The organism is Saccharopolyspora sp. NPDC002376 (assembly GCF_053593195.1).
The window spans coordinates 56,913-172,255 of record NZ_JBSFBZ010000007.1 but is presented as its reverse complement, the minus strand read 5'-3'; the positions used below and the strand labels follow the sequence as shown (position 1 = coordinate 172,255).

Annotated in this window: 94 protein-coding genes and 5 pseudogenes (2 of these 99 cut by a window edge); 59 read left to right on the top strand and 40 right to left on the bottom strand. The window is 68.6% G+C overall.

Annotated elements, in window-relative coordinates; all coding sequences use genetic code 11:
- The 13 genes from ACWCO2_RS08195 to ACWCO2_RS08135 all read left to right on the top strand — a co-directional run.
- Positions 1-449, top strand: the 3' portion of a protein-coding gene (locus tag ACWCO2_RS08195) for a diiron oxygenase (protein ID WP_450127005.1). Its footprint begins 433 nt before the window's first position; 449 of the gene's 882 nt are visible here — the last part of the coding sequence; the start codon falls outside the window, past its left edge; its stop codon occupies positions 447-449.
- A complete protein-coding gene (locus ACWCO2_RS08190) occupies positions 446-691 on the top strand; it encodes an acyl carrier protein (protein WP_450127004.1) in 246 nt (81 codons plus the stop codon). Before ACWCO2_RS08195 ends, ACWCO2_RS08190 begins: the two co-directional genes overlap by 4 nt.
- Positions 688-1,515 carry a hypothetical protein gene (locus tag ACWCO2_RS08185; protein ID WP_450127003.1) on the top strand — a complete coding sequence of 276 codons (828 nt, stop codon included), beginning with the start codon at positions 688-690 and terminating at the stop codon, positions 1,513-1,515. Before ACWCO2_RS08190 ends, ACWCO2_RS08185 begins: the two co-directional genes overlap by 4 nt.
- Entirely contained in the window at positions 1,515-2,516 is a 1,002-nt protein-coding gene (locus tag ACWCO2_RS08180) for an NAD(P)H-dependent flavin oxidoreductase (protein WP_450127002.1), read from the top strand. The genes ACWCO2_RS08185 and ACWCO2_RS08180 overlap by 1 nt, the downstream gene beginning before the upstream one ends.
- Positions 2,503-3,369, top strand: a complete 867-nt coding sequence (locus tag ACWCO2_RS08175; RefSeq protein WP_450127001.1) for an alpha/beta fold hydrolase — start codon at positions 2,503-2,505, stop codon at positions 3,367-3,369. Before ACWCO2_RS08180 ends, ACWCO2_RS08175 begins: the two co-directional genes overlap by 14 nt.
- Positions 3,362-3,616 (top strand): hypothetical protein, encoded by a 255-nt coding sequence (locus ACWCO2_RS08170; protein WP_450127000.1) that lies wholly within the window; start codon positions 3,362-3,364, stop codon positions 3,614-3,616. The genes ACWCO2_RS08175 and ACWCO2_RS08170 overlap by 8 nt, the downstream gene beginning before the upstream one ends.
- A gap of 11 nt (positions 3,617-3,627) precedes the next feature.
- Positions 3,628-4,188: a 4'-phosphopantetheinyl transferase superfamily protein gene (locus ACWCO2_RS08165; protein ID WP_450126999.1), complete on the top strand. Its 561-nt coding sequence runs from the start codon at positions 3,628-3,630 to the stop codon at positions 4,186-4,188.
- Between the two features lie 59 nt (positions 4,189-4,247).
- The gene (locus ACWCO2_RS08160; protein WP_450126998.1) at positions 4,248-4,508 is read left to right on the top strand and encodes an acyl carrier protein; all 261 of its coding nucleotides are present in this window, start codon (positions 4,248-4,250) and stop codon (positions 4,506-4,508) included.
- Positions 4,505-7,228, top strand: a complete 2,724-nt coding sequence (locus ACWCO2_RS08155) for an aminotransferase class III-fold pyridoxal phosphate-dependent enzyme (protein WP_450126997.1) — start codon at positions 4,505-4,507, stop codon at positions 7,226-7,228. Before ACWCO2_RS08160 ends, ACWCO2_RS08155 begins: the two co-directional genes overlap by 4 nt.
- Positions 7,225-8,943, top strand: coding sequence for a fatty acyl-AMP ligase (locus ACWCO2_RS08150; protein WP_450126996.1), 1,719 nt, complete (start codon positions 7,225-7,227; stop codon positions 8,941-8,943). The genes ACWCO2_RS08155 and ACWCO2_RS08150 overlap by 4 nt, the downstream gene beginning before the upstream one ends.
- Before the next feature lie 50 nt (positions 8,944-8,993).
- Positions 8,994-9,221: an MbtH family protein gene (locus ACWCO2_RS08145; protein WP_450126995.1), complete on the top strand. Its 228-nt coding sequence runs from the start codon at positions 8,994-8,996 to the stop codon at positions 9,219-9,221.
- Positions 9,218-10,612, top strand: coding sequence for a cation:proton antiporter (locus ACWCO2_RS08140; RefSeq protein WP_450126994.1), 1,395 nt, complete (start codon positions 9,218-9,220; stop codon positions 10,610-10,612). Before ACWCO2_RS08145 ends, ACWCO2_RS08140 begins: the two co-directional genes overlap by 4 nt.
- A gap of 123 nt (positions 10,613-10,735) precedes the next feature.
- On the top strand, positions 10,736-11,236 hold the full coding sequence (locus tag ACWCO2_RS08135) for a winged helix-turn-helix domain-containing protein (RefSeq protein WP_450126993.1): 501 nt from the start codon (positions 10,736-10,738) through the stop codon (positions 11,234-11,236).
- 13 nt (positions 11,237-11,249) lie between these two features.
- Here ACWCO2_RS08135 and ACWCO2_RS08130 read toward each other — a convergent pair whose 3' ends face one another.
- Entirely contained in the window at positions 11,250-11,987 is a 738-nt protein-coding gene (locus ACWCO2_RS08130) for a tryptophan 2,3-dioxygenase family protein (protein ID WP_450126992.1), read from the bottom strand.
- Between the two features lie 258 nt (positions 11,988-12,245).
- Between ACWCO2_RS08130 and ACWCO2_RS08125 the strand changes: the two genes are divergently transcribed.
- On the top strand, positions 12,246-14,003 hold the full coding sequence (locus ACWCO2_RS08125; protein ID WP_450126991.1) for a non-ribosomal peptide synthetase: 1,758 nt from the start codon (positions 12,246-12,248) through the stop codon (positions 14,001-14,003).
- Between the two features lie 73 nt (positions 14,004-14,076).
- On the opposite strand, the pseudogene ACWCO2_RS08120 reads toward ACWCO2_RS08125, so the two are convergent.
- From ACWCO2_RS08120 to ACWCO2_RS08070, 11 genes and pseudogenes are all read right to left on the bottom strand, one after another.
- Positions 14,077-14,295: pseudogene (locus ACWCO2_RS08120) on the bottom strand (IS110 family transposase); the annotation flags it as partial.
- A 63-nt stretch (positions 14,296-14,358) separates the two neighbouring features.
- Positions 14,359-16,791, bottom strand: coding sequence for a tyrosine-type recombinase/integrase (locus ACWCO2_RS08115; RefSeq protein ID WP_450126990.1), 2,433 nt, complete (start codon positions 16,789-16,791; stop codon positions 14,359-14,361).
- Positions 16,788-18,035 carry a tyrosine-type recombinase/integrase gene (locus tag ACWCO2_RS08110; RefSeq protein ID WP_450126989.1) on the bottom strand — a complete coding sequence of 416 codons (1,248 nt, stop codon included), beginning with the start codon at positions 18,033-18,035 and terminating at the stop codon, positions 16,788-16,790. Before ACWCO2_RS08110 ends, ACWCO2_RS08115 begins: the two co-directional genes overlap by 4 nt.
- A gap of 98 nt (positions 18,036-18,133) precedes the next feature.
- A pseudogene (locus ACWCO2_RS08105) lies at positions 18,134-18,316 on the bottom strand (IS110 family transposase); the annotation flags it as partial.
- 18 nt (positions 18,317-18,334) lie between these two features.
- Positions 18,335-19,579 (bottom strand): annotated as a pseudogene (locus ACWCO2_RS08100) (IS110 family transposase).
- Between the two features lie 522 nt (positions 19,580-20,101).
- Positions 20,102-20,923, bottom strand: a pseudogene (locus ACWCO2_RS08095) (IS110 family transposase); the annotation flags it as partial.
- A 237-nt stretch (positions 20,924-21,160) separates the two neighbouring features.
- Positions 21,161-22,408 (bottom strand): IS110 family transposase, encoded by a 1,248-nt coding sequence (locus ACWCO2_RS08090; RefSeq protein WP_450126988.1) that lies wholly within the window; start codon positions 22,406-22,408, stop codon positions 21,161-21,163.
- Positions 22,409-22,970: 562 nt separating this feature from the next.
- Positions 22,971-24,539, bottom strand: coding sequence for a flavin-containing monooxygenase (locus ACWCO2_RS08085; protein ID WP_450126987.1), 1,569 nt, complete (start codon positions 24,537-24,539; stop codon positions 22,971-22,973).
- 96 nt (positions 24,540-24,635) lie between these two features.
- Positions 24,636-25,847: a cytochrome P450 gene (locus ACWCO2_RS08080; protein WP_450126986.1), complete on the bottom strand. Its 1,212-nt coding sequence runs from the start codon at positions 25,845-25,847 to the stop codon at positions 24,636-24,638.
- 67 nt (positions 25,848-25,914) lie between these two features.
- Positions 25,915-26,592 (bottom strand): response regulator transcription factor, encoded by a 678-nt coding sequence (locus tag ACWCO2_RS08075; RefSeq protein ID WP_450126985.1) that lies wholly within the window; start codon positions 26,590-26,592, stop codon positions 25,915-25,917.
- A complete protein-coding gene (locus tag ACWCO2_RS08070; protein WP_450126984.1) occupies positions 26,589-27,809 on the bottom strand; it encodes a sensor histidine kinase in 1,221 nt (406 codons plus the stop codon). Before ACWCO2_RS08070 ends, ACWCO2_RS08075 begins: the two co-directional genes overlap by 4 nt.
- A gap of 164 nt (positions 27,810-27,973) precedes the next feature.
- Here ACWCO2_RS08070 and ACWCO2_RS08065 point away from each other — a divergent pair, with 164 nt between their 5' ends.
- Both ACWCO2_RS08065 and ACWCO2_RS08060 read left to right on the top strand, forming a co-directional pair.
- Complete coding sequence (locus ACWCO2_RS08065; RefSeq protein ID WP_450126983.1) at positions 27,974-28,390, top strand: DUF6220 domain-containing protein; 417 nt, start codon at positions 27,974-27,976, stop codon at positions 28,388-28,390.
- Positions 28,387-30,324: a multicopper oxidase family protein gene (locus tag ACWCO2_RS08060; RefSeq protein WP_450126982.1), complete on the top strand. Its 1,938-nt coding sequence runs from the start codon at positions 28,387-28,389 to the stop codon at positions 30,322-30,324. The genes ACWCO2_RS08065 and ACWCO2_RS08060 overlap by 4 nt, the downstream gene beginning before the upstream one ends.
- A gap of 16 nt (positions 30,325-30,340) precedes the next feature.
- On the opposite strand, the gene ACWCO2_RS08055 is transcribed toward ACWCO2_RS08060, so the two are convergent.
- From ACWCO2_RS08055 to ACWCO2_RS08030, 6 genes are all read right to left on the bottom strand, one after another.
- Complete coding sequence (locus ACWCO2_RS08055; RefSeq protein ID WP_450126981.1) at positions 30,341-30,868, bottom strand: winged helix-turn-helix transcriptional regulator; 528 nt, start codon at positions 30,866-30,868, stop codon at positions 30,341-30,343.
- Positions 30,869-30,870: 2 nt separating this feature from the next.
- Entirely contained in the window at positions 30,871-31,440 is a 570-nt protein-coding gene (locus ACWCO2_RS08050; protein WP_450126980.1) for a flavin reductase family protein, read from the bottom strand.
- 34 nt (positions 31,441-31,474) lie between these two features.
- Entirely contained in the window at positions 31,475-33,034 is a 1,560-nt protein-coding gene (locus ACWCO2_RS08045; protein ID WP_450126979.1) for a tryptophan halogenase family protein, read from the bottom strand.
- 87 nt (positions 33,035-33,121) lie between these two features.
- The gene (locus ACWCO2_RS08040; RefSeq protein ID WP_450126978.1) at positions 33,122-34,354 is read right to left on the bottom strand and encodes a pyridoxal phosphate-dependent aminotransferase; all 1,233 of its coding nucleotides are present in this window, start codon (positions 34,352-34,354) and stop codon (positions 33,122-33,124) included.
- Positions 34,355-34,405: 51 nt separating this feature from the next.
- Positions 34,406-35,152 (bottom strand): SDR family NAD(P)-dependent oxidoreductase, encoded by a 747-nt coding sequence (locus ACWCO2_RS08035; protein ID WP_450126977.1) that lies wholly within the window; start codon positions 35,150-35,152, stop codon positions 34,406-34,408.
- Positions 35,149-35,883 (bottom strand): thioesterase II family protein, encoded by a 735-nt coding sequence (locus ACWCO2_RS08030; protein ID WP_450126976.1) that lies wholly within the window; start codon positions 35,881-35,883, stop codon positions 35,149-35,151. Before ACWCO2_RS08030 ends, ACWCO2_RS08035 begins: the two co-directional genes overlap by 4 nt.
- A 156-nt stretch (positions 35,884-36,039) precedes the next feature.
- Here ACWCO2_RS08030 and ACWCO2_RS08025 point away from each other — a divergent pair, with 156 nt between their 5' ends.
- The 11 genes from ACWCO2_RS08025 (at position 36,040) to asnB (ending at position 56,885) form a co-directional block, all read left to right on the top strand.
- Positions 36,040-37,656, top strand: coding sequence for a (2,3-dihydroxybenzoyl)adenylate synthase (locus tag ACWCO2_RS08025; RefSeq protein WP_450126975.1), 1,617 nt, complete (start codon positions 36,040-36,042; stop codon positions 37,654-37,656).
- Between the two features lie 165 nt (positions 37,657-37,821).
- Positions 37,822-42,354 carry an amino acid adenylation domain-containing protein gene (locus ACWCO2_RS08020; protein ID WP_450126974.1) on the top strand — a complete coding sequence of 1,511 codons (4,533 nt, stop codon included), beginning with the start codon at positions 37,822-37,824 and terminating at the stop codon, positions 42,352-42,354.
- Positions 42,351-46,379, top strand: a complete 4,029-nt coding sequence (locus tag ACWCO2_RS08015) for an amino acid adenylation domain-containing protein (RefSeq protein WP_450126973.1) — start codon at positions 42,351-42,353, stop codon at positions 46,377-46,379. Before ACWCO2_RS08020 ends, ACWCO2_RS08015 begins: the two co-directional genes overlap by 4 nt.
- On the top strand, positions 46,376-47,446 hold the full coding sequence (locus ACWCO2_RS08010; RefSeq protein ID WP_450126972.1) for a Gfo/Idh/MocA family oxidoreductase: 1,071 nt from the start codon (positions 46,376-46,378) through the stop codon (positions 47,444-47,446). The genes ACWCO2_RS08015 and ACWCO2_RS08010 overlap by 4 nt, the downstream gene beginning before the upstream one ends.
- Before the next feature lie 113 nt (positions 47,447-47,559).
- On the top strand, positions 47,560-49,398 hold the full coding sequence (locus tag ACWCO2_RS08005; protein WP_450126971.1) for an ABC transporter ATP-binding protein: 1,839 nt from the start codon (positions 47,560-47,562) through the stop codon (positions 49,396-49,398).
- Positions 49,395-51,110: an ABC transporter ATP-binding protein gene (locus tag ACWCO2_RS08000; protein WP_450126970.1), complete on the top strand. Its 1,716-nt coding sequence runs from the start codon at positions 49,395-49,397 to the stop codon at positions 51,108-51,110. The genes ACWCO2_RS08005 and ACWCO2_RS08000 overlap by 4 nt, the downstream gene beginning before the upstream one ends.
- A 13-nt stretch (positions 51,111-51,123) precedes the next feature.
- Complete coding sequence (locus ACWCO2_RS07995; protein WP_450126969.1) at positions 51,124-51,906, top strand: thioesterase II family protein; 783 nt, start codon at positions 51,124-51,126, stop codon at positions 51,904-51,906.
- A 51-nt stretch (positions 51,907-51,957) separates the two neighbouring features.
- Entirely contained in the window at positions 51,958-52,572 is a 615-nt protein-coding gene (locus ACWCO2_RS07990; protein ID WP_450126968.1) for an MptD family putative ECF transporter S component, read from the top strand.
- Positions 52,569-53,339, top strand: a complete 771-nt coding sequence (locus ACWCO2_RS07985) for an energy-coupling factor transporter transmembrane component T (protein WP_450126967.1) — start codon at positions 52,569-52,571, stop codon at positions 53,337-53,339. The genes ACWCO2_RS07990 and ACWCO2_RS07985 overlap by 4 nt, the downstream gene beginning before the upstream one ends.
- Positions 53,336-54,790 carry an ABC transporter ATP-binding protein gene (locus ACWCO2_RS07980; protein ID WP_450126966.1) on the top strand — a complete coding sequence of 485 codons (1,455 nt, stop codon included), beginning with the start codon at positions 53,336-53,338 and terminating at the stop codon, positions 54,788-54,790. The genes ACWCO2_RS07985 and ACWCO2_RS07980 overlap by 4 nt, the downstream gene beginning before the upstream one ends.
- 250 nt (positions 54,791-55,040) lie before the next feature.
- A complete protein-coding gene (gene asnB / locus ACWCO2_RS07975; RefSeq protein ID WP_450126965.1) occupies positions 55,041-56,885 on the top strand; it encodes an asparagine synthase (glutamine-hydrolyzing) in 1,845 nt (614 codons plus the stop codon).
- A 113-nt stretch (positions 56,886-56,998) separates the two neighbouring features.
- Here asnB and ACWCO2_RS07970 read toward each other — a convergent pair whose 3' ends face one another.
- Both ACWCO2_RS07970 and ACWCO2_RS07965 read right to left on the bottom strand, forming a co-directional pair.
- Complete coding sequence (locus ACWCO2_RS07970) at positions 56,999-57,676, bottom strand: TetR/AcrR family transcriptional regulator (RefSeq protein WP_450126964.1); 678 nt, start codon at positions 57,674-57,676, stop codon at positions 56,999-57,001.
- 451 nt (positions 57,677-58,127) lie between these two features.
- A complete protein-coding gene (locus tag ACWCO2_RS07965; protein ID WP_450126963.1) occupies positions 58,128-59,525 on the bottom strand; it encodes an MFS transporter in 1,398 nt (465 codons plus the stop codon).
- A gap of 256 nt (positions 59,526-59,781) precedes the next feature.
- On the opposite strand from ACWCO2_RS07965, the gene ACWCO2_RS07960 reads away from it, so the two are divergent.
- From ACWCO2_RS07960 to ACWCO2_RS07940, 5 genes are all read left to right on the top strand, one after another.
- Complete coding sequence (locus ACWCO2_RS07960; RefSeq protein ID WP_450126962.1) at positions 59,782-60,429, top strand: TetR/AcrR family transcriptional regulator; 648 nt, start codon at positions 59,782-59,784, stop codon at positions 60,427-60,429.
- Positions 60,329-60,880 (top strand): ABC transporter substrate-binding protein, encoded by a 552-nt coding sequence (locus tag ACWCO2_RS07955; RefSeq protein ID WP_450127009.1) that lies wholly within the window; start codon positions 60,329-60,331, stop codon positions 60,878-60,880. Before ACWCO2_RS07960 ends, ACWCO2_RS07955 begins: the two co-directional genes overlap by 101 nt.
- A 580-nt stretch (positions 60,881-61,460) precedes the next feature.
- Positions 61,461-63,038: an N-acyl-D-amino-acid deacylase family protein gene (locus tag ACWCO2_RS07950; RefSeq protein WP_450126961.1), complete on the top strand. Its 1,578-nt coding sequence runs from the start codon at positions 61,461-61,463 to the stop codon at positions 63,036-63,038.
- A gap of 1 nt (position 63,039) precedes the next feature.
- The gene (locus tag ACWCO2_RS07945; protein ID WP_450126960.1) at positions 63,040-64,191 is read left to right on the top strand and encodes a YgeY family selenium metabolism-linked hydrolase; all 1,152 of its coding nucleotides are present in this window, start codon (positions 63,040-63,042) and stop codon (positions 64,189-64,191) included.
- Positions 64,192-64,216: 25 nt separating this feature from the next.
- Complete coding sequence (locus tag ACWCO2_RS07940) at positions 64,217-65,647, top strand: sodium:solute symporter family protein (protein ID WP_450126959.1); 1,431 nt, start codon at positions 64,217-64,219, stop codon at positions 65,645-65,647.
- A gap of 4 nt (positions 65,648-65,651) precedes the next feature.
- Here ACWCO2_RS07940 and ACWCO2_RS07935 read toward each other — a convergent pair whose 3' ends face one another.
- A complete protein-coding gene (locus ACWCO2_RS07935; RefSeq protein ID WP_450126958.1) occupies positions 65,652-66,416 on the bottom strand; it encodes a GntR family transcriptional regulator in 765 nt (254 codons plus the stop codon).
- A gap of 139 nt (positions 66,417-66,555) precedes the next feature.
- Here ACWCO2_RS07935 and ACWCO2_RS07930 point away from each other — a divergent pair, with 139 nt between their 5' ends.
- Entirely contained in the window at positions 66,556-67,689 is a 1,134-nt protein-coding gene (locus tag ACWCO2_RS07930; RefSeq protein WP_450126957.1) for a diaminopropionate ammonia-lyase, read from the top strand.
- Positions 67,686-68,957 carry a Zn-dependent hydrolase gene (locus ACWCO2_RS07925; RefSeq protein ID WP_450126956.1) on the top strand — a complete coding sequence of 424 codons (1,272 nt, stop codon included), beginning with the start codon at positions 67,686-67,688 and terminating at the stop codon, positions 68,955-68,957. The genes ACWCO2_RS07930 and ACWCO2_RS07925 overlap by 4 nt, the downstream gene beginning before the upstream one ends.
- A gap of 102 nt (positions 68,958-69,059) precedes the next feature.
- On the opposite strand, the gene ACWCO2_RS07920 is transcribed toward ACWCO2_RS07925, so the two are convergent.
- Positions 69,060-71,558, bottom strand: coding sequence for a penicillin acylase family protein (locus ACWCO2_RS07920; RefSeq protein ID WP_450126955.1), 2,499 nt, complete (start codon positions 71,556-71,558; stop codon positions 69,060-69,062).
- A gap of 330 nt (positions 71,559-71,888) precedes the next feature.
- Positions 71,889-73,136 carry an MFS transporter gene (locus tag ACWCO2_RS07915; protein ID WP_450126954.1) on the bottom strand — a complete coding sequence of 416 codons (1,248 nt, stop codon included), beginning with the start codon at positions 73,134-73,136 and terminating at the stop codon, positions 71,889-71,891.
- Positions 73,137-73,298: 162 nt separating this feature from the next.
- Here ACWCO2_RS07915 and amiA point away from each other — a divergent pair, with 162 nt between their 5' ends.
- The 10 genes from amiA to ACWCO2_RS07865 all read left to right on the top strand — a co-directional run bounded on the left by amiA (position 73,299) and on the right by ACWCO2_RS07865 (position 82,927).
- Complete coding sequence (gene amiA / locus ACWCO2_RS07910; protein ID WP_450126953.1) at positions 73,299-73,400, top strand: streptamidine family RiPP; 102 nt, start codon at positions 73,299-73,301, stop codon at positions 73,398-73,400.
- Between the two features lie 101 nt (positions 73,401-73,501).
- Entirely contained in the window at positions 73,502-74,272 is a 771-nt protein-coding gene (locus ACWCO2_RS07905) for a hypothetical protein (RefSeq protein WP_450126952.1), read from the top strand.
- Positions 74,269-75,678 (top strand): CocE/NonD family hydrolase, encoded by a 1,410-nt coding sequence (locus tag ACWCO2_RS07900; RefSeq protein ID WP_450126951.1) that lies wholly within the window; start codon positions 74,269-74,271, stop codon positions 75,676-75,678. The genes ACWCO2_RS07905 and ACWCO2_RS07900 overlap by 4 nt, the downstream gene beginning before the upstream one ends.
- Positions 75,679-77,040: a YcaO-like family protein gene (locus ACWCO2_RS07895; RefSeq protein WP_450126950.1), complete on the top strand. Its 1,362-nt coding sequence runs from the start codon at positions 75,679-75,681 to the stop codon at positions 77,038-77,040.
- The gene (locus ACWCO2_RS07890) at positions 77,037-78,209 is read left to right on the top strand and encodes a hypothetical protein (protein WP_450126949.1); all 1,173 of its coding nucleotides are present in this window, start codon (positions 77,037-77,039) and stop codon (positions 78,207-78,209) included. Before ACWCO2_RS07895 ends, ACWCO2_RS07890 begins: the two co-directional genes overlap by 4 nt.
- Positions 78,210-78,267: 58 nt before the next feature.
- The gene (locus tag ACWCO2_RS07885; RefSeq protein WP_450126948.1) at positions 78,268-79,041 is read left to right on the top strand and encodes a sugar phosphate isomerase/epimerase family protein; all 774 of its coding nucleotides are present in this window, start codon (positions 78,268-78,270) and stop codon (positions 79,039-79,041) included.
- A 103-nt stretch (positions 79,042-79,144) separates the two neighbouring features.
- Positions 79,145-80,128: an ABC transporter substrate-binding protein gene (locus ACWCO2_RS07880; protein WP_450126947.1), complete on the top strand. Its 984-nt coding sequence runs from the start codon at positions 79,145-79,147 to the stop codon at positions 80,126-80,128.
- Positions 80,125-81,120 carry a FecCD family ABC transporter permease gene (locus ACWCO2_RS07875; protein ID WP_450126946.1) on the top strand — a complete coding sequence of 332 codons (996 nt, stop codon included), beginning with the start codon at positions 80,125-80,127 and terminating at the stop codon, positions 81,118-81,120. Before ACWCO2_RS07880 ends, ACWCO2_RS07875 begins: the two co-directional genes overlap by 4 nt.
- Positions 81,117-82,136, top strand: a complete 1,020-nt coding sequence (locus tag ACWCO2_RS07870) for a FecCD family ABC transporter permease (RefSeq protein ID WP_450126945.1) — start codon at positions 81,117-81,119, stop codon at positions 82,134-82,136. The genes ACWCO2_RS07875 and ACWCO2_RS07870 overlap by 4 nt, the downstream gene beginning before the upstream one ends.
- Positions 82,133-82,927 (top strand): ABC transporter ATP-binding protein, encoded by a 795-nt coding sequence (locus ACWCO2_RS07865; RefSeq protein WP_450126944.1) that lies wholly within the window; start codon positions 82,133-82,135, stop codon positions 82,925-82,927. Before ACWCO2_RS07870 ends, ACWCO2_RS07865 begins: the two co-directional genes overlap by 4 nt.
- A gap of 310 nt (positions 82,928-83,237) precedes the next feature.
- On the opposite strand, the gene ACWCO2_RS07860 is transcribed toward ACWCO2_RS07865, so the two are convergent.
- Entirely contained in the window at positions 83,238-84,755 is a 1,518-nt protein-coding gene (locus tag ACWCO2_RS07860; RefSeq protein ID WP_450126943.1) for an acetyl-CoA hydrolase/transferase family protein, read from the bottom strand.
- A 698-nt stretch (positions 84,756-85,453) separates the two neighbouring features.
- Between ACWCO2_RS07860 and ACWCO2_RS07855 the strand changes: the two genes are divergently transcribed.
- On the top strand, positions 85,454-86,047 hold the full coding sequence (locus ACWCO2_RS07855) for a hypothetical protein (protein ID WP_450126942.1): 594 nt from the start codon (positions 85,454-85,456) through the stop codon (positions 86,045-86,047).
- A 129-nt stretch (positions 86,048-86,176) separates the two neighbouring features.
- On the opposite strand, the gene ACWCO2_RS07850 is transcribed toward ACWCO2_RS07855, so the two are convergent.
- Positions 86,177-86,965: an IclR family transcriptional regulator domain-containing protein gene (locus ACWCO2_RS07850; protein ID WP_450126941.1), complete on the bottom strand. Its 789-nt coding sequence runs from the start codon at positions 86,963-86,965 to the stop codon at positions 86,177-86,179.
- A 119-nt stretch (positions 86,966-87,084) separates the two neighbouring features.
- Here ACWCO2_RS07850 and ACWCO2_RS07845 point away from each other — a divergent pair, with 119 nt between their 5' ends.
- From ACWCO2_RS07845 to ACWCO2_RS07830, 4 genes are all read left to right on the top strand, one after another.
- On the top strand, positions 87,085-88,014 hold the full coding sequence (locus tag ACWCO2_RS07845; RefSeq protein ID WP_450126940.1) for a LysR family transcriptional regulator: 930 nt from the start codon (positions 87,085-87,087) through the stop codon (positions 88,012-88,014).
- A gap of 120 nt (positions 88,015-88,134) precedes the next feature.
- Complete coding sequence (locus ACWCO2_RS07840; protein WP_450126939.1) at positions 88,135-89,466, top strand: MFS transporter; 1,332 nt, start codon at positions 88,135-88,137, stop codon at positions 89,464-89,466.
- Entirely contained in the window at positions 89,463-90,713 is a 1,251-nt protein-coding gene (locus tag ACWCO2_RS07835) for a M20 family metallo-hydrolase (RefSeq protein WP_450126938.1), read from the top strand. Before ACWCO2_RS07840 ends, ACWCO2_RS07835 begins: the two co-directional genes overlap by 4 nt.
- Positions 90,710-92,155, top strand: a complete 1,446-nt coding sequence (locus ACWCO2_RS07830; protein WP_450126937.1) for an amidase — start codon at positions 90,710-90,712, stop codon at positions 92,153-92,155. The genes ACWCO2_RS07835 and ACWCO2_RS07830 overlap by 4 nt, the downstream gene beginning before the upstream one ends.
- A gap of 57 nt (positions 92,156-92,212) precedes the next feature.
- Here ACWCO2_RS07830 and ACWCO2_RS07825 read toward each other — a convergent pair.
- Positions 92,213-92,500: pseudogene (locus ACWCO2_RS07825) on the bottom strand (SAM-dependent methyltransferase); the annotation flags it as partial.
- Between the two features lie 160 nt (positions 92,501-92,660).
- Here ACWCO2_RS07825 and ACWCO2_RS07820 point away from each other — a divergent pair.
- A complete protein-coding gene (locus ACWCO2_RS07820; RefSeq protein WP_450126936.1) occupies positions 92,661-93,179 on the top strand; it encodes a 2'-5' RNA ligase family protein in 519 nt (172 codons plus the stop codon).
- On the opposite strand, the gene ACWCO2_RS07815 is transcribed toward ACWCO2_RS07820, so the two are convergent.
- The 3 genes from ACWCO2_RS07815 to ACWCO2_RS07805 form a co-directional block, all read right to left on the bottom strand.
- The gene (locus ACWCO2_RS07815) at positions 93,169-93,318 is read right to left on the bottom strand and encodes a hypothetical protein (protein ID WP_450126935.1); all 150 of its coding nucleotides are present in this window, start codon (positions 93,316-93,318) and stop codon (positions 93,169-93,171) included. The genes ACWCO2_RS07820 and ACWCO2_RS07815 overlap by 11 nt on opposite strands.
- Positions 93,319-93,405: 87 nt before the next feature.
- Positions 93,406-94,668 (bottom strand): M20 family metallo-hydrolase, encoded by a 1,263-nt coding sequence (locus tag ACWCO2_RS07810; protein ID WP_450126934.1) that lies wholly within the window; start codon positions 94,666-94,668, stop codon positions 93,406-93,408.
- 192 nt (positions 94,669-94,860) lie between these two features.
- Positions 94,861-96,015, bottom strand: coding sequence for a PucR family transcriptional regulator (locus ACWCO2_RS07805; RefSeq protein ID WP_450126933.1), 1,155 nt, complete (start codon positions 96,013-96,015; stop codon positions 94,861-94,863).
- Positions 96,016-96,296: 281 nt separating this feature from the next.
- Between ACWCO2_RS07805 and ACWCO2_RS07800 the strand changes: the two genes are divergently transcribed.
- Together ACWCO2_RS07800 and ACWCO2_RS07795 are read left to right on the top strand one after the other, a co-directional pair.
- Complete coding sequence (locus ACWCO2_RS07800; RefSeq protein WP_450126932.1) at positions 96,297-97,574, top strand: MFS transporter; 1,278 nt, start codon at positions 96,297-96,299, stop codon at positions 97,572-97,574.
- 172 nt (positions 97,575-97,746) lie between these two features.
- Positions 97,747-98,370 (top strand): LysE family translocator, encoded by a 624-nt coding sequence (locus ACWCO2_RS07795; RefSeq protein ID WP_450126931.1) that lies wholly within the window; start codon positions 97,747-97,749, stop codon positions 98,368-98,370.
- Between the two features lie 136 nt (positions 98,371-98,506).
- Here ACWCO2_RS07795 and ACWCO2_RS07790 read toward each other — a convergent pair whose 3' ends face one another.
- The 5 genes from ACWCO2_RS07790 to ACWCO2_RS07770 all read right to left on the bottom strand — a co-directional run bounded on the left by ACWCO2_RS07790 (position 98,507) and on the right by ACWCO2_RS07770 (position 104,060).
- Entirely contained in the window at positions 98,507-99,313 is an 807-nt protein-coding gene (locus tag ACWCO2_RS07790; protein ID WP_450126930.1) for an ABC transporter permease, read from the bottom strand.
- 11 nt (positions 99,314-99,324) lie between these two features.
- Positions 99,325-100,215: an ABC transporter permease gene (locus ACWCO2_RS07785; protein WP_450126929.1), complete on the bottom strand. Its 891-nt coding sequence runs from the start codon at positions 100,213-100,215 to the stop codon at positions 99,325-99,327.
- 73 nt (positions 100,216-100,288) lie between these two features.
- A complete protein-coding gene (locus tag ACWCO2_RS07780; protein WP_450126928.1) occupies positions 100,289-101,494 on the bottom strand; it encodes an ABC transporter substrate-binding protein in 1,206 nt (401 codons plus the stop codon).
- A 26-nt stretch (positions 101,495-101,520) separates the two neighbouring features.
- Positions 101,521-102,612, bottom strand: coding sequence for an ABC transporter ATP-binding protein (locus ACWCO2_RS07775; protein WP_450126927.1), 1,092 nt, complete (start codon positions 102,610-102,612; stop codon positions 101,521-101,523).
- 29 nt (positions 102,613-102,641) lie between these two features.
- Positions 102,642-104,060: a gamma-aminobutyraldehyde dehydrogenase gene (locus tag ACWCO2_RS07770; RefSeq protein WP_450126926.1), complete on the bottom strand. Its 1,419-nt coding sequence runs from the start codon at positions 104,058-104,060 to the stop codon at positions 102,642-102,644.
- Between the two features lie 126 nt (positions 104,061-104,186).
- Between ACWCO2_RS07770 and ACWCO2_RS07765 the strand changes: the two genes are divergently transcribed.
- Positions 104,187-104,930: a FadR/GntR family transcriptional regulator gene (locus ACWCO2_RS07765; protein WP_450126925.1), complete on the top strand. Its 744-nt coding sequence runs from the start codon at positions 104,187-104,189 to the stop codon at positions 104,928-104,930.
- A gap of 134 nt (positions 104,931-105,064) precedes the next feature.
- On the top strand, positions 105,065-105,796 hold the full coding sequence (locus tag ACWCO2_RS07760) for a cache domain-containing protein (RefSeq protein ID WP_450126924.1): 732 nt from the start codon (positions 105,065-105,067) through the stop codon (positions 105,794-105,796).
- 61 nt (positions 105,797-105,857) lie between these two features.
- Here the strand turns inward: ACWCO2_RS07760 and ACWCO2_RS07755 are convergent, their stop codons facing one another.
- The 3 genes from ACWCO2_RS07755 to ACWCO2_RS07745 are packed head-to-tail and all read right to left on the bottom strand — an operon-like array spanning position 105,858 to position 108,477.
- On the bottom strand, positions 105,858-107,069 hold the full coding sequence (locus ACWCO2_RS07755; protein WP_450126923.1) for an MFS transporter: 1,212 nt from the start codon (positions 107,067-107,069) through the stop codon (positions 105,858-105,860).
- A 53-nt stretch (positions 107,070-107,122) separates the two neighbouring features.
- Positions 107,123-107,785 (bottom strand): class I SAM-dependent methyltransferase, encoded by a 663-nt coding sequence (locus tag ACWCO2_RS07750; RefSeq protein WP_450126922.1) that lies wholly within the window; start codon positions 107,783-107,785, stop codon positions 107,123-107,125.
- Positions 107,786-107,817: 32 nt separating this feature from the next.
- Positions 107,818-108,477, bottom strand: a complete 660-nt coding sequence (locus tag ACWCO2_RS07745; protein ID WP_450126921.1) for an ArsR/SmtB family transcription factor — start codon at positions 108,475-108,477, stop codon at positions 107,818-107,820.
- Between the two features lie 275 nt (positions 108,478-108,752).
- Here ACWCO2_RS07745 and ACWCO2_RS07740 point away from each other — a divergent pair, with 275 nt between their 5' ends.
- Together ACWCO2_RS07740 and ACWCO2_RS07735 are read left to right on the top strand one after the other, a co-directional pair.
- On the top strand, positions 108,753-108,950 hold the full coding sequence (locus ACWCO2_RS07740; protein WP_450126920.1) for a hypothetical protein: 198 nt from the start codon (positions 108,753-108,755) through the stop codon (positions 108,948-108,950).
- A gap of 390 nt (positions 108,951-109,340) precedes the next feature.
- Positions 109,341-110,300, top strand: a complete 960-nt coding sequence (locus ACWCO2_RS07735) for a hypothetical protein (protein WP_450126919.1) — start codon at positions 109,341-109,343, stop codon at positions 110,298-110,300.
- A gap of 49 nt (positions 110,301-110,349) precedes the next feature.
- Here ACWCO2_RS07735 and ACWCO2_RS07730 read toward each other — a convergent pair whose 3' ends face one another.
- Entirely contained in the window at positions 110,350-110,817 is a 468-nt protein-coding gene (locus ACWCO2_RS07730) for a MarR family winged helix-turn-helix transcriptional regulator (RefSeq protein WP_450126918.1), read from the bottom strand.
- A 148-nt stretch (positions 110,818-110,965) separates the two neighbouring features.
- On the opposite strand from ACWCO2_RS07730, the gene wrbA reads away from it, so the two are divergent.
- The 3 genes from wrbA (at position 110,966) to ACWCO2_RS07715 (ending at position 113,264) form a co-directional block, all read left to right on the top strand.
- Positions 110,966-111,580, top strand: a complete 615-nt coding sequence (wrbA, locus tag ACWCO2_RS07725) for an NAD(P)H:quinone oxidoreductase (RefSeq protein ID WP_450126917.1) — start codon at positions 110,966-110,968, stop codon at positions 111,578-111,580.
- Positions 111,581-111,669: 89 nt separating this feature from the next.
- Positions 111,670-112,656, top strand: a complete 987-nt coding sequence (locus ACWCO2_RS07720) for a ring-cleaving dioxygenase (protein WP_450126916.1) — start codon at positions 111,670-111,672, stop codon at positions 112,654-112,656.
- On the top strand, positions 112,653-113,264 hold the full coding sequence (locus ACWCO2_RS07715; protein WP_450126915.1) for an alpha/beta hydrolase: 612 nt from the start codon (positions 112,653-112,655) through the stop codon (positions 113,262-113,264). The genes ACWCO2_RS07720 and ACWCO2_RS07715 overlap by 4 nt, the downstream gene beginning before the upstream one ends.
- A 52-nt stretch (positions 113,265-113,316) precedes the next feature.
- On the opposite strand, the gene ACWCO2_RS07710 is transcribed toward ACWCO2_RS07715, so the two are convergent.
- Both ACWCO2_RS07710 and ACWCO2_RS07705 read right to left on the bottom strand, forming a co-directional pair.
- Positions 113,317-113,793 carry a (2Fe-2S)-binding protein gene (locus ACWCO2_RS07710; protein ID WP_450126914.1) on the bottom strand — a complete coding sequence of 159 codons (477 nt, stop codon included), beginning with the start codon at positions 113,791-113,793 and terminating at the stop codon, positions 113,317-113,319.
- 54 nt (positions 113,794-113,847) lie between these two features.
- Positions 113,848-115,343 carry the 3' portion of a molybdopterin cofactor-binding domain-containing protein gene (locus ACWCO2_RS07705; RefSeq protein WP_450126913.1) on the bottom strand. 787 nt of this gene lie beyond the right edge of the window, so only the last 1,496 of its 2,283 coding nucleotides appear in the window; the start codon falls outside the window, past its right edge; it ends in the stop codon at positions 113,848-113,850.

Genomic DNA, 115,343 nt, shown 5'->3' with positions numbered 1-115,343 from the left:
ACCACCTCTCGCCGCTGGCCCGCGAGATGATCGTGTTCGCGCGCATCCTGATCTTCGAGGAGATCGTTGACCACTACAACGCGCACATGGCCACCGACCAGGCGCTCCCGCACATCGCCCGCGAGGTCAACCGGGTGCACCACCAGGACGAGAGCCGGCACATCGCGTTCGGCCGGATGATCTTCGCGAACCTGCTCGGTCAGCTGACCAAACGCGACCCAGCCGAGGTGCCGGTGGTCGCCGAGTACCTCGAGAGCTACCTGCAGTACAGCATCGGCACCCTCTACAACCCCGCCGCCTACCGCGACGCGGGCATTCCGGACGCTCTGGCGCTGCGGAGGCGCGCGCTGGAGCACCCCGCCCGGATCGAGGTGCACGACCGGGTGCTGAAGCGGACGCGGAAGTTCCTGACCAAGGTGGGTGTCGGCCGGGAAACGATCAAATCATGAGCGATCCGATGGACGCGGTCCGCGGGTTCATCCGGGACCGCAACCCCACCCTCGGTCAGCTGTCCGACGACATGGACCTGATCGACAGCCGGGCCATCAACTCGCTGGCCTTCGTCGAGTTCATCTTCCTGCTGGAGGAGCTGACCGGCGCACCGATCGATCCGGAGGACCTGGACTTGGACGACTTCCGCACCCTCACCGCGATCGAAGCACGATTCTTCGAGCAGGAAGCCACCCGATGACCACGACGACCGACAACGGCTTGAGCGTTCTCGACGGCGGCCAGCTCCGCCTGCTGCGGGCGATCGATGCGGTGTTCCTGCGCCTGGCCGACGGCTGGGACGTGCCGGAATTCCGCTACCCGCACCTGATCCGCTGCCAGGACCTCGACGTCTTCGACTACTACGACAACTTCCCGCACCTGGGCCTGGCCGCCACCCGGCTCGAACCGGAGCGCGTCGGTTCCCTGCTGGCCGGGGCGACCCGCCCGGTCGACCGTATACCGGCTGACGTGCTGGAGCCGAGCGCATTCGCGCTGCCGTCGGCGGCGTGCTACGCGGTCTACGTGGACCTGGCCGGTTCGGAGCTGCCCGCGGACGGGACCATGCGCACCACCGTGGCCACCTGCTTCCGCAACGAGGACCACTACGCGGGTTTGCAGCGGCTGCTCGGCTTCTCGATGCGGGAGATCGTCTTCGTCGGACCGGAGGACGGGGCCAAGCAGCACCTGCTGCGCGCCAAGGACGCCGTGACGGCCCTGTGCGCCGAACTCGGGTTGGAGGTCGGCCTCGAGGTCGCCACCGACCCGTTCTTCGACAAGAACGGCGGCAAGGCGAAGATGCAGCGGCTGTTCCCGGTGAAGGAGGAGTTCGTCGTCAACGGCTTGGCAATCGGCTCGGTCAACTACCACCGGAACTTCTTCGGCGAGCGGTGCTCCATCCGGGCCGGCGACGACACCGCGCACACCAGCTGCCTCGCCTTCGGCTTGGAGCGGTGGGTGCACACCCTGACCGAGCGGTTCGGCAGCGCCGCCGCGGCGCTGTCCGCAGTAGAGAGCTTGCGCTGATGCGGTCCCCGGTGGCGGCGGTGCTGGGTGTCGACGTGGGGCTGTTGCAGTCAGGCATGGGCGGTGTCGCGGGGCCGGAGTTGGCGTGCGCGGTGTCCAACGCCGGTGCCGCGGGCTGCGTGGGTGGCTACAAGCTGGTCGGCGCCCCGCTGTCGGCCGTGCTCGCTCGGCTGGCGGTGGGCACCGATCGGCCAGTCGGGGTGAACTTGATCCCGGAGGTGGTCGGGCCGGACGAGCTCGACCACCAGGTGGCGCAGGTGCTCGATGAGACACCACCGCACGTGTACCTGTCGCTGTTCGGCATGCCCGGTGATGCTGTGTTCGACCGCATCGCCGCGGCTGGTCGGCGCCTCGTGGTCCAGGTCGGCACCGTGTTCGACGGCGTGAACGCGGCCGAGCGGGGCGCTGTGGTGGTGGCCCAGGGCATCGAGGCGGGCGGCCACCTCCTCGGCGAGTCGAACCGGGACGAGCTGGTCGCCGCGCTGCGTGAACGTCTGCCCGCTGCCTGCCTCGTCGCCGCGGGCGGGATCGGCTCGCCGGCCGAGGCCGCTCGGGCGCTCGCTGCCGGTGCCGACGGCGTGCTGCTCGGCACCGCGTTCGTCGTCGCGCACGAGTCGCGCGCTCACCCCTACTTCAAGGCGGCGGTGAGCTCGGCTGCCGAGACCGACACCGTGATCAGCGACGTCTACGAGATCGGATGGCCGGGGCGGCGGCACCGCGTGCTGGCGACGGCCGCGACGAACGCCCCCGGGCAGGCGAAGACGTTCATCGGCAAGACGGTGGTCGAGGGCAAGCCGTACCTGGTGCCGCGGTTCAGCGCGGCGGTGCCCACCGAGGCAACCAGCGGCCGGATCGAGGAAATGGCGATGTACTGCGGCCTGTCGTGCAGCGCGGTGTCCCGCGAACTCGCGGCGGCCGACGTCGTCGCCGAATTCGCCCGTGTCCTGCCGGGTGCTGGAGGCGAGAACGAGACGAGGAGGCAAACTCATGTCAGTCGGTGAAGAGCAGGAACACCACGACCTGTCCTACCGCGAGGACGCGCCGCGGATCCACACTCGGGAAGGCGTCGAGCTCTACTGCGAGTCCAGCGGCGAGGGCACCGCCGTGGTGTGCCTCAACAACTTCTTCATCAACAGCCCGTTCTGGCGGGAGTACACAGAGGAGCTCAGCCAGAACTTCCGCGTCGTGACCTATGACATGTGCAACCACGGTGCGTCCTCGCGCGTCGCGCAGGAGCCGACGTGGGACGAGCACGCGGCGGACGTGGTCGGACTGCTCGATGCGCTGGAGATCGAGTCGGCGTACCTGATCGGCACGTCGGCCTCCACCCAGCTCGCCAGGGACGTGGCCCTGCAATACCCGGACCGCGTCCGGGGCCTGGTTCTGGCCGGTCCGGTCCTCGGCTTGCGGGGCATGCGGCGCCACCGGCAGCTCAACCGGTCATGGCTGCTGACGCTGAAGAACCACGGCATGGCCACGCTGTACGGCCAGATCTACCCCGAGGTGATCAGCGGGGAGATGAACGAGGAGTCCGGCACGCCCGGTTTCCTGGGGCTGCGGGAGGCCTTCCTGGCGATGTCCACGCCAGAGGAGCTCAGCAACGGCCTGAACCTAGTCCAGGAGGGGGAAACTAACCCCGAGCTGCTGTCCCGCATCGAGGCGCCGACGCTGATCGTCCTCGGCGACGACGACATCCTGCTGAGCCCGACGCGCGGGCACGAGCTGGCCGCACTGTTCCCGAACGGTCGCTGCGAGATGATGCCGAACGCCGGCCACGTCCCCTTCCTCGACGACGGCGAGGGTTTCCAAGCGATCGTCCGCAAGTTCGTCGACGAAGTGGAAACGCATGCCTGACACGGCAACCGAAGCCCGGCAGCGCATCCGCGGGCTGCTGGTCGACCTGTTCGGCGGGGACCGCTTCGTCCGTGGCGTGCCAGACACCGCGTCGCTGCGCGAGGCGGGGGTGCCCTCCACCGCGCTGGTCAGCTTGCTTGTGGCGATGGAGGACGAGTTCGGGTTCGAGTGGGACGACGACGTGGAGCCGGAGGTGCTGCGCTCGATCGATTCGCTGGCGGGGCACGTCGTGGCGCTGCGTGGGTGAAGGACGTCGCGGTGGCCGTCGAGCTGGAGGTCCCCGGCGCAGCGGGGGCCGCGGTCGAATGGCACCCGGTGCGACCGCCGCACGGACCGCCCGAGCAGTTCGCGGCCGGGCGGCGGGCGGCCTCGGCAGCGCTGGCTGCGGCCGGGTCGGCCGATCGGACCGTGCCGCGCGCGCCTGGCGGTCGACCGCGCTTTCCGCCCGGATTCCCGGGTTCGATCTCACACACCGATCAGGTGGCGGTCGCGGTGGTTGTCCCCGGTGCCGCGGCGGTCGGCGTCGACGTGGAGAGCGCGGACATCGGTCCTCGCGTGACCGCGTTCGTGCTTCGTGCGCGGGAGCGGCGAACGTTGCTCTCGCCGGTGGGGGAATACACCCCGCGTGAGCTGTTCGCCGCTAAGGAAGCAGCTTTCAAGGCCATCAGCGGCACCGGCGCCGTGGGCGAATTCCTGTTCTGGCAGGTCGAACTCAGTCCCGCCGGTGGCGCGCTGGCCGCGTCCTACCGCGGCGCGCAGGTGCCGGTGCGGATTCGCTCGGCGGCGGACCTCTCGTTCGCCCTGGCGATCCGGCGGTGACGCGTCCGGTTCGCCGCGGCCCACCAACCCCGCACCGAACCAGGGGAGAAGGAAGAACAATGGATCGCGATGTTCTCGAGGTCGTCGACGAACTGTTCCGTCGCCGCCTGCAGATGACCAAACTCGACCCGGACGCCCCGCTCGTGGACTATGGGCTCGACTCCGTCCGCTCCATCGACCTGGTCGTCGAGATGGAGTCCCTGTTCGACGTGGAAATCTCCGACGAGCAGGCTGCGCTGATGCGGACGCTGCGCGACGTCGCGGACCAGGTCACCGCGTCGCGGACGGTGCGCGTCGGGCGAGGAGACGGTGCCGCATGAACACCGACGCCGATTTCGCGCGGTACGCCCGGCCGGAGTTCGCCCGGCTCTTCCGCGCGCTCAACCTGGACGTGACCTACCGGGCAGGTCAGGGAGACCATCTCACCGCGGAATCGCCGGGTGACCCCGGAACCGGGACCGAGGTGCTGGACCTGGTCGGTGGTGCGGGTTCGTCGCTGTTCGGGCACAACCACCCGGCGCTGCTCGAGGTTGCGCGGCGGTGCTTCGACGAGCAACTTCCCTTCAACGCGCAGGCCAGCGTGCGCCCCGGGGCGGCCGAGCTGGCGGAGCGGTTGTCGGCGGTCGTCGGGGCCACGACCGGTTCGAGCTACGTGGTCACCCTCGGCAGCACCGGCGCGGATGCGGTGGAAGGCGCGGTGAAGCACGCGACGGTCGAGCGCAGGCGGCGACTCGGCGCCCTGCAGGAGGAATTCGAGCAGTCGCTGCGGCGGGTACGGCGGGACGGCATCGCCGATGCTCCGTGCGCCAGCGGGCCCGCAGCCGGGCGGCCTTGTGCGGAGGTGCTGGGCGACGTTCTCGACCGGATCGCGCAAATGCGGTGGGCGGACCCGATGTTCCTCTCGTTGCGGAACGCCTTCCACGGCAAGACGACCGGCGCCGGCACGTTGACGCACGGCGCCAACGTGCCGGCCGATCTGCACGTGCCGGGACCGCGGCACCGGCGCCTGGACGACTGGACGCCTCGTGCAGTTGTGACCGCGCTCGACGCCGAGCTCGTCGAGATCTGCTCGATCAGCGTCGACACCGCAGGGGTGCCGCACTCCGCTGCTCGCTGGCTGTCCCCGCTCGCCGCCTGCTTCGTCGAACCCGTTCAGGGCGAGTCCGGGGTGCACGAGGTCCCGGCCGAGACGCTCGCCGCCCTGCGCGAGCTGGCCGACCGGCACGAAGCGGCGCTGGTGTTCGACGAGATCCAGTGCGGCATGGGACGCACCGGCACGTTCCTGGCGTCCGAGGGCTCCGGAGTGGTCGCCGACTACTACCTCTTCTCGAAGTCCCTCGGGGGCGGGCTGGCCAAGATCTCAGCGTTGCTGGTCGACGAGGACCGGTACGTGCCGGAGTTCGGCCGCCACCACACGTCCACGTTCGCCGATGACGACTTCTCGTCGCAGATCGCGACGGCTGCGGTGGACCTCGCCGCCACCTACCGCGAGCGGATCGTCGAGCTGGGCAAGCTGCTGCGGGATCGGTTGTCAGAGGTGGCGCAGCGGTGGCCGGACGCCATCGTCGAGGTGCGCGGCCGAGGACTGCTCATCGGCGTCGAATTCGTTCTGCCGCAACCGGATTCGGGACTGATGCGGGAGGTTTTCGACTCCGAATCGCTCGGCTACCTGATCGCGGGCAGGTTGTTGCACTCGCACCAGATCAGGGTCATCCCCACCCTGTCCGCTCCCACGACCGTGCGCATCCAGCCGTCGGCGTTGCTCGAGCCCGCGGACGTGGACCGGATCGCCACCGCCTTCGAGGACGTCGCCGGGCTGCTGGCCAAGGGCGACTACGCGACGCTGCTGGAACACCTGGCCACACCTGCGGCTACCGACTGGCAGCCGAAGCAGCACGTGCCGCTGCCGCGCCGCGATCGACCGGCGCAGGACGGCGGGCGCCGGGACGGCGTGCCGCGCGTCGCGTTCCTGGCCAACATGGACGTCCCGGCCAAGGTGTGGTCCCTGGCGCCGGAATTGGCCGCCTGGTCGGAAGAGCAGTGCGCGGCGGCGCTGGACCGGATGTGGGGTGAGCTGGACCCGTACGAGGTCGCGAGGCACCGCATCAGGTCCGGATCCCGGGGCGAGGTCGAGGTCATCATGGTGGCGGCGCCGTTCACCGCCGCCCAAGCCGTTGCCGCGCTGCAGGCAGGGCATGGGGCCTGGCTGCGCCGGACCGTGCTCGATGCGGTGGACTTGGGTGTCTCGCTCGGTGCCGGGGTCATCGGCCTCGGCGGGCACACCTCGATCGTCACCAACGCCGCGCGGGACGTGGTCGAGGACGACGTCAGGGTGACCTCGGGGAATTCGATGACCGCCGCCTGCGCCCACGATCTGCTCCAGCTGCAGCTGGCCGAAACCGGTGCCAGTGAGCGCCGGGTCGGGCTCGTCGGCGGTATCGGCAACATCGGTGCCGTGATGGCCGAACTCGTCGCCCCGTACTGCGAATCGCTGGTGCTGGTCGGCCGGCCCGGTTCGGCACGGCGGCTCGCACGGGTCGCCGACCGGCTCGGCCACCTGACGGATGTGTCGATCGCCGAGGACCTGGGCGCGCTGCGGGACTGCCCGATCGTGGTCACCGCCACCAACTCGGCCGACCCGGTGATCCTGCCGGACCACCTCGCCGGCGATCGCGAGGTCCTGGTCTGCGATCTCGCGGTGCCCGGCGACGTGCACCCGGCGGTGATGGGCCTGCCGAACGTCACCCTGGTGTCCGGGGGGCGCATCGGGTTCCCGCGCGAACAGGCGCCCCACTTCCCGGGAATCACGCTGCCGCCCGGAATCGCCTACTCCTGCATGGCCGAAACGATCATGCTCGGCTTCGACCCAGCCACGCCGAGCCCGTCCTACGGCGGCCTCTCCGTCGCGGGCGTGCTGGCCGCTCGCGAGCTGGCCGTTCGGCACGGGTTCCACCCCGCCCGCATCGTCGCCGATGACGTCTCGGTGCGGCCGTGGGTGGTCGATCGAGCGAGTGACACTATCCAGGAGCACATCGGATGACCGCGATACTCCCGCGTTTCCCGAGCATTCTGCACGCCTTGCTGGCGCACGCCGAACGTGGTGCCGACGGCTCCGGGGTGACGCTGATCCCGGAGCCGGGCAAGGCAGAAACGCTGCGCTACGACGCCCTCGTCGAAACCGCCGCGCGCGGTGCGGCAGCCCTCGCCGAGCACGGGGTCGGCCACGGCGACCGGGTCGTGCTCTGCCTGCCCACGGGCCCGGAGTTCATCACCGCCTTCTTCGGCACCCAGCTGCTCGGAGCGATGCCGACGGCGATCGCCGTGCCGACGCGCTTCGGCGGCGCCGCGGGGTTCGAAGGGCAGCTGCAGGATCTCACGGACTACCTGCGGCCCGCCGCGATCATCAGCACGGCAGCGGTGCTCGATGCGCTGCCGGAGATTGCCGGACCCAGCCTGATCGACGGTGCCGCGCTGTACGCGCGCGCCACCGCCAGCGATGCGCCGATGCATCCCGTTCGCCCGCCGAACGTCGACAACTTGGCGGTGATCCAGTGCACCTCGGGTTCGACGGGCAAGCCTAAGGGCGTCATGATCTCGCACGCCAACCTGGCGGCCAACTGCGAGCAGTTCCTCAGCGGTCTCGGTTGGACGGACGCGGACGCGTCGGTCGGCTGGGCGCCGCTTTACCACGACATGGGCCTGATCCTGGGACTGCTGTGCCCCATCTACAGTGGAGGGCACGCCGTGCTGATGCCCGCCACCCGGTTCCTCCGCGCGCCCGCCGAGTGGCTGCACCACATCAACGACTACCGCGGCGCGTTCTCGGCCGCGCCGAACTTCGCCTTCGGCTACGCCGCCGCCCGGGTGCGCGACGAGGACCTCGAGGGCGTGGACCTGTCGTCCTGGCGTGCGGCGCTCTGCGGGGCGGAACCGATCCAACCGGCCACCGTGCAGCGTTTCCTCGACCGCTTCGGTCGGTGGAGGCTGTCCTCCACTGCGCTGGTGCCCGGCTACGGCATGGCCGAAGCGTCGCTGGTCATCACCTCCACCCGGCCGGGCGCGCCGCTGCGGTACGACTCCATCGACCGGCAGGCCGCCGTCGCCGACGCACGCGCGGTCGACGTCGATCCGCACAGCGCAGATGCGTTGCAGATCGTCGACTGCGGTGAGCCGATGACCGGCACGCAGGTCCGTGTCGTCGACGGTGACGGGGCTGTACTCGGGGACGACGAGATCGGGCACGTCCAGTTCCGGGGGCCCTCGCGCACGGTCGGGTACTTCGACCTGCCGGCGGAGACCGCTGCGTCGATCGACCCGCCGGACTGGTGGAAGACCGGTGACATCGGCTACCTGCGCAACGGTGGTCTGCGGATCACCGGCCGGGCGAAGGACCTGATCATCATCCGCGGTGCCAACTACTTCCCGTCCGACTTCGAGCAGGCCGCGGAGACCGTGCCCGGGGTTCGCCTCGGCGCCGTGGTCGCGGTCGGGTACCGGCCCGACGGCGGCGACTCCGAGGAGCTTCACCTGATCGTCGAGACGGAGCTCGGGGACGAGGAGCACGAGTCGCTGCGGCGGGCCGTCTGGAGCGCGATCAGCTCCCGGACCGGTGTCCCCGCGGCCGCGATCCACCTGGTTCCGAAGCGGAGCATCCCCAAGACGACCAGCGGCAAGCTGCAGCGGTCGAAGGCGCGGGAGCTGTTCGTCGACGGGTGGTCGCAGCCCGAACCGGAACCGCAGTCGAACCTGTCCTGATTCCCGCCACCGTGGGGGAACCTGTTTCCGCTCGCCGAGGGGATGTGCGCATGTCCGACCAGTTCGAGGACGACAGCCGGGACTACCTGGCGCTGTGCAACGACGAGGAGCAGTACTCGCTCTGGCCGCAGGGCGTCGAGGTGCCCGCTGGCTGGCGGGTCGTGCACGGCCCGGCGCCGCGGGCCGACATCATCGCCCACATCGACCGGACCTGGACCGACATGCGGCCGAAGAGCCTGCGCGACGCGATGGCCGCGCACGAGGGCGGGGCGGCGTGACCGGCAGACCCGGCCGGGTGCGGACCGCGCTCGGGGTGGCCGGGGGGCTCGCGGCGCTCGGGGGCATGGTGCCCCTGTGGGCCGCGACCGAATCGCGCGCCGTGGACTCCGTCACCCACTTCCTCATCGCGGTCGCGGTGATCCTGGTGACCTGCCAGGCGCTCGCCGCGCTGGCCCGCCGGTTCCACCAGCCGTCGGTGCTCGGCGAGATGGTCGGCGGTTTGTTGCTGGGGCCGTCCCTGCTCGGAGCGCTGTGGCCGGAGGGGGGCGCGCTGCTGTTCCCGCCGTCGATGATCGAAGCGCTCGACAAGATCGCGCAGCTCGGCCTCGTCATCTTCGTGTTCCTGCTGGGCTGCGAGCTGCGCACCGACCGGATCGAGCGCAAGGGCGTGGTGGCCGCGGCGGTGGTCGGTGGCATGGCGCTCCCGTGCGCGGCGGGCATGTGGATCGTGTTCGCCACCGGAGGTCTGTTCGCCGGCACCAGCACGACACCGGTGGAGACAATGCTGTTCGTCGGGCTGGCCATGGCGGTGACGGCGCTGCCCGTCCTGGCGCGGATCCTCGCCGATCTGAAGTTGGAGAGGACGAGCGTCGGCGCGCTGTCGCTGTCCGCCGCGGCGATCGGTGACGGTCTGCTCTGGTTGACGCTGGCGTTCCTGCTGGCCAGGCAGGGCGCGAGCGGTCACGGTGTGCGGATCGTGCTGCTGGCGACCGCGCTGGTGCTCGTCACGGCGCTGTGCGTGCGCCCGCTGCTGGCGATGCTGGTGCGCAAGCTCGGATCGAACCAGTCGTTGGCGGTGGTGCTCGTCTCGGGGGCGATCGGCTACTCCGCGCTGACCCAGGCCATCGAGCTGCACCCGGTCGTCGGGGCCTTCCTGTTCGGTGTCGCCTTACCGCGCGATTCGCCGGCCGTGGAACGGATCAGCCAGCAGCTGGAGGGCTTCACACTGATCATCCTGCTGCCCGTGTTCTTCGCCGGTGTCGGCTTGAAGACCTCGGTGGGATTGCTGGGCGCGGAGCCGCTCGCCTGGTTGGTGCTCGTCGTGGTCCTGGTGACGGCCGTGGTGACCAAGCTGGTCGGCGCGGGTGGCGCTGTCCGGCTGGCTGGAATGCCGTCGGCGGAGGCGTTGCGCTTCGGGGTGCTGATGAACTGCCGCGGCGTGACCGAGCTGGTGGTGCTGACCATCGGTTACGAGGCCGGTCTGATCAACCAGCTGGCCTACACCATCCTCGTCCTGGTCGCGATGATCACGACCGCGGCCACCGGGCCGCTGGTGCGCTGGTCGCTGGGCCGCAGACCGGACGGCGACACCGTGCTCCCGCCGCGGACACCGGCTCCGGCCGGCGCTGGAATCCGCGCGGCGGACGAGGACGGCAGGGCAGCGCGATGATCGTCCGGAACCCAAATGCCACCGGCTGCCAGCAGGTGCTTGCGACGGCTCGGTGACGTGCGCCGATGCGGTTCGGGACCACTGCTCTCGATTTCAACGGAACGAGATTGCTAGGGGGAACCTGTGGCGGTCGATGCGAAGAATCGGGTCAAATTTGTCCGCTGGCCCGCGGAGAGCGATCTGCGCGAGCAGTGCAAGGACCGGCAGCATCTCTGCCTGCTGATCGTCGAGCACGGCGCCCCGCCGCCGGATCACCTGGGGCTCTACGAGGACTGGGTGCGCCCGCCGATCGTTCCGGAGGACCTCCAGGCCCGGGTCCGGCAGTTGGCAGCGCGGGCGGTGCTCAACGAGAAGCCGGTGCTGGACTCGGCCGGAATCCTCTATTTCAAGGAGTCCTCGGTCACGCTTTCCCTGACCCAGTGCGAGATGTTGGCGCCGTTGGTGTCCCGCTACGGCCAGCTGGTCTACCGGGCGGAATTGCGGGAGATCCTGCGGAGTTCCGGCGCCAGCTCGTCCAGCAACGCGCTGGACCTGCACGTGATGCGGTTGCGGCGGCGACTGCAACTCGTCGGGCTGGCGGTGCGCAACGTCTGGGGACGCGGATTCGTCGTCGAGCCCGTCTAGCGGCCGGCCGGGGTCACGACGCCGAGGCGGGCACCGGCTCCGCCGCGCTGCGACCGGTATGCGCCTGGCCGCGCAGCTGTCGGAGCTCGGCGAAGGGGAGTGTGCAGCGCTCGGCCAGGTAGTCGGCTCCCGCCGTACCGCCGGTTCCGGCGTGGCTGCCCAGCACCTTCGAGACCAGGCAGAGGTGGCTCGTCTGCCAGCGCCAACAGCCGTTGCCGAGGTCGAGCAGCGCGTCGATGATCCGGTAGTGGATGCCCGCGTCGACACCGCGGCGGGCGAGGTCGGAGACCGCGTGGCCCGATCTGACCACCCACGCGGTGAACGATTCGTACAGCGCACCGCTGTGCTCGGTGTTGCCGACCAGATGCGCCAACCGGTGGAACTGCTCCGACTGTGCGCCGCTCGCCGTGCCGAGCAATGCCCGGAAACCGGCGAAGTCGCGCAGCGGCAACCGGTCGAGCGCGGCCACCTGCCCGTGCAGCACGCGGATGATCTCCGTGGCCCGGTGCAGGAGGTCGACGACCCATTCCGCTTCCGAGGTGTCGTCGGTCGTGGTGAACGCGTCGATGACGGCCTCCAGATCGGCGATCATCTGCTGGAGCCACAGTTCGCTCGCCTGGTGGGCGATGATGAAGAATTGCTCGGACAACACGGTGGACTTGGTGGCCGCGGTCCCGGCGGTGCGGGGTTTCTGGAGGGACAGCAGGGTGTCCAGTTCGAGGTAGTTCTGGTACGTCAGTTCATCGTCCACTGTGCTTACCTCTCGTCCGCGACGAACCCCAGCGCTCCTCATTGTGTGCGCGCACCGGGCCGGCGAGCTTTCGGCGAAAGAGTTCTTTCGCCGATTGTCGTTGCACAGAAAGGGTTTTCGCCGTCGAACTCGTTCAGCCGCGCGAGTCCGTTCGCTCGCGCGCCAAAAGATTTGGGAAAGGATGCGGTGGTTCCTCGAGTTTGAGAACTACGTTTCGGCTCAGCCATGCTGGATCCTTGCGTCGGAGGCGAGGCGGAGTTGAACACTGTTCCGGACTTCTTCGAATCCAGGGTTGCCAGGTCGGGCGATGCTCCCTCGGTCGTCTTCGGCGAGACCGTCGTCGACTACTCGGAGTTGAACGCGCGCGCGAACCGGCTCGCCAGGCGGCTGATCGCCTTCGGCGTCGGGCCGGACTCGCTGGTCGCAGTCGCGGTACCGCGGTCGACGCAGCTGGTGGTCGTGGTGCTCGCCGTGCTCAAGGCGGGCGGCGCTTACCTCCCGCTGGACCCGACCTATCCGGCCGAGCGGCTGGCGCACATGGTCGTGGACGCGCAACCGGTCCTGCTGCTGCGGACGGAGAGCGTCGACTCGCTGCACCTGGGTGTGCCCGAGGTGATGCTCGACGATCCGGCCTTCGAGGCCGAGTGCGCGCAGGAGCGCAGCGATGACGTCGCCACGGCCGAGCGGCTGGCGCCGCTGGATCCCGCCCACCTGATGTACGTCATCCACACCTCCGGGTCGACCGGTGTCCCCAAGGGCGTCGCGGTCAGCCATACCGGTGTGGCCGACCTGATCGCCACGCAGGCGAAGCTGTACGGGGTCGGTCCCGGCGACCGCGTGCTGCAGTGGGCGTCGTTCAGCTTCGACGCCTGGTTCTGGGACTTCACGCTTGCGCTGATGCACGGCGCGACCCTGGTGATGGCCGAGCAGCACGAGCTGATGCCGGGGGAGTCGCTGCGCGAGACCTTGCTGAAGTACGAGGTCGACCACGCAGTTCTGCCGCCGGTGGCGCTGAGCATCACCGACAGCGAGGGGCTGCTGGCTGGCGGCACGATCACCTCCACCGGAGATGTCTGCACCAGGTCCTTGACCGAGGAGTGGTCCCAGGGGCGACGCCTCTACAACGCCTACGGCCCGACCGAGGTGACCGTGGGTGCCTCGATCGGCGGACCGATCGAGGACGTCCAGGAGGGGGTGACCATCGGGACGCCCTGGGACGGCGGCGCGGTGTACGTGCTCGACGAGAACCTGCAGGACCTCCGCGATGGCCGGGAGGGCGAGCTGTTCTTGGCCGGGAGCGGAGTGGCCCGCGGCTACCTCAACCGCCCCGGTTTGACGGCGGCCCGGTTCGTCGCCGATCCCTACGGCCCGCCCGGCAGCAGGATGTACCGGTCGGGGGACCGGGGCAGGCGCGAGGTCGGCGGCGCGCTCTACTTCACCGGCCGGGGCGACAACCAGGTGAAGGTCCGCGGTTTCCGCATCGAACTCGGTGAGGTCGAAGCGCGGTTGGAAAGCCACCCGGCGGTGGAGATCGCCGTCGCGGTCGTCGGCGGTGGTGATGTCGCCACCGAGCACATCGTTGCCTACATCAAGCCTTCCGCGCGGCACACCGTCACCGAGGCGCAGTTGCGCGAGCACGCGCGCAGCGCGCTGCCGCAGCACATGGTCCCGTCGACGATCGTCGTGCTGGAGCAGCTCCCGACACTGCTGAACGGCAAGATTGACCGCAAGGCGCTCGCAGCGCGCACCACGGCCGACACGGGCAGCGCATCGACGCCCGCCCGCTCTGGCGCGGATTCCTTCGAGCAGATCCTGTGCGGCATGGTCATGGAGACGCTGAACATCAGCGAAGCGACTCCGCAGGACAACTTCTTCGACCTGGGCGGGCATTCGGTGTTCGCCGCGAAGCTGGCCAGCCGGGTGCGCAAGGAACTCGGGGTAGCCGTGCCGATGCGCTCGATGTTCGAGGCCGAGAACCTGGCCGAATTGGCGCAGATCGTGGAGAAAGCCCGGTAGCTCCCAGCTGCCGAACCCCGTCTCTCCAGGGGAGCGGCGGGGTTCGGCGCTGCGGGGGGGTTTCTATGGTTTGTCAAGCGGCGGCTGGGGGTGCCGTGTGTTGGGTTGTGGGTCGGGCTGGTTGGTAGGGGGTCTTGTTGCGGAGCATGGCGAACAGGACATCGCAGCGTCGTCGGGCCAGGCAGATCAGGGCGGCGTTGTGTTTCTTGCCCTCGGCCCGTTTCCGGTCGTAGTAAGCGCGGCTGACCGGGTCGGACAAGGATGCGAAGGCGGCGAGGAAGAATGCGCGTTTTTTCCGGACTAAAAGAGGCGGTTGAGGAATGCCAGGCCCGCGTCAGCGGGCCTGGCATTCGGGTCAGTTCGAGGACGTGCCGATAGTGGAAATCCCGAGCAGGGTAGGACCGTTGCCGCCGTTGGCTTGGGCGCGTTGTGTGCTGCGGTCGAGGCTGACGAGCTTCTTCTTCGCGGCTTCCAGGCTGGTGTTGAGTCCTTGGACTTCGCCGAGCCAGCCGTTGAGCTTGGCTTCCTGGATGCGTTCGCTGAGGTTGTGGATGATCTCGACCAGCCGGCCTCGCTGCTTGGGGTCCATCCTCAGCATGGGACAGCGAACGCAGGCATGTTCGTGCTGGCAGGGGCTTCCGTAGGGACGTCCGCAGGTGCCGAGTTCAAGTTTGCGCTGGTGGAAGTGCTGGTGGAATTCCTGCCACTCGGCGTCGGTGGGTTCGCGGTATTCCTCGACTGGCCAGGTGGCGCGGCGTTTGTCGAGGAAGGCTCGATAGGTGCGGATCAGCTCGTTCTGGAACACCGCCAGGTAGGACTCGGTGGTGCTGATGTGGTGGTGGCCGAGCAGCTTGGCTGCGATGTGCACTGGAAGCCCACCGGTCACGGCCTCGGTGGTGAAGAGCCTCCGAAAGTCATGGGGAAGGTAGTTCAGCGGTTGGCCGGTGTTGTCGGTGATCCCCGCGTGGTCGACCACCTGCTGTAGCAGTCGATAGACACCGTTTTGGCTGATCGGGGTGCTGCGCCCGCTACTTCGCTGCGTCCTGCGTTGAAACAGGTGTGGGAGCGGGGGCCCGTGGATCTTCTCGGTGGGGTCGTAGCGGCTGACGGTAGGGATGTTGCCGCCGTTCTGAGCGCGCAGGCGAGTGATGATCGTTGCTAGGACGCTGGCCAGCTCCGGGCTGATCAGCAGGAGTCGTTCCTCGTTCGACTTCGACGGCACGATCTGCAACAAGGGGACGACTTCGCCGGTGTCTGGCAGCCGATACTGCACCAACGCCAGGTGAGTGAGCTCCAGCAGCTCCTCAATGCGAATCCCTGTGTGCCGCAACGTTTCCACCATCGCCCAGGCCCAGAACGCCTCGTCTTCAGCATGGGTGAGATTCACCAGGGTGCCGGTGTCGAGCTCTTCAGCGAGCACCACCGACACCCCCTCCATCCGGGAGGAGCGCTTGATGATCGGGTTGTACTGGGATCGTCGCCGGAAGCGGACTCCTTCGTGCTCGAACTCTGTCCCGATTGGGGCCTCGCTGGCCTTTTTCAGGAGCACGGCCATGCTTTCGCGGTGGTGTTCAGCAGCGTCGATCAGTCGGGGCAGATGAGGTAGCCGGTCCCGGATCCTCTGATGCATCACCGCTTGAGTGGCCTTCTTCTGTTTGATCATCCCGTCGGTTTCACCACGAGCGATCGGAGATGGCGACGCGAACGGAGCCCAGGAGGCGTCTTCCAACGCCCATGCCTGGACGTCGCTGTAGAACGCCTGCACCGAGATCAAGATGCTGTGGTACTCCTTGCGAGGCGTGGTGCTGCCATCTGGCCTGGTCACGACCCGCAGTCGTTCTTTCCAGGCTGTGGCGACCTCTGCAGGGAGGTGCAGCGAGTCGATCCCAGGGTGGTGTCGTTCGATGTCACCCCAGAAGGTCTTGGCGAGTTTCCTGACGAGCTGCCGGAACGAGCCGTAGTCGAGACCAGGACGGCGCTCGTTGAGGTAGCGAACGAGTAGGTCCCGGATCGGCGTGCAGCGCAGGCCGTAGGAATCGACCAGCTCTGCGGTCGGTCGCTGCCCACGTCGCAGCACCTCCCGCAACGAACCGGTCACTGACAACACGCCTGCGCCTCGAAGCAGTTCCCATGCAGCAGCCACCCCGTGTGCGGTCTTCCCGTAAAGCTGGACCTGGGCTGCACGAAGCTCGAAGAAGTCCCGATCAGTGAGGTCTCTGACGGACTTCCCTGTATGGAGGGTGAGCTTGACGATGATCTTTTTGGCCTCGTGGTGCTGGTAGAGCGTCAAGCCAAGCTCCGACCCGAGCTCATCCAGACGTGCGAACAGAGCGGGATCGAGAACCATCTGCGCCTGATCGAACAGGCTGCACGCCATGAACCGGCTGAAGAACGCATAGCTGGGTCTGATGGCCCGGGCCAACAGCAGGAACCGCAATCCACCAACCATGCCCTCGCGCCAGGTAGAGCGTCCCTCAGCGAGGTTGTCGATCCAGATGAACGTGTCCCCGTCGGCGGCCTCCCAACGGTCCTGCCATCCCTCGCCGTCGTGCTTGGCCAGCCATTCCAGAATCCGCCTTGCCCCGTCAAGGTAGCGAGGGCCCTTCTTGTTGGGCTTGGACTCTGGCCACCCTGGAATGCTTGGCAGCCGTTTGAGAATCGAGGATCTTGAGTCCTTGTCCAGCGCGCCGACAGGGTGTTCGCAAGGGACCTCGTGATGAAAAAACAACGGCTGGTGTGCTCTGTTGGACTGCCGTGTCCCGCTGGGTTCGCGGGTGGTAGTGGTCACAGCATGCCTCCGAAAAGGACGGACAGATCAGCAGCGTCGTAGCCGGTCGCGACCGGTGGAGAGGGCTGGGCAGCACGCTGTTCGCGCTCGGCCAAGTGCTGAGCGACACGCCGGATGACCTGGTCCTGATCTTCGACCAGGTAGGTTTCAGCGGTCGTGGACAGGTGGGTGTGGCCGAGGATCGCCTGGATGTCGCGCAACGACAGGGTGTCGTCTCGGTGCATGCGGATCGCCGCGGTGTGGCGGGCGTCGTGCATGGTGTAGTTCGTCCCGAGCAGGACGTTGGCCCGGCGCAGCACCGCCCGTAGGGCCTCGTAGTTCATCGGCTGCCGTTGCAGCCCGTCGCCGCGGTTCCGACGTCGCAAGGTCCACCACAACGGGTCGTTGGGCTCCAGAGGTGTGCCGAGGTCGGCGAGGTAGAGCCGGAGCCAGACGAACGCATCCGGGCTGGCCGGAAGCCACTGCTCAGCCCCGGTCCCCTTGCGGTAGACCCGGACCTTCTGCTCGCCCCAGTCGACATCGACGGGGCGCATGCCGAGCAGTTCTGCGGCGCGGGCGCCGTTGGACACCGACAACTCCAGCACCGCCCGATCTCGGTTCGACCGCAGGCCGCCGAACAGCTTCTTCCAGTGCTCGTCCGGGATCGCTCGTGGCTGCTGCTTGGGCAGCTTCGGGTTGTAGCGGATCCGGCCTTCCGGACGGAACGGCTCCAGCGGATTATGGTGCGCGTTCGCCCGCCGGCCTGCTCGGTCCAGGGCGACGGGATTGACCAGCGGTCCCTCTCCTCGGTCAATCCAGTAGTCGTAGAAGCTGCGCAGCACTGCGTTGGAATGCCGCACGGTCCTGGCTTCGTAGGCGTCGCCGGGGTTCTTCTTGCGGGTCACCGGATTGATCTGCCCGGCAGTGGCCGCCGACTGCGTACGAGGATGGCGGCGGGGTTTTCGCGTCTGCCGCAGCCAGAGCACGTAGTCACGGACTTCGACCGAGGCCGCCTTGTCCCAGTCCACCTCCACCGCATGCAGCCATCGCCACCAGCGCAGCAGGTCATAGCCGTAGCTGCGCAGGCTCGACGGTGCATGCCCACGCGCCACGAAGTCCCGGAAGTACCAGCGGATCGGGTCTAGGGGCGCCCCGTCGTCGTCGACGACTTGCCATGGCACCGCCTCGTCCACCCGGATCACTCTGCCCCATTGGGGCAGGACGATCCGGGCGACATCCCGTTCGACTTCATCGAACAAGGTCACGCGAACTCCCTTCAGAAAGATCGCGTGACTTCTACCGATCAACGACCAGCTCCCACACTGATCACCCCGGCGTGTCGTCCCGTAGTCCGGTCAACATGTCTGAGTTTGCGGTTGCCGGTGCGGGCGGGGTGTTCGCCGCGGATGCTGCTGCCGGATCGGTGGGTGACCGGTGCGATGCCGGCGTAGGCGGCCAGGTGCGCCGAGCTGGCGAAAACCGAAGCGTCACCGATTTCCAGCAGGATGCGGGCTGCGGTCCTGACCCCGATGCCGGGCATGGAGACCTCCGATCTTGTTAAGGGTCAAGCTGCGGCCTTCTCGCCGGAGGTTGCTGGGTGGCCGAATGCTTTGATCGGGTCGTAGGTTTGGCCGGTCTGCAAGCAGTGGTAGAGCTGGCCGAGCATTCGGTTGAACAGGTGGCGTAGGGCGGCAGCGTGGCGGTCTCCGTTGGCTCGCCGGCGGTCGTAGTGATCCTTGGCTGGACCTGGTCGGGGGATGTTGGCGAAGGCCCAGAGAAAGCCGATGGAGTTGAGCCGGTCGTTTTTGACTAGGCGGCGTGTGATCGAGATGCTGCGGCCGGATGCTCTGGTCACGGGGGCGGATCCCGCGTATGCCTTGAGGGCGCGGGCATCGGTGAAACGGGCGCGGTCGTCACCGATCTCGGCGAGCAGCCGGGCGCCGCTGAGATCACCCAAGCCGGGGAAACTGGTGATGATCTCGTAGTCGGGGTGCAGTTGGAACGCCTCGACCGCGGCCTGGCCGAGCTGCTCGGCGTTGTCGCACTCGGCCGTCAGGGTGGTCAGCAGCGCGGTGGCCTGCCGTCCCATCGCTTCCTCGACCAGCGGCAGTTGCCGGATCTGTGGTTTGCGCAGCGCCTGTTGAATTTCGACGGCCAATGCGTCGATCCCGCGTTGACGGCCGGCTCTGCGCGGCGCGGCGACGATGCGGGTCTTGGACAGCTTCGCTCCGGCGGCTGGGGTCGGGGCGATCGCTAGGATTTCCCGGGCTTCAGGGCTGGCAAGGTTGGTGGCACCGCCGCGGGCAAAAGCGGCGAGGAATCCGGGGTAGTACTCCCGAAGTACTTACCGGAGTTCCTGTGTGGCCTTGGTGCGGCGCCAGATCGCGTCTTGGGCCGCTCGGGCGAGCACGGCAATGGCGCGGGCGAGCTCGGTGTCGGCGGGCAGCGCGCGGTGAGCATGTGCATCAGTGCGCAGGATGTTGGCCAGCGTCATCGCGTCGATGTGATCGGACTTCTTCCGGGACACCGAGTGACGCTCGCGGTAACGGGCCACGGCCATCGGGTTGATCGCGTAAATCGCCCGGCCCGTCTCCCGCAGAGCTGCGACCAGCAATCCGCGAGGCGTCTCGATTGCAACCGGGATCGGATCCTCGGGGTTATCGCCGGCTTCGGCCAGGAGTGCGAGTAGCTCAGTGAACCCTTCGGCGGACTCGCCGATGCGGCGCTTGGCTACCAGTGCTCCATCGGTGTCGACCAGGGCGACGTCGTGATGGTCCTCAGCCCAGTCGATCCCGCAGAATACGTTCAACTTGCCTGCCTTCCGTCAGCGTTGTTCAGGCTGGTCATAGCCCTGGCGAGAACGCGCGGCGCCCTAATAACGAGGCTCTGTGGCCTTCCCTCCGATTGAGCCGTTCGCGATCCCAGCGATCCGGGCGGTTCCGGTCTTCTCGTCAGAGCTCGCAAGGCTCCCGGTTAGCGAGGGATCCACCGCACGGACGGGCTCGAACCACGAGCAACATCGTTGATCAGGCAGGTGATGGTGGTCCGACCGCCCCTGACGGTGCCCATCTCGATGAAGGACTCGAACGTCCGTGGTCAGGACAAGGCGTGCCGCCAGGAGCGGAAGGAACCACCGTCACCCAACGTGTTCTGCCGTCAGCGCTGTCTTAGTGAGAGGGCTCGCAGCCCTAGGTATCGTCAGGCGTCAGCAGAACACGAGCTGGGGTGAACGACCCGAGCGGACCGCAGTGCCGTTCTCATGAGAGGCCTCAGCGGTCGTGTTGGTTCGAGGCTTCCTGAAGTCCCGCCTCGGGCCGTTCGGGTGTTATTAGGTCAGGACCTCGGCAAGAGGGTGCGCATCAAGTATCCCCTCGGCCTCGGCGGCGAGTGCTTTCCGTTGTTCCAGCACGGTTTTCAGGCTCTCGGCCAGTCGCGGCAGCACCATGTCGGCTGCAGCGGCGCCGGGAACCACGACGGTCTGCTCGGCCAGGGCCGCTTGCAGGTCGTCAACGAGTCGCTGGCCCATGCGGGGCGCGTTTTTGGTCGCGATCGAGATCAGTTTGCGGCGGCTGGTGTTGGCCAGGCCGATCGGGCCGCCGCAGCGGGCCAGGAGTTCCAGCACCGCGGAGTGGGTGACGCGAGGTCCCAGGGCGCGTTCGAGGGCCGGGTGGATGCCGGTGAGCAGGCCGCGGATGCGGTTGCTGATCCGGGTGGCCTCAGCGGCCAGGTCGTCATCGAACCCGATCAGCACGCCGAGTTCGGCCAGCGCATCGTCACCGACGTCGACCTGCCGCAGGGTGTGGGGCAAGGTGCGGGCGGCATCAGCGATCACGAAGGCATCGCGGGCGTCGGTTTTGGCGTTGCCCGGGTAGAGATCGGCGATGCGACGCATGGCCAGGCCGGGCAGGTAGGCGACCTGGTGCCCGCAGGCCCGGGCGAGGGCGACCGGCAACGCGCCGATCGTGGCCGGTTGATCGACCACGACCAGCAGTGGTCCGTGGGCGGCGAGCTTGTCGAACAGTGCTCGCAGTTTCGGTTCGCTGTTGGGCAACGGCCCGTCGTGCAGGCGTTTCCCGGCGGGGTCCAGGCCCACGGCATGGTGCTCGCCCTTGCCGACATCCAGGCCGAGGAACACGCCGTATGTGCTGGTCATCGACCATGTCCTTCGTGTCGAGGTTGCTGGTCACCAGTCAGGCACCGACGGCCGGCAGCCACGTTACGACGAGACCTACCCCGCGGGCGGCCATGTCTCTATTAGCGGTCCACCGATGCCACCAGGCCCGGTGACCCCCCCGGATCATCCGTTCGACTGGGGGACAAAGTCATGCCAGGCCTGGCGACCAGGGCTCTTGATCAGAGCCACGAAAAAGACCTCCGATCTTGCTAACCGTCAAGCAGCGGCCGGTTTGGCGGGTGTTGTGCGCGGCGGGAGGAAGGCTTTGGCCTCGTCGTAGGTCTCGCCCGTTTGCAGGCAGTGGTAAAGCTGGCCGAGCATCCGGTTGAACAGGTGACGCAAGGCCGTGGAGTGACGGTCACCGTGGTCTCGTCGTCGCCGGTAGTGGGCTTTGGCGGGTTCGCAGTGCGTGGAGGCGATGAACGCCCACAGCCAGCCGACGGCGGCCAACCGGTCGTTCTTGATCCGCCGGTAGGTGATGGAGATCGACCGACCAGAAGCCCTGGTCACGGGCGCGGACCCGGCGTATGCCTTGAGCGCGCGAGCATCGGCGAAGCGGGACCGGTCATCGCCGATCTCGGCCAGCAGACGTGCTCCAGTGGAGTCCGCGAGCCCGGGAAAGCTGGTGATGATCCCGTAATCGGGGTGCTGACGGAACGCCTCAGCAGCGGCCTCGCCGAGTTCGTCAGCACCGATGCAGGCGGCGTTCAACGTGACCAGCAGGGCGAGGACCTGGCGGCCGAAGGCTTCCTCCACCAGCGACGGTTGGTGGAGCTGCTGCTTGCGAAGTTGCTCTTTGATCTCGGCGGCGGTCTGGTCGATGTTGCGGCTGCGGCCGGCGCGGCGCAGCGCGGCGGCGATGCGAGCCTTCGACAGCTTCGCCGCGGCTGCAGGAGTCGGCACGATCGCCAGGATTTCGCGGGCTTCAGGGGTGGCGAGGTTCGTCGCCGACTTGCCGGCGAAGGCATCCAGGAAAGTCGGGTAGTACTCCCTCAGCACCGAACGCAGCTCGTTGCTTGCCTTGGTGCGGCGCCAGATCGCGTCCTGCTGGGCTCTCGCGAGCACGGCGATGGCCTGCGCCAGGTCGCTGTCAGCCGGGACCCGGCGGTGCATGTGGGCATCGACCCGCAGGATGTTCGCCAAGGTCATGGCGTCGGCGTGGTCGGACTTGGTTCGGGCAACCGAGTAGCGCTCCCGGTAGCGGGCTACCGCCATCGGGTTGATCGCGAAAACGGGACGACCGGTGGCGCGCAGCGCGGCGACCAGCAGGCCGCGTGGTGTCTCGATCGCGACCGGTATCGGGTTTTCGTCAGTGTCACCAAGTTCGGCGAGTAGCTCTGTCAGTTCGGCGAAGCCATCGACATCCTCGTTGATGCGTTTCTTGGCTTTGAGCGCGCCTTCGGCGTCGACCACGGCCAGGTCGTGATGGCCTTCCGCCCAGTCGATCCCGCAGAACAGTTTCAACCCGATACCTCCAGTCGGCCGTATCCCTACTGGTCAGAGACCCAGCGAGAACGCGCAGCGCCCTAATGACGAGGCTCGATGGCCTTCCCTCCGATGAGCTGTTCGCGATCCCAGCGACCCGCACGGCGACCAGTCTTCGCGTCAGAGCTCGAAGGCTCCCGAAAAACAAGGCATCCACCGTGCGGGCGGGCTCGAACCACGTACACCAACCTGGTCTCGCAAGATCGCGGTGGTGGCCCGACACGCCGTGCCTGCCGGTCTTGCAGGAGGGCTCGAAGCCCCCGAGGTGCTCAGGCATGACATCAACGCACCAGGCCACCGCCGCACGGCACCACATCGTCGACCGGTCTGGCGTGAGGACTCAGAGTCCCGAAACGGGCCAGGCGTCCGCGCGATGCCGAGCTGGGAACGACTCACTGGGACCGAGCTGCCGCTCTTTTTCGAGACCTCGAACGGGTCAGGTAACAGGGAGGCTTCACCCAACCTCAGCGGGCCGTTCGGAAGTCATTAGGTAACGGGGGGCAGGTCGGGCGCAGCTGCGCGAGCGGCGCCCGCCCGTTCGTCAGTAGGTCGGATCCCGCTTCATCAGGCCCATCGCGGTCAGTACGCGGGAAACGCCGATGAGCACGGCCCCGAAGACGATCTCGGGAGTCGTAAACCCCGACGGCAGGCTCAGGACGGTCCGCCGCGCTGCCGCGTGATCGCTGTGCGGACCGAACAACCGGTAGACGGTGGGTACTTGCGAGCCGCACCACAACCGGAAGGCCAACCGAGGATCCCGGAGGAGGGCCCGGCGCCACGGCGAGCACCCCAGCACCTCCGCGAAATCGATCATGTAGTTGTTGTAGTGCACCAGCGTCCGCACCCCGGGGTTACCGAAGAAGACCTCGTCCTCGTAGGCCGTTTGCCGCGCGGTGAGCGCTTTGAGCCGCGCGGGCGTCGGCAGCTTCTTCTTGCCGCTGCACAGCAGGGCGAAGTAGCGGCTCTGCATTTCGGAGCACGCCGGAACCCCACCAGCGGCGGGCCGGGCCCAGCCAATGAAGACGATGCCGGTGCCCAGATCCGGGTGGATCATGTGCTTGTACATCGTGCGCACGTCGTCGACGCGCACGTCCTTGAGGATGTCGAAGTCCTCGACGTAGCCCGTGTTCAGGACGATCGTGTCGATCTGCTCCAGCTGACCGTCCTTGAACAGCACGTGGTCCGCGCCGATCCGCTCGATGCCCGCCGAGTTGACCGTCAGCGTGCCGTCGACGACGCGGTGCAGAAACGATTCGTTCTTGGTCAGGAAGTGGTTGAAGAAGTGCCTGTTCTTCGAGTTCCAGTCGGCCACCGCCTTGCCCGCGGCCGACTTGCCGTGCTTGCGGCCCAGCTTTGCCTGCACCCGTTGGACGGCGCTGGCGGCCCGCAGGGGCACCGAGTTCAGCATGTATGTCGTATAGGTGTCGTTGGTGTGCCCGCGGCCTCCCGGGTACCGGGCGACGACCGGTTGGTGGCGGCGCACCGACAACGTGCAACTCTGCGCGACCCGGGCGACTTCGTTCGCGACGTCCGATCCGGTCTCCCCGATCCCCACGCAGAGCACCCGCAGACCGCGGAACCGCTCGGGGTTCCGGTAGTAGGCCGAGTGCACGATCTCTCCGGCGAAGTCGTCCTGCCCCGGCAGCTCGAGGTAGTTCGGGACCCGGTGGGTGCCGGTGGAGACGACCACCGCGTCGAAGCGGTGCACGGCCCTGGCCGCGGGATCGTCCACCGGTGCGACCTCGACGGCGTAGCCGCCGCGCTCGTCCTTCGCCACGCTCAACACGTCCATCCGGTAGCGGATGGTGGGGCCGATGCCGAACTCCGCCGCGAAATCCCGGAGGTACTGCCGGTATTCGCTTGCAGTCCAGTACCGCCGCTCCTGGTGCTCCGGCGGCGGGAAGCTGGAGAAGGCCATCATGTAGTTGGAGATGGTGAGCAACGTCGAATCGTAGTGCCCGGGTTCGTCCGGGCCGGCTCCCGAGCGGAACACCCCACCGAGATCGGCGCTGCGTTCGAAGCAGGTCACTGAATGATCTTCGGCCAGCAGTTCTTTCGCCGCAACCAGGCCGGACGGGCCTGCACCGATGACGCAGACATTTTTTCTCATCGTTACCTCGGGACTTCGGGAGTGCGATCTCGGACGTGGTTTCGTTCCGCCGTGACGGGACCCGCTCCTGTGTGGACGCCACGGGCAGGGGGCGCGTCAGGTGCGTTCGAAGTGCACCGGCAGGCTTTCGTAGCCGGTGAGGAAGGTCGAGTAGATGGGTCGGGGCGCGCCGCGCAGCTCCATCCGCCCGACCCCGGCGACCAGGGCGTTCAGCAGCGCCCGCAGTTCGGCTCGGCCGAGGAAGGCGCCCAGGCAGTAGTGCGGGCCGCGGCCGAACGCGAGGTGCTTGTTGGGGGAGCGGGCCAGGGTGAACCGGCGCGGTTCGTGGAACACCGACTCGTCGTTGTTGGCCGAGACGTTCCACAACGTGACGATGTCGCCGCTGCGCACCTCGTGCCCGCACAGGTCGAGATCCCGGACAGCGGTGCGAGCCAAGTGGATCCCCGGTGTCGCCCAGCGGAGGGCTTCCTCCACCGCCGACTCGAAGGAGACCGCACCGTCCTGCAGCGCGCGCCACTGGGCCGGGTGCTCGATCAGCGCCAGCACCGCGCAGATCGCCGATATCCGGGACGTTTCGTCGCCGCCGAGGATGAGGCTGTAGCAGTTGACCGCGAGTTCTTCGACGGTGAGCTGACGACCTTCGACCGTCGCGGTCGCGAGCATGCTGATGACGTCGCTGCCGGGGTTCGCCCGCCGTTCCTCGGCCAGTTCCACGAAGTAGAGGATGATCTCGTTGCGTGCGCTGAGCGCATCGAGCTCGCTGCCGTCGGCGTGGTCCGACGAGAGCGCCATCTTGTTCCACCGCAACAGCTCTCCGCGGTCCGCGTCCGGGATGGACAGCAGATCGCAGATCGTGCTCATCGGGATCTGCTCGGCTACCTCGGCGGCGAAGTCGAACGAGTCCAGCCCGACGACGGAGGAGATCAGCTCGGTGGTGCGCCGCTCGACCTTCTCGACGACCTCGCCGAGAACGCGAGGGGTGAAGGCGCTCCACAGGAGAGCGCGCAGGTTCCGGTGCCGCTCGCCATCGGTGACCGCCAGCATGCTCCCGCCCGCGGAGTCGTCGCCGCGCAGGACGACGTCGAGGACATTGCCGCGGGCGGAGCTCAGGGCTTCGTGGTGGTAGAGCGACTGGATGTCGCAATACCGCGACACCACCCAGAAACCGGGATACCGGTCGGTGGGCTCGTGCCAGAAGACGGGGTGTTCCGCGCGCACTGCCCGCCAGAACTCGTGGATGTCGTTCTCGACGAAGGTGGCCGGATCGGTGAGGTCCAGGGAACGAACACCGAGAGCGGACTGACTCATCGGCCGATCGTGACAGCTGCCCGTCGACCGCGGCCGAACTCTTGCCGGTTCCTTTCCGCTGGTGTCCCTACTCGGTGAACTGGCTGAGGCCGGTCTGGTAGGCGATCGCGACCAGCTGTGCTCGGTCGCGCGCACCCAGCTTCCCCATCGTGCGGCTGACGTGCGTGCGCGCGGTCGCCGGGCTGAGGAACAACGCGGCACCGATCTCGTCGTTGCTCATGCCCTGCCCGACCAGGGTGAGCACTTCGCGTTCGCGGACGGTCAGCACTGCGAGCCGGTCCTCGCCGGACTTGGCGGCCCGGCGCTGCGTGGTGAAGTGGTCGATGAGGCGGCGGGTGATCCGCGGCGCGAGCAGCGCGTCGCCGGCCGCGATCACCCGGATGGCGTGCAGGAGTTCGGCCGGGCCCGCGTCCTTGAGCAGGAAACCGCTGGCTCCCGCCTGCAGAGCTTCGAAGACGTTCTCGTCGGTGTCGTAGGTGGTGAGGATGAGGATCTTGACCTGCTCCAGCCCGTCGGTCTCGGCGATCTGGCGGGTGGCGAGGATCCCGTCCAGCCCCGGCATGCGGATGTCCATGAGGACCACGTCGGGGCGGGTGGCGCGGGACAGCTCAACCGCCTCCGCGCCGTTGGTGGCCTCACCGACCACCGCGATGTCGTCCTCCAGGTCGAGCAGGACTTTGAACCCGGACCGGACCAGTCGTTCGTCGTCGGCGAGCAGCACCTCGATCTGCGGCGTCGAGTTCACGAGCGCGCCCCGACCGAGGCGAGCGGCAGCAGGGCCGTGACCTCGAAACCGCCACCGGGGCGCGACTTCGCGTCGAAATCGCCGCCGAGCAGCCGGCAGCGCTCACGCATCCCGACGATCCCGCGGCCGGTCGACGCTCCGCGGGCTGGGGCGGGTGCGGTGTCGCGGCGCCCCTCGTCGACCACCCGGATCCGCAGGGCGTCGATGCTGGGTTCGAGCGCCACCGTCACCCGCGTCGGGCCGACGTGGCGGATCACGTTGGTGATCGATTCCTGCACGATGCGGTACGCGACGCTGCCGACCGCGCTCGGCAGCGGCGTGACCGGCGAGGCCTGTTCGACGGCGATGTCGAGCCCGGCCTCGCGGGCCTTGCCGGTGAGCTCGTGGATCTGGTCGAGGCCGGGAGAGGGTTCGCGGTCGTCGCCTTCGCGCAGCACGCCGAGGATGGTGCGCATCTCGCGCAGCGCTCGCGAACTGGTCTGCTCGATGGTGCGCAGCGCTTCGCGGGCCTGTTCCGGTCGTTTGTCGAGCACGTGCGCGGTGACCCCGGACTGCACGTTGATGATGGCGATGGCGTGCGCCACGGTGTCGTGGACTTCGCGGGCGATGCGCAGCCGTTCGGCATCGACGCGGGCCCTGGCCTCCTCCTCGCGGGAGCGTTCCGCAAGTTCCGCCCGTTCCTGCGCGTCGGCCGCGATCACCCGGCGGGACCGGACGGACTCGCCGAGCGTCATGCTGATCACCGCCCCGCCGATCCGGACGAACACCCAGCCGATGGCCACGCTCGGCTCGACGTCCGCCCCGGCGACCAGCCAGCCGACGGAGAGCACGGTGGTCCCGGCAGCGGCGATCAGCAGTGACCGGCGCCCGTCGCCGTAGGTGGCAAGCGTGTACATGGCGACAAACAGGCCGAGACAGGCCAACCCTTCGGGGAAGCCGAGGGAGAAGTAGATCAGGCTCACCAGACCGGTGATCGCGAACACCAACACCGGGTACCGGCGGCGGGCAATGACGACCAGGCCGCTCACGATCAGCAGGGCGAGGCCCGCGTATCCGAGGTCCGAGATCGGCCTGGCGGCGGGCTGGGGTGCGCCGTAGTCCGCGACGCTCAGGATCTGGATCATCGTGACCAGCAGCGCTAGCAGGACGTCCACGAGCCAGGCCGGGAGACGCGAGAACCAAGCAGCCGGCTGTCGCGCGATCTCCCGCAGGTTCATACCGAGATCGTAGGGCATCGGCGGGGCTTTCCACCGCCGTTCGGGAGCGCGAACGGCTACGACGATCAACGTAATCGAGCGCACGGCGCATACGCGCATTCACGTAGTCGCCGCCACTCGTCGCCGGACGCGGTGCACGCCGGGTCGGCGCGACGATCAACGGCATGAGAAAAGTCTTCACCGGTTTGGCGGCCCTTCTGCTGCTCGCCGTCCTCGTGCAGTTCTACCTGGCGGCTAGCGGCGCGTTCGACAGTGCGCCCACCGAAGAGGCCTTCCAGCCGCATCGCGTGCTGGGCAATGCGATTCTCGTCCTCGCGGTCATCGTCGTGATCGGCGCCGTCGCTGCGCGGATGCCGGGACGGCTCATTGGGATGGCGGGTCTGGTCGCCGGGTTGGTGCTCCTCCAGTCGGTGATCCGGGAAGTGGCCAAATCCTTCGGCGAGGGATCGAGCGCGGGCCACTTCATCTTCGGACTGCACGCGCTCAACGGGCTGGCCATCATTGGTGTGATCGGGATGATCGTGCGACAGTCGCAGCGGATTTCGTGGCAACCGGCCGAATCGAAGCAACTGGTGCCATGACGACGACCGCCTGGATCGTCCTGGACCACGCCATCGCGCTGTTGAGCGTCATCGCGTGGTTCGCAGCGGGTATCACCACGGCGCAGCGGCGCGCCAGGACAGCCTTCGTTCTCCTGGGTGCGGGACTGCTGGTGACGGTGACCCGGGTGGCTTCGGTGGCGGTGCTGGCCGGTCGCGGGTGGTGGTTCGTGCAGGAGAAGGTGTTGCTCGGGCTCCCGATGCTCGCGGTGGCGGCGTTGGCCGCCGCGGTGATCGCCGGGCCCCGGCTGTGCGCGCAAGCCGCAGGTGCTCGGGAAATCGCTGGTACCGCAAGCGTCACCGCGCTGTTCACCGCGGCTTTCGCCGCGCTGGCGGGATTTGTGGTGACCTTCCTTGCCGGATACCCGCTGACCCTGGCGACCGCGCTGATCACGATCGCGCTCGTGGTCGCCGGCGCGTTGCTGACCGTCCGAGTGGTGGCGACACCGACCTCGGTCGAACAACCGGCTCGGCCGGAGGTTTCGCGCCGCCGCTTCCTCGGCGTCGCCGGTGGCGTGGTCGTGGTCGGTGCGACCGGTGCCGGCGCCGGATTGTCGGTGCGGCCGGGAGAAGCGGTGACCGACGGGGGCGGGCCAGGTCCGGCTTCGCGCGCGGCCGTGTCGGTGACGGACCTGCGGGGCCCCGACGCGCCTACGCCGGGCGGGGTTCGGCGCGAACACGTGCTGACCGCGCGGAAAGCCGCTGTCCGCCTGGAATCCGGACGCGACTTCGATGCGTGGACCTTCGACGGCACGCTGCCCGGCCCGCCGATCACGGCGATCCGCGGCGATCTCATCGAGGTGAAACTGGTCAACCACGACATCGACGGCGGGGTGACCCTGCACTGGCACGGCTACGACGTGCCGTGCGGGGAGGACGGTGTGGACGGCGTCACCCAGGACGTCGTGCCCCCCGGCGGCGAGTTCGTCTACCGGTTTCGCGCCGACCAGGTCGGAACCTACTGGTACCACACGCATTACGCGTCGCACCTGGGCGTGCGCCGGGGGCTCTACGGCGCCCTCGTCGTGAAACCCCAGGAGGACACCAAACAGTTGGATCTCACCCTGCCCGTGCACACCTTCGACGGCACCGCCACGATCACCGGCGCCGAACACATCGCACCAGCGGGCACCGAAGTCCGGCTGCGGCTGATCAACACCGACTCCGATCCGCACCGGTTCGCGCTGGCGGGCACGCCGTTCCGGGTGGTCGCCGTCGACGGTCGCGACCTCGAGCAGCCTGGCGAGCTCAGCCAGACCAGACTGCGCCTGCCCGCAGCCGGGCGCTACGACCTGGTGTTCACCATGCCGAGCACCCCTGTGGCGCTGGTGCTCGACGACCGCGTCGACGCGGTGTGGTTGCGGCCCCAGGCCGGTGCGCCCGACGGTGATCGGGCCGCGCAGGACGTCGCCGGATGGCCCGAACTCGACCTGCTGACCTACGGAAAGCCGGTCCCCGTCGCGTTGCGCACCGCCGCTGCCGACCGGCACTTCACCCTGGTCCTCGACCGCGGCGTGGCGATGGTCGACGGCTCACCGGCGTACGCGCAAACCGTCAACGGCCGCGGCCACCCGTCGATCCCCGACCAGCTCGTCGTCGAAGGCGACGTCGTCCGGTTCACCGTGGTCAACCGGAGCCTGGAAACCCACCCCTGGCACCTGCACGGTCATCCGGTGCTGGTGCTGTCCCGGGACGGGCAACCGGCATCGGGCAGTCCGCTGTGGGTCGACACCTTCGACGTCCAGCCCGGTGAGGTGTGGGAGGTCGTGTTCCGGGCGTCGAACCCGGGCATCTGGATGAACCACTGCCACAACCTGCCGCACGCCCACCAGGGGATGATGCTGCGACTGCGCTACGACGGCGTCACCACCCCGTTCGGCGGTATGCACGCGGTCGGGGAGAGCCACCATGGCTGACGCGTACCACGGAACGTCACTGCTGCGCGATCGTCGGGTAGCGGTCGATGAGCGCGTCGCTCGCCCTCGGGCCGCACGCGAAAACGTGATCGGCGGTGTCGATGGGTCGGCCGGTCCGGCGGTCGACCACGACCGGATCGACCGCCGCACCGGTGTTCACGTCGACCAGGACGAGACTGCGCTCCTCCTGGGCCAGGCGGTGGTTCCCGTACGCCGCCATCACCAGGACGAGCGGGCGCAGTGCCCGGCCGAGATCGGTGGGCCGGTACTCGCGGTCCCCGGAATCGGCGGTGCGGTCCGCGGTTTCCAGCAGGCCCCTCGCCACCAGGTCGGCGATCCGCTCCCGCAGCACGTCGGCGGGCAGCGCCAGGTTCAGGCGGATCGACCCGAACCGGGTGTGGCCCTCGAAGACCTCATGCAGGATCTCCAAAGTCCACCAGTGGCCGACGATTCCGACCGTGCGCGCCAGCGGGCAATCGGGAACTCGCGCCCCGGGTCCGGCCGACTGCCCGCGGGCCTCGGTATTCACCTGTTCGCCGGGCACCGTCAGCTCCACCGCGTCGGTGGGGGAGCTTGTTCTCGCCCGCCCGCGTCATCGGTCAGCGACCAGTACCGCCGCATCCCGTACAGCAGCGGGTTCGACGACCGGATCGCCGGTGCCCGCACCTGGAGCACCTCCCCGAAGACCACGACGTGGTCCCCGACGGGCAACGTCCCGCTGACCCGGCAGTCGGCGATCGCGCGGGCGGCCTCGACCAGGTGCGGCACCCCGGAGTTCGGTTCCCGGATCCATTCGACCTGCTCGAACCGGTCCGGTGCCCCGGAGGCGAACAGCTCCGCCGCCGGTTCGGCCCGGTCGTGCAGCAGGTTGACGGCGAACGCCGACACCTGGAGCAGCGCCGCCAAGGTCGGACTGCCCGTGCGTAAGCACACCAGCAGCGTCGGCGGTTGCAGCGCGACGCTGCACATCGACGAGCAGGTCATCCCCCACGGTCGGCCGTGGGGTTCCGCGGTCGTCACGATGGCGACCCCGGCAGGATGCGCTGCCATCAGGGAGCGGAACTGCGCCTTGTCGACCGGGGCCCGTGCCACCGCGCCGGTCAGGGGATCGGGCATGGCCGGCCACCTCCTAGCCGCGCGGCATCGGCGATCACGAGCGCATCCCATGCAGGTGCGCCACGTAGTCGTAGTGGCTGGGCAGCCGTTCGACCAGCGACTTGGCCTGGTCGCGGATGAGGCGCAGCTCCTTGGTCGCGGCGATGTCATCCATCAGCGCCAGGCCGGGCAGCGAGCGGGTCTCGAGACCACCGAGGCCCAGAAGCATCGCGGCGTAGGAGTAAGGCTCAAACCCGTGGTAGTAGGGGAAGACGGTGTCCGGGTCGGGCAGTTTCGCCTGCCACTGCTCGATCCGCGCGGCCAGTGCGTCGGGCAGCTCGCGGGTCTTGGCATCCCACCAGTACTGGTTGTCGTTGCGCTTGGCGGCGTAGTAGTGCAGCGCGAGGAACTCCCGCACCCCGTCCATGACATTGGCGACCTGCCGGTTGTAGGACTTGCGCAATCGGTCGTCGTCCGGGCCGCCGGGGAAGTGCTTGACCAGCTGCTCGACCGCGTTCTGGATGAAGAAGATGCCCGTCGACTCCAGCGGCTCGACGAACCCGCTGGACAGGCCGATCGCCACGCAGTTGTTCACCCAGGAGTTCTCGCTGCGGCCGATCCGCATCCGGATGTGGTTGGCGGACACGTCGTCCGCGGCGGGGCCCACGTACGCGCGCAGCGTGCGTTCGGCCTCCTCCGGGATGCAGTAATCGCTGGCGTAGACGTAGCCGGTGCCGATCCGGCCGAACAGCGGGATCGTCCAGATCCAGCCCGCGGCCTGCGCGCTCGCCCTGGTGTACGGGCCGAACCCGTGCTGGGCGGCGTCCACCGGAACCCGCAGCGCGACCGCCCGGTCGTTGGGCAGGGTGTCCTGGTAGGACACGAAGGGCACGTCGAGGCGTTGGTTGATCAGCAACCCACGGAATCCCGTGCAGTCGATGAAAAGATCGCCGGCCAGGTCGCCGTTCTCGGCGGTGCGCACGTGCTTGATGTCACCGCGGTCGTCCACAGTGGTCTCAACGACGTCGTCGAGCACATGCCGGACACCGCGATCGGTGCCGTATCGGGTGAGCAGCCTGGCCAGCAGCGCCGCGTCGAACTGGTACGCGTAGGGGAACTGGGTGGTCTGCTCGGCCATCGTGGACCGGACCGCCCGGTCCGACCCGTCCTCGACGAGATCGCGCTCCATCAAGGTGCCCTCGAAGAACCTCGGCGAACGCTCGGCCTCGCAGAGCGCGGCGATCACCGAGCAGTCCTGGTCGAAGTCCGCGCTGGGCCGCTTGTGCAGCCACCAGTCGGTGAGGGACACGCCCTCCACGATCCGCGGCCGTTCGAAGGGGTGGTAGAAGTGGTGCCCCTCGGCCCGCCAGTTGTCGAAGCGGATCGCCAACTTGTAGGTGGCGTGGCACTCCGCCATCCAGTCGGTCTCCTCGAGCCCGAGGTAGGCGAAGAAGTGGCGGATCGTGCTGAAGGACGCCTCGCCGACGCCGATCGTCGGCACGTTCTTGGACTCGACGAGTGTTACCGAGAGCCGCTCGCCGAAAGCCGCTTTCAAGTAGGACGCGGTCATCCAGCCCGCGGTCCCGCCCCCGACGATGACAACGCTCCTTGCCATGATCTCACTCCTCCTCGGACTGACCCGACTTCTGGGAAGAACTCGTGCACTGCCGCTTTCGGCTCACCGGGCCGAATCGCGCTGGTTTCAGCTGCATTCGTCGACGAACTCCAGAAGCCGGCGCACGCCGGTCTCGACCCACGCCGGGTCCACGCAGAACGCGACGCGGACCAGGTGCTGTGCCCAGGGCGCGTAGTCGTGGGAGCGGATGTGGCCCCGGTCGTCGACGTCGGGACGCAGGGCGAACCCGTTGCCCGGCACCACCGCGACGCCTTTGGCTTCGAGCAGCCGGGTCGCGAACGTTTCGGCGTCCAGCCCGGTCCGGCCCACGTCGAGCATCGCGTACCACCCGCCGGCTGGGAGCTCCGAGAGCAGACCGGCCTCGATCAGCGGCGGCAGCAGCGAATCCCTGTTGTGCTGCACCATCTTCCGGTTGTTCGCCGCGGTGCCGGACCGGCTGTGCAGCGCGGCGATGCCCGCGTGCTGCGCCGGGGTCGAGGTGCCGATGATGTTGGCCTCCTGGACGACCTTCATGACGTCGGCGGCCCGGTCGTTGGCCAGCGCGACGTAGCCCAGCCGGTAGCCGGTCATCGCGAAGCTCTTGGAGAAGCTGAAAGCGCTGTGCACGATGCGCTCGGAGACCGGGACGTCCCGTTCGAGCGCGGCGACCGAGATGTGGTCGTCGTCGTAGAGGAAGTGCTCGTAGGCCTCGTCGCTGATGACGTGCCAGCCCCGGCTACGGGCCAGTTCCAGCAGAGCGCTGATCTCGTCGCGGTCCAGGACCACGCCGGTCGGGTTGGCCGGGGAGTTGATCATCAGCGCCCGGGTGCGCGGTGTCGCCGCGGCAGCGATCATCTCGGGATCGGGGCGGAAGCCCGTTCCGAGTGGGTACAGCACCGGCCGGAAGCCCGCGAGCACGCTCTGCTGCAGGTGGACCGGCCAGTGCAGTTCTGGCAGCAGGATTTCGGCACCGGGCTCGGCGAGCGACTGGAGCAGGGCGGCCAGGCCCTCGCACGACCCCGGCGAGATCAACAACCGGGAGACCTCGCTGTCCACCCCGTTGTCGGCGCGGAGCTTGTCCACCGCCGCCGCGCGCAGCTCGGGCATGCCCTCCACACCGGTGTACTTGGTCTCGCCGCGCCGCACGGCATCGATGAACGCCTCGGCCACCTCGTCGGGCGGGTTGAAGTACGGGTCACCGACGTGCAGCTTCACCACGTCGACGCCGTCGGCTTCCTCCTTGTCCTCCGCTGCCCGGAAGATGCGGTGCAGACACGACGAAGGAATGGTTCCGGCGGCGGACAGGATGTCTGGGCTCACGCTCGTACCACCTTTGCTCTGTGGGGGTGTTCTTCGGACGGGCGAGGTCTGTCAGGCCGTGCGGCCACCGTCGACGGGGATCAGCGCACCCGTGATCCAGCTCGAGGTGTCCGGGTCGAGCAGCGTGCACACCCACCGGCCGACTTCCGCAGCGGCGCCGAACCGGCCCATCGGGGTCGACGCGACCAGGTCGGTGCGCAGCTGATCGGTACCGGCTTCGTCCAGGCCGGTCTCGCGCCACATCGGGGTGTCCACCGGACCGGGCAGGATGGCGTTCACCCGCACGTCCGGCGCGAGCTCCCTCGCCAGGGAACGGGTCAGGCTGTTGAGCGCTGCCTTGGTCGCGCCGTAGAAGGAGCGCCCCGGCATGGACAGCGCACCGCCGACCGACGAGACGTTGACCACGCTGCCGCGGTTGGCCCGCAGCTGCGGCAGCGCGCACCGGATCAGCTCGGCTGGCGCGCGGACGTTGACCGCGAACATCGCGTCGAACTCCGCGGGGTCGATCGCATCGAGGTCGCCGAAGCGGGCCAACCCGGCGTTGTTGACCACCGCGTCGAGCCCGCCGAAAGTCTCGGTCGCGGCCGCGACGATCCGCTCGGAGGCACCGGGTGCGCAGACGTCCTGCCGCACCACGGCAACGGCCTGCCCGTACCGCTGCACCAGCTCCCGCAGCGGTTCCTCCCGGCGTCCGACGATCGTCACGTCGGCACCCGCGTCCAACAGGCATTCGGCGATGCCGCGGCCGATGCCGGTGGCCGCACCGGTGACCACGACCGACTTCCCGGAAACATTCATCGCAGAACTCCGCCTTTCCCGAGCGCCGCGACGACGTCGGTGATCAGCTCGGTCGGATCCAAGAGGAGGTCGAAATGCCCACCGGGCAGCGCCCGCAAGAGGAACGAGCCGGTGCCGACCCCGGACCAAGCGCCGAGCTGCGCACCGGCCACCAGCGGATCCTCGGTGTTGTAGTAGCAGTGGACCTGGCAGTCCAGCGGTTCGAGCTGCGGCGCCGGCTGGTAGGTCTCGTGGAGCGCGATGTCCGACCGGAGGACGGGCAGCAGCAGATCCCGGAGCTCGGCGTCGTCGGCGACGCTCGGTTCGAGCCCGCCGAGGTCCCGCAGGGCGGCCCACAGGTCGTCGTCGGTGGCCAGGTGCGTGGTCCCGCCACCGGCCTGCCACGGCGCCGGAGCGCCCGAAACGACCAGGCAGTGCGGGGGGTTCCCGCTGCTCTGCAACTCCCGCGCGGTCTCGTAGGCGACCAGCGCGCCCAGGCTGTGGCCGAACAGCACGCAGCGCGCAGGATCGAGCTGCGACAGTTCCGCATCGGCGTGCGACGCCATCTCGGCGACGCTGCTCGCGGGTGGTTCGGCGATCCGGTCGGCGTGCCCTGGGTACTGCACGGCAAGCAGCTGGAAGTCCTCGGGCACCGCCGACGACCAGCCGTGGTACGTCGCCGCCGTACCACCGGAATGCGGGAAGCAGACGAGCCGAACGGCCGGGCACTCCACGCTGTTGAGGGCCCGCACCCAACCTCGGTCACGTGTTCGTACGCGATTCACGTCCAGAGCGTCACCAACACCCCCGGCCCGCCCGCGGCAATCTGTCAAAGCTCTGTCGGGTCCGCTGCGGGCTGCCGCGTTCGTGGCCGAATCTGAGGGCGCCGCAACGCCTCTGGAGGACACATGCTGGACGGGTTCGTACCCTGGCCACCTGACTTCGCCGATCGTTACCGCCGTGCCGGCTACTGGAACGGCACCTCGCTGCGGCAGCTGCTCGCCGAGAGCACCGTTCGCCACCCGGACAAGATCGCCGCGGTGGACGCGACCCGGCGGGTGAGCTACGCGCAGCTGGTGGAGGAGGCCGACCGGATCGCGTCCGGTCTGCTCGACCTCGGCATCGGTCGTCGGGACCGAGTGGTCGTGCACCTGCCCAACGCGATCGAGTTCCTGTCCACCACCTTCGCGCTGATGAGCATCGGCGCGATCCCGGTGCTGGCCCTGCCCGGTCATCGCCGCGACGAGATCAGCCACCTGGTGCGCTCCTCGGACGCCGTGGCCTACGTCGGCCCGGATCGGCTCCAGGGCTTCGACTACCGTGAGCTGGCCCGCAAGGTCGGCCAGGACGCGCCAGGTCTGCGGCACGTCGTCATCGCTGGTGAGGCCGAGGAGTTCACGCCGCTGTCCGAGCTCGCCGAGTCCGACGTGCGGGACCTGCCGCCGGTCGACGCGTCCGAGGTGGCGCTGCTGCTGCTGTCGGGCGGAACCACCGGTGCGCCGAAGCTGATACCCCGGACGCACGACGACTACGCCTACAACATCTTCGCGTGCGCCCGCGCCGCCGAATTCGATGACAGCGGCGTCTACCTCGCCGCGAATCCCGTACCGCACAACGCCGCGCTCGGCTGCCCCGGAGCGTTGGGCGCGCTGCTGGTCGGCGGAAAGGCCGTGCTGGCCGCCAATGCCAGCCCGGACCACGTATTCCCGCTGATCGAGCAGGAGGGGGTCACGCTCACGACGCTGGTGCCCGCGTTGGCCCTACTCTGGGCGGATACCGCGCAGAGCAGCCCCGTCGACATGTCCGGCGTGGTCGTGCAGGTGGGCAGTTCGAAGTTCGGTCCCGCGGCGGCCGAGCGGGTTACCGCGAGCCTGGGCTGCCGAATCATGAACGTGTACGGCATCGGGGAGGGGCTGATCACCCACACCCGCCTCGACGATCCGCCGGAGGTCGTCTTCGGCACCGAGGGCACCCCGCTGTGCCCAGACGACGAGATCCGGATCGTTGACGCCGACACCCGGGACGTTGCCCCGGGCGAAACCGGTGAACTGCTCACCCGCGGCCCCTACACGATCCGGGGCTACTTCGCCGCACCGGAGCACAACCGCCGATCGTTCACCGCCGACGGATTTTACCGCACCGGCGATTTGGCCAGGCTGACTGACGACGGGAACCTCGTCATCGAGGGCCGGTTGAAGGACATCATCCACCACCTGGGCGAGAAGGTCTCGGCCGAGGAGGTGCAGGGCCACGTGCTGACCCACCCGCTGGTCCGGGACGCCGCGGTGGTCGGCATCCCGGACGACGATCTCGACGAACGCATCTGCGTGTTCGTCGTGCTCGGCAGCGCCGCGGCGGAGCCGATCTCGCTGCGCACCATCAAGGAGCACATCCGCGATCGCGGGCTGGCGTCCTACAAGCTGCCGGACGAGCTGTTCGTCGTGCCGGACCTGCCCCGCACACCGGTAGGCAAGATCGACAAGAGCGCGCTGCGCGAGGGCCGGTTCCAGCTCCAGCACAGCTGACCGGGCGGATTGCCCGGAAACGCCGGTGAGTTCGGGGATGACCCGGGGATGTCAATTCTGGAGCAGTCGAGATCTGCACGGTGCCCACCGGCCTGCGCGCCGGGCCGTCGGCCACTGGCTCGGACCGGCCGCTGCGGAGTCGATCGCGCGCAAGGGAGCTGAGAAGTGTCATTGGAGAGCATCGATCGTGTCGCCGCGGATGAGGTGGCGGAACGCAACGCCCTGCGCCGAGCGGTCTCCGATCTGCTGGGCATCGAGTTGACCGCGGCCGACGACGACAGCAACCTCTTCGAACTCGGCCTGCAGTCGCTCGAGCTGATGCGGCTGGCGACCCGTCTCAAGCGGGCCGGGGCCGAGGTCAAGTTCGAGCAGTTGTCCGAAGATCCGCGGCTGGCGGCGTGGTTCGAGCTGCTCACCCCCGGTGCCACGCCTCGACCGCAGCCGCGGAGATCCGAGGTCGAGCCCGACGACCAAGCGGATCGGCCGTTCCCGCTCACTGCGGTGCAGCAGGCCTACCTGATCGGGCGCGCCGACGATCAGCCGCTCGGCGGCGTCAGCTGCCACGCCTACCTCGAATTCGATGCGGCGCAAGTGGAAACGCGTCGTCTCGAGCGGGCGGTGCGGGCCCTGGTCGAACGCCATCCGATGCTGCGCGTGCGGTTCGCCGACGACGCGACCCAGCACGTGCTGCCGGAATCCCCGTGGCCGGGCGTGACCGTCCACGACTTCCGCGATCGTGCCGTCGAGCAGGCCGAAGCCGAGGCGCAGGCACTGCGCGACCGGCTGTCGCACCGGCGTCTGGACGTCGACCGGGGCGAGGTAATCGACGTCCAGCTGACCAGGCTTCCCGACGGGGTGGACCGGCTCCACTTCAACGTCGACCTGCTGGCCTCGGACCTGGCCAGCATCCGCGTGCTGCTCGCGGATCTGGCCGCCCTGTACGACGATCCCGGCGCGCTCGAAGCGATCACCTGCACGTTCGACCGGTATCTCGCCGACCAGGAGGACGGTCGCCGCGCGGAGCGCGACCGGGCGCGCGCCTACTGGCAGGAACGGTTGCCGTCGCTGCCCGGGGGACCGAAGCTGCCGTTGGCGGTCGATCCCGAAGCGGTGGTCGCACCGAAGTTCGTCCGCCGTTCCTGCGCGCTCGGAGCCGACGAGTGGCTCGTCCTGGAGGGCCAGGCCGGTGCAGCCGGTCTGACTCCCTCGGTGGTGCTGGCCACCGCGTTCGCCATGGTCCTGGGCCGGTGGAGCGGGGATGACCACTTCCTGCTCAACCTGCCGCTGTTCGACCGCGACCTCGACGCGCACCCCGAGATCGACCGGGTCGTCGCGGACTTCACGGGGTTGGTGCTGACCGAGGTCGAGCTGTCCGGCGGCAGCTTCGCCGAATGCGCCCGCATCTTGCAGAAGCAGATGCACGAGGACATCGGCAACGCGGCCTATTCCGGTGTCGAGGTGCTGCGCGACTTCGTCCGCACCGATCTGGACGCGCCCCGCACCGCGCCGGTGGTCTTCGCCTGCGACCTGTCCGCACCGCTGGTTCCGGACGAGTTCGCGGCGCGCTTCGGCGAGGCGACGTGGATGCTCTCCCAGACCCCGCAGATCTGGCTCGACCACCAGGTCTACCGCGACCGCGACGGCGGTGTGGTGCTGGTCTGGGACGCCGTCGAGGAGCTGTTCCCGGACGGTGTGCTGGACGCGATGATGTCGGCCTACGAGACGTTGGTGCACCGCCTGCTGAGCTCCGACTGGGACACCGCGCTGCTGGAGGTCCCGCTGCCCGTCGCGCAGCGGCAGCGGCGCGAGGTGGTCAACTCGACCACACGCGATATCACCGAAAACCTCCTGCACACAGCGTTTTTCGAGCAGTCCGGCGATCGGTCTGGTCAGCCCGCCCTGTTGTGGGGCAAGAGCGGGGTGATGGCTCACGACGAGCTGGCCCGGTGCTCCCTGGCCATAGCCGGTGCACTGGCGCAGCGCGGTATCGGCCGCGGCTCGTACGTCGCGGTGATCGCCCCGAAGGGCGCGCAGCAGATCGCCGCCGTGCTCGGCGTCCTCGCCGCTGGTGCTGCGTACGTGCCGATCGGCGTGGATCAACCATTCGAGCGCCGCGCTCGCATCCTCGAGCTCAGCGGTGCCGGAGTGGTTCTCGACGGCAGCGGGCAGCTGGACCTGGGCGAGGCCGGCGCGGAGGTGCTACCGATCGAGGAGGCGATGCTCGCGCAACCGCTGAGCGCGCCGGTGCCCGCCGATCCGGACGACATTGCCTACGTGATCTTCACCTCGGGCTCCACGGGCCTGCCCAAGGGGGTCGAGCTCAGCCATCGCGCCGCGGTCAACACGGTCGAGGACATCAACGAGCAGTTCGGAATCGGCACAGGTGACCGGATTCTGGCGGTGTCCGCGCTGGATTTCGACCTCTCGGTGTGGGACGTGTTCGGGTTCCTCGCGGTGGGCGGCGCGGTCGTCCTGGTGCCGGAGTCCGGGCGGCGCGACGCCACCGAGTGGCTGGCGCTGTGCCGACGGCACTCGGTGACTGTCTGGAACACCGTCCCCGCCCTGCTCGACATGCTGCTGACCACCGCGGATGAGCCGCTTCCCAGCACCATGCGCCTGGCCCTGCTCTCCGGCGACTGGGTGGGGCTCGACCTGCCCGACCGGTTGGCCCGCGCGTCGAGCGGCCGGTGCCGGTTGCTCGCCCTCGGCGGCGCCACCGAGGCCGCGATCTGGTCGAACTCCTACGAGGTCACCGGGGTACCGGCCAGCTGGCGCTCGATCCCGTACGGAAAACCGCTGCGGAACCAGAAGTTCCGGGTGGTTGACGGCCGCGGCCGGGATTGTCCCGACTGGGTGCCGGGCGAGCTCTGGATCGGCGGTGCCGGGGTCGCCCTCGGCTATCGCGGTGATCCGGAACTGACCGCGACCCGCTTCCCACAGCAGGACGGCGAGCGCTGGTACCGCACCGGTGATCTCGGCCGCTACTGGCCGGATGGGAACCTCGAGTTTCTGGGGCGCCTTGACCACCAGGTGAAGATCAACGGCTTCCGGGTCGAGCTGGGGGAGATCGAAGCCTGCCTGCAGGCGCATCCCGCCGTGGCGCAGGCGGTGGCCGTTGCGCTCACCGAAGGACGCCGGGAACTGGTCACCGCCGTCGTCGAACGCTCGCCGGCGTCCGACCACGACCAGGATGGTCCGGACACCACCGGGAACGAATTCCTGCCGCCCACAACCGGTGTCGCGGCGGAATCCGATCCGCACCTGCTCGAGCACCAACTGGTGGAGGTGCTGCTGGCTGACGTCGTCGCGCCGTTGATCGGTCCGGATGCCGCGTCTACTTGCGCGCAACAGCGCCCAGTGGCCGACGTCTGGCTCGAGTACCTCGCGCAGCGCGACGTCCTGCGCCGTGCTGGTGCGGTGTACCAGCACGGCCCCAGGTGGGGCGAAGTCACGGATCCGGCCCGGATCGGACGGGGCCGCGAGTCCACCCGCTGGACCTGCCTGGAGCCGGTCGCCACCGCGCTGGAATGGGCCGGACCGCTCCTCACGGCCATCATGTCCGGCGACGCCGACGCCACCGCGCTGCTGGACGATCCGGTGCTGGCTCCGGAGGCGCTCAACGATCTGATGCCGGGAACGGCGGAGTGCCTCAAGACCGTCGCGCATGACTTGAGGGCGCGTACCAGCGCGCCGTCGGCCGTCGCGGAGTGGGATGTGGTCGGCGGCCGCGGCGCTGCACGGCTGCTCGCCAAACTCCCCGCGGAGACAGTCGAATACACGCTGCTAGGCACTTCGAAATCGGCGCTGGCCAACGCCGAGGCACAGCTGCGGGAGCTCGGACACCGCACGCATGCCGCAGTGCAGGGCGCTGCCGTGATAGCCGGGCAGCACGTCCACGCATTCGATGCCGTCGTGGCCAACAACGTCCTGCACCGGATGCCGGACCCGGAGCTGGCGGCGGTGACCACGGCCTTGCTCCTGGCCCCGGGTGGACGTCTCTACCTGCTCGAACGCGCCTACCTGACGCCGCTCGCGCTGGTGACCGCACTACCGCTGGAGGCCCGAGCGGGCCGGTTCAGCGACGGCCGGTCGCATTCGCCGTGGTTGTACGACTCCGAGCGCTGGGTGCGGGCCTGCGTCCGGGCGGGATTGCAGAACGTTGAGGTGGTGCGCACCGAAGACACCGGCGAGGTCCTGATCACCGCGGATCGACCCGAGACCGCGCCCGGGGTCGATACCGAGCAGTTGGGCCGATGGGCGGCGGACCGGCTGCCCGAGCACATGGTCCCGGACCGGCTCGCCGTGCTCCCCGTGCTGCCGTTGAGCGCCAACGGGAAGGTCGACCGGCGGCAGGTGCGGGCGGTTCTCGACGAGTCCGCCGACCGGCCGCGCGAGGTGGGCGATCCGCCGCAGGGCCCTACCGAGGTGTTCGTCGCCGAACGGTGGGCGAAGCTGCTCGGGCTCGATTCGGTGGGCCGGGACGAGAACTTCTTCCGGCTCGGCGGGGACAGCCTGCTCGCGACGCGGTTCGTCGCTGAGGTGCGTGCGGTGCTGGGCGTCGAACTGCCCATGCGCGAGGTCATGCGCACCCCGACCGTCGCCGGGTTGAGCGTGCTGATCGAGCAGCTCGATGCCGCCGGTGGCGGGCGGGCGGCCGACAGGGACAACGGCGACGAGTTCGAAGAAGGTGCGGTGTGAACGCCAACGAGCTGCTCGACGAATTCCGGAGCGCCGGGATCCAGCTGTGGCGCGACGGACATCAGCTGCGGTTCCGTGCGCCCCGCGGTGCGATGACCGACCAGCGCCTGGCGGAGCTGCGCCGCAGCAAGGCCGAGCTGCTGGAGGCCGTGGCCGACGCAGCGCACGAACCGGTGTGGCAATCCCGGCCGGTGGAGCGCGAAGAGCCCTTCCCACTGACCGACATCCAGTCGGCGTACCTGTTCGGGCGCAACCCGGCCTTCGACTACGGCGGCGTCTCCTGTCACATTTACCAGGAGTTCGAGTACCCGCCAGGACTGGATCCGGAGCGACTGCAACAGGCGTGGGACGGCCTCGTGCAACGCCACGACACCTTGCGGACGGTGATCTCCGAGGACGGCACCCAGCGCGTCCTGCCCGAGTTGCCGGACACCGGCATCACGGTCGCCGACCTCCGCGGAGCATCCCGCGACGCCGTCGAAGCGGCGATCGCCGGAGTGCGCGACGAGCTCTCCCACAAAGTGCACCCCGCGGGCGAGCGCCCCATGTACGAGCTGCGCCTGACTTCGGCCACCGAGCGCTGCGTGCTGCACGTGTCGGTGGACTTCATGGCGCTGGACTGGCTCAGCATGCAGCAGGCGCTGTCCGAACTGGATCGTCGTTACCAGCAGCCGGACTGCGAACTTCCCGAGGTGGAGGCGACTTTCCGGGACTACGTCCTCGCCGAGCGCCGGCTGCGGGACACCGAACAGCACGCGCGCGACCGGGCCTACTGGTGGAACCGCATCGACGAGCTCCCCGGTGCACCGGCGCTTCCGCTGCGCGACGACCACGATCCGGCAACGACGCCGCCGCGCTTCGGCCGCTGGACGACGACGCTGGACGACCGCGTGTGGCAGGCGTTGAAAGCGCGTGCCGTCGAGTCCGGCGTGACGCCCGCCAATGCGGTGCTGGCCGCGTACGCGGAGACGATCGGCCGCTGGAGCAGCACCGAACGTTTCTGCCTCGGGCTGCCCGTGCTCAACCGGATGCCGCTGCACCCGCACGTGAACCGGCTGCTCGGCGATTTCACCTCGCTAAGCCTGCTGGCCGTCGAGATCGAAGGCCAGACGAGCTTCGCGGAACGGGCCCGCGCCCTGGGCGAGAGGGTTTTCGACGACCTCGATCATCGGCTGTGCAGCGGAGTGGAGGTCCTGCGCGAACTCACCCGGCGCCGCGGGCGGGAGGCCGCGGTCCTGCCGGTGGTGTTCACCGGCAGCATCGGGGTCGGTGGCATCGAGGCATCGGCTGCCGGCCGGAACACGCGGCCGGTGCACGGAATCAGCCAGACACCGCAGGTGTGGATCGATTGCCAGGTGGGCGACCAGTTCGGCGGTCTGGACGTGTACTGGGACGTGCGGGAGGGCGTTTTCCCAGACGGCCTGGTGGACGACATGTTTGCTGCGTTCGAAGGGCTCCTGCACCGGCTGGCCGAGCATGACGAGACGTGGACGGCGGTGGATCCGCAGCCGTTGCCGGACCAGCAGCGCGCCCGCCGGACCGCGGTGAACACCACGATGGCACCGGCGCCGGATTGCCTGCTGCACGAACCTCTCGTGGCCTACACGCGCAAATTCCCGGACCAGGTCGCGGTGCTCGACGCCGCCGGGTCGCTGACCTACGGGCAGTGGTTGGGCCGCGCTGCGGGAGTCGCCGAGCGGTTGCGGGCCGCGGGCTGCCGCCCCGGCGACTTCGTCGGCGTCCTGATCGACAAGTGCCGGGACCAGGCGGTCGGGGTGCTCGGCGTGCTGCTCGCGGGCGGCGTGTACGTCCCCGTCGACCCCGGCCAGCCCGCGGTCCGCCGCGATCGGATCCTCACCGGCAGCGGTGCCGGTTTCGCGGTCGTCGTCAAGGCGACCGGCGAGCTGCCGCCCGGCGTCCAGGTGGTGGAAGTGGCCGACGTGGAACCGATCCCGGTGGCCGAGGTCCCCGACGGTCCCCGGGTGCCACCCGGTGAACTCGCCTACGTCATGCACACCTCGGGGTCGACCGGCGTGCCCAAGGGCGTGATGATCAGCCACCGCGCTGCCGCGAACACGGTGCACGACATCAACCAGCGCTTCGGCGTCGGCGACGGGGACCGGGTCCTGGGGCTGGCGGCGCTGAGCTTCGACCTGTCCGTGTACGACCTGTTCGGCCCGCCCGCCGTCGGTGCCACCCTGGTGCTGCCGGACCCCGCGCGCCGCGGCGATCCTTCGCACTGGGCCGCGACGGTGGCCGAGCACGGTGTGACGCTGTGGAACTCGGTTCCCGCCCAGCTGCAGATGTTGCTGCACTACCTGGACGCCGAACCCGCCGACCTCGCCACGCTGCGAGTGGCGCTGCTATCGGGTGACTGGATCCCGCTGTCGCTGCCCGGCCACGCCGAACGGCACCTGCCCGGCACCGAACTGGTCAGCCTTGGCGGGGCGACGGAGGCGGCGATCTGGTCGATCTACCACCGCATCGAGACCGTCGAACCGCACTGGCGCAGCATCCCGTACGGAACCCCGCTGGTGAACCAGCGCTTCCACGTGCTCGACAGCGCGCTGCGCGCGCGGCCCGACCTGGTCGCCGGCGAACTGCACATCGCGGGCATCGGCCTGGCGACCGGCTACCTCAACGATCCGGAGCGGACCGCGGAGCGCTTCGTCCAGCACCCGGTGACGGGGGAACGGCTCTACCGCACCGGTGATCTCGGCCGCTACCTGCCGACCGGCGAGATCGAGTTCCTCGGCCGCGCGGACCAGCAGGTCAAGATCCGCGGCCACCGGATCGAACTCGGCGAGGTCGAAGCGGTGCTCGGCGACCACTCGGCGGTGAGCACCAGCGTGGTGCTGGCAGTGGGCGGCGACGTGTTCGAGCGGGCCTTGATCGCCTTCGTCATTCCGCGGCAGCCGACCGGATCCGCCGACACCGCGGAGCTCGTCGGGTGGGTGGCCGAACGGCTGCCTGCGCACATGGTTCCCGCCCAGGTGCGGATCGTCGAGGCGTTGCCGCTGACATCGAACGGGAAGGTCGACCGCAAACGGCTGCTCGAGTCGGCGCCGGTGCCGGGTTCGCGGCCTGACGAGCGCTCCGAGCCGCCGTGGCCCGGGAGCGAGCAGCAGGTCGCGCAGCTGTGGACGGAGGTCCTCGGTGGCGAGCTGCCGAGCCGCGACCGGGGATTCTTCGACGCGGGTGGCAATTCGCTGCTGGCGGCGCAGTTCGTCGGGCAGGTGCGCGAACGTGTTCCCGAGGCCGCGCAGGTCCCCTTCGACGTGCTGTTGCGCGCCCTGCTGGACACGCCCATGGTCGCCGGTCTTGCGCAGTGGTTGAAGACCAGCGCCGCTACGGAGCAGACCCCGGTGCGCACTGCGGTGGCCCGGAAGTCGGCGCTGATCCCGCTCGGCGGAACAGGGCGCGGGCCGGTCCGGCTGCTCGTGCACGACGGCACGGGAACCCTGGTGCCGCACCAGGCGTTGATCCCCGAACTCGCGGCAACCGCACCGCTGTTGGGGCTGGCCGCACCCGACGTCGACGTCGCCACCTCGGACCTCATCGAGGAACTCGCAGTCGGCTACGCGCGCGAGGTGCAAGCCGCCGGACACGACGACGTCGAGATCATCGGCTACTGCCTCGGCGGCCCGATCGCGCTGGAACTGGCCCGCGCCCTCGACGAGGCGAACGCGACTGTGCGACGGCTGATCCTGGTGTCCAGCCACCGCATTCCGCAGCTGCTGCAGGACGAATTCGTGGTGGACCACGCCTTCGCACAGCGGTTCGTCGAGGCGGTCGCGAACTACGAGCCGGAACCGTACGCCGGAGACATCACCTTCCTCCGCCCGGCCGAGCCCGCGCACCTCATTCCCGACGCGCCGGACGACACGACCAGCTTCTGGCGCACGGTGTGCCTGGGTGACTTGACGATCGAGGAGGTGCCAGGCGACCACTTCAGCTGCCTGCGGCCACCGCACGTGACGCTGCTGGCGGAGGCGATCGCGACGTCGTCGGTGGAACGCCGATGACCGGCACGACGTCAGGCCCGATGCGAATCGTCGTGTGCGGCACGCGTTTCGGCCAGGTGTACCTCTCCGCCCTCGCTCGTTCGCCCGAGCGTTTCCAACTCGTCGGCATCCTGGCGCGGGGCAGCCCCCGGTCTGTTGTGCTCGCAGAGGAGTACGGCGTTCCGCTGTACACCGCGGTTGAGGAACTACCCCGTGACGTCGACGCGGCCTGCGTGGTGGTGTCGACCGCAGTCGGCGGCGGGCGGGGTGCGGAGCTGGCCCAAGAGCTGCTGGAGCGCGGAATCCACGTGCTGCAAGAACATCCGGTGCATCCGAGCGAGCTGGCGGACTGCCTGAAGGTGGCGCGCCGGGCCGGGGTCCAGTACCTGGTGAACACCTTCTACCCGCACCTGGAACCGGTCCGGCGGTTCATCTTGGCCGCTCGTCGGCTGGTCCTGGTGCGCACCCCGGTGTTCGTCGACGCCATGTGCGCGGTGCAGGTCTCGTTCGACCTGCTCGACGTCCTGGCCGAGATCTTCGACGGGCTGCGGCCGTGGTCGGCGGCGCCGATCGGCGACCGCGCCGGGCGACCACTGACCAGTGTGGACGGTCAGGTTGCGGGTGTGCCGCTGACGCTGCGAATGGAGAACCGGATGCAGGCCGGAGACGACAGCATGAGCCTGTTGTTGCACCGGATCACCGTCGGCACCGACGCGGGCAACCTGATGCTGGTCAACACCCACGGGCCGGTGATCTGGAGCCCGGTGCTGCGTATGCCATCGGATTCGGCGGGGCAGTTCCTCCCGAGCCGATCGGACGCAGCGGACGACCTCGGCGTCACCGGCGAACACGTGGGTCCAGTCGAGACGCCCACTTGGGCGACCGCGATGCACGACGTGTGGGGGGACGGGGTGCTGGCCGCTCTGGACCAGCTGCGCGAGCGCGCCGCTGCGGACCTGGACCCGCTGCGTGGAGGCCAGCGGCACTTGGCCGTGGCCCGCGCGTGGCAGGAGTTGACCGAGGCCCTGGGCTATCCCGAGGTGGCCACCCCGGATCCGGGCGCTCCGCTGACCGCCGCCGACCTGTAGGTCGACCAACTGCGGAATCGAGGGCCGGCGACTGCCCGCCAGGTGGTAGCCCGCCGAGCTCGTTCGCGGTACGGTAATAATCGTACGCGTATTAAAAATTACTGGGGAGGGTGATGAACGCGATCGACTCCGCTGCGGCGGTGGAGCGGCCCGCGCCACCAGCGGATGCGAATCCCGTTGCGAACCAGGGCATCGGGCGGCTGCTGCGCCCGTACGCCTGGAGTTTCGCGGCCGTGGTCGTCTTTCAGGTCATCGGTGCGCTCGCGGGGCTGGCGCCTCTGCTGGCGGTTGTCGAACTGGGGCGCACGTTGTTGTCGCCCGGCCCGGTCGACCGGGATCACGTCTGGCTCGTGGTGATCGCGGGTGCGGTCGGCCTCTTCGTCCGGCTGCTGTTCACGGCCGCATCGGCGGGAACCGGGCACCTCGTCGACGGCAAGGTGCAACTGGCGCTGCGCAGGCAACTGGCCGCGCGGCTGGGGCGTGTGCCGATCGGGTGGTTCTCCCGGCGCCGGACCGGCGAGCTGGCGAAGGTGGTGGGGGAGGACGTGAGCGCCGTGCACCCGTTCATCGCCCACACCCCCGGTGAGCTCGTCTCGGCCTTCGTGGTGCCGCTGGCATCGCTGATCTACCTGTTCACCGTCGACTGGCGTCTCACCCTGATCACGCTGATCCCGGTGGTGCTGGCGGTGGCGCTGGTCCCGCTGATGATGACGTCCACCCGGCAGCGCGAGCAGGAGGAGTTCGACGCGGCCATGGGCCGGATCTCGAGCTCCGTCGTGGAGTTTGTGCAGGGCATCTCGGTGGTGAAGGCGTTCGGCGGATCCGGCCGCGCGCACCGCAAGTTCCGCACGGCCGCGGACGATTTCGTCGGCACCTTCTACCGGTGGGTGCGCGGGATCTCCGGGATCGCTGCGGGGATGCAGCTGGTGCTGTCACCGCCCTTCGTCCTGGTGGTCGTGCTCAGCGGCGGTGCCGCGCTGATCACGACCGGTGGCATGGCCCCGGTCGACCTGCTGCCGTTCCTGCTGCTCGGACTGGGCCTGACCGCTCCGGTAGCGGCCCTCGGCCACGGCTTCGACGAGATGCAGGCGGCTGGGCGCGCGGTCGGCCGGATCCGGGAGGTGCTCGAGGTCGAGTCGCTGCCAGAGCCCGCACACCCGGTCGCACCGCAGGGCCACCGAGTGGAGCTGTGCGACGTGCGGTTCGGTTACGAAGCCGAGCACGAGGTGCTGCGCGGGATCGACCTGGTGCTCGAACCGGGAACGGTCACCGCGATCGTCGGGCCGTCGGGGAGCGGGAAGTCCACATTGGTCCAACTGCTGCCCCGGTTCTTCGACCCGACCAGCGGTTCGGTGCACCTCGGCGGCGTCGACCTGCGCGAGCTGGGCGGCCGGGAGCTCTACCGGACGGTCTCCTTCGTCTTCCAGGACGTTCGGCTGCTGCGCGCGTCGGTCGCGGACAACATTGCGCTGGCGGTGCCGCACGCCGACCGCGAGGACGTGGTTCGCGTCGCCCGGTTGGCGAACATCCACGACCGGATTCTCGAGCTCCCGCGCGGGTACGAGTCGGTGATCGGTGAAGACGCCGGGCTGTCGGGCGGTGAGGCGCAGCGGATCTCGGTCGCACGCGCGCTGCTGGCCAACGCGCCCGTCCTGGTGCTCGACGAGGCGACCGCCTTCGCCGACCCGCAGACCGAACAGGCGGTGCGCCAGGCCCTGACGACGCTGGAGGGCGATCGCACGATCCTGGTTATCGCCCACCGCCTGGAAACGGTCGCCGACGCCGACACCGTCGTGATGCTGGAGGACGGGCTGATCGCGGAACGGGGCAGTCCCGCCGAACTGCTGGCGCAGAGCGGGAAGTTCGCCGCGTTCTGGCGATCCCACCAATCGGCGCTCGCCGATGAGGCCGAAACCGACGGTGCTGCACTGCGAGGAGACCAGCTCCGATGATTCGAATGCTGTTGCGCGTGCTGGGCATCGAGTACGCCCGGCCGATGCGCCGCACCGTTGCGCTGATGACGATCACCGCGATTGCCGAGGGCCTGTCATACGCACTGCTGGTTCCGGTGCTGCGGGCGCTTTTCGGAAGTGCACCTGGAGATGCCTGGCCCTGGCTGATCGCCTTCGGGGCCGCGGTCGTGGTCTACGCGGTGCTGCGCTACACCAGCGACCTGTCCGGTTTCCGGGTCGGAGCTGCACTTCTGCGCGGCATGTACCACCGCCTCGGTGACCACTTGGCCAGACTGCCGATCGGCTGGTACGACGCCAGCCGCGTCGGCGAGGTGTCCGTGCTGGCCAGCAGCGGTGTCCTGCAAGCGATGAGCGTGATCGCGCACCTGCTGGCGCCGTTCATCTCCGCCTGCGTGACTCCGCTGACGATCGTCGTCGTGATGCTCGCCTTCAACTGGCAGCTGGGGCTGGCCGCGTTGATCGCCGTGCCGGTCGTGGCGCTGATCCAGGTCTGGACGGCTCGCTCGACGGCCGCCGACGATGCGGAGCGCGGTGAACGGGACCAGGAGGCGACCGGACGGGTCATCGAGTTCCTCCAGGCACAGCCGGTGCTGCGCGCCGGTGGCCGGACGTCGGAGCGCTTCCGACTGCTCGACGACTCGTTGCGGGAGGTCGAGCGCACGTCCCGCCGCTCCGCGCTATCGGCGCTGCCCGGTGTGCTGGGGCTGACGCTCGCGGTGCAGGTGATGTTCAGCGGGTTGCTGGTGCTGGGCGCCTACCTCGCACTGGGCGGAAACATCGGTGTGGCAGAGGTTCTGACGATCCTGGTGCTTGCGGCGCGCTGCGCGGATCCGCTGCTGTCGCTGTCGGACATCGGTGGCAAGCTGCGCGGTGCACGTGCCGAACTGGCCCGTCTCGACGCGGTGTTGCGCACCGAGCCGCTGCCGACGGCCGCCGAACCGGTCCGGCCGGAGCGCCACGACCTGGAGTTCGAGTCCGTCGCCTTCCAGCACGGCGACCGCGCGGTGATCGAGGACCTGTCGTTGTCCGTGCCGCAGGGCCAGCGGCTCGCCGTCGTCGGACCGTCGGGTGCGGGCAAGAGCACCTTGCTGCAGTTGCTCGCACGCTTCTACGACGTGGACGCGGGCTCGGTGCGCGTGGGAGGTGTGGACGTGCGCGCGATCGACGCCGAGGAGCTGATGTCGCAGATCGCGTTCGTCTTCCAGAACGTCTACCTCTTCGACGGCACCATCGAGGAGAACGTGCGTCTCGGCCGTCCCGACGCCGACGAGGTCGAGGTGCGCGCGGCAGCGACCGCGGCGAGGTTGGACGAGGTGATCGAGCGGCTGCCCGGTGGATGGGACACGAACGTCGGAGAGGGCGGTGCGCTGCTGTCGGGCGGTGAGCGCCAGCGGGTCTCGATCGCCCGAGCACTGCTGAAGGACTCGCCCATCGTGCTCCTGGACGAGGTGACCTCCGCGCTGGACCCGGTGAACGAGGCAGCCGTCCACGAGGGAATCGAGCGTTTGATGGCAGGCCGGACGGTGGTGATGGTGGCGCACCGAATGCGGACCGTCCAGCGTGCCGATCGCATCGTCTTCCTGGACGGCGGCCGGATCGTGGAGGAGGGCAGCCACGACGAGCTGCTGCGCCGCGGTGGCCGATACGCCGATTTCTGGAGCATCTCCATGACCCCGGCAGCGACCGAGTAGATCCGGAAGGTTGGTGGACCCGTTGTTCCAGGGCGCGTTCCGCAGGCTCGCACCACGTCCATACGCCCGAGCTCGGGTGCTGCTGTTCCCGCACGGTGGCGGCAGCGCGAGCTACTACCGGTCGTGGGCCGCGGCGGCACCCTGGGACATCGAGTTCCTCGCCGTCCAGTACCCGGGCCGGGAGGACCGCTATGCCGAACCGGTGCCGGCGGACGTGCAAGGACTGGCCGCCGCGCTGGCGGCCGATCTGCCGCTCGACGGGCCGCCGCTCCCGACGGTCCTCTTCGGACACAGCATGGGCGCCGTCGTCAGCTACGAGACCGCCCGTCAGCTGTCGGCCGCGGGCACACCGCCGGAGGGACTGATCGTGTCCGGGCATCCGGCCCCGGCTGCGACCCGGCCGGGCCAGGTGTACCTCGGCAGCGATGAGGAGCTGGTCGAAGAACTGCGCCGCACCGAGGCGACGCACCGCGACATCCTCGACAACCCCTCGCTCATCCAGGCGTTCCTGCCCATCATTAGGTGCGACTACCGGTTGAGCGAAACGTACCGGCCACAACCCGGTGCGCGGCTGCGCACTCCGGTCGCGGTGCTGCACGGCGACCGGGACCCGGAGGTCCACTCGCGAGAAGCCGAGGGATGGCGCGACGTCACTGACGGCTCCTGCGAGTTCCACACCTTCGAAGGTGGCCACTTCTACCTGGAGGAGCACCGCGACCAGGTCGTGGAGCTCCTCACCGCGCGCGCCCGCGCGGCGTCCCAGGGGGCGGCGATGCCGTGGCCGTCCACGCCGTGATCGCCAACCCGTGGAACACGTTCCTGCAATCGAGACGAGGACAGTGATACCGTGACCGTCAAGTCTGCTGAACCCCGCATCGATCTCCGGATGAGCCCGCGGGATCTCATTAGCATCGGCATCTTCGGCGCGCTCTACATCGTGACGGTGGGGCTGTTCAACCTGCTTGAGTTCATCAACCCGGTGGTGACGCTGGTGTCGATCGCGGCAGGCATCGTCGCGGCGGGCGTGCCGTTCATGCTGTTCCTCACCCGGGTGCGGCACGCCGGCATGGTCACCGTGTTCGCAGTCATCGTGACCGGCTTCATGCTGCTCATCGGGAGCCCGCCGGTCGGTCTCGTCATCGGGGTGCTGGCGGCGTTGGTCGCCGAAGCGCTGCTGTGGTTGGGCCGGTACCGCTCCCGCAAGATGAGCGTGTTCGCCTATGCCGCGTTCAGCATCTGGTTCTCGGGGTTGTTCCTGCCGCTGTTCTACGCGCGCGACGAATTCCTCTCCAGCGCCTACATGAAGGAGATGGGGGCGGACTACATAGCGCAGTTGGACGCCCTGCTGTCCCCGGCCGTGCTGATCGCATTCGATCTGTCCACAGTGGTATTCGGCCTGCTCGGCGGTGCGCTGGGACTCCGGTTGCTGGACAAGCACTTCCGCAAGGCCGGGTTGGTGTGACCGCCACCAGACCGCAACTGGGCCCGACCGCACCGGCCGGGACCGCCCCCGCCGCACCGGACGGGCGCGTCGCACGCCGTTCGCTGGACCCGCGCACCGCGTTGGCGATCCTGCTGGCCGCGAGCATCACGATTATGGCGCCTGGCGGGCTGTGGTTCGTACCGGCGGCGCTGGTCGCCGGTGTGCTGCTGGCGATCTCTGAGCGAGCCTGGCGGCGCGCGTTCGGCATTCCGGTGGCCGCCGGTGCGGCCGCTGCGGTGGCTTACCTGCTACCGCTCGCCGTCGCGTCGCCGGTGCTCGGGGTCGTCGGTGTCACGGCCGGGTTCGCGCTGCGCTTGGTGGCGGTGGGAGGAATCGCCGCACACCTGAGCAGCACCATCACCCCGACCCGGTTCACCGCCGCATTGCGGTTGTCGCGAGTACCGATGGCGTTCACCGTGCCCAGCGCGGTGCTGCTGCGCTTCGTGCCCACCATCGTCGCCGAGGCGCGCGCGGTGCGCGATGCCATGCGGCTGCGCGGGCTCGGTGGCTGGTGGGCGATGCTGCGGCACCCCGTCCGAAGCATCGAGTACTTCACGGTCCCGCTCATGGCGTCGAGTCTGCGGGCGGCAGAAGACCTTTCGGCCTCGGCACTGCTGCGCGGGCTGGGTTCGCAGCCGCGGCCGACGTCGATGCACCCGCTGCGGTTCGGCCCCGCAGACGCGGTGGCCGTGGTCGTGGTGGTGCTGCTGGCGGTGGCGACGTTGCTGTGGAGGTCCTGGCGATGATCCTGCTCAAGGATGTCCGGTGGGCGTACCAGGGTGGTGACGCCGTCGTCCTCGACGGGCTGGACCTGCACATCCGGCGTGGTGAGATGGTGGTGCTGTGCGGGCCGAGCGGATCGGGCAAGAGCTCGGCGCTGCGGCTGATGAACGGCCTCATCCCGCACTTCCACGAAGGGGACCTCGACGGTGAGGTTCGCGTTGGCGGCGAACCGATCATCGACCTCGCACAGGTCGGGCGGGTGACGGGGACGGTGTTGCAGCACCCGCGTCGCCAGTTCTTCACCGACGCCGTCGACTCCGAACTGGCCTTCGCGCTGGAGAACTTCGGCAATTCGCCGCATCAGATCCGCGACCGGGTCAGCAAGGTGATCGCAGACTTCGGGCTGGCCGAGCTCACCGGTCGGTTGCGGGAGCTGTCGGGCGGCCAGCAGCAGCGGGTGGCGTGCGCTGCGGCGGTCGCGCACGGTCCGCCGGTGCTGCTGCTCGACGAACCCACCTCCAACCTGTCGCCGGAGGGAATCGACGATCTCACCGCGGTGCTGCGTCACCTCCGGGCACTGGGGGCGACCCTCGTCATCGCCGAACACCGCTTGCACTACCTGCGCGAGATCGCCGACCGGATCGTGGTGCTCCACGACGGCCGCGTCCGGTGGGAGTGGTCCAGGGCGGAATTCGCCGGTCTGACCGAGGAGAAGTTGCGCGAGGAAGGTTTGCGCAGTCTCGACCCGCCCGGAAGAACTGCATCGGCGACGGCTTTCGCGCACGGACCCAGCGTGGATGCGGGAACTCCCCAGGTTGCCGAAGCGATGTCGGCGGAGCAGGCACCTGGATCGGATGCGAATAGCACCGGTGTCCTCCTTCGTGGCATTCGTTGTGCATTCCGGGGACGTCGGGTTCTCGACATCGCGGAAGCACATCTGCCCGCCGGGGTCATCACCGCGGTCACCGGCCCCAATGGCGCGGGGAAGAGCACTCTGGCCCGAATTCTCGCCGGCCTGCAACGCCACGCGGGTGAGGTGCTGCTCGACGGCTGCCCGATGTCCCGCTCCCAGCGGCAGCGGGAGACCGCGATCGTCATGCAGGACGTGCAGCGGCAGCTGTTCACCGACAGCGTCGACGCCGAGCTGCGTTTGGGCGCGGTTCCGGAGCAGGCAGAACACGCCGCCGCCGTGCTCACCGATCTCGACCTGGACGGTTTCGGTGACCGGCACCCGCTTTCGTTGTCCGGCGGTCAGCAGCAGCGCCTGGTCGTGGCAACGGCCCGGCTGAGTGGTTGCCGCGTCGTCATCTTCGACGAGCCCAGCTCAGGTGTCGACCGCCGACACCTGCGATCGATGACGCGAACCATGCGCGACATCGCCGCGGCCGGCGCGGTGGTCGTCCTCATCAGCCACGACGCCGACCTGCTGGCCCTCGCCGCGGACCAGGAACTCCGCTTGCGCCTGCTCGGGTGACGGGCGTGGCAACAGCTGAATCCGGAGATCGCGATGCGGCATGCGAATTTCACAGGGGCAGGGGTGAAACGAACATTGTCGGCGCAACGCTGCGGTTGTTAGGTTGACGGAATTCGTGCGGGCTGAAGCCGTCAGGCAGCTGCAGCCGGTTCAATTCGGCGCCGTGCAAACGTGATTTGCGGTCCCCAGCGCAGCTCGAGCCGTGGCGGGAGCGCACTGCGGCAGGACGCAGTCGAAATGGGGTAGCGGGATGTGCGGAATTGCAGGCTGGGTGTCGTTCTACGCTGATCTGACGCACCAGGGTGACGTGCTCGACGCGATGACCGCGACAATGGCCTGCCGCGGGCCGGACGGCAGCGGCGCGTACGTGCGCACCCACGCCGGGCTGGGGCATCGGCGGCTCGCCGTCATCGACTTGCCCGGCGGAGCGCAGCCGATGAGCGCGCGTACGCCGGCCGGCGACATCGGGCTGGTGTACTCCGGCGAGGTCTACAACTTCGTTGAACTGCGCGAGCGCCTCAAGGCGCTGGGGCACGCGTTCCGGACGGACAGCGACACCGAGGTCGTGCTCCGCGGATACCTGGAGTGGGGCGAAAGCCTCGTCGACCACCTCGACGGCATGTACGCGTTCGCGATCTGGGACGAGCGCGATCAGAAGCTGCTCCTCGTGCGAGACCGCATGGGGATCAAGCCGCTCTACTACTACCCGACGCCGGACGGTCTGCTGTTCGGCTCCGAGCCGAAGGCGATCCTGGCGAACCCCCTGGCGCGCAACGTGGTCGACGTGGACGGCCTTCGGGAGCTGTTCGGACAGACCAAGGCCCCGGGCTGGGCGCTGTGGAAGGGCATGCGCGAGATGCGGCCGGGCACGCTGATCACCGTTGACCGCAACGGGATTCGGCAGCGGACCTACTGGCGCCTGCAAGCGGTCGAGCACACCGATGGCCAGAACGACACCGTGGCGCGCGTGCGGGAACTGCTCACCGACACCCTCGGCCAGCAGCTGATCTCGGACGTGCCGCAGTGCGTCCTGCTCTCGGGCGGGTTGGACTCCAGCGCGATCACCGGTCTGGCGGCGCAGCACCTGGCCTCGCGCGGTGAGCAGGTGCGCAGCTTCTCGGTGGATTTCGTCGGCCAGGAGGAGAACTTCGTCCCCGACGAGATGCGCGAGACCCCGGACTCGCCGTTCGTGCGCGATGTCGTGGCCCACGTGCGCTCCGAGCACCGGGACGTCATGCTCGACCCGGCGGCTCTGTCGGATCCCGCGGTGCGGCGCGCGACCGTTGCCGCCCGGGACATCCCGGTCGGGTTCGGCGACCTCGACAGCTCGCTGTACTTGCTGTTCAAGGCGATTCGGGAGCATTCGACGGTGGCGCTGTCGGGGGAGTCGGCCGACGAGGTGTTCGCCGGGTACCCGTGGTTCCACCACGAAGCGGCGCTGAACGCCGACACCTTCCCGTGGATGACGGTCATTCCCCCGCTGAGCGTCGCGGCGCGGTCCGATCACATCGAGCCGGGGCTGCGGAAGCGGATCGACGTGGCGACCTACACCGCCGATCAGTTCGCGACGGCCCGCGCCGAGGTCGAGCACCTCGACGAGGAATCCGCGCAGGAGCGGCGGATGCGCACCGCGTGCCACCTGCACCTGACGCGTTTCGTGCGCACTCTGCTGGACCGCAAGGACCGGTTGTCGATGGCGGTCGGGCTCGAGGTGCGGGTGCCGTTCTGCAGCCACCGGCTCGTCGAGTACGTCTACAACGTGCCGTGGTCGTTGAAGGTGTTCGACGGCCGGGAGAAGAGCTTGCTGCGGCAGGCTGCGGCGCACGTGCTGCCGCGGTCGGTGGTGGAGCGGGTCAAGAGCCCGTACCCGTCGCCGCAGAACCCCGGGTACGCCGCGATGTTGCAGCAGCAGGTGAAAGAGCTCGTCGCAGAACCGGATTCGCAGGTGTTCGCACTGATCGACCGGGCCTGGGCGCAGCAGACCGTGGCGGAGGACCCGGCGAGCATGTCGACCGCAGTGAGGGCTGGCTTGGAGCGGGTGCTGGACCTGCACACCTGGTTGGAGCTGCACTCACCCGAATTGCAGCTGGACTGATCGTCCCCGTCCGCGCACCAGTGATCATCGGTGCGCGGACATTCGGGGTCTCCTGCTGTGGGAAAGTGCGAAATGCGCTGTGCGCGTGCGAAAGCGCGACCGGCCGCCCCGCTTCACTGGGCAGCGGGGCGGACCGGCAGCAACCCGTCGACGATCGCAGTCAGGCCCGCTCGGTGCGTGTCGCGGGCGTTGAGCTCTGGCCAGCGGTCGGCAAGGGCCGCGAGGTGGGGGTGCGTGCCGCTCGCCAGGTTGGCGATGACCTCGTCCTGGTAGACGGGGGTGCCGGTGCGGACCCGACGGCGCTTGCTGTTCAGCCGGATGATCAGGTTGCCGACGATGTAGAACCAGATCGTGCGGTAGACGTACACGGCCTGCTCGGGCGTGTGGCCGTAATCGATGGCGGCGTCGAGCATCACCTCGACGAACCACAGGGCGGAGGGGGCGATGAGGTCGTCGCCGGTCAGCACCTCGACGATCCAGGGGCGGTCGGCGAGCAGCTCGTAGAGCACGACCGCTGCCTCGATGATCCGCTCGCGCGGGTCGTCCGGGAGTTCCGGGTGGGGGATACGCTCGGCGTGCGCCTCCATCACGAGCAGCAGCAGCTCGTCCTTGTCACGCACGTGGTAGTACAGCGTCATCGGTGCGCTACCCAGTTCTTTCGCCAGACGACGCATCGATAGTTTCTCGGCGCCTTCGGCCTGCAGGATGCGATTCGCCGCGGCGATGATCGCACCCTGGGACAGGCGCGGTGGTCGACCGATGCTCCTTGCACGGGGTACCTCTGCAGGCATCTCTCCATCCTCCACGATGCGTTCTGTCCGTAGCGAGCAGGGCAGTCGGGTCGCCGCGTTCTTACCGGCGGGTAGGCTCCCGCTCTTCGGCCCCGGACTGCTGCCTGCGCGCAGTGGCGGCGATCGACCGGTTCCGGCGGTGCGGGCCTGGAGCGCAGCAGATCGCCCGCCGCCCTGGCCTCGGCTTTCGGCGTGCTGCGCCGCCTCGCTCACGGCGAGGGTGCTGACCAGGAGTTTGACTACGCTCCGCGGCTGCATTCGGCAGCGCTGTCGACGCCCGCTCGGGGAGCCGGTGCCTGAGCTGCGCGAGGTCCTGGCCCGACTTCGGTGGCTCTACCTGCTCAGCCCAGCAGTGGGGGCGCTCTATCGCGGGCCGTTCGCTGCTGCCGACATGTCCAGCGCAGCGCTCCGCAGGTCACGGCAGCCAGTTGTTCACGTGCCGCTGCGGCGGTCAGTCCCGCTCTGCGAGCACGGTGCTGTCGTCCTGCTCGGCCGGTGCCGCGGTGCCGGTGCGCCGGGGTACCACGGTGAGGGCGATGAGCGCGGCGATGACCAGGAGCACGGCGTCGATCGTCATACCGAGCGCGTAGCCGTCGTTGAGCGCCTCGACCGCGTCGGTCTGGCCGGTGCGCGCATGCGCAGCGGTGCCGAGCGCGGCCAGCCCGAGCGAGGCACCGATCTGGCGGGAGCTGGAGAGCAGGCCGGAAGCGGCGCCCGTCTCGTGCGGTGCGACTCCGACGGTGGCGGTGGACACGACCGGCCCGAGGCAGAGCCCGAATCCGACGCTGGTGACGATCGACGCGCCCAGGACGTCGACCAGGAAGGAGCCGTCGGCGCTGATCAGGCCGAACCAGGCGAAGCCAGTCGCGGTCACCAGCCCGCCGATGATCATGAGCGTCCGGGGGGCGACGCGGTAGCCGAGCTTGATGGCGACCGCGGAGCCGATGACCACGCCGATCGCGAGCGGCAAGAACTGGACCCCGGCCAGCGCCGGACCGCTCCCGAGGATCCGCTGCAGGTAGAGCGACACGAAGTAGAAGGCCGTGGCCATGGCGGCGCCGAAGATCAGGTTGTAGGCGTTGGCGCCGGCGACCGAGCGGTTGGTGAACAGGCCGAGCCGGATCAGCGGGTCGCGGGCGGTGGTCCGCTCGATGACGATGAACGCGGCCAGGAGTGCGACGGCGATCGCGAGCGTCGTCAGGGTGGTCGGCGAGGTCCACGCGTACTGGTCGGTGCGCACGATGCCGAACACGAGCAGGGTCATGCCCGCGGTGGCCAGGACGGCGCCCAGCACGTCGGGGCGGCCGCGGCGCTCGGCGGGCGGGTCGGTGGCGACCCCGCGCCAGGCCAGGGCCAGCGCGATCGCGGCCATCGGGGCGCTGACGAACATCACCCACTGCCAGCCCGCGAACTCGGTGAGCACGCCGCCGATCAGGACGCCGAAGGCACCGCCGGCGGCGTTCGTCGCGCTCCACACGCCGTAGGCCTTCACGCGGGCCTTGCCACTGGGGAAGGTCGAGGCCAGCAGCGCCAGCGCGGCCGGGGCCAGGGCGGCAGCGCCGATGCCCTGCACGGCGCGGGCGGCGATCAGCTGGCCGGGTGCTTGGGAGAAGCCGCCGGCGAGGGAAGCCAGGGCGAACACCGCGAGCCCGAGCAGCAGAACGCGCTTGAGACCGTACCGGTCGGCGACCTTGCCGCCCAGCAGGAGCAGCCCGCCGAAAGCTAGGGCGTAAGCGTGGATCACCCAGGTCAGGCCCAGCGCGCCGAAGCCGAGACCGACGGCGATCTGGGGGAGTCCGACGTTCACCACCGACAGGTCCAGCGACACCATGAACTGCACGACGGCCACTGCGGCAAGGGTGAGCCCCGGCCGAGCACCCCGATCGATGGCCGTCCTTCCGCTTGCCGATTCCGCGTTTGTCACCGCACCTCAGTCCCTCTGCGCGTCGTCGTGCCAGTGGAGTTTTCGAACATGTTCTGAAATTAGCACCGGGACGGGTCCGCTGTCGAGCGGGAAGATCGAATCCGGCCGGCTCCGCGCGGCGGGGCATGATGGGAGGGTGTCCCGAACCAAAGCACCAAACGGCCGCACCGGCCGCCCCCCGGTGACTTCCCGTGCGCAGATCCTGGCCGTGGCACGCCGCCTGATCGACCAGAACGGCTGGGAGAAGCTGACCATCCGCCGACTGGCGGCCGAGATCGGCATCGGTGCGACGACCCTGTACCACCACGTGCAGGACAAGGAGGATCTGCTGATCCTGCTGATCCGCGAGTACGCGGACCAGATCCCGCATCCGGACCTGCCCGCCGAACCGCGAGACCGCATCGTCGCGGCGGCTACCGCGATCCGCGATGCCCTCGCGGCCTGGCCGTGGGCTGCGGAGGTCCTCGCCGCGGACGGGTTTATCGCCCGCCTTGGCGACCCGGCCCTGTGGCTGGTCGAGACGATCGTGGCCAGCGCGATCGACCACGGGTGCACCCCGGAGCAGGCCGTGTACGTCTTCCGCAGCATCTGGTACTTCACGGTCGGCGAGATCTTCGTCCGGGCGAACTCCACCCGCCGCCGGGTGGACGACGAGCGGCCCATCTACCGCGACGACCTCATTGGCAGCCTCAGCGCGTCCCAGCTCCCGCGTCTGGCCTCGCTGGGAGATCAGTGGGCAACGCTGGCCTTGCAGGACACCTACCCCCGGGGGATCGAAGCCCTCGTCGACGGATTGCTCGCCCAGACGACGTCGACCGGAGGTCGCTGATCGGAATTCCCCGAGCCGGCCGGCGATCGAAGGTTTCGCGCCGCTGTGGCTGACCGATCCGGCGAGCTGGCAGGAATCGGTCGCCTACCTGCGGAATCTGGGCTCTCTGACCGGGCACGCCGAACAGGCCGTGGCCGCGGAGACGGCCTTCCGGGGCAAGCTCGCTGACGCCGTGCAGGCCACCCGTGAAAGCGGTCAGGCGGGCCAGAAGGTCGTGCTGATGTACGGCAGCGCGGACTCGATCGGCGTGGACACCAGCGATTCCCTCAAGGGTGATCTGCTGGCGCAGCTGTTCGGTTACCCCTTCCCGGCCAAGGGCGCTGATGCCGAGACGGCCAGCAACTACAGCGTTGAGGAGCTGCTCGCCAAACAGCCTGATGTCGCGCTGGTGTATTCGTTGCTGTTCTCGCCCGAGGACCGCACACTCAGCGCGCAGCTCGCCACGCGCTGACCGCCGATGGCGGACTGGAGCACACTGTGGTCGTGCTGCCCTGAACCAGTTCCCCCGGGTCGATGAGGAAAATTCCTCGTCGCACCTTGCAGTGATCTGCGGACTGGCCGTGTGCGCCGGGATGTGGGACGCCGACGTCTGGCTTAGTGGTCGTATACGTTCGCGCGCGATTTGTCCGAAGATTCGGTTTGCTGGGAGCTCTGGTTCGTTGGCGCGTTTCGTCGCGGTGACGTCGTTGGATTCCGAACCGCGTTGTTTCGGCCAGGATTCTTGTCCATCCATTTTGGATGGTCATCGCGGCGCGGTGGTGCGGCGGGGGATGCTGGTCGGCTTCTCTTCCTGCAGCCGACGGCGTCGCGCACGGCTGCCCGGACGAATGCGGGCCACTGGGTGTCGACCTTGTTCAGGTATGGGCCAAAGTCCGCGTCCGATATCTGCGTGTGCGAAGACAACTGTTGACAGATGTCATACAGATTTCGCAGACTCTGCTGAACGCCGGACCGCTGGTCGGGCTCGTGCTCCCGCGCTGGACGGCCTCACTGCGCCATCGCGATACGTCGAAGGGATGTGCGGATTTCCCATGCAAGCTGAGCTGCTCGTCACGCAGGCCGAAGTGGCTGATGAGACCGGCGTTCGGACCGCCGACGTCGCCGTCGAGAACGGCGTGATCACCGCTGTCGCGCCCCGCCTACCGGTCGAGTCCGCCGGCCAGCAGGTGGACGGGACCGGACTGCTGCTGATGCCGGGGTTCATCGACCTGCACGCGCACTCCGCGCTGCGGCCGTTCGACGACCCGCTGCTGGCGGCCAAGGTCAGTCAGGGGTTCACCACCGAGCTGATCTGCCCGGACGGTTTGGGGCCCGCGCCGCTGACCGACGCCACGCGGGCTGGGCGCGAGAGGTACTTGCAGGGCCTCGAACCGAGCGCTGCCGCGCATTGGGAATGGCGGAGCACGGGCGAATTCCTCGCCGCGCTCGGCGAAGCGCACCCCTCGACCAACATCGTCTCCTGCGTTCCGCACAGCGCGGTCCGCGAATGCGTCATGGGATCGGTCGACCGCAAGCCGGACGCCCGGGAGATGGCGGCCATGCGGGACCTGGTGGAGGCTTCGCTGGCCGAGGGATGCCGAGCAGTCTCCTTCGGGATGATCTACGCGCCCGGCCTCTACGCGGACACCGAAGAACTGATCGGAATCGCCGAGGCGGCAGCGAAGTTCGGCGTTCCGCTGGTGCCGCACGTGCGCAACGAAGCGGCCGGGGTCATCGACTCGATCGCCGAGTTCGTGCGGGTCGCCGAGCTCACCGGTGCCGCGCTGCACGTGTCGCACGTGAAGCTCGTCGGCGTTGCGCACCTGCTGGCGGACCTGATCGACCTGCTCAGCTCCGCGCAGGAACGCATCCGGCTCACCTTCGACCAGTACCCCTACGGCGCGGGCAGCACGATCCTCTCCGCACTGCTGCCGCCCTATGCCTTTGACGGGGGACCGGAGGCGATGCTGGAGCGCGTTCGCGATGGGCGCCAGCGCGACCGCATGGCGCGGGACATGCACGCCGGACTGGCGAACTGGGAGAACCTGTTCGCCGCCTGTGGTCCGGACAACATCGTCGTCACGCAGGCCGCGGCGCCGCGCGACGGCGATGTCGGCAAGACCGTGGCGCAGATCGCCGAGGAGACCGGCACCGACCCCGCCTTCGCAGTGCTGGACCTGCTCGCCGACACCGGGCTCGACGCGGCCATGATCGACCACTACTCGGAAGAGGAAGTGGTCAAGGAGATCTTCGTGCGGTCCGGCGCGCTGGTCGGCTCCGACGGGGTCTTCAACCCGCACCCGCACCCGCGGCTCTACGGCACGGCACCGAGGGTTCTCGGCAGATTTGCCTTGCGGGAAAAGCTGATCACGGTTCCAGAGGCGGTCACCCGGTTGTCGGCGGGCCCGGCGAGACTGCTCGGTCTGGGCGATCGCGGCGCCATCGCGGAGGGACGGCGAGCGGATCTGGTGCTGATCGATCCGGCGCGCTACGTCGACAACGCCACCTACGACCAGCCGCACCGAACCCCGGAGGGCGTCGAACTGGTCACCGTCGGCGGTACCCCGGTCTGGAGTCGCGGCCACCACACGGGGGCGCGCCCGGGCGTGGTCAACGGGGCGGTGAGCTGACGTGGACGACGCACGAATCCAGGAGTTCCTGCTCCGGCTGCTGGCCGCGCGCAGCTATGCCACCGAGGAGGCCGCTGCGGCGCGGGTGCTCGGCGAGGAGCTCGCGACGGTTGGTTTCACCGTCGACACCGACGACTGGGGAAACGTCATCGGCACCCTCCGCCTCGGTGACGGCCCGACGGTGCTGCTCGACGCCCACCTGGACACCGTCGAGGTGCCTGATTCCGGGCAGTGGCAACATGATCCGTGGGGCGAGGTGGTCGACGGCGTCGTCTACGGTCGCGGCGCGGTCGACATGAAAGGTGCGCTCGCCGCCGCCGTGCACGGGGCGGCCGCGCTGCGCACCGAACGGCGCGGCACGATCGTGATCTCCGGGTCGGTGTGCGAGGAACTGGTCGAGGGGCCCGCGCTGAGTCGGGTCATCGAGAACGTGCGTCCGGATGCCGTGGTCATCTGCGAGCCGTCGGCGAACCGGCTCATGCTCGGCCAGCGCGGGCGTGCCGAGGTCGAGATCGAGGTGCACGGCAGGACCAGCCACTCCGCCTACCCGGAAGCCGGGGTCAACGCTGCCGAGGTGATGGCCGATGTCATGACCGCAGTCCGTCAGCTGCAGTTCGGCGAGCACCCCGACCTCGGCCCAGGCATGATCGCGCTGACCAACCTCAAGTCGTTCCCCTATCCGAACGTGTCGATGGTGCCGGACCGGTGCGTCGCGACCTACGACCGCCGCACGGTGCTCGGCGAGTACGACGTCGACGTGCTGAAGCCCATCCGCGAGCTCGCGGAGCCGATCGCCGCGGCTGCCGGCGCCCGGGTCGACGTCCGCATCGCCACGACGGAATTCACGACGTACCAGGGGATTCCGGTCAAAGCAGACTCGTTCGCCCCGGCGTGGTGGGCGGATCCGGAGGCGTGGCCCGCGCGGGACGCGCTCGCCGGGCTGACAACGGCCGGATTGGATCCGAAGCCCGGCTACTACGCGTTCTGCACCAACGGATCCGCGAGCGCGGGCAGGTGCGGCATCCCCACGCTCGGGTTCGGGCCCGGCGATCCGGACCGCGCGCACACCGTCGACGAATCCCTCTCCCTGGAAGACCTCAACCGCGCCGCGCGCGGCTATTCCACCCTGCTCAGAGCCGTGCTCACCGCCTGAACGGCGTTGGGCGAAGGGAAGCGCCATGAACCTGATCGTGATCATCGTGGCGGTCTACTTGGCCGCCATGGTCGGCATCGGACTGTACGCGAAGAGACAGGTCAAGAGCAGCATCGACTACCACCTCGCCGGGCGCAGGCTCGGGGTGACGATGATGGCCGGAACCCTGGCCGCCACCGAGATCGGCGGTGGCAGTTCGGTCGGCGTGGCCGGCAAGGCCTACGGCGACTGGGGCTTGTCCGCCGGTTGGTACGTCGTGGCCGCGGGCATCGGGATCGTGCTGGTGTCCTTCGTAGCACCGGCGATGCGGCGCAGCATGGCGGTCACCGTTCCGGAGGTGATCGGACGGCGTTACGGTGCCGCCAGCCAGTCGATCACCGCTGTTCTCGGCAGCGTCGCGCTGGTCGCCCTCGCCGCGGTCCAGATCACGGCGACCGCCACCATCGTCTCGACCCTCGGCGGCGTGAAGCTCGAGTGGGCCATCCTCGCGACCGGCGTTGCCGTCATCGTCTACACGTGGATCGGCGGGATGTGGAGCGTCACGCTCACCGACTTCGTCCAGTTCTTCCTCATCGTCGGTGGATTCGCCATCGCCGTGCCGGTCGCCCTGCACAACGCAGGAGGCTGGGAATCCGTCGTGGCGCGACTGCCCGAGGGGCAGCTCGGATTCACCAAGATCGGCATGCCGACGATCCTCGGTCTCGTCGTCCTGTACTTCATGACCTTCTCCACCGGCCAGGAAGCGGTGCAGCGCTACTACTCGGCGCGGACACCACGCGTCGCCGTGCTCGGGTCGTTGCTGTGCGGCGGCTTGATGACGTTCTACGCCTTCATCCCCGCTGTGCTCGGGCTGATCGCGCTGGCCGTGTACCCGGGGATCAACGAGAACAGCGCACTGTCGACGGTCGCCGTCGGGCTGCTGCCACCGGTCGTGGCCGGGCTGCTGCTCAGCGCGGTGATCTCCGCGACGCTGTCCAGCGCGAGCGGCAACATGCTCGGCTCGTCGACCATCTTCATCAAGGACCTGCTGCCGAAGTTCTCCGCGAAGGTGACCGAGGAGAACGAGCTCAAGTACAGCCGGATCGGGGTGCTGGTGGTCGGTGTCCTGGCGACGCTGATCTCGCTGTGGAGCCAGGCGATCATCCCGCTGCTGATCTTCGCCTTCACGATGCGTTCGACGGGACCCTTCTGCGCTTTCATCGCGGGCCTCCTCATGCGCAAGACCAGTCGCCTCGCCGGTCTGGTGTCCATCATCGTCGGCACGGTCACCGGATTCGCGTGGGAGATCGCGGGAGAGCCCTTCGGCGTCGCCGCGATCATCTCCGGCAGCCTGTGCGGTGTGGTGTCGTTCTGGGTGATCCATGTGATCGACGCGTGGCGCGGACGGCTGGTCGCCGATGGCGCCGTTCCCGCCGCGGCGCAGCAGGACGAGCAGACGGCTGGGGCGCTGTCGTGACTGCTCAGCTCTCGCGGCGGCGACGCAGCTGGAAGGTGAACGAGTCCGGCAGCAGCCACGCTTCGCTGCGGTTGACCACCTTGCCGGCGGTGTCCCGGGTCAGCTCGCTGAGCTGGAGCAGCGGCGTGCCTTCCGGGCAGCCGAGCCGCTTGCGCAGGTCGCCCACGGCCGACACCGAGGTCAGCGTGCAGTCGGAGTACTCGGCGAGGTCCCCGGTCAGCAGCAGGTCGAGCACCGAGCCCTGGAAGGTGGCCTGGATCGCCGCGAAGCTCAGCACGTCCTCGGGCACGTAGTCCACGATCCACGCAACCTTCTTGCGGCCGATCTTCTTGGTGCGGCTCACCTTGGTGGCGGGGCCGGGCTCGAGGACGTCGGCGAGCGGGTCGTCCGCGGTGTCGATCTGGGTGATCTCCAGGTCGTCGGTGAGGATCTCCTTGCCCGACTGGGTGGCGTAGGTGTCGAAGGACAGCAGCCGATCGATCCCGGACCGGATGGCATCGGGGCGGGGCAGCACGGTCGAGCCGGAGCCGCGCACGATCCGGATGTAGCCCTGGTCCTTGAGGCTCTGCAGCGCGGTGCGGATGGTGACGCGCGAGGCGCCGAAGAGCCGCGACAGCTCGGTCTCGGACGGAAGCCGGTCACCGGGCTGGAGCTTGTTGGACAGGATGTACTCGTTCAGCAGGGCGTCGCGGATCTCCATCTGCAGCGGCCGGCGTGCTCGGATCCGGGAGATGTCGTCGCTGGAGTCTCGGGCAGGAGTGGGGAGCATCGATCGCCTTCCGCGGTAACAGGTTCGTTCGGCTGCTGCTGAACGCAGGTTAACAGACCAACTTGTCTCAAGTAACTTGACAGTTGTCATACAAATTCTTAGCTTGGGTCGCAGGGCACCTGCGCTACGGAGGAGCAACATGTCGCACCCCCGCGTCATCCAGAACCCGCTCGTGGACAGGAAGGCGGTCCGGTCCCTCGTGGACGAAAGCCGGGCGTTCCACCTGTCTATGCCGGGATACGAACCCACGGCGCTCACCGCGGCCCCGACCGTCGCGACCCGGCTCCGGGTGCGGTCGGTGCACGTGAAGGACGAGTCCGGCCGGATGAACATGCCGTCGTTCAAGATCCTCGGTGCGTCGTGGGCCACCTACCGAACTGTCTTGCAAGCCTTGGGAATTCCCGCCGATGCCGGGATCGGACTGCCGGAGCTCAAGCAGCGGTTGGCCGCGCGCCCCGGGCTGAGGCTGATCGCGGCGACCGACGGGAACCACGGCCGCGCCGTGGCCAGGATGGCCGCACTGCTCGGCATCGGCGCGCACATCCTGGTGCCCGAGGACATGGTCCAGCCGCGCATCGACGCCATCGTCGCGGAGGGCGCGGAGGTCGAGGTCGTGGCCGGCGGGTACGACGACGCGATCCAGCGCAGCGCTGAACTCGCGGACGAGAACAACCTCGTCGTCTCGGACACCTCGTGGGAGGGCTACGTCGAGCCGCCGGGCTGGGTCATCGACGGCTACTCGACGATGATCGACGAGATCCTGCAGGAGGTCAGTTCGGGAGCTGCGCCGCGTCCCACGGTGGTGGCAGCGCAGATCGGCGTCGGCGCGTTCGCCGCAGCGGTGGTCCGCGGATTCGCCGCCAGCGAGGGCACCCGCTTGATCGGTGTCGAACCGGTCAGCGCCGACTGCACGACCGCCAGCATCGAGGCGGGCGAGGTCGTCACCATCCCCGGCCCGCAGCGCTCGATCATGGCCGGTCTCAACTGCGGCACGCCTTCGCTGATCGCGTGGCCGGACGTCTCGCGCGGCTTCGACGAGTTCGTCACCGTCACCGACGGCGCTGCGGAAGAAGCGATGCGACTGCTCTACGCGGACGGAATCATCTCCGGTGAGAGCGGCGCGGCCGGGCTCGCCGGTCTGCTCGAACACGCTGCGGCGCTCGGACTCGACGCCGAGGACGACGTTCTGCTCATCTCCACCGAAGGCGCGACGGACGTGCCCGCCTTCAACCGCACCACCGGTGCGCGACTCGTCGAACAGGGGCAGGAATGACCGAGGACACCGCGCTCGTGCGCATCGACAAGGACCGCCTGTGGGACTCGCTCACCGAGCTCGGCGAGGTCGGTGCCTATCACGACGACGAAACCGACCTGCACGGCGTGCGCAGGCTCGCGCTCACCGATGAAGACGTCGCCGGACGCGAACTCGTCATGGGCTGGATGCGGGACGCGGGACTGGCGCTGCGTCGCGACCAGATCGGCAACGTCTACGCCCGCCGGGCGGGCGAGGACAACTCGTTGCCGCCGGTGCTCGTCGGGTCCCACATCGACAGCGTGGCGACCGCGGGGCGTTTCGACGGCTGCCTCGGCGTGCTCGGCGGGCTGGAGGTGGTGCGGACGTTGGACGACAACGGAATCTCCACCAGGCGCCCCGTGGAGGTAGCGATCTTCACCGAGGAGGAGGGCGTTCGCTTCGGCACGGACATGCTCGGCAGCGCCGTAGCGGCGGGCCGCATCCAGCTCGCCGACGCTCGGTCGCAAGTGGACAGGGATGGTGTCAGCGTCGGGTCCGAATTGGACCGGCACGGATTGGTCGGCGAGGTGGCGGTGCCGATCCAGCCCCCGCACGCCTACCTGGAATGCCACATCGAGCAGGGCCCGATCCTCGCCGAGGGCGGCAAGCAGATCGGCGTGGTGCGCGGGGTGCAGGCGATCACCTGGCTCGAACTGACCATCAGCGGACGGGCGGCCCACGCGGGCGCGACCCCGCAGCACCTGCGCAAGAACGCCGGCCTGGCCGCCGCCGTGATCAACGTGCACCTCAACGACATGGTGGAATCCGGTGCCTACGGCCAGATGCTCGCCACCGTCGGCCGACAGGACAACTACCCGAACCTGATCAACATCGTGCCGGGCAACGTGCTGATCACCGTCGATCTGCGCAACCCCGACGGTGAGGCGATGCAGCGCTCGATCGACGACCTGCACGCCTACTTCACGGAGGTCGAGAAGACCACCGGCGTCACGATCACCTCGCGCACCACGGCCAAGACGCCGCCGGTCGACTTCCCCGAACGCATGCAGGACCTGGTCGAGAAGCAGGCCACCGACCTCGGCCTGACCTGCGGCCACATCACCTCGGGCGCCGGGCACGACGCAGGCGAAATCGCTGCTCTCAGCCCAGCGGGCATGATCTTCGTACCAGGCCTCTACGACGGAATCAGCCACAACCCGCGCGAATACTCCACTCCTGAGGCCTGTGCGGACGGCATCAACGTACTGCTCCAAGCAGTGCTCGAACTGGCGAACGCAAGCGACTGAGTTCGGCTCAGCGGTCAGAGATCAATTCGCGTGCAGTTCAGCAGAATTCGATGACCACGGTGTGGCGCCGCACCCGGTTGGATGCGGCGCCACGCCCGGTGCTCAGTAGCGCAGTGATTCCTCGGATTCCTGGTTGCGGCGCACTTCGTCTTCGGTGAGCCAGGTCGGTTTGCGGCCGTAGTCGACGAACATCTGGAACTGGTCGTCGAAGTGCGGGCCGCGCGTGCCGTCGGGCGCGACGAACCCGTTCTGCCCGGGTGGGACGACTTCGTACCCGGTCATGCCGTCGGATCGGGACACGACGAGGTTGTTCTCCGTGCCTCGGTTCATGAACACCGGAGTCTTGCGCTGCTCGTCCGCGCCTGCGGATGGCACACCGAGGTAGTTGGACGTCGAGAAGACGTTCTGCGCGGTCGGTGCCAGCCAGTTGGCCGGGTCTGGCCCGTACTGCTGGCTGAGCGCGTCGTAGGTCCGCCGCATGGCGTCGCGCACGACGGTGGTCTTGTCCTGGCCGCGGAGGAAGTCGACGTGCTGCGGGACGCTCGCTTCGGCTCCGAGCAGCGCGTTGAGCAGGACCTTCGTTCCGGGTTGGATGTTCTGGCTGCCGCTGGCGGGTTTCTCGCGGGTCGGGTAGCCCGTCGAGCTGTACCGGGCGTAGGTCTCCGCTGGGAGGTTCGGCTGCACGACGTCGTCGAGCATGATCTGCAGCCAGGTCTGGATGATCGCGGTGCCCGCGCTGTCGTAGCGCCCGTCGCGGTCGTCGTCGGTGTTCATGCCGTCCCAGGCGGCGAGGGCCTGGTAGACCCGGTTTTCCAGGGCATCGGCGGGAAGTCCGGCCGCCGCATCGGTGAGGAAGGGCATGAAGTACGCCCGGTTGATGTCGGTCAGCGATGCGCGGCGCTGGATCTCCCACAGGTCGTCGGCGGTGATCGCCGGGTCGGCTGCGAGTTCGCGCTGCAGGACCTCGACGCGATCGGCGCGCCCCCACGGCAGGGAATCCGAATTCGGATAGCCGGGCGCGGGAGAGTTGTTCCAGTTGGCCAGATAGCCGGTCGGCGGGTTGAGGACCTGCGGGTTTCCCGTCGCGGGCGGCTGAAGACCCAGCCATTCCATCTCGCCGGTGCCGCTGGCGGGCAAGCGGGGATCCTGGCTCGCGGGGCGGATCGGGAAGTGTCCGGCGAAGTAGTAGCCGATGTTGCCTCTGCGGTCGGTGTAGTACCAGTTGACGCTGATCGGCAGCGATTCGGCCTGCCGGTGCCACTGCTGGTAGTTGCTGGCCTGGGTGGACCTCAGCCAGGTGAACAGAGTGTCGAGCTCCTGGCCCGCCCAGCTGCGCTTCTTGGCGTACGCCACGCCGTTGGCGGTGTCGAACTGGGTGACCGGGCCGTGCACCGTGGAGAACACCTGGACCGGGCGCGGTGCGCCGCCCTTGACCTCGACGGTCTCGGTGCGCTGCGACATGGTGCGGTACTCGCCCTGGTAGAGGTACCGGTGCGGGTCGCTCGGGTCGAGCTTCTCCTGGTACATATCGACGGTGTCGCCGTTGCCCGCGGTCGATCCCCAGGCGATCGAACCGTTGTGTCCGAAGAGGACGACCGGGTAGGCGAACGGGGTGTTGCCCACGACGTCGAACCCGGCGCCGTGCAGGCCCACCGAGTAGGTGTAAGCGGGTGAGAACCAGCCGAACTGCGGGCCGTTGAGCAGCAGGCTGTTCGCGTCCTGGGCGCGTTGCTTGCCGACGAGCATCATGTTGGAGAACTGCGGGGGTTTCGCGGCTCCCGGGCGCAGCGAGTCGATCTGCTGGGCGGCCTCGTGCCACGCAGCCGAGGCGGTCGGCTTCGGCGCGGTGTCCGGTGCCGGGATCGAGGCCGGGGCGGTCACGCCTTCAGCTGATCCGGCGAGGCCGTTGGGCCGGTCCACCGCGGCTGGTGCGGTCGCGGCCGGGCCGGTGGGCGCCTCGATGCTCGCGGGAGCTTCGGGGTCGACGGGCCAGGCGATCTGGTCGAATACCTGCCTGCCCTGCTCGGGGCCGTAGCGCTGTTGCAGCTGCCGGAGCATGGCGAGGTTCTTGATCTCCGAGTTGTAATCGGAGAAGCGGATGTTCATCGTCCCGACGGTGATCATCGCGACGTCGACGCCGGTCCAGTGCGACGGTTCGAAGCCCAGGTCAAGGAACTGCTTGGGCATGAGGTGCGCGCGATCGGCGGTGACCCGGTCGAGCCAGGCGTTCATGCCCGAGGCGTAGCCGTCGAGCACCTGCCGGTCGCGGGGTGCCAGCTCGTCGTACTGCCGTTGGATCGAGGCGGGGTCGTAGTCCGAGCGCACCGATGCGTCGAAGTCGGCGTAGTCCGCGCCCAGGACTTCCGAAACCGTGCCTTCCGCTGCCCGTTTGGTCATCTCCAGCTGGAACAGCCGGTCCTGCCCGGCCGAGTGGCCGTACCCGTAGAACAGCCCGTAGGTGCTGTCGGAGTAGATGTGCGGCGTGCCGTAGCGGTCCCGTTTGACGGTGACAGCGCCGTGGAGGTGCTTCTCCGGTGGTGGTTCCGTGGTCGCTCCGGAAGCGGGCAGCGATGCTGCCGCCACGAGCACTGGCGCGAGCAACGCGCCGACGAGACAGCGAGATCTGAACGCTCTCACTGCGTTCCGCCTTTCCAGATGGCCGACGGGCACGTGGTCCGCCAGCAGGTCCGTGCCGGCGGCGAAGCAGGCCCCGGCGAGGTGCGGGTTCGCCCGTGCAGGTCGGCGGTCAGGTGTGCGCCGGCCTTCGGGTGTGCGGATCGCGCAGTGCGACAAGGGTTTCCCGCGTGTGGATTCCCGAACGTTCGGTCAGTAATCCTCGCACATCCTCGCAACGCGACCCGGGGCTGTCAACGCGGTGAGCGCACGGAATCGGTCCACATGCGAACCCGGCCAACGTGCTGAGGCTTGGGTTCATGGGGTTCGGGCCTCCTGGCGCAGGGGTGAGCACCAGGCGGCGATGACGCCGAGGAGCAGGACCAGGACTCCGGTGGCGATTCCGAGGCGGGGGCTGAATCCGGTGATCGTGACTGCTCCGGCCAGGGCGGCTCCGGTTGGCATGCCGATTCCCCAGGAGAGCATTCGGCAGGTCGTGTTGATTCGGCTTTGGAGTTCGTCGGGGCTGATCTGCTGGCGGTAGGTGATCGCGTTGATGACCACTGCGGAGTACGCGGCGCCCCAGGCCGTCGCCGACAGGGCGGCGGCGATCCAATGCGTGCTGAGCAGCACCGCGCAGCCGCACAGCAGCGAGGTGGGGAGCGCGGCCAGCGCGAGGCGGGCTCCGCCGTAGCGCTTGTTCAAGCGCGGCACGATTCGGGAGGCGAGGAGTCCGCCGATTCCCCAGCCGCTGAACAGCACCGCGATGCGCCAGTCGCCGGATGGGGGCACGCCGAGGACGCGGTCGGCCCACGGGACGAGCATGGCCACGTACGCGCCGCTGGCGACCGAGTGGGTGGTGCCCACGAGCGTGAGTACGCGGACGATGCGGTGACGTGCGAGGAACGCCAGTCCGGTTCTGATGTCGGCCAGGATCGACGTGGTGGATCGGCGTGTGGCGGTGTCCCTCGGTGTCGACAGTGGACGGACGATCGAGCGGACCAGCAGGCCGGACGCGAGTGCGGTGATGACGTTGACAGCGATCAGCGGTGCGGGCGAGAGGGTTGCGACGAGCAAGCCGGTCAGCGGTGGGATCACGAGCTCGGCGAGGGTCGTCGCCGCGTAGACCTTGGAGTAGGCCTCGGTGAGGCGTTGCTTGCCGACGAGCGTCGGTAGCGCGCCGAAGTTGGCCGCGTCGAAGATGACGAACAGGGTCTGCGCGGCGAATCCGACCGCGAGCACGTGCGGTGCGGTGAGAACTCCGAGTGCCCAGGCGGTGGGGATGGTGGCGAGCAGGGCGGCGCCGGTGAAGTCGGCGATCAGCATGAGCGTCCTGCGATCGGCGCGGTCGGCCACCGCGCCCGCGAACAGGCCGAACAGCAGGTAGGGGAGTGCCTCGGCGACCGCGATCGCCGAGGTCCAGCCCGGTGATCCGGTGAGCTGGTAGACGAGGACGGGCAGGGCCACCGTCGCGACGAGGCTGCCCGTCACCGATGTCGCCCGCGCGGCCAAGTAGCGCCGGAAGTCCTGATCGGTGTCGACCTCGTCGGTCGTCGTGTTGGTCATGCTGCGTCCTCCTCGCTGCGCTCAGTGTAAATGGGAATCATTTTCGTTAACGTTACGGGCTGGTCGGTGGGATGCGTCACGAAGGTCAGTTGATCAAACTATTGAAAACGATTGTCAGTTCCGGTTCACTTGGCCGTGCTGAACCGGGAGGAGGTGAATGAAATGGACGACGTCTTCCAGCGAGTGGAGGTCGAGCGGGAGCTCCCGCACAACTCGGCCAGCCACAGCAACGCCCTCGTCGAGAACCCCTTCGACGACGAGTGATCGACCGCCGGTGCCGGCACCGCTCGGTGCCGGCACCGGCCCCTCAACTTTCCGGAAAGGCAGGATCGATGCGACCGCCGCGACTTCGGCCCGGCTGCTCGGTGTTCACCGTCGACGGTCGGGGAACCGTGCTGCGCGACGCCGGTGGGCTGATGTTCGACATCGCCTTGCCCGACGACCAGCTCACCGCCGTCCGCGACGCCCTGACGGGCGAGGACTGCGCGGAAACCAGTGCGGTGGCGGCATTTCGTGAAGCTGGGCATCTCGGTATGCGTGCGACGTGGCCTGTGGAGCGCTCGCGTGTGGTCGTCCTAGCGAACGACAGTGCTGCGTTGTGCGATGCGCTGCGTGGCGCAGGTGCGGACCCGATTCCGGTTCCAGCCACGTCGTCCGTGGCAGACATCTTGGAGCGCGATCCGGCTGCGGTTTGTGCCTGGTCCGATGGACCTGCTCCGAGCACGTGGCGTGACCTCGATGCGCTCGTCGATCACGGCGTGGCATGGCAACGCGCGAGCCGCGAAGGTCGGCACGTCCTCATCGAACCAGTGGCGGGGGCCGTGCGGCACAGTGATGTCGTTGCGCGCAGGTTGGCCGCCGCGGGTTCGGGTCATCGCCATCTGTCAGCTTTTTGGGCGCAGTACGACACCGGGGAAGCACTGCACGGCGACGAAGGTGCCGATGCGGCGGATCTCGCGATCGTCGTGGCGTTGCTGGTGAATGACCTCCGGGCTTGGGTGCTCGGTTCGCCTGTGGTGGACAGCGGGTTCCGACCCGATCCGCTTCCGGCCAGCAGGCGGTTGCGCGTCGTCGAGCTCGACACCGGGGCGATCAGCGATCATCCCGTTCTGCCCGTGCCCGCCAGTGCGCCGTGACCAGCGATCACTTGGTCACCACTGTGGACGGTTGTCGGCTCGCCGTGACAGTGGTCGAGGCCGATGGGCCAGGACCGGTCGTCCTGCTGCGCACGCCCTATGGGCGGAACCGACTGCTCGGCGAGGCGCGGGGTTGGGCTTCGCGCGGATTCACCTGCGTTGTTGGTGATGTGCGAGGGCGTTTCGGCTCGACCGGGGAGTTCCTGCCCTACGCCCACGAGTTGGCCGATGGCGCCGCTCTGATCGATTGGATCGCTGATCAGGCCTTCGGCGGCGGCCCGCTGCTCACCGCTGGAGCGTCATACGGCGCGTACTGCGCAGTGACCGCCGCGCTGGCCCGCCCGAACACCGCGCGCGGGGTGCTGGCCAGCGTCCCGGCGCTGGGACTCGGGGAAACCGCGAGGGAACCCGGCGGCGCGGCGCGGCTTGCGTGCCGACTGGGGTGGTGGGCCGAACACGGCGGCACATCGGAATCTCGGGTGCTGCAACCCGACCTGGACCGGCTGTCAGAACTCCCCGTCACCGGACTCGTCGAGCGGGTGCTCGGCACGACTCCGCCGGGCTGGGATGCGATGTGGACGGCGCCGCGCCGTGACGAGCAGTTCTGGACTGGGCTGCGCGAGCTGCGCATGCCCTTGCTGGCTGTCGGAGGCGCGCACGACCCGTTCGCCTCGCACACCGTCGAACTCGCCGAAGCGTGGGGCGGCCCGACGCGCCTGGTCATCGGACCTTGGGGCCACGAACTCGATGCGCGCGATCCGGGTGCCGCGCTCGGTGGAAAGCGCATCGGTTCGGTGTACGTGCGGTGGGCACGTCAGGTCTGTGGCGGAGAAATCGGCGGGGACAAAGGCGTGATCGCCGTCGATCCGCACGGCGGGTGGAGACACCTGGTGTCCCGTCGTACGAGGTTCCCCTGCGCGGTTTCGGATGGCACCTTCGTAGCCGATCCGTCAGCCCCGTTCCGTTCTGACACCGATTGCGGGGACCGGTCACTGCTGCGCACAGACCCGCTCGTCGCGGGTGAAATCGCAGGTCAGATAACTATCACGCTCGACGCCGAGGCTGATGCCGTCGACGCGGACTGGGTGGTGCGCCTTGCGCTGCACACCGCTGATCAGGTCGTGCCCCTGACGCACGCCATCGGCCGGTACGAGCACGTGCCAGGACATCGCCGCGAGGTCGTGATCACGACGCCGCCTGTCGGCGCGAAGGTTCCCGCAGGCGCGCGGCTCGTCGTCGAGGTCGCCGGTCACCACTGGCCCGCGCACGCCCGGAACCCGCACACCGGAGTCGATCCGGTCGTCGCCACGGAACTGCTGCCCAGCGCACGTCGCGTGCACGCAGCACGCCTCGATTTGCCTTGGCGCCAAAACGAATTGCTCAGTCCCGACCTGGAGGTCGTCTAGATGCCCGTCACTCCGACGATGCCGGTGGAGTCGTTGATCGACCCGGCCACCGGGATCGTGCGCCGCCTCGTCGACGTCGCCCCGGTCGACGGCGCGCCACCCCGCTACACCGGCGTCACCGCCGAAGTCGCCGACGCACGTCGACTCGGCGCATGGCCCGCCGACCGGGTCAGCCTCGGCACCACCTTCGGCGCACCCGAGGGCGCCCGCGCGGCTGCTCTCGGAGAGGCGGTGGAACGCTACTGCGGCAACCGGGTCGCACCGGATCTCCGGCAGGCGACTGCGGCGGAACTGTGCGGCGAGCGGATGTTCGGTCCCGATGACCTCCCGTTCTTCGCGTCGTGGCAGTACGACGCCCCACGCTGGCCGTACCAGCGGTTCACCGACGACCTGGTGGTGAAGTGGGTGCAGGGCGCCGAGGACGGTCAGCAGTGCTGGCTGCCCGCCTCGTGGGTGTACCTGAACTACCACAGTGGACAACGCCGCCGGGAACCTCGCTTGCACCACCTCAACTACGCGGGCATCGCCACCGGCGTCGACGAGCAGGACGCGTTCCGGCGCGGCTTGCTGGAGCTGCTCGAACGCGACGCCCTGGAGTTGTGGTGGCACCTGGGCGGCCCGTCGCGGGGGATCGACGTCGACTCGGTTCCGGGCCTGGCTGCTGAGCTCACGGGCTCGCGGCTGCAGGTGCACCTCGTCGAGCTGCCCACGGATCATCCTGTTGCGTGCGTGGCGGCAGTGGTGGTGGATCCGGTGACCGGGATCGTCGGCGGTGGCGGCGCGGCGCGGTTCGATCCCGTCGAGGCGTGCACCAAGGCAGTGCTGGAAGCCGTGCACACGTGGGTGTTCACCCTCGGGCTGATCGATCCCGAGGGCTGGGTGTTCGAGGCGATCCGCGCCGGGATCCTGGCCGAAGGTCTCTACCTGCCGTTCCGGGAGGATCGGCGCTACTTGGACGACTGCGGCGCGCACTTCGGCCGCGTGCGGGACCTCGGCGCGCAGGTGCAGGTGTGGCTGGACGAACGCGCGCAGGACCGGCTGCTGCCCCGGTTCACGCGACCTGAGCAGGTGATCGGTGTCGACGATTTGCCGCGCGGTGACCTGGATTCGCTGTTGTCGAGCCTGCGCGGCGCCGGATGCCGGATCGCGCATGCCGACCTGACGACAGAGGACGTGGCGCACACGCCGTTGCGCGTCGTGCGGGTGTGCGCCACGGGCCTGGTCCCGAACGCGCCGGCGGCTTTCCGGTACTGGGGATTGCCGCGGTGGCGCGAGGTCATCGAAGCACGGGGCTGGGCTCGGGCCGCGGACCCGCTCAGCGGGCCTGATGGTCTTGTCGTCGAGCCCCCACCGTTCCTGTGAGCGTCCGGGAATCCCTGCACGCGGCGTGGTGCGGAGAGCTGCCTGGCGACACCGATCACGCACTGCGGCCAGCGGAATGCCGGAGGTGGCCGGGGCCGGAGTTCGTGCTGGGTCGCTGGCCGCGCGGTGGGGTTGACGCGTTGCTGGACCTCGCACTGGCTTCGGCACCAAAGCGGCGAGCCGGGGGAGTGCGGCTGCGACGCGTGCCCTCGGCGGGCGGCCGGTATCCGATCGAAGCGCACGTCGTGCATCGCGGCACCGCATGGCGGTACGACCCGGTGAGCCACGCGCTGGTCGCGCCAACGCCATCCGCGTTATCCACATCGGACACTCGGGTGGTGCTGTCGGTGAATCCGCTCCGGACGTGGTGGCGATACGGCCCCCGCTCGCTGCCGGTGTTGCTGCTCGACCTCGGACACGCGGTAGGTGCGTTGCTGGCCTCGGCTGCGGCACTGGGTCATCCGGCGCGGGCGACAACTGGGCTGGGAGCGGACGTACTGGCGGCATGGGCGGGACTCCCGACGCAGGGCTGGCCCGGATGCGAGCCGGAGTTTCCACTGGCTGTGGTGGAAATCGGCGGACCGCTCACCATCCCGCTGGCGACACCGGCCGAGCATGCTCCATCCCCGGAGGCGGTGCTCGATGACGTCATCGCAGCGCATGGCGAGACGGCGTGGATTCGGCTCACCCAAACGCTGACCGAGCTGGGGACCGAGGCGTCAGAACGGCAGTGGAACGGGCCTGCACCAACCGTCGGTGACCTGCTGGCCCGCGCGACTGCACCGTGGGAGCACGTCACGAGAGGCGATGTTGCGCTTTCGGAGTTGACGGCGCTGTCGGCTTCGGCATCGCCGCTTGCGGTGGGGCGGGTTGCCGCGGTGCGGACGTCTGGGAGTGAATTGGTGGCCGACCTCGCGCCCCGCTCGTGCGGCCAGGCGGAAATCGCTCGATCAGCCGCTCTGTTGCTGGCGACCGGAACGGTCGACCCCGATCCAGCGACGGCCTTCGACGAACACCTCGGAGCGGGCCTCGCGCTGCACGCGGCGTGGCTGACCGCCACCGCGCTGGGCCTCCTGGTGCGGCCGGTCGGCTGCTGGATCGACACGGTCCTGCGGGCTCCGGAAGGCCCGGTCCGCCTGCTGCACGCGCTCGCGATCGGCGGGCGATGAGCACCGAAGAACGTCCTCATCAGCGGATCCGCTGCACACCCGCGTGGAAAGGCAGAACATGATCATCCCAGGCTTGGCGTCGGTGACCTTCCGGCGGCTCGACCCGGCGCAAATCGTCTCAGTGGCGGTCGACTGCGGTCTCCAGGTCGTCGAGTGGGGCGGTGATGTGCACGTGCCCTGCGGCGCCACCGACACCGCGCGGACCGTGTCCGCGTTGTGCGCCGACCACGGCATCGAGATCGGCACGTACGGCTCGTACTACAAAGCAGGGAACACGCCGGAGCACGAGTTCGACGCGGTCGTGCGCACAGCCGTAGCGCTGCGCGCTCCGCGCGTCCGGGTGTGGGCGGGCGTCGCCGGTTCCGCGGACGTGGACGCCGAGCAACGCGCCCACATCATCGCGGACCTCCAGCGCTGCGCGGATTTGTGCGCTGTGGAAGGACTTCAGCTCACCGTCGAATACCACGTCAAGTCCTTGACGGACGACATCGACTCGGTGGTGCGCCTGTACGACGAGGTCGGTCGCGATGCGCTGGTCCCGCACTGGCAGCCGCGCGAGCTGCCGGTGGCCGACACGTGCGTGCGGGAAGTGCGTGCGCTGTTGCCGAAACTGGCGTCGGTGCACGCGTTCTCCTGGGGAGCGGACGGATTCACCGAGCGGCATGCGTTGGCCGACCGCGTCGACGTCTGGGACGCCGTGCTGCGGGAGCTCGCGGCCGACGGTCGGCGGCGCGAGGTGCTGCTGGAGTTCGTGCCCGGGGACAGCGTCGACATGTGCCGCCGTGATGCGGCCGTGCTCCGCGACCGCATCGCAGTGGCGTGCAGTGATTGATCACTCGATCGTGGACAACGTTAGATGAAAATGGTTATCGTCACCTTCGATATCCGAATCGCTCTAGGAGGACCCCGTGCGCGCAGAGCGCAGCACAGCTCGAATGCTTTCCGCCGTTCTGCTCGCTGCAGCCGTCGGGCTCGTCGGCTGCTCCGCAGCTCCGGAAGAGGAGCCGGCAGCTGCCCCCGAGGCCGCTCCGGCGATCGACCGCACCGCGCAGCCGTTGGAGGCGTCGCTGGCCATCACCGATCCGCACGGGCAGGAGGTGACCTTGCCGAAGGCACCTGAGCGGATCGTGTGCCTGAGCGGGCTCTGCGACGACGTGCTCCTCGAACTCGGCATGACGCCGGCCGGGACGAGCAACCCGGACCTGCTGACCCACCCCGCGCTGATGGGGGAGCAGGGCAACACCGTTCCCGTCGTGCAGGGCAGCTTCGGCTCCGAAGACGTCGAGAGCATCGCGGCGCTCAAGCCGGACCTGGTGATCGGGCTTTCCGGCGTGCACGACTCGCTGCGGCCGGCGATCGAAGGTTTCGCGCCGCTGTGGCTGACCGATCCGGCGAGCTGGCAGGAATCGGTCGCCTACCTGCGGAATCTGGGCTCTCTGACCGGGCACGCCGAACAGGCCGTGGCCGCGGAGACGGCCTTCCGGGGCAAGCTCGCTGACGCCGTGCAGGCCACCCGTGAAAGCGGTCAGGCGGGCCAGAAGGTCGTGCTGATGTACGGCAGCGCGGACTCGATCGGCGTGGACACCAGCGATTCCCTCAAGGGTGATCTGCTGGCGCAGCTGTTCGGTTACCCCTTCCCGGCCAAGGGCGCTGATGCCGAGACGGCCAGCAACTACAGCGTTGAGGAGCTGCTCGCCAAACAGCCTGATGTCGCGCTGGTGTATTCGTTGCTGTTCTCGCCCGAGGACCGCACACTCAGCGCGCAGCTCGCCGATAACCCGGTGTGGCAGCAGATCCCGGCGGTGCAGGACCAGCAGGTGCACGAGGTGCACGCCAAGCTGTTCGGTTCCGGCCGCGGCACGCGGAGCCTGGCCGCGATCATCGACGAGTCGATGAAGCTGGTGCCTGCGTCCCGATGAAATCGTGGTTCCGGCACGGCGACCGGCTGCTCGTGGGTGTACTCGCGTTGGCGCTGGTCGCCGCGTCGTTGATGCTCGGCGAGCCGTTCGTGGGCGTGAACCGCCTGCCGCACGCGCTGACCGCCGATGGCGGGCTGGAGCACACCGTGGTCGTGCTGCTGCGCGCGCCGCGACTGGTCCTCGCCGTGTTCGCCGGGGCACTGCTGGGCGTCGCGGGCTTGCTGTTGCAGGAGTCGTTGCGAAACCCGTTGGCAGTGCCGGAAATGCTTGGAGTGTCCAGCGGGGCGTCAGCAGCTGTGGCGGGGTGCGTCGCGTGGGGACTGTCGGTTCCGGGCGCGCCGCTCGTGCCTGCGCTGATGGGAGCCGCCGTTGGCGGTGCCATCACGATGCTGGCCGTCCGCGGTGTGGCCGACCGGGCGGCGGTGCTGCTCATCGGCGCGGCAGTCAGCGCGGGGCTGCACGCGGTGATGCTGACCGCGTTGTCCCTGTCCGACTCACGCGACCAGGGGGTGCTGGTGCGCTACCTGCTGGGCTCCTTGACCGGAACCACGTGGGAAACCGTCGCGGCCCTGGTCCCAGGCCTGCTGATCGGACTGCCGTTGGCCGTGCTCATGATCCCGTCGCTCGGCGTGCTCCGGCTCGGCGACGACACCGCCGCAGCGCTGGGCGCGTCCCCGGTCCGGGCCCGCGCCATGACTTTGGCGGTGGGCTGCGTGCTCACCGCGGTCGTGGTCGGGCCGTGCGGACCGGTGGCCTGGGTTGGTTTCCTCGCGCCGCAGCTGAGCCGGTGGCTGCGTCCGAGCGGCACGCACCGGTCGTGGCTGCTGTGGTCGGCAGCGCTGGGCGCGCTGCTCGTGGTCATGGCGGACCTGCTGGCGCGGACCGTGCTATATCCGTTCGAACTGCCGGTGGGCGGTCTGACTGCCGTCGTCGCGATCTGCGCGGGCGCGCTGCTTTTGGTGCGCCGCAAGAACGCGGTGGTGGTCCGGTGATCCAGCGGATTCCTCGCCCACTGCGTCTGATTGCGTTGCTCGGCGTCGTGGTGGCCCTCGCGCTCGCGCACCTGGCGACGGGTTCTTCAGCTTCGGTCGCCGAGACTTGGGCCGCGATGTTCGGAAGTGGTGACCCGCTGACCGCGCAGATCGTCCACGAGCTCCGGATGCCGCGGGTGCTCGTCGGAGCCGGGGCCGGGATGTGCTTGGGGATGGCGGGCGTCGTGTTGCAGGCAGTGCTGCGCAATCCGCTGGCCTCAACGGACGTGACCGGGGTCGGTTCGGGCGCCGTGCTGGGTGCGGTGGCCGCGACGCTGATGGGCGGCGACTTCACCTCACCGGCCCGGTTGGTCCTGGTCGCGATGATCGGCGGCACGCTGGGCGGTGCCGCGTTGTGGCTGTTCGCGACGCGGGTGGGCAGCGATCCGGTGCGCCTGGTCGTGGTCGGCGTGATGGTGTCGGCCGCGCTCGCGGGCGCGAGCATGGTGCTGCTCACCGCCCGGCCCCAGCTGACCGGATCGATGACGCAGTGGCTGATCGGCTCGCTCAACGGACGCACCTGGGCGCACTGGGCGGCGTTGTGGCCGTGGCTGCTCGCGGCATCGGTGGCGGGACTGCTGGTGTCTGCGGTGATCCAGGTGCTGGCCGTCGACGACGACCACGGAAGCGCCATCGGGCTCGCGGTTTCCCCTTGGCGCAGCGCGGTTCTGCTCGTCGCGGTCGTGCTGACGGCCGTTGCGATCGCTTCGGTGGGAGCGATGGCCTTCGTGGGGCTGCTCGCCCCGCACGCCGCTCGCGCGTTGTTCGGCGCCGATCTCCGCTTCGCCTTGCCCGCAGCCGGATTGTTCGGCGCAGCAACGGTGTGCGCTGCGGACGTCGTCGCCCAGACCGTCACGTCGTGGGCTGCGGACCCCGCGCGTGCCGGAATCCCCACCGGGGCGGTGACCGCGGTGATCGGTGCCGTGGTCCTGATCCGGGTTGCCAGGCGGAGCTCGACCACCGGAGGACAGCGATGAGTTCTTTGCAAGCCCGCGGCGTCACCGTCCGCTTCGTTGACCGAACGGTCCTCGACGGCGTCGACGTCAGCGTCGCCGACGGCGAATGGGTGGCGCTGGTCGGCCGGAACGGCTGCGGGAAGACGACGTTGCTGCGGGTGCTCGGCGGGCTCCGCGCACCGGATGCGGGCGAAGTCCTGGTCAACGGCCGGTCGCTGCGATCGTTGTCCCGCCGCCAGATCGCCCGCGAGGTCGCAGTGCTGCCGCAGTCGATGCCGTCAGTCCCGGGCCTCACCGTGCGGCAGCTGGTGCGCCAGGGGCGGTATGCGGTGCACGGCCCCTTGGGGATGCTGATGGGCGGCGAAGATGCGCAGGTGCGCGAGGCGATGTCGGCCACCGGCGTCGAGGATCATGCGGACGAGCTGATCGACCGCCTGTCCGGTGGTGAGCGGCAGCGCGTGCGGCTGGCGCTCGCGTTGGCGCAGGACACCTCGATCCTGCTGCTCGACGAGCCGACCACTTACCTGGACATCGGCCACCAGCTGGAAGTCCTGGAACTGGTCCGCCGGTTGCAGCGCGAACGCGGGCTGAGCGTGGTGACCGTGCTGCACGACCTCGAGCAGGCGGCGCGCTACGCCGACCGGGTCGTCGCCCTGCGCGAGGGTTCGGTGCACGCGGAAGGCCCGACCGCTGAGGTCGTCGACGAAGAACTGCTGGCATCGGTGTTCGGTGTGGACGGCCGGGTCCGGCAGGACGAACTGACCGGCCGTCCACTGTGCACCTACGATTCGGTGCGTTCCGATTCGGCGTGACCACGGGCTCGTGGACCGTGCTCTGCGCCAGGACGGCGTCGCACCTGGTCGGATGCGGCACCACCCAGTGCCCAGCAGTGCTGGGCGTCCTCCCCCTCAGAACCTGTTTTGAACTCGTTTTGCGTGGCGGTGCGGGTAGCGGAACCTCAGCGCCCGCCTGGTCTGCGGGTGCCCAACTTGATGTATGCCAATACACGGCAGTTGGGCCGTCCTCGCCAGGACGAACGCTGAGAACCCGCGGCGGTGCGAGCTGCGAGGGTGGGCTATGCGCCTGGCGGCGCATCAAAAGCAAAGGATCAAAAACAGGCACTCAGACTCCGGTGCGCATGGTTCCCTCGTCGATGAAGCGCTGGTGCCAGGACAGCGCTTCGCCCAGCAGGTGCGGCGTGTGGCGGCCGTACGACGAGCTCATCGCGCGGTCGAAGTAGTCGCGCAGGGCCGGCCGGAAGTCCGGGTGCGCGCACTGCTCGATGATCCGCTCGGCGCGCTTGCGAGGCGACAGCCCGCGCAGGTCGGCCAAACCCTGTTCGGTCACGATGACGTCCACGTCGTGCTCGGTGTGGTCGACGTGCGAGACCATCGGCACGATCGACGACACCGCGCCGCCCTTGGCCTGCGAGGGCGTCATGAAGATCGACACGTAGGCGTTGCGCGCGAAGTCCCCCGAGCCGCCGATGCCGTTCTGGATCCGGCTGCCCATCAGGTGGGTGGAGTTGATGTTGCCGTAGATGTCGGCCTCCACGATGCCGTTCATCGCCAGGCAGCCGAGCCGGCGCACGACCTCGGGGTGGTTGCTGATCTCCTGCGGGCGCAGCACGATCCGGTCGCGGAAGTCGGCCGCGTTCCGGTTGAAGCGGTCCACCGCCGCCGGACTCAGCGAGAACGCGGTGGCCGAGGCGATCCGCAGCTTGTCGGACTCGATCAGCTGCAGCATCCCGTCCTGGATCACCTCGGTGTAGGCGGTCAGCTGGTCGAACGGCCCGTTGCCGAGCCCGGCGAGCACGGCGTTGGCGACGTTGCCCACCCCGGACTGCAGCGGCAGCAGGCCGCGCGGGATCCGGCCGACGCGCACCTCGGACTCCAGGAAGTCCAGCACGTGCCCGGCGATCCGCTCGGAGTTCTCGTCCGGCGGGGTGAAAACCGTGTTGCGGTCGGGAGATTCGGTCTCCACGACGGCGATCACCTTCTCCGGCGGGCACTCCAGGTACGGCACGCCGATCCGGTCCGCCGGGTGCGTGATCGGGACCGGCTTGCGCTCCGGTGGCAGCGCGGTGCCGTAGTAGATGTCGTGCATGCCGTCGAGGTGCTCGCTCTGCCACGAGTTGACCTCGAGGATCACCTTGTCGGCCCGGTCCAGCCAGGTCTTGTTGTTGCCCACCGAGGCGGAGGGGATCAGGTGTCCCTCGGCGGTGATGCCGCTGACCTCCACGACGGCCACGTCCAGCTCGCCGAAGATGCCCTGCCAGGCCCGCTGCGCGACGTGCGAGAGGTGGATGTCGGTGTAGTCCATCTGCCCGGAGTTGATCCGGTCCCGGGTGACCGGGTCGGATTGGTAGGGCAGACGCATGTCGATGCCGTCGACCTCGGCGAGGGCGCCGTCGAGCTCCGGGGCCGTGGACGCGCCGGTCCACAGGCCGATCTGCATCGGCCGGCCCTCGGCGTTCGCCCCGGCCACCCGCTTGGCCAGCGCCCCCGGCACTTCCTTGGGGTAGCCGGCGCCGGTGAACCCGCTCATGCCGACGTTGTCGCCGGGTTCGATCAGTTCGGCGGCCTCTTCGGCCTCGACGATCTTCGCCGCCAGTTGCCGGTTCCGAATCCTGCCGGTCACTTCCGCCCTCCCGCTGCGCTGGGGTCAAGGGTGTGCGCCGAGGGTTCCTTTTCGCGGCTGAGCGAAAAGGAACCCGACGTGGCGAGGTGTGCCGGAATGTTAGGCACGGAAACGGCCGGAGATGTTTGTGATGCACGACACGTGAATGGCCGTGGGCCCGGTCACCTTGTGCTGCGGATCTCACTTCGGAAGCCGTTGAGCTGCGAGAACAGCGACGAGGAGGTAACGCCGCGTGCCAGTTCGCCGAGCTGCTCGCCGAACTGGGGCGAGTTCGCACCGCGACACCAGGTGTCGGCCAGCGAACATTCCCGGCCGCCCGGACTCCGCCACCCGCACCACCGCGCACGACGAGGATGGAAGGGTGTCCGCCCTCGACGCGCCCTCTTGTCACCTGGTCGAGTCAAAAAAGCGACACCATCGAGTGGTTGAACATGAGTAACATTCTCGTTTTTCGGATCGCCCCGTCGTGTTCGTCCTGATCAGACGGCGTGTTCCCGGGAGCAGATCTGATCGGCCCGTGCTGCCGGTGAAAAGGACTGGGTTAGCGTCCCTCCGGCATTCGATCATCCAGGTCAAGCCGTTGACAGGTGCTTTCCGGCCGACGCCGGACGCTGCAGACGACAGGTGCGCGAACGGGTCAGGAGCCGATACCACCGTGATGGAAATACCTCTGAATGACAACGAAACGGGAGGAATCCATGCGTAGAAGTGCTTGCCTCGCAGGCGCATTCGCCGCTGGCGTCGGACTGCTCGCCGGAGGAACTCCGGCGTTCGCGGACAGCGCGGACGCCGACGGCATCAACGTCGGCAATGGCAACAACATGAACGTGGCGCCGACCCAGGTGTGCGGCAACATCACGGTGACCGGTGGGATCGTGGTGATCATGTCCCCGCAGGTCATCAACTGCATCAACGCGCCCATCGTGGACCACCCGGTGCAGACGCCCCAGGCGGAGGACGTGACGCCTCCGGTGGAGAGCGAGACTCCTGTGGAGAGCGAGACCCCTCCGGTGGAGGACGAGACGCCTCCGGTGGAGAGCGAGACTCCGGTGGAGAGCGAGACTCCGGTGGAGAGCGAGACGCCTCCGGTGGAGAGCGAGACTCCGGTGGAGAACGCGACCCCTCCGGTGGAGAGCGAGACCCCTCCGGTGCTGCCGGTGCAGGAAACTCCGCCAGCACCGCCGGTGCAGAGCAAGACCCCGTCCACCATCGGCGCGACGCCGGCGAAGTCGAACCTGTCGACCGCGCCGTCCCCAGCGCTGGTGCGCGGGCACGTCGCAGTCACGGGCTGATCGCGGCCACCTGCCAGCCTGAACGGGGACAACACGCCGTTCAGGCTGGCGGACGTTCCAGATCGCGGGTGAGGGGCTCGGGGCGCCCGTCTTCAGCGGCGCTGTGGCCGAAGGGGTGCCTGTGGGGGCTCACCGGCTGCGGGGCGCTGGTTTCAGGCGGAAGTCGGCCTCGATCCGGGAAGCGGTTGCCACCAGTCGCGGCACGATGTCGCGTCGCACGCTCTCCTCCGTCGAGCTGTGGGCGTGCAGCGAGACGTTGACCGCGGCGATGACCTTTCCGTCGGCGTCGCGAACCGGTGCTGCGACGCCGCGCAGGCCCTCCTCCAACTCGTTGTCGGAGATGACGAAGCCCTGCTTGCGGATCTTGGCCAGCTCGGCGAGCAGATGCTCGCGCGTCGTCGTGGTGTGCGGGGTGACCTGCGCCAGGTCCATCGACCGCAGCCGGACCTCCAGGTGCTCCGGCGGCATCCCGGCCAGCAGCGCTTTGCCCATGGAGGTCGCGTGCGCGGGGAACCGGGTCCCCACCGGGATCGTCACCGCGAGCAGCTTCGGGCTGGGCACCTGCGCGACGTAGCAGATCTCGTCGCCTTCGAGCACGGCGAGCGCGGTCATCTCGCGCAGTTCCCGGGTGAGCCGACGCAGGTGCGGTTCGGCGATCTGCGGTAGCGAGCGACTTGACAGGTAGGCGTAGCCGAACTCCAGCACCTGCGAGGTCAGCGCGAAGTGCCGCTCGTCGTGCCGCACGTAGCCGAGGTCGACGAGGGTGAGCAGGATCCGGCGGGCCCCGGCCCGGTCCAGACCGCTGGCCTGGGCCACCTCGGTCAGCGTCAGCTCGGACCGGTCGGGGGAGAAGGCGCGCAGCACCGACAGCGTCCGCTCCACCGAGCGCACGAAATGCCCACCGCGTTCTTCAGGCATGCCGACCTCCCCATTCCGACCTGCGATTTTAAGTCATCGCCGAGGAGCGGGAGGACGCACACGTCCGGACCGCACGACTCGGTGTTCTCAGAATCGGCGTGGTGGCAGCATGTTGTGCCATGACGCGGTCGTTCACCCTGGTCCAGCTCCGCTACTTCTGCGCGGTGGCAGAGTTGGAGAACATGACGGCCGCGGCTGCCGCGCTCAACGTCACCCAGTCGACGTTGTCGTCCGCGGTCGCCCAGCTGGAGCAGACCATGGGCACCGCGCTGTTCACCAGGCTCCCGCGCCGCGGGCTGCGCCTCACGCCCGCCGGACGGCGTCTGCACGAGAGCGGACTGCTGCTGCTCGAGGACGCCGACCAGCTGCCGGGGCTCGTGCGGGAGGAGGGGCCGACCCTGGTCGGAGGCCTCACCGCCGGGATCTTCGGGCCGCTCGCGCCGTTCCGGGCCTCGCTCATCCTCGAGGAGTTCGAGCGCGAGCACCCCGGCGTGCACCTGTCGTTCCTGGAGGGCGACCAGGAGTTCGTGCGGCGGGCGCTGCGCGACGGCAGGTGCGAGGTCGCGCTGATGTACGACCTCGGGCTCGGTGGTGAGCTGCCGCGCCGGGTGTTGCGGCGCATCCCGCCGCACGTCATCGTCTCGCCGGAGCATCCGCTGGCCGCCACCCCGCAGCGACCGGTGAGCCTGCGCGAGCTGGCCGACGAACCGCTGATCCTGCTGGACCTGCCGCACAGCCGCGAGTACTACCTCAGCCTGTTCAAACTCCTCGGCGTCGCGCCGAAGATCCGCCACCGCGCCAGCGGGTACGAGACCGTCCGGGCGTTCGTCGCCCGCGGGCACGGCTACTCGGTCCTCAACCAGCGATTACCGCACGAGCTCACCTACGCCGGCAGCCCGATCGTCCCGCTGCCCGTGGTGGAGGAGCTGCCGCCGATCGAGGTGCTGCTGGTGCGGCCCGCCGGGACTCGCCCCACCTTGAAGTCACGGGCCTTCGAGGAGATCTGCCTGCGCGTCTACGGCGTGGCACCGGGACCTTCCATCGACTGAGCCGATCGCGCAGTTCCAGTCGAATCTGTTGGACAGATCATATCCGGCTGACCAGCATGGGCACACCTGCGACGACGAGGTCTCCGGTTCCTCGCCGCACTTCCTGTTGGGAGCAGCCCATTGAGGACCAGCGCACGTACCGCTTCCGGCGCCCCGACCCGCCCCACTTCGGGCCTGCAGAAGCGAGTCCTGGCCGGTGGCAGCGTCGGTCAGTTCATCGAGTTCTACGACTTCACGCTCTACGGCCTTTCCGCGGTCACCCTCGCCGCGTTGTTCTTCCCCGGCGGGAGCCAGCTGGCCAGCATGCTGTCCACGTTCGCGACCTTCGGCGTCGCGTTCTTCGTCCGCCCGCTCGGCGGCCTGTACTTCGGCGCCCTCGGCGACCGCATCGGTCGGCGCAAGGTCCTCTACATCACGCTGCTGACCATCGGTTTCGCGACGACGATGATCGGCCTGCTGCCCAGTTACGCCACGATCGGCGCCGCCGCGCCCACCCTGCTGGTGCTGTGCCGCCTGGCGCAGGGCTTTTCGGCCGGCGGTGAGTCCGTGGGCGCACCGGCTTTCGTCTTCGAGCACGCCCCGCTGGACAAGCGCGGGTTCTGGCTCGGCATCACCCTGTCCGCGACGGCGCTGCCTTCCGTGTTCGGCGGAACCCTGATCTTCGTGCTGTCCAACGTCCTGAGCCCGGAGGCGTTCCAGTCCTACGGCTGGCGAATCCCGTTCCTGCTGGCGCTGCCGCTGGCCTTCATCGGCCTGTGGATCCGCAGCCGGACCGAGGAGAGCCCGGCGTTCCAGCAGGTGCTGCAGAAAGCAGAGGGGCGCGAGCACGCCCCGGTCCGGGAAGCGTTCCGCGAGAACAAGGTCCGCATGCTGCAGGTCGGCTTCGTCATGGGCCTGACCGCGCTGGGCTTCTACTTCCTCAGCGGCTACTTCGTGTCCTACCTGCAGGATTCCGGTGGCCTGAGCCGGGAGGAGTCGTTGCTGGCCAACGCGGCGGCGATGCTGCTCTACGCCGTGCTGCTGCCCATCGGGGGCATCGTCGGTGACCGCGTCGGCCGAAAACCCATGCTGCTAGCGGGATCCCTCGCCCTCGCGGTGTTGGCCGTGCCGTCGTTCAGCCTGGTCACCAGCGGTTCTCTCGGGCTTGCACTGCTCGGCCAGTCGTTGTTCGTGCTGTGCCTGATCACCTACGGCGGCGGCTGCTACGCCTTCTTCGTCGAGATCTTCACGACTCGGACACGGTTCACCTCGGCCGCGGTGAGCTACAACGTCGCGTACGCCCTGTTCGGCGGCACGGCGCCATTCGTCGGCACCTACCTCGTCGGGCGCACCGAGCTGCCGTCGGCGCCCGGCTGGTACATGGCCGTGGCCGGGTTGATCGTCTTCGTACTGCTGATCGCCACCCGGGTGCCCGAGACCCGGCAGCGCGTGGATGTGGAGGTTGCCCGATGAGTTCCGAATCCTTCCTGACCGACTTCCACCAGGTCGCCGCGATCGGGGCGACGCCCGCGAACGGTGTCGAGCGACAGGCGGCGACCCCGGAGGACAAGGAGATGCGGGACTGGTTCGTCGCCTTCGCCGAAGAGCGCGGCTGGTCGGTCCGCGTCGACTCCATCGGCAACCTGTTCGCCCTCGTGGAGTGGCAGCCGGGCGCAGACTACGTCCTGGTCGGCTCGCACCTCGACAGCCAGCCCCGTGGTGGCAGGTTCGACGGCGCCTACGGCGTGATCGCAGCCCTGCACGCGGCGGACCGTCTCGCCGCCCGGGTGGCGAAGGGCGAGCTGGCACCGAAGTACAACCTCGCCGTCGTCGACTGGTTCAACGAGGAAGGCGGCCGGTTCCCACCGTCGATCATGGGCAGCTCGGTCTTCGCCGGGCTGCTGGACGAGCAGGAGATGCTGCAGGTCACCGACCTCGCGGGCGTCACCGTCGCCGAAGCCCTGGACTCCATCGGCTACCGCGGCACCGACGAACGGCCCACCCCGGCCGCCTACGCCGAGATCCACATCGAGCAGGGCCCGATCCTCGAGCGGGAGGGCATCGAGCTCGGCGCGGTGGACCACAGCTGGTACACCCAGAAACTCGACGTGGAAGTGCTGGGGGAGCAGTCGCACACCGGCGCGACCGCCATGGCCGACCGCCGCGACGCGCTGGTGGCCGCGTCCAAGGTCGTGGTGCTCGTCCACGACGTGACCAAGGACTTCCAGCCGGAGTCGATCGTGTCGTCGGTCGGCCAGCTCACCCTCGAACCGAACTCGCCGATCGTCGTGCCCCGCCGCGTCCACCTCGTCGCCGACATCCGGGCCAACACGCCGGAGATCGTCCGCGAAGCCCGCGCGCTGCTGCTGGAGCGGATCGCAGCCGTGGCGCGGGAACACGACCTGACCATCGACGTCCGGGACTTCGACGTCCGGCCGGTCCAGAGCTTCCCGGAGGAAGGCCTGGAGCTCAGCGAGAAGGTGGCCGCCGAACTCGGCATCGGCATCCGGCGGATCAACACCATGGCCGGGCACGACTCGGTGGCGATGAACCGCATCGTCCCGGCGCTGATGATGTTCATCCCGTCCATCGACGGCGTGAGTCACTGCGAGCGCGAGTTCACCAGCGACGAGCAGATGTCCGTGGGCGTGGACGCGCTAACCGAGGCGACCTGGGAACTGCTTCAGGGCGGGCTGGACCGGGAGGAGACCGAACGATGACGGATTCCCAGGGCGAACTCGCCTACCTCGACGCCGTCTCCGCCCTGCGGGCTTTCCGCGGCTTGGAGCTGTCACCGGTGGAACTCTTCGACGCCCTCGTCGGCCAAACCGAGCGGGTCAACAGCGGAATCAACGCGTTCACCGAGACCCTTTTCGACGAGGCGCGGGCCGAGGCGGAACGTGCTGCTGAGGCCTACGTCCGCGCGGCCCGTTCCCCGGAACCCACGCCGCCACTGCTCGGGATTCCCTTGGCAACGAAGGAGAAGCACAACCTCGCTGGACGGCGGATCGAGCAGGGATTGGCCACGCACGCCGGTCGGGTGGCCGACGCGGACCACCCCGTGGTCGAGCGCATCCGGCAGGCCGGCGGAGTCATCCACGCCCGCACGACCACACCGGAGTTCAGCTGCGCCACGGTGACGCACAGCGCCATGTGGGGCGTGACCCGCAACCCGTGGAACCTCGACGCAACGCCGGGCGGTTCGTCCGGCGGGGCGGGTGCTGCGCTGGCCGCCGGTATGACGACGTTGGCGACCGCGTCCGACATCGCGGGCTCGACGCGCGTGCCCGCAGGATTCACCGGAACCGTGGGCTACAAGGCACCGTACGGCCGGATTCCGGGCCTTCCGCCGCTCAGTGGTGACTGGTACCGCGGCGACGGACCGATGGGGCGCACCGTGGCCGACACGGCGCTGCTCGCGTCGGTCATGTCCGGACGGCATCCCGCTGACCACACCTCGTGGGGACCGCAGGGCGTGCCGATCGCACTGCCGGAGGATCCGGTGACAGCACTGCACGGCGTACGGGTCGGCTTGTCGGTGCGGCTCGGTGACTTCCCGGTGGCACCCGAGGTCGAAGCTGCCACGCTGGACGTGGCGACCCGGCTGGAGCAGGCCGGTGCCGTCGTCGTGCCGGTGGAGCTGCCGTGGACGAGCAGCCAGGTGATGCGCACGATCTTCGCCCACTTCGGCCAGCTCCTGGGGCCGACGATGGAGCGGGAATCCGGTGGCGTGGAGACGCTGGCGTCGTACGCCCAACGCTTCATCGCAGATGCCCGCCGCCAAGCCGAGTACAACGGCCTCGTCGACTCCCTGAGCCTGGACGCCGCAATGCAGCGCGACCTCGCCACTGCGATGGCAGACGTGGACGTGCTGATCTGCCCGACCAACGCGGTGACCGCACTGGCAGCCGACGGCGACTACCTCGACGGCGTCGACGTTGGCGGAAACCACCACGGGCACTACTGGGAGGCGCACCTGACCAGCCCGTTCAACGTCGCCAACCGGTGCCCGGTGCTGTCGGTGCCCAGCGGTGTGGCGGGCAACGGCGTCCCGACCGGGGTGCAGGTCGTGGGGCACCCGTTCGACGAGGAACCGGTGTTCCGGGTCGGCGCCGGAATCGAAGCACTCGTACCCCGCGCACCCTGGCCCATGCTCGGCTGACCACGCCACATCGTCCACAACGGATTGCTGCTGAGATCATCGCAGTTCGCCGACGGCTCAGACGAGGTCTTGCGCGATGCTGACCTGCGGTTCGTCGGCCAGCAGCTCACGAGCGTGCTCGGCGGCGAACGGATCGTGGTCGACGTAGGCGACCCGGATGTCCGGATCATGCCGGTGAGCGATCTCGTGGACGTTGCCGACCGTGGGCACCCCGGAACCCAGGTCGACGAACTGATCGACGCCCTGCTCGCACAGGTATTGCACGACCCGCCCGAGGAACCACCGGTTCATCCGCGCGAACCGCAGGATCTCCGGGGTTATCGCCATGACCTTCTCAGCCGCTTCGCGATCAACGGGTCTCCGCGGACTGCGGTCCGGGCGCGTCCGGCGACTTCAGAGGTTTGTCCGTGTGATCTGCAGAGCCAACTGCGACTTTCCGGAGTTCCCGGGGGTGAGCTGCGTGACGTCGATCGTCGGCGGGTGGGCGAGCGGGTAGAACGGATGCATGCCTGAAGAGGGTGTGACGGCGTTGGTGGTGCCGATACCGGAGGCTGACCCACTGCTGGTCGCAGTGGCGGTGCGGTTCCCGGACGCGGTACGACCGGTGCCCGCGCACGTATCGCTGCTGTACCCGTTCGTGCCGACCGAAGCGGTCGACCAGCGGGTTCTCACTGGTCTGGCCGAGGTGTTCGCCGGGCAGCCACGGTTCCAGGTGGAGTTCGGCAAGTGCCGCCGCGAAGGTGGATTCGTCTCTCTGCTGCCCGATCCAGCTGACGGGTTTGCCGAGATGATCAGCGAGATCCGCCAACGGTGGCCGGATCTGCGCCCCTACGGCGGCCGCTTCGGAAACGACGTCGAAGCGCACCTGACCGTCGCGCTGAACACTTCGGATGAGACGGCGGAGGTGGTGGAGCGCGGAATCATCCCGGAGTTCGCGTCCATCCGCGCCGAGGTTCGTGAGGCGTGGCTGATCAGCTTCAGCGGCCGGTGGCAGCTGCGCCAGAGGTACGAATTCACCAGTTGAAGGCTTTCCTGGCGTATCCGTGAGAAGCGCGGCTCTGGAACGTGGTCGTGGTGAGCCAGTTTTGGGCAGTGATGATGTGGGTGGTGGTTGCCGGGGTGTCTGACTCGGCATCTACCAGCTGTTCCTCGACTTCGAGCACGCCGGAACTGTCCGCACCGCGCAGTTCACCGTGGCCGCCAAGTGAACCGGCTGCAGCGGGTGGGCTCCGCCGGGGCTCACCCGCTGCTCACTCGTCGAGCTCGCCCGACATCAACCGGTGGACGACGTTCGCCAGCAGGTCGGTGCCCGCGCACACGTCGCGGTCGTGGGTGAATTCGCCTTCGTTGTGGGAGATTCCCTCGACGCTGGGGACGAAGAGCATGATCGAGGGCGCGACGTCCTTCATGTTCACCGAGTCATGACCGGCGATGGTCATCATCCTCCGGTGGCTCAGCCCCAGCTCGTCCGCTGCTCGGGCGGCGAGTTCGACTCCTGTCGGCGGGAAGGGCGCGACTCCCCAGCCGTGTGTTTGGTGCAGTTCGATGCTGACGGCCGCGCGTTCCTCGATCTCGGAGATGGTGGTGGCGAGCTTCTCCGCTGCGGCGTCGAGGACGGTTTCATCGGGCGAACGCAGGTCGAGGTGCATGCGGACCTCCCGCGCCACCACCACAGGTGAGTTTGGTTCGATGAACATCTCGCTCACCGACGTGTGCAGCGGGGCGCTCTGGCTCTCCTCGGCCAGTTCGCGTGCGGCGACCACCAGGAGCGAGGCGCTGAACAGGGCGTCGCGGCGGTCCGGCATGATCGTCGACCCGGTGTGCGACTGGTCGCCGCGGACGACCACCTGGTACTTGCGCGCCGCCCAGGTCGAGTCCACGAGACCGATCGTGATTCCGTCGTTCTCGAGCTCGCGGCCCTGCTCGATGTGGATTTCGGCGTAAGCGGCCACGCCCGGACCGGTGTAGTTGCCGATGGTTCCGATCTCGTCGAGCGCGGTGCGCACCGAGATTCCGGCGGGATCGGTTGTGGCCAAAGCGGTTTCGGCGGGCAACTTGCCGGTGAAGACGGCGCTGCCCATCATGCTCGGCTTGAAGCGAGAGCCCTCTTCGTTGAACCAGTTGACGACGGCGACGTTGTAGCGCGGGGACGTTCCCTCGGTCTTCCAGCGCTCTACTGCTCGGTGCGCGGCGTGGGCTGCGGCCAGAACGCCGTAGGCGCCGTCGTAGCGGCCGCCGCGCGGTTGGCTGTCGAGGTGCGAACCGGTCAGCACGTACGGTGCGCCGGGGACGATGGTGAAGAGGCCGAACTGGTTTCCCACGGCGTCGTAGCGGACTTCGAATCCGCGGCTGGTCAGCCACTCGTGCAGCCAGGCGCGCTGCTCACCGTCGGCCGAGGTGGCGGCTTGGCGCTCGACCCCGCCAGCGGGCGTCGCCCCGAACGCCGAGAGTTCCGCGAAGTCGTCCAGCAGAGCGGTGTCGTGCTGTTTCAGAACCGGCGAGACGTCGTCCATGATCCCTCCCGGGTTTCTCGATGCTGGACCTCGTCGTCCATTTGAACTGAGCGCCTGCCCGCCCAACATCGCACTTCGCCCCCAGATACGACCAGATTCTTGTGCTCCTGCACAGTGTCGTAATCGTCCGGAAGTTGTCCACAGGACGTCGGAGCTGTCCACAAGTCGGCTCCACCGCTGGGTTTTCGGGGATCAGATCTGGTCGTCTTCCTGTTGGTCGCGGGCCATGGCGACGAGGACTGCGGCAGCGTGTTCGGGGCGGGTGACGTCGCGTCCGGTGAGTTCAGCGAAGCGGTGCAGCCGGTTGAGCACCGTGTTGCGGTGGCAGAAGATCTCGTTGGCGACAGCGCTGATCGAACCGGACTTCAGGTAAGCGCGCACCGTCTCGAACAGCCGCTCCCGCTCGTGCGGGGTCGTGGCGTCCGTCGACGGCAGCACTTCGTCGCGCAGTGCTGCGCTGATCTCCGGTAATCGTGCTGCGACGACGTGAGCCCACCGCTCGACGAGCCGGTGCGGACCGCCTTGTTCGGCTGAGATGGTGGCGGCGACCTCCACGCTGATCCACAGCGCCCGCGGGAGGTCGGCGAGTCCGTTCGCGATCGGGCCGATGCCGCACGGCACCGCGTCGAGCCAGCGGGCCGGTGCTCCGTGCGACCGGGGCGGCAGTTCGGCGATGAGGATCTGACGTCGGTCGATGGTCTGCACGTGGACCGGAACCGCGCTCGCGCGCAGCTGATCGGCGACTTGGCGCAGCGGCCGCGGCGCGTCGGAGGGCGCGGCAGCGACCAGGAACTGGCCCTTCTGTTCCATGTCCAGCACTTGCGCGACCTGCGCGACGATCTGCGCATCGCGGCCTCGGGTCGCCAGCAGCGAATCCACCAGGCGACTGCGTTCGTGCTCGCGTTCCCCGGCCAGCGCGGCGGCTTCCTTCGCGTAGGCCATGTGCACCCGGGTGCTGTAGTCCTCGACGACATCCCAGACGCGAACGGTGTTGTGCACCATGCGTGGGAGTTCGGATGCGTCCACCCGCCGCAGGAATGCCGACCACAGCACTCGGAAGTCCAGTCGCACCGCGCGGAGCAGCACGTCCAGCGGCACGCCGAGGTGCACGCGCCGGCGTCCGATCCGTTCGCAGGAGTCCTCGAGCCGCTGTGGAACGGGGAGGCTCGCGATGGTGCGCAGGAGCAGTTCGATGCTGGCTGCCGCGTCGTGGCGCAGTTCTTCCTCGGGGACCGCGCCGCTGGCGTAGGGTTCGATCGCGCTGAGCTCGGCGAGGAAGTCGTCGACGAGTTCGTCCAGGTCGTTCAAGCACGCGTGCACCAGGTCGCGGAGCTGACTGGCTGACATGACCTCGAGGTGCGGCATGTGCGTGCGCCCATCTCGTCGGGATCTGCGGTGGTCGATCGCTCATTATGCTGGGCGATCCGCCAACGTCCAGGCCCGATTTCCGCCTCCTGGCGCAGCGATCGCCGTTCATCCGGCTGTGCATCTGCCCAGGTTCGGGGCTGGAGGTAGCGACGTTTCGTCATTGTGCTGGGCCCCTGCCGCGCGCACGCTGTCCGCAACGATTCGCCGGGTTTACCAACGGAGTTGCCATGACATCTGCTGCGACGAGGGGCAAACCGCGCGTGACCGATGCAGAAGCGAGGCGGATCGCTTTCGCCGCGTTCGTCGGCACCGCGCTCGAGTGGTACGACTACTTCCTCTACGGCACAGCCGCTTCGATCGTGTTCAACCGCCTCTACTTCGTCAGCGGTGACCCGCTGGTGGCCACGCTGGCGGCGTTCGCGTCGTTCGCCGTGGGGTTCGTGGCCCGGCCGATCGGCGCGGTGATCTTCGGGCACGTCGGTGACCGCCACGGACGGCGCGCCTCGTTGCTGATCACGGTGACGATGATCGGATTGGTCACCGCCCTGATCGGTGTGCTGCCCGACTTCGCCGCGATCGGTGTCGCGGCGCCGATCCTGCTGACGCTGCTGCGAGTGCTCCAGGGCATCGCCGTCGGCGGTGAGTGGGGCGGTGCTGTGACGCTCGCGGTCGAGCACGCACCGCCGGAACGCCGCGGCCGGTACGCGGCGCTGCCGCAGGTCGGCTCGCCGATCGGAACCCTGCTGTCCTCGGGCGCTTTCGCGCTGGTGTCGCTGATGCCCGCCGAGTCTTTCGACGCCTGGGGCTGGCGACTTCCGTTTCTGGCCGCGGCTCCGCTGCTGTTCGTCGCGCTCTACCTGCGTCGGCGCATCGAGGAATCGCCGCTGTTCACCGAACTGCTCGAACAGCAGGAGCGCTCATCGCTGCCGGTCGTGGAGGTCCTGCGCAAGTCCTTCGGCCGAGTGCTGGCCGGCCTGTCCGCATCGCTGCTAGGCGTGGGCGGGTTCTACCTGCTGACGACGTTCGCGATCAGCTACGGAACCGAAACCCTGGGCCTGTCCCGTTCCCTGATGCTCGGAGCGACGCTCGTAGCGGCGGTTGTGGAGATCGCAATCCTGCTGTTCTTCGGCCGCCTGGCCGAACGGATGGGCCCGGGCCGAGTCTGCGTCGCAGGAGGCATCGCCTCCGCGCTCGTGGCCTTCCCGGTGTTCTGGCTGATCGACACGAAGAACCCGATCCTGGTCGTCCTGGCGATCACCATCGGAGTGGCATGCCTGTCAGTCCCCTACGCGGTCTCGGGCTCGCTGCTCACCGAACTCTTCCCACCCCAACTGCGCTACAGCGGCGTCTCCATCTCGTTCAACCTCGGCGGAGTGGTCAGCGGTTTCGTCCCCCTGATCGCCACATCGGTCCTAGCAGCCAGCGGAAAGCAATCCTGGTCAGTAGCCCTGGTTCTCGTAGTCCTAGCGGTCTTGACCGCAATGGGCGGAGCCTTCGGAGAACGCCTCCGACTCAAGGACGAGGTAACCGCCACCTGATCCCCGCCGCCCCAACGGCGAAGGGCACCTTCGACCGTCCCACCCGTCGCCCGACCGCCACCCCCAAGGTGCCCTTCACCCGGACTGCTCGTGATGGCTGATTTCTGCCAGACCCAAGGGGCGGCCTTCAGAAGAATCGACGTATGCGTTCTCGGTGCGTGCGTGGATGAGCGTGGACACGTTGGTCGCGTTGCTGGTGTTCCTGTTCCCGCTCGCGTACAGCCCTGGCCCGGGTAACGCGTTCTTCGCTGCGATCGGTGCGTCGAAGGGGCGGCGCGGCGCTGTCCCGGCGTTCGCCGGTTATCACATCGCGACGTTCGTCGTGACTGGCCTGATCGGCCTTGGCATGGGCGTCACGATCCTGAACCATCCGGTGGTCGCGAAATCGCTCAGCGTGCTCGGCAGTCTCTACGTCCTCTGGCTGGCGTTCGGATTCATTCGCGCGGCCCGCGCCAAGACGTCGCCGACGACCGGGGACGCGTTGCCGGAGGAGCAGAGCGTCGGGTTCTGGACCGGTGCGATCGTGCTGCTGCTGAACCCGAAGGCGTACTACATCATCGCCGTGATGTTCATGCAGTTCCTGCGTCCACCTGTCAATGACGAGGTGCTAGCAGTCCTGGTGATCACCACTGTCTTCACGCTCAACAACCTGATCGCGTTCATCGTCTGGGCACTGGGTGGACGTGCCCTCGCGATGCTGTTCCGAGGTGCAAGGTCGGGGCGATGGATCGACTACCTCTTCGCTGCGACGCTCATCGCCGTCGCGATCTGGATGGCAGTTCCGCTGGTCGCGTAGAACTTTCCCCGGCGCATCGCAGCGCACCTCTACCCCGGCATCCCCCAGCGCGAGCCATGCCAGCCCGTCCTTCCCGCGACTGAATGCGGGAGAGACGGGCCGGCCAACCCGTTCACGGTTGGCGCCGGGGGAGGGGTCAGAGGCGGCCGCCGGCGTTGGTGTCTCCGGAGAGGCGTTGGGCGAGGTAGACGGGGACTGTGGAGAAGACGATCAGGACTGCCGCGACCACGTTGACGATGGGGGCTTGGTTGGGGCGGAACAGGTTGTTGAGGATCCAGATCGGCAGCGTTTCCATGCCGGTGCCGAGGGTGAACGTGGTGACGATGATTTCGTCGAAGGACAGCGCGAACGCCAGCAGCCCGCCGGCCAGCAGGGCAGAGCGCAGCATCGGGAACGTCACCAGGGTGAACGTGGTGATTCCGTTGGCGCCGAGGTCCATCGACGCCTCTTCGAGGTTGCCGCCCATTCGGCGCAGGCGGGCCACGACGTTGTTGAACACCACCACGATGCTGAACGTCGCGTGTGCGACGATGACCGTGAACAGGCCGAGGTCGATGCCGAGGATGGTGCGGAAGGCGTTGTTGAGCGCGATTCCGGTGACGATGCCCGGCAACGCGATCGGCAGGATGACCAGCAGCGACACCTGGTCGCGGCCGAAGAACCGGAATCGCTGCAGGGCGAAGGCCGCCATCGTGCCGAGCACCAGCGCGATCGCCGTCGAGACCACGCCGACCAGTGCGCTCGTCACCAGCGCGTCGAGGGCGCCCTGGTTGCCGAGCGCCCGCTGCCACCACTCCAGGGTGAAGCTCGAGGGTGGCCAGGAGAACGTGGTGTCGGCGTTGACCGAGTTGAGCAGCACGACCAGCAGCGGGAAGTAGATCACCGCCAGGCCGAGCACGAGCGCGCCCAGCAGCACCAGCCGGGTCGTTCGGGTAGCACTCATCGCAGCGGCTCCTAGAGGTTGTCGAGTGCACCGGTGCGGCGAACGGCCGCCAGGTAGCAGAGCATGATCACGACGGGGACGGTGGCCACTGTCGCGGCGAACGGCAGGTTGTTGGCCGCGCCGATGTTGTCGTAGACGACGTTGCCCAGCATCTGGTTGGTGCCGCCGACGATCTTGACCGCGATGTAGTCGCCCAGCGACAAGGAGAACGTGAAGATCGAACCCGCCACGATCGCCGGGAAGACCAGCGGCAGCACTACGGAGCGGAAGCTGCGCCACGGCTTGGCCCCAAGGTCGCTGGAGGCGTCCACAAGGGAGTCCGGAAGCCGTTCCAGACCCGCGTAGATCGGCAGGATCATGTACGGCAGCCACAGGTAGGACAGCGTGATGACGGTGGCGAGCAGTCCGTACCCGGGCGAGTCCAGGCCCAGCGGGCTCAGCAGCCAGTGCACGACGCCGTTGCCGGAGAGCATGACCCGCCACGCGTAGGCCTTGACCAGGTAGCTTGCCCACAGCGGGGTCATGATAGCGATGACCAGCAGGCGTTGCGCCCGGGGCGAGGCGAACTTGGCCATGTAGTAGGCCATCGGAAACGCGATCATCGCGTCCACGACCGTGACCAGCAGGGCGATCCCGAGCGTGCGCAGCGTGACGGTGCGGTAGACCTCGTCGGTGAGCAACGTCGTGAAGTTCTCCAGCGACCACTCGATCACCACCTTGCCGGTGAACGGGTCGGTGCGCCAGAACGCGGTGATGAACAGGGCGGCCAGGGCTCCGAGGTAGGCCAGTCCCAGCCACAGCATCGGCGCGGACAGCAGCAGTCCCAACCGGAGCTTCGGTCTGCGGTACAGCAAACTCGACGACCGGCGCGGTGCGCGCTCGGTGGTGACCGTGGTTGTCATCTCTCTCGTTCCTCGCTCATCGGGGGGTGGGGCGGTCGGTGGCTCCTGCGGGCCACCGACCGCGCGTGCCGCGTCAGCCCTTGATCTCGGTCCAGGCGCGGGTCCACTCGCCGTAGTCCTTGCACTTCACGTCGGTGCGCCCGTCCAGGCACTGCTCGATCGGCGTCGTCCAGTACCAGATCCGGGAGGCGAAGTCGGCGTCACCGGCGTGGTAGGTCGCGCAGTGGTTGCGGTCCTCGGTCAGCTCGCACGCCTTCGGGTTGGCCGGGGACTCGCCGAAGTACTCGGCGACCTTCGCGTTGGCCTCCGGGCTCACGATGTGGTTGAGCCACTTGTAGGCGCAGGTCTTGTGCTGGGACTTCGCCGAGACCATCCAGGTGTCCGACCAGCCGGTGGCACCTTCGCTGGGCAGCGTGGCCGCGATCGGCGCACCTTCGGACTGGGTCAGGTTCACCGTGACCTGCCAGGCGGTTCCGACGTTCGCGTCGCCGTTCTTGAGCGCCTGGCTCTCCTTGAGGTAGTCCGACCAGTACTCGCTGACCATCGGCCGCTGCTGCTTGAGCAGGTCGACCGCGGCCTGGAACTGCTTGTCGTCGAGCGCGTAGGGGTTCTTGATGCCCAGCTCGGGCTGGTGCTGCATCAGGTAGAGCGCGGCGTCGGCGATGTAGATGGGCGAGTCGTAGGCGACGATCTTGCCCTTGTGCGGTGAGTTCTGGTCGAACATCACCGACCACGAGTCAGGGGCGGGCTGCACCTTGTCCGTGCGGTAGGTCAGCAGGTTCGCACCCCAGCCGTGCGGCACGCCGTAGGGGATGCCGTTGACGCTGTTCCACGGCTTGTCCTTCAGGAACGGGAACAGGTCGTTGTAGTTGGGGACCAGCGCGGGGTTGATCGGTTCCACCTCGCCGGCCGCCACCAGCCGCAGCGAGGCGTCACCGGAAGCCGAGATGACGTCGTACTGGCCGGTCTTCATCAGGTTCACGGCCTCGTCGGAGGTGCCGAAGGGCTTGACGTTGACCTGGCAGCCGGTGTCCTTCTCGAACGACGTCACCCAGTCCACGGCCGGGTCGTTGGAACCGTCCTCGGCGTATCCGGGCCAGGCCAGGACGTTGAGCTCGCCCTCGGGCTGGCCGAGCTTGTCGAGAGCGGGCATCGCGGGCGGTGTGAAGCCCTCGGCGCCGGGCGTCGAGTCCGAGGATCCGCCCGTGCCGCAGGCGGTGACCGCCGTGGCGGTGGCCAGCACGCCCGCGAGCAGGCTCAACTTCTTGCGGTGAGGCATCGGATTTCTCCTGTCCGTAGCAGGGATCAGTGATTCGCTTCGGTGAGGCAGAAGCTGTGCTCGTCGCGCCAGACGAGGCGGACTTCGCTGCCCGTGGGGTGATCGAGAGCCCCGGCGCCGGTGTTGGGGCGCACCACCGACAGCCGGGCACCGGCGTGCAGCGACACCTCGTAGCGCACCGACGCGCCGGCGTAGACGGCATCGGTCACCGTGCCGGTCGCGCTGGTTTCTCCCGGTGCCGCGCCGTGTTCGCGGTCGGCGTCGATGCGGATCTTCTCGGGCCGGATGCTGTAGATGCCCCGCTTGCCGATGACCGCTTCCGCGCTGGCGCCGCTGAGCAGGTTCGAGGTGCCGACGAATCCGGCGACGAACGGGCTGGCGGGCCGCTCGTAGACCTCCGCGGGCGTGCCGACCTGCTCGATTCGCCCCTGGTTGAACACCGCGATGCGGTCGCTCATCGTCAGCGCTTCGTCCTGGTCGTGGGTGACGAAGACGAACGTGATGCCCACTTCGCGCTGGATCTGCTTGAGCTCCAGCTGCATCTCCTGCCGGAGCTTGAGGTCCAGCGCGCCCAGCGGTTCGTCGAGCAGCAGCACCTTCGGTCGGTTGACCAGCGCTCGCGCCAGCGCCACGCGTTGGCGTTGACCGCCGGAGAGCTGCGCGGGCTTGCGGTCCCCGTGCTCGCCGAGCCGCACGCTGCGCAGGGCTTGCAGGGCGCGTTCGAGGCGCTCGGCCTTCGGCACCCGCTTGACCCGCAGTCCGTATTCGACGTTGCCGAGCACGCTCATGTGCGGGAACAGCGCGTAGTCCTGGAAGACCGTGTTGACGTCGCGTTGGAACGGCGCTGCTGCGCTGACGTCGTGACCGTCGAGTTCCACGGTGCCGCTGGTGGGCAGTTCGAACCCGGCGATCATGCGCAGCACCGTCGTCTTGCCCGAACCCGATGGCCCGAGCATGGAGAAGAACTCCCCGCCGGCGATGTCGAGGTCGACCCCGTCCACGGCGTGCACCTGGCCGAAGGACTTGCGCAGCTCGCGCAGCCGCACGGCGGGCTCGGAGCCGTTCGCGGCCTCGGCCGACGAGCTGCCGACCAGCGTTGAAGTTGAATTCGGCGACATCGTCTGCCTTTCTGCGTTCTGGGCGGTGGTCAGAAAGCGCTCATGACGTGTTTGACGCGCGTGTAGTCCTCGAGCCCGTAGAGCGAGAGGTCCTTGCCGTAGCCGGACTTCTTGAACCCGCCGTGGGGCATCTCGGCGACCAGCGGGATGTGGGTGTTGATCCAGACGCAGCCGAATTCCAGCTCGCGGGACAACCGCGTGGCACGTCCGTGATCAGTGGTCCACACCGAGGACGCCAGGGCGTAGTCGACGCCGTTGGCCTTGGCCAGCGCGTCGTCCTCATCGCTGAAGCGCTGGACGGTGATCACCGGGCCGAAGACCTCGTTCTGCACGATCTCGTCGTCCTGGCGGACCTCGGAGATCACGGTCGGCTCGAAGAAGTAGCCCTGGTCGCCGACGCGCTTGCCGCCGGTGCGGACGACGGCGTGGTCGGGCAACCGCTCGATGAACCCGGACACCCGCTCCAACTGGGCGGCGTTGTTCAGCGGGCCGTAGGCCACGTCCTCGTCGTCGGGCATTCCGGTGCGCATCGCCTTGGCCTGCTCGACCAGCGCGGCGACGAATTCGTCGTGCACCGATTCGTGCACCAGGACCCGGGTCGCGGCGGTGCAGTCCTGTCCGGCGTTGAAGAAACCCGCGGCGGCGATGCCTTCCGCGGCGGCGGACAGATCGGCGTCGGCGAAGACCAGCACCGGAGCCTTGCCGCCGAGTTCCAGGTGCACGCGCTTGAGGTCGGTGGCCGCGGCCCCGGCGACCTCGATTCCGGCGCGCACGGAGCCGGTGATCGACGCCATGGCCGGCGTCGGGTGCGTGATGAGCGCGCGGCCGGTGTCGCGGTCGCCGCACAGCACGTTGAACACACCGGGTGGCAGGAACTCGGAGCAGATCTCGGCCAGCAGGAGCGTCGACGCCGGGGTGGTGTCGGCGGGTTTGAGGACGACGGTGTTGCCCGCGGCCAGCGCCGGCGCGATCTTCCAGATCGCCATCAGCAGCGGGTAGTTCCACGGCGTCACCTGCGCGCACACGCCGACGGGTTCGCGGCGGACGTAGGAGGTGTGCCCGGTCATGTACTCGCCCGCGGCCTTGCCCTCCAGCACTCGTGCCGCGCCGGCGAAGAAGCGCAGCTGGTCGAGGACCATCGGGATTTCCTCGGCGTGGGTGAGTGCGATCGGTTTGCCGGTGTTGGCGGACTCGACGCGCACGATCTCCTCGGCGCGGGACTCGATCGCGTCGGCGATGCGGGTCAGCGCGAGCTGGCGTTCGCCCGGTGTGGTGTCGCGCCACGTCCGGAAGGCCGCTGCCGCGGTTCGCATCGCCTCGTCGACGTCCTGGGCGTCGGCGATGGGGGCGGTGCAGTAGGGCTGGCCGGTGACCGGATCGATGATCTCGGCGACGCGGCCCGAGCGGGAATCGGCGTGGTCGCCGCCCACGAAGTGCTTGAGCTCCACGGGATTCCTCCTAGTCAGAGGGGCGGAAGGACCTCGATGAGCCAAAAACATATAAGCCTATATGTAATATGACAAGAGTTTCCGGCAAGATTGGTTCCGCAGGACCGAGAGGAGCTGGGGAAGCACATGGGCGAACGGGTGCCGCATCGCGCGCGATCAGCGATGTTCGCGCCGCTGGACCAGACCGGCCGAGTGGAGGCGGTGACCAGACGCCTGGTCGACGCCATCACGCTCGGCCTGTTCGCCGACGGGGAGCAGCTGCCCACCGAGGCGGAGCTGGCCGGCCAGTTCGGCGTCTCGACGGTCACCATCCGCGAAGCGCTCATGGCCCTGCGGCAGCGAGGGCTCGTCGAGACCCGGCGCGGGCGCAGCGGCGGCAGCTTCGTGCGCGCTCCGCGCGACCACGGCGGCGAGTCGTGGCGCGAGCGGCTGCGCGAGGTCAGTCTCGGAGAGCTGCGCGATCTCGGCGACCACTACGCGGCCATCGCCGGCGCGGCCGCCCGTCTGGCTGCGGAACGCAGCTCGCCGGACGATCTCACGCGATTGGAGCAAGCGGCTGACGACGTTCTCGGCACCACCGGGCACGGCACTGCCCGCGCCGAGCGGCAGTTCCACCTGGAAGTCGCCGCCGCGGCCCAGTCGAGCAGGCTGACCCAGCAGGAGATCCAGCTGCAGGGCGAGCTCGGCGCGGTGCTGTGGCTTTCGACCGGCTGCGAAGGGGGAATCGACGACGTGCACGCCGAGCACCGCGCGATCGTCGAGGCGATCGCGAGCGCCGACGGTCAGCTGGCCCGAACCCTCACCGAGAAGCACATCCTCGAAGCCGTGGATCGCGCGGCTCAGGTCCACCTGAACTTGACCCGGCAGTAGCAGATTTCGGGCAAGGGGGCTGATCTGCGGCGAAACGGTCGAGCACGAGGGGCGACCAGTCGGCGGCATGCCGCTACAGTGTCCGAACATCGCAGCGGGGGGCCGTTATCGGCTTGTGCAGAGGTGGTCGCAACATGAAGGACACACGCACTCTGGTCGGCGACGAGATCTCCGGCCACGTTTCAACACTTGTGGAAGACGTCTTCTCCCGCCTGGTCCCGATTCGCCGCAGCGCCGAGGCGCTGCTCGCCGCGGATTCGTTACGGGCGCGCGATCTGGCCCGCCTGCGACCGGAAGTGGTCGGAGCCCTCGGCGAGCTGGTGACCGGAGCGGGTTTCATCACCGCCCCGAACCTGCTGGTCGACCAGGAACTGGGCTTCCAGTGGTGGACCCAAGCCCCGGGCGAGGACCCCGCCCAACTGCTCATCAGCCTCGATCCGGCCAGCGAGCACTTCCTCGACTACACGAGGCAACCGTGGTTCACGGTTCCCCGCGACACCGCCCAACGCCACATCACCGGCCCGTACGTCGACTACCTCTGCAGCGACGAGTACGCCCTGACCTTCACCGTGCCCCTGATGGTCCGAGACACCTTCGCCGGAGTCGTAGGAGCAGACGTCTTCGTCAAGAACTTCGAGCGCGCCGTCCTCCCGCACCTGCGCGATGTCGGCAGCCGAGCAGCCCTGGTCAATGCCCAAGGGCGATTCATCGTCTCCAACAACATCGGCCAGGTAACCGGCGCTCTCGCCCGCGAACTGAACGTCCCAACGTGGTGGAGCTCAGGCGCAAACCCCCGCCACGACAACGGCCGGATCCTAAAACGCTGCGGAGACACCTCAATCGCCCTCGTAGTGGACACTCCCTGACCCGCACCACGCCGCCACTCGGATCGTGGTGTCCACATTGGTCGGGTGGATGCGGTGGGGGTTAGGTGCGGGCGGTTCTGGCTACGGCTGGGATTACGGCCAGGGCTAGGACTCCGCTGATGAGTGCGAGGGTTGCGTAGCTGGTGGCGGCGACGACCAGTCCGGAGGCCATGCCTCCGCCGGCTCCGGCGAGCGCGATGGCGACGTCGATCTTGCCCTGGGTTTTGGCTCGGGTGGCCAGGGGGACCGTGTCGGAGATGATCGTGGTTCCGCTGATCAGGCCGAAGTTCCAGCCCAAGCCGAGCAGGCCGAGGGCCAGGGCGATCAGTGCGGTGGAGTGCGGTGGGGCCAGGGCTGCGATCAGGCCGGCGGCGAGGAGGGTGACGCCGGAGGCGGCGGCGACGGTCAGGCGGCCGAAGCGGTCCACGAGCATGCCGCTGAACGGGGACGGCAGGTACATGCCGGCCACGTGGATGGCGATGACCAGGCCGGCTGCGCCGATGTCGTGGCCGTTGTGCTGCATGTGGATCGGCGTCATGGTCATGATCGCGACCATGATGAGCTGGGTGAGCACCATGACCGACGCGCCCAGCATCAGGTGCGAGCGGTTGCCGTCCGACTCCGGCGTTTGATCGGCGGAATCCTGGGACTCGGCTGCGATGGCGCGGGCGGTGATCAGGGGATCGGGGCGGAGCATGATCCACAGCACCGCCGCGGCAGCTGCGTAGGCGACCGCGGCGAGGATGAACGGACCGGCCAGGCGCGGGATGTCCAGTGAATCGGCCAACCGGCCGGTCGCGGTGACCAGGTTCGGACCGGCAACCGATCCGACGGTGGTGGCTACCAGGACGGTGCTCACTGCCCGGCCCCGGCGTTGCGGCGCGGCGAGATCGGCTCCGGCGTAGCGGGCCTGCAAGTTGGTGGCGGTGCCCGAGCCGTAGACGAACAGCGCCAGGAACAGCAGCGGCACGCTACCGGTAGCGGCGGCGATGATGACACCGACGCTGCCCACCGCCCCGGCGGCGTAACCGATCGAGAGCCCGACGCGGCGGCCCAATCGTTGCGAGACGCGTCCGACGACGACCGCGGCGGCAGCGGAGCCGATGGTGAACAGCGCGCTGGGCAGCCCGGACAGGCTGGTGCTGGAGAGCATCTCCTGCGCCAACAGCGCTCCGACGGTGATACCTGCGGCGAGACCGGCTCCACTGAGGACCTGGGCGGCTACGAGAACGGCGAGGATGCGCTTCTGGGCTGGATGAACTGCAGCGGGCACGGCAGGCCTTTCGAGCAGGCGGCTCCACCGGTACGTCGGTGGACCGGGCGGGGTCAGCGGGGCTTGGTCTGGGTGATGCGCCACAGGCGGCGTGGAAGCCCGCCCTCTTCGAAGGCGTGGACATCGGGCGAAGTCCACTGCTGCGCGAGGGAGTCGACCAGGTCGCGGGAGAAGAAGTGCACGGCGAAACCACCGTGCTCGTAGATGTCATCGCCGTGCGGGACACCGGATCCGTAGTGGGCATCGCCGGTGTGGCGCACGGTGTAGACGAAAGCGCCGCCCGGACGCAGAACTCGCCGGATCTCCGCGACCAGCGCTCGGATCTCCTCAGTGGACAGTGCCATGCACAGCAACATGTGCGCAAACACGCCGTCCACGCTGGAGTCGGGGAGCGGGATCGGAGTGCGCACGTCGTGGACGATCGTGGTGACCCGGTCGGCCAAGTCGTCCTGCTCCGCCCGGGCGCGGAGTTGAGCCAAGCCGTCCTGGCTGAAATCCATGGCGTGCACGGAGAATCCGCGCTGGGCGAAGTAGAGGCTGTCGCGACCGTGCCCGGCACCCAGTTCGAGGACGGTGCTGCCGGCGGCGAAGACGTCGGCCGCGTGCTGCGCGGGCTCGGACGGGTCGTGCCCGTACATGTGGGGATTGCTCTGGTAGGTGGACTGCCAGTGGTCGCGCTGAGCACGGCCCAGGTCGTCGATCATGGTGCCTCGCATTCGGTGGATCGCCGCGTGGGTTCTGTTGCTCGTCAGGTCGTTTCCACCGGCAGCTCGGCCAGCTGCCACTCGAGCATACCGTCGGCGAGCCGCCGGGCGTTGCGTCCGTGGGCGGTCAGCAGCCGCACGGCGTCGTGGGAGAGCACGCAGAAGCTGCCGCGGCAGTAGGCGACGATCTCCTGATCGGCCGGGATGTCCCCGAGCCGGTCGGCCAGTTCCTCCACCGGGATCGACACCGCGCCCGGGATGTGCCCGGCTTCGTACTCCTCGCGCGGACGGACGTCGAGCACGACGACCTCGCCGGCTTCGGCCCGGCAGAGCAGTTCCTCACGGCTGACGTGCTCGGCGTCGTCGGAGCCGAGGTAGGCGGTGCGGGCCGCCTCCACGTCGGGCAGGTGGGTGCTGGCCACGGTGCGCACCAGCGCGTACAGCGCGGCGACGTCGGTCCCGGCGAGGCGGTAGTAGATCTTGGTTCCCTCGCGGCGGGTGGTGACCAGGTTCGCCTGCTTGAGGGTCTGCAGGTGCGCGGAAGCGGTGGTCATGCCCAGCTGTGCCGTGCGCGCCAACGCCTCGACCGTGCGCTCGCCCTGCGCGAGCAGGTCGAGCAGCTCCAGCCGCTTCCCGCTGCCCAGCGCCTTGCCGACACGGGCCAACTGATCGAACAGCGCCGTCTTCGCATCTCGGTCACTCACCGTTACTCCGATCTTCCTTGGAATAGTGTATGCCCTGGCGCATGGGAACCCGATCGCGGTTTCGGGGTTCATCCGATTCATCGATGCGCGCGTCTTAAAACCTCCGTTTTTCCTGGTCAAGTAGGAAACACGGAGCGTGAAACCGGGTGTCGGGAATGGTCCCCGACGGTGGGGTGATGGACCTGTGACGGGTTGGTGACGGGTGTCTGTCGTACTTCCCGTTAGCGGCTGCTGCCGCTGTCGGAATTCTCGTGAAAGGCGAACTAGGGGGAACCATGTTCGAACACCTGTCGGTGGAGCTGCTGCCGGAGCGCAAGGCCCTCGGTGGCGGCTGGTGGGGCGGTTTCGGCAACATCGACCAGGACGTCGCGGTCCTGCAGAACGTCGATGTCGACGTCGACAACAACTCCTGCTTCGGTAACGTCTGGGTGACTGCGTTCAACAACGCCAACGTGAACCAGAACGCCTTCTGACCGTCCTGAGTCGGCTCAACCCCTGGCCGCCCATCGCTGCTGTGCGCGGTGGGCGGCCAGGCCATCGCATCCACTGTGGATTTCAGGACACGAGTTCCGCCGCTGTATCAGCGACGTGCACGCGGTGGTGATGTCCGTCGATCTTGCCGGAAACCGGCCGCCTCCCCGCGGCGCTGCGTCGAAAACGACGCCAGTTTCCGGCAAAATCGCCGCGCCTGCCAAGGCGGCCACCTACTGCTTCGAACCCGAAGCAACCCCGTCTTCAACGTGCCCCACAAGCACGGCACGAGACCCTGGAAAGCACCCACCGCGGGGCCAGATCGCTGCTAGCGTGACAGGGGTGTTGATCAACAGACCCCGATTACGCCCCCGGAAAGGCCGGAGATGCGGATGAACCCGGCCGACTGCCCCACGCTCCACAACCTCGACAACGCCTCCAGCGCATTCCTCTTCGAAACCGTCGACCTCGGCATGGAATACGTCAAGCAGAGCGAGGGAACCTTCATCCCGTTCGCGACCATCCTGAGCGAGAACGGCGAGAAGGGAATCACGAAGTTCATCGGTGACGAGGACGACGACTCGTGGACGCAGGAGGACATGGTGGCGCTCGGCCGCCAGAAGCTCCGCGACCTCGACGAGGACCCGCACTGCGTTGCGCTGGTCCACGACGGCTACTTCACCGGCGATGGCGGCCGGACCGAGGCAGTGTTCGTAGAGGCCTACGAGCTGGGCCGCCCGACGGGCGTGCACATGTGCCAGCGCTACGAGCGCCGCAACGGCGAGATCAGCCTCATCGGTAATCCGATTCTGTTCGACGACACGGCGGAGCCGCTGGTGTCGGCTGACCGGCAGAAGGTCGAATTCGCCCATCTCAGCTCGGAAGCGAAGCGGTTCGCCCTCGATGCGATCGGCGTCGGGATCGAGGACGTCGAGCCGGAGGCGGCCATCATGACCCCGTTCGCCGCGGTCGTCGGCGAAGACGGTTCGCCCGAGATGTGGCGCCTGGTCGACGACGAGAACGACCCCACGGTGGGCGGCGGCCTGGACCTCGGTCGCGAGCAGCTCGCGTCGGTCGATCGAACAGCCCTTTTCGTCGCACTGGTCTGGGGCGGCGAGAGGCTGGACGACGAAGACCAGGACGGAGCGGTGTTCGTCGAGGTCTACGAGCTCGGCCGCCCCGCAGGCGTGCAGCTGGTCCAGCAGTACCGGCGGATCGACCACGACCGCGTCGCGCTCCTGGGCGACCCGCAGGTGCTGGACGAGACGGAGCCGCTGGTGCCGCCGATCGAGCAGCCCCGATCCGCGGCCTTCGCCAGACTTCAAGAAATGGCCAACCAGAAGCGCGGTTGATCGGCACGGCCCCGTGAGCACTTTTCGTCGCTATAGCAGCGAAAAGTGCTCACGGTGCATTTGTAGCGCGCAGAGTGCGCATAGCTTCGGCGAGCGCCCCCGCTCGTTCCGCAGCGAGCGGTGACAGCACCCGTTCGCGAAGTACTTCTGCGCAGGCCGTGCGGGCGCGCTGAGCGACGTCGAGCCCGTGGTCGGTGAGGGCCGCGTAGATGACGCGGCGGTCGGTCTCGCACGGTTCGCGGCGGATCAGGTCGGCCTTGGTGAGGCGGTCGGCGACCTTGGTGAAGCCGCCGCTGCTGAGCGCGGCCTCCGCCGCGAGCTGGGTCATCGGCAGCCGGTGGTCGGGAGAGCGCAGCAGCCTGATCACGATGTCGAACGAGCCGGGCGCCAGTTCGACGCGGTCGTTGATCTCGTTCATCAGGCGGTCCTGGGTGGCGTGGTAGCCCTCGATGACCAGTCCCCACCATGTGATGACCTCGTCGTCGGTCCGGCTTCTGGGAGAACCCTTCTCGTTCACGTGCGCCTCCTTCTTTCCTGGTCACCAGCCTACCGGATAACTCTCCCCGGATTAATTCTTGCTCGGAAGAGAAATCCGGGATAGTGTCTTCCATGTAAGAGGTTGATGGGGCGTTTCCCGCCCGTCCTGTGAACAGGAGTTGTTTGCCGTGAGCGACGCCGTGAAGGTCAGCATCGTCTACTACTCGTCGACCGGTACCGGTACCGAGATCGCCAACGCCCTGGCCGCCGAGGCCGAGGCGGCGGGTGCCGAGGTTCGGTTGCGTCGCGTCGCCGAGCTCGCCCCGGAGGCGGCGATCGACAGCAACCCGGCGTGGCGTGCCAACGTCGACGCCACCCGCGAGATTCCCGAGGCCACCGCGGACGACGTGGTGTGGGCCGACGCCGTGCTGTTCGGTTCCCCGACCCGCTTCGGCAACATCTCGTCCCAGCTGAAGCAGTTCATCGACACCCTGGGCGGCCAGTGGGTGCAGGGCCAGCTGGCCGACAAGGTCTACAGCGGCTTCACCTCGACCTCCACCACCCACGGTGGTCAGGAGTCCACGCTGCTGGCGCTGTACAACACCTTCCACCACTTCGGTGGCATCGTGGTCGCCCCGGGCTACACCGACGGCGCGAAGTTCGCCGACGGCAACCCCTACGGCACCAGCCACGTCGACGCGCAGGGCGCGAACAAGGTCGATGACACCACCCGCAAGGCCGCGGCCGTGCAGGCGCGCCGGGTCGTCACCATCGCGCAGGCCCTGAAGAACGGCCGCGCCTGATCGATCGGCTGGGCATCCGGCGGCGCGAACCCGGATGCCCAGCCGACACCCGAACCCGCGAGCATCCCCACGAACCGCAGGAGGCGGTCATGTCGATCAGTCCCACCGGTCTGCACCACGTCACCGCCATCGGCGGAAACCCGCAGCGCAACGCCGACTTCTACCTGCGCACCCTGGGGTTGCGCCTGGTCAAGACCACGGTCAACTTCGACGACCCGGGCACGTACCACCTGTACTACGGCGACGGCGAGGGCAAGCCGGGGTCACTGATGACCTTCTTCCCGTGGGACGGCGTTCCGAACGGGCGGCTGGGCACGGGCCAGGCGACCACGACGTCGTTCTCTGTCCCGGCGAACTCGATCGGCTGGTGGAAGCAGCACCTCGAGGAGGCCGGCGTGCGGACCAGCCGCGTCACGACCTCCGACGAGGAGGACACGCTCAGCTTCCGCGACCCCGACGGTCTGTCGATCGCCCTGGTCGCCCACCCGCAGGGCGACCCGCGGGACCAGTGGGACACGGCGCTGGTGCCGGGCGAGCACGCCATCCGCGGCCTGCACTCGGTGACGATGACCGTCTCGCAGGAGACCGCGACGGCCGCGACGCTCGTCGACGACCTGGGGCTGAAGTTCCTGCACCAGGACGGCAACCGGCTGCGCTTCGCCGCTGGTGAGGGCGGTCCGGGAGCCCTGGTCGACGTGCGGGTCGCCCCCGACGCCCCACGCGGTCTGGTCGCCGGCGGCACCGTGCACCACGTCGCCTGGCGGGTGCCGGACGATGCGACCCAGCTGGCCTGGCGCGAAGAGCTGGTCGGCAAGGGCTACGAGGTGACGTCCATCTTGGACCGCCAGTACTTCCACTCGATCTACTTCCGCGAGCCAGGCGGGGTTCTGCAGGAGATCGCCACCGACGACATCGGGTTCGGCGTGGACGAGCCGCTGCTCGAACTGGGCCGCTCGCTGAAGCTGCCGCCGTGGTTGGAGCCCAAGCGCGAGGAGATCCAAGCGGCGCTGCCGAAGCTGGACCTGCCCGACGAGAACAACCCCGAGGTCGCCGAAAGGCTGGCTGCGCAGCGATGAACACCTTGCAACACCGCTTCATCGAGGGAGCCGGGGACGCACCGGTGCTGCTGCTGTTGCACGGCACCGGTGGCAGCCCGGAGGACCTAGTGGGTCTGGCGAAGGAGATCAGCCCGAACTCGGCTCTGCTCGCTCCTGCTGGGCCGGTATCGGAAAACGGCATGGCGCGCTGGTTCCGGCGGCTGCGCGAAGGCGTTTTCGACCACGAGGACGTCGTGGTCCGCGCGAATCAGCTCGCCGACTTCGTCCGCGAAGCACGCAGCAACTGCGGGTTGGAAGACCGGCGAATGGTCGCCGTCGGCTTCTCCAACGGCGCGAACATCGCTGCTGCGACGGCATTGCTGCGCCCCGACGCGATCACCGAAGTCGTCGCGTTCGCGGCGATGCTGCCGGTGCCCGAGCCTCCCGCCGTCGACCTGAGCGGCACGCGAGTGCTGCTGTCGAACGGGACGCGCGACCCGATGGCGCCGGGGGATTCCACGAAGGAACTCGTCGCGAAGTTCGAACAACGCTCCGCCGAGGTGACCACCCACTGGCACCCCGGAGGACATCAGATCACCGAAGAAGGGGTCGAAGCAGCGCGGAACTGGCTGCGGGAGACCTGGTGAGCACTGGGCTTGCCCGTTCGCCGAGGGGCTGAACGGGCAAGCCCAGCAGCTGTCACATCTTTTCCGCGCCCGCCTTGATCGCCTCGCGGATCCGGTAGTAGGTGCCGCACCGGCAGACGTTGCGGATCTCGTCCAGCAGCGAATCGTCGATGTCGCGGCCTTCCCGGCGGGCCTGGTTCACCTTGGCCACCGCCGCCATGATCTGCCCCGGCTGGCAGTATCCGCACTGCGCGACGTCGTGCTCGAGCCACGCCTCCTGCATCGGGTGCAGGTCCTTGCCGACCGTCTTGGGCAGGCCCTCGATCGTGGTCACCTCGTCGTCGGCGGAGATCTCGCTGACGGGCACCGCGCACGGGTTGAATGCCTTGCCGTTGATGTGCGACGTGCACGCCTTGCAGACGTTGATCCCGCAGCCGTACTTCGGACCGCGGATGCCGAGCAGGTCGCGCAGCACCCAGAGCAGGCGTTCGCCGTCCTCGGCCTCGACCGTCACCGTCTCGCCGTTGACCTTGAAGGTGTGGGTGGGCATCAGCTGGGACCTCCAGGACTCAGAGACTGTTGGTGGTTGCCTTGCTTACGGCACTCAGTAGGTGTGGCTCAGGCCGTCGGTCGGCGACGCCGGCACCGGGGGGATGAACGACTTCGGCTCGAAGTGCAGCGGATCGTTGTGGTTGATCGGGAAGTACTGCGGCAACTTCCCGACCGCGCGGGCGTAGGCGCAGGCCGTCGCGGCGAACGCCGAAGCGACACCGGCTTCGCCCGCACCACCGGGCGGGTTGTCCGTGGGCATCACGAAAACCCGGATGTCGCGCGGGGTGTTCCACTGCCGCGTGTAGGCGGTGTTGTCCCAGCTGGCCTCGAGGAAGCGGCCGTCGGAGAGGTGGCTGGAGTTGGTCAGCGCCAGCGCGATCCCGTCGGAAATACCGCCCTGCATCTGCGCTTCCACCCCCTTGGGGTTGATCGCCAACCCGGGGTCGATGGCGAAGGTGACCTTCGTGACCAGCGGACCGGTCACCGCGTCGCGGACCTTGCGGTTGACCGTCTCCGGACGGCAGTCGATCTCCACCAGGCAGGCCGAAGCGCCCTTGTACTCCTCGTGGATCGCGATGCCCTGCGCCATCCCGGCTGGCATCTGCTTGCCCCACTGGCCTTCCTCGGCGACCTTCTGCAGGACCTGCTTGACCCGCTCCTTGCGCAGGTACGCCATCCGGAACTCGTAGGGGTCCTTGCCCAGCTTCTTCGCGATCTGGTCGACCACCAGCTCGTTGGCGGCGCGCACGTCGGGGGAGTAGACGTTGCGGACCGCGCTGGTCGGGAACCGGTCGCGCTCACCGGTTTCCATCAGCTTCTGGTTGATGACACCGAAGTCGTACGGCATGAACTGGGTGGTCTCGAAGATCGTCTCGGCCAGGCTGAGGTTGCCGGCGATCGGGATCTTGCCGATGGAGGCGGTGATCGCCTCGCCGAAGCCGTGCGTGAAGTCGACGGCCACACCGGTGTGCCGGTGCTCGAAGCTCAGCACCTCGTCGCCGACGTGCGCGACGCGGATCCGGGCCGTCACCATTGGGTGCGAACGCCCCTGCCGGGGTTCGTCCGCGCGGTGCCACATCAACCGGACCGGTGCCTTGCACGCCTTCGAGACGAGCGCTGCTTCCAAAGCGCCATCGAAGAACAGCTTCCGGCCGAACGATCCGCCGCCCTCGACGACGTTGAACGTCACCTTGCTGGCCGGCAGGCCCAAGGTCGCGGCGATCTGCTGCTTGGCCGCGATCGGCGACTTCGCCGACGCCCAGATCGTGGCGCTGCCGTCGCGCACGTCGGCAACGGCGGAGTTCGGTTCGAGCGGGGAACCGCTGCGGAAGTGGAAGGTGAAGTCGAAGTCCATCGTCTCGGCCAGCACCGGCAGGTGCGGCACCACCATCGGCAACTCGGCCGACTTCAACTCCGCGCGGATCGAGTCGTCGGAGGAGCCCTCGACCGAGCCTGGCTTCCACTGCACCTTGAGCGCACGGATGGCGTCGATGCACTGGCCGAAGGTGTGCGCCCGCACGGCGATACCGCTGGGGACCTTCTCCACGT

What these genes read in the sequence shown, in the direction of transcription:
- ACWCO2_RS08190 (WP_450127004.1), top strand. Translation starts at nt 446, where the DNA reads ATGAGCGATCCGATGGACGCGGTCCGCGGGTTCATCCGGGACCGCAAC.
- ACWCO2_RS08185 (WP_450127003.1), top strand. Translation starts at nt 688, where the DNA reads ATGACCACGACGACCGACAACGGCTTGAGCGTTCTCGACGGCGGCCAG.
- ACWCO2_RS08180 (WP_450127002.1), top strand. Translation starts at nt 1,515, where the DNA reads ATGCGGTCCCCGGTGGCGGCGGTGCTGGGTGTCGACGTGGGGCTGTTG.
- ACWCO2_RS08175 (WP_450127001.1), top strand. Translation starts at nt 2,503, where the DNA reads ATGTCAGTCGGTGAAGAGCAGGAACACCACGACCTGTCCTACCGCGAG.
- ACWCO2_RS08170 (WP_450127000.1), top strand. Translation starts at nt 3,362, where the DNA reads ATGCCTGACACGGCAACCGAAGCCCGGCAGCGCATCCGCGGGCTGCTG.
- ACWCO2_RS08160 (WP_450126998.1), top strand. Translation starts at nt 4,248, where the DNA reads ATGGATCGCGATGTTCTCGAGGTCGTCGACGAACTGTTCCGTCGCCGC.
- ACWCO2_RS08155 (WP_450126997.1), top strand. Translation starts at nt 4,505, where the DNA reads ATGAACACCGACGCCGATTTCGCGCGGTACGCCCGGCCGGAGTTCGCC.
- ACWCO2_RS08150 (WP_450126996.1), top strand. Translation starts at nt 7,225, where the DNA reads ATGACCGCGATACTCCCGCGTTTCCCGAGCATTCTGCACGCCTTGCTG.
- ACWCO2_RS08145 (WP_450126995.1), top strand. Translation starts at nt 8,994, where the DNA reads ATGTCCGACCAGTTCGAGGACGACAGCCGGGACTACCTGGCGCTGTGC.
- ACWCO2_RS08085 (WP_450126987.1), bottom strand. Translation starts at nt 24,539, where the DNA reads ATGAGAAAAAATGTCTGCGTCATCGGTGCAGGCCCGTCCGGCCTGGTT.
- ACWCO2_RS08080 (WP_450126986.1), bottom strand. Translation starts at nt 25,847, where the DNA reads ATGAGTCAGTCCGCTCTCGGTGTTCGTTCCCTGGACCTCACCGATCCG.
- ACWCO2_RS08070 (WP_450126984.1), bottom strand. Translation starts at nt 27,809, where the DNA reads ATGAACCTGCGGGAGATCGCGCGACAGCCGGCTGCTTGGTTCTCGCGT.
- ACWCO2_RS08065 (WP_450126983.1), top strand. Translation starts at nt 27,974, where the DNA reads ATGAGAAAAGTCTTCACCGGTTTGGCGGCCCTTCTGCTGCTCGCCGTC.
- ACWCO2_RS08060 (WP_450126982.1), top strand. Translation starts at nt 28,387, where the DNA reads ATGACGACGACCGCCTGGATCGTCCTGGACCACGCCATCGCGCTGTTG.
- ACWCO2_RS08050 (WP_450126980.1), bottom strand. Translation starts at nt 31,440, where the DNA reads ATGCCCGATCCCCTGACCGGCGCGGTGGCACGGGCCCCGGTCGACAAG.
- ACWCO2_RS08045 (WP_450126979.1), bottom strand. Translation starts at nt 33,034, where the DNA reads ATGGCAAGGAGCGTTGTCATCGTCGGGGGCGGGACCGCGGGCTGGATG.
- ACWCO2_RS08035 (WP_450126977.1), bottom strand. Translation starts at nt 35,152, where the DNA reads ATGAATGTTTCCGGGAAGTCGGTCGTGGTCACCGGTGCGGCCACCGGC.
- ACWCO2_RS08025 (WP_450126975.1), top strand. Translation starts at nt 36,040, where the DNA reads ATGCTGGACGGGTTCGTACCCTGGCCACCTGACTTCGCCGATCGTTAC.
- ACWCO2_RS08010 (WP_450126972.1), top strand. Translation starts at nt 46,376, where the DNA reads ATGACCGGCACGACGTCAGGCCCGATGCGAATCGTCGTGTGCGGCACG.
- ACWCO2_RS08005 (WP_450126971.1), top strand. Translation starts at nt 47,560, where the DNA reads ATGAACGCGATCGACTCCGCTGCGGCGGTGGAGCGGCCCGCGCCACCA.
- ACWCO2_RS08000 (WP_450126970.1), top strand. Translation starts at nt 49,395, where the DNA reads ATGATTCGAATGCTGTTGCGCGTGCTGGGCATCGAGTACGCCCGGCCG.
- ACWCO2_RS07980 (WP_450126966.1), top strand. Translation starts at nt 53,336, where the DNA reads ATGATCCTGCTCAAGGATGTCCGGTGGGCGTACCAGGGTGGTGACGCC.
- asnB (WP_450126965.1), top strand. Translation starts at nt 55,041, where the DNA reads ATGTGCGGAATTGCAGGCTGGGTGTCGTTCTACGCTGATCTGACGCAC.
- ACWCO2_RS07970 (WP_450126964.1), bottom strand. Translation starts at nt 57,676, where the DNA reads ATGCCTGCAGAGGTACCCCGTGCAAGGAGCATCGGTCGACCACCGCGC.
- ACWCO2_RS07950 (WP_450126961.1), top strand. Translation starts at nt 61,461, where the DNA reads ATGCAAGCTGAGCTGCTCGTCACGCAGGCCGAAGTGGCTGATGAGACC.
- ACWCO2_RS07940 (WP_450126959.1), top strand. Translation starts at nt 64,217, where the DNA reads ATGAACCTGATCGTGATCATCGTGGCGGTCTACTTGGCCGCCATGGTC.
- ACWCO2_RS07935 (WP_450126958.1), bottom strand. Translation starts at nt 66,416, where the DNA reads ATGCTCCCCACTCCTGCCCGAGACTCCAGCGACGACATCTCCCGGATC.
- ACWCO2_RS07930 (WP_450126957.1), top strand. Translation starts at nt 66,556, where the DNA reads ATGTCGCACCCCCGCGTCATCCAGAACCCGCTCGTGGACAGGAAGGCG.
- ACWCO2_RS07925 (WP_450126956.1), top strand. Translation starts at nt 67,686, where the DNA reads ATGACCGAGGACACCGCGCTCGTGCGCATCGACAAGGACCGCCTGTGG.
- ACWCO2_RS07915 (WP_450126954.1), bottom strand. Translation starts at nt 73,136, where the DNA reads ATGACCAACACGACGACCGACGAGGTCGACACCGATCAGGACTTCCGG.
- amiA (WP_450126953.1), top strand. Translation starts at nt 73,299, where the DNA reads ATGGACGACGTCTTCCAGCGAGTGGAGGTCGAGCGGGAGCTCCCGCAC.
- ACWCO2_RS07895 (WP_450126950.1), top strand. Translation starts at nt 75,679, where the DNA reads ATGCCCGTCACTCCGACGATGCCGGTGGAGTCGTTGATCGACCCGGCC.
- ACWCO2_RS07885 (WP_450126948.1), top strand. Translation starts at nt 78,268, where the DNA reads ATGATCATCCCAGGCTTGGCGTCGGTGACCTTCCGGCGGCTCGACCCG.
- ACWCO2_RS07880 (WP_450126947.1), top strand. Translation starts at nt 79,145, where the DNA reads ATGCTTTCCGCCGTTCTGCTCGCTGCAGCCGTCGGGCTCGTCGGCTGC.
- ACWCO2_RS07875 (WP_450126946.1), top strand. Translation starts at nt 80,125, where the DNA reads ATGAAATCGTGGTTCCGGCACGGCGACCGGCTGCTCGTGGGTGTACTC.
- ACWCO2_RS07865 (WP_450126944.1), top strand. Translation starts at nt 82,133, where the DNA reads ATGAGTTCTTTGCAAGCCCGCGGCGTCACCGTCCGCTTCGTTGACCGA.
- ACWCO2_RS07855 (WP_450126942.1), top strand. Translation starts at nt 85,454, where the DNA reads ATGCGTAGAAGTGCTTGCCTCGCAGGCGCATTCGCCGCTGGCGTCGGA.
- ACWCO2_RS07850 (WP_450126941.1), bottom strand. Translation starts at nt 86,965, where the DNA reads ATGCCTGAAGAACGCGGTGGGCATTTCGTGCGCTCGGTGGAGCGGACG.
- ACWCO2_RS07845 (WP_450126940.1), top strand. Translation starts at nt 87,085, where the DNA reads ATGACGCGGTCGTTCACCCTGGTCCAGCTCCGCTACTTCTGCGCGGTG.
- ACWCO2_RS07835 (WP_450126938.1), top strand. Translation starts at nt 89,463, where the DNA reads ATGAGTTCCGAATCCTTCCTGACCGACTTCCACCAGGTCGCCGCGATC.
- ACWCO2_RS07830 (WP_450126937.1), top strand. Translation starts at nt 90,710, where the DNA reads ATGACGGATTCCCAGGGCGAACTCGCCTACCTCGACGCCGTCTCCGCC.
- ACWCO2_RS07820 (WP_450126936.1), top strand. Translation starts at nt 92,661, where the DNA reads ATGCCTGAAGAGGGTGTGACGGCGTTGGTGGTGCCGATACCGGAGGCT.
- ACWCO2_RS07810 (WP_450126934.1), bottom strand. Translation starts at nt 94,668, where the DNA reads ATGGACGACGTCTCGCCGGTTCTGAAACAGCACGACACCGCTCTGCTG.
- ACWCO2_RS07805 (WP_450126933.1), bottom strand. Translation starts at nt 96,015, where the DNA reads ATGTCAGCCAGTCAGCTCCGCGACCTGGTGCACGCGTGCTTGAACGAC.
- ACWCO2_RS07790 (WP_450126930.1), bottom strand. Translation starts at nt 99,313, where the DNA reads ATGAGTGCTACCCGAACGACCCGGCTGGTGCTGCTGGGCGCGCTCGTG.
- ACWCO2_RS07785 (WP_450126929.1), bottom strand. Translation starts at nt 100,215, where the DNA reads ATGACAACCACGGTCACCACCGAGCGCGCACCGCGCCGGTCGTCGAGT.
- ACWCO2_RS07780 (WP_450126928.1), bottom strand. Translation starts at nt 101,494, where the DNA reads ATGCCTCACCGCAAGAAGTTGAGCCTGCTCGCGGGCGTGCTGGCCACC.
- ACWCO2_RS07775 (WP_450126927.1), bottom strand. Translation starts at nt 102,612, where the DNA reads ATGTCGCCGAATTCAACTTCAACGCTGGTCGGCAGCTCGTCGGCCGAG.
- ACWCO2_RS07765 (WP_450126925.1), top strand. Translation starts at nt 104,187, where the DNA reads ATGGGCGAACGGGTGCCGCATCGCGCGCGATCAGCGATGTTCGCGCCG.
- ACWCO2_RS07760 (WP_450126924.1), top strand. Translation starts at nt 105,065, where the DNA reads ATGAAGGACACACGCACTCTGGTCGGCGACGAGATCTCCGGCCACGTT.
- ACWCO2_RS07750 (WP_450126922.1), bottom strand. Translation starts at nt 107,785, where the DNA reads ATGCGAGGCACCATGATCGACGACCTGGGCCGTGCTCAGCGCGACCAC.
- ACWCO2_RS07740 (WP_450126920.1), top strand. Translation starts at nt 108,753, where the DNA reads ATGTTCGAACACCTGTCGGTGGAGCTGCTGCCGGAGCGCAAGGCCCTC.
- ACWCO2_RS07735 (WP_450126919.1), top strand. Translation starts at nt 109,341, where the DNA reads ATGAACCCGGCCGACTGCCCCACGCTCCACAACCTCGACAACGCCTCC.
- ACWCO2_RS07720 (WP_450126916.1), top strand. Translation starts at nt 111,670, where the DNA reads ATGTCGATCAGTCCCACCGGTCTGCACCACGTCACCGCCATCGGCGGA.
- ACWCO2_RS07715 (WP_450126915.1), top strand. Translation starts at nt 112,653, where the DNA reads ATGAACACCTTGCAACACCGCTTCATCGAGGGAGCCGGGGACGCACCG.
- ACWCO2_RS07710 (WP_450126914.1), bottom strand. Translation starts at nt 113,793, where the DNA reads ATGCCCACCCACACCTTCAAGGTCAACGGCGAGACGGTGACGGTCGAG.